Source organism: Rhizobium sp. SG2393 (assembly GCF_042610495.1).
In the GTDB taxonomy this organism is placed as follows: Bacteria; Pseudomonadota; Alphaproteobacteria; order Rhizobiales; family Rhizobiaceae; genus RU20A.
Genome location: NZ_JBHGAP010000001.1, coordinates 1,697,656 through 1,809,248, shown reverse-complemented (window position 1 = coordinate 1,809,248; position 111,593 = coordinate 1,697,656). Strand labels below are relative to the sequence as shown.

108 protein-coding genes, 1 tRNA gene, 1 other RNA gene, 2 pseudogenes and 1 riboswitch (2 of these 113 only partly in view) are annotated in these 111,593 nt (G+C 64.8%); of the genes and pseudogenes, 61 read left to right on the top strand and 51 right to left on the bottom strand.

Annotated elements, in window-relative coordinates; all coding sequences use genetic code 11:
* From ACED18_RS08585 to ACED18_RS08535, 11 genes are all read right to left on the bottom strand, one after another.
* Positions 1-1,224, bottom strand: the 5' portion of a protein-coding gene (locus ACED18_RS08585) for an outer membrane beta-barrel protein (protein WP_377290898.1). 297 nt of this gene lie to the left of the window's left edge; the window shows 1,224 of its 1,521 coding nt (coding positions 1-1,224); it begins with the start codon at positions 1,222-1,224; its stop codon lies off the left edge, out of view.
* Positions 1,225-1,337: 113 nt separating this feature from the next.
* Positions 1,338-1,796 carry an NfeD family protein gene (locus ACED18_RS08580; RefSeq protein ID WP_377290896.1) on the bottom strand — a complete coding sequence of 153 codons (459 nt, stop codon included), beginning with the start codon at positions 1,794-1,796 and terminating at the stop codon, positions 1,338-1,340.
* Positions 1,793-2,851 carry an SPFH domain-containing protein gene (locus ACED18_RS08575; protein ID WP_377290894.1) on the bottom strand — a complete coding sequence of 353 codons (1,059 nt, stop codon included), beginning with the start codon at positions 2,849-2,851 and terminating at the stop codon, positions 1,793-1,795. The genes ACED18_RS08580 and ACED18_RS08575 overlap by 4 nt, the downstream gene beginning before the upstream one ends.
* A 160-nt stretch (positions 2,852-3,011) precedes the next feature.
* Positions 3,012-4,028 (bottom strand): ferrochelatase, encoded by a 1,017-nt coding sequence (hemH, locus tag ACED18_RS08570; RefSeq protein WP_377291131.1) that lies wholly within the window; start codon positions 4,026-4,028, stop codon positions 3,012-3,014.
* Positions 4,029-4,246: 218 nt separating this feature from the next.
* Positions 4,247-6,280, bottom strand: a complete 2,034-nt coding sequence (locus tag ACED18_RS08565) for a 5'-nucleotidase C-terminal domain-containing protein (RefSeq protein WP_377290892.1) — start codon at positions 6,278-6,280, stop codon at positions 4,247-4,249.
* A 194-nt stretch (positions 6,281-6,474) separates the two neighbouring features.
* Positions 6,475-6,846, bottom strand: a complete 372-nt coding sequence (gene omp10 / locus ACED18_RS08560) for an outer membrane lipoprotein Omp10 (RefSeq protein ID WP_377290890.1) — start codon at positions 6,844-6,846, stop codon at positions 6,475-6,477.
* A gap of 187 nt (positions 6,847-7,033) precedes the next feature.
* Positions 7,034-8,485, bottom strand: coding sequence for a homospermidine synthase (locus tag ACED18_RS08555; protein ID WP_377290888.1), 1,452 nt, complete (start codon positions 8,483-8,485; stop codon positions 7,034-7,036).
* A gap of 153 nt (positions 8,486-8,638) precedes the next feature.
* A complete protein-coding gene (locus ACED18_RS08550) occupies positions 8,639-9,556 on the bottom strand; it encodes a DUF3445 domain-containing protein (RefSeq protein ID WP_377291129.1) in 918 nt (305 codons plus the stop codon).
* A gap of 12 nt (positions 9,557-9,568) precedes the next feature.
* The gene (locus tag ACED18_RS08545) at positions 9,569-10,189 is read right to left on the bottom strand and encodes an aminotransferase class IV family protein (RefSeq protein ID WP_377290886.1); all 621 of its coding nucleotides are present in this window, start codon (positions 10,187-10,189) and stop codon (positions 9,569-9,571) included.
* Positions 10,174-11,334, bottom strand: coding sequence for an aminodeoxychorismate synthase component I (locus ACED18_RS08540; RefSeq protein ID WP_377290884.1), 1,161 nt, complete (start codon positions 11,332-11,334; stop codon positions 10,174-10,176). The genes ACED18_RS08545 and ACED18_RS08540 overlap by 16 nt, the downstream gene beginning before the upstream one ends.
* Positions 11,335-11,350: 16 nt before the next feature.
* A complete protein-coding gene (locus ACED18_RS08535; RefSeq protein ID WP_377290882.1) occupies positions 11,351-13,219 on the bottom strand; it encodes a M3 family oligoendopeptidase in 1,869 nt (622 codons plus the stop codon).
* Positions 13,220-13,435: 216 nt separating this feature from the next.
* Here ACED18_RS08535 and ACED18_RS08530 point away from each other — a divergent pair, with 216 nt between their 5' ends.
* Positions 13,436-14,983: a sigma-54-dependent transcriptional regulator gene (locus tag ACED18_RS08530; protein ID WP_377290880.1), complete on the top strand. Its 1,548-nt coding sequence runs from the start codon at positions 13,436-13,438 to the stop codon at positions 14,981-14,983.
* 246 nt (positions 14,984-15,229) lie between these two features.
* Entirely contained in the window at positions 15,230-17,194 is a 1,965-nt protein-coding gene (locus ACED18_RS08525; RefSeq protein ID WP_377290878.1) for a DUF882 domain-containing protein, read from the top strand.
* Positions 17,195-17,377: 183 nt separating this feature from the next.
* Here the strand turns inward: ACED18_RS08525 and ACED18_RS08520 are convergent, their stop codons facing one another.
* The 3 genes from ACED18_RS08520 to ACED18_RS08510 all read right to left on the bottom strand — a co-directional run bounded on the left by ACED18_RS08520 (position 17,378) and on the right by ACED18_RS08510 (position 18,966).
* The gene (locus ACED18_RS08520; RefSeq protein WP_377290876.1) at positions 17,378-17,632 is read right to left on the bottom strand and encodes a DUF2312 domain-containing protein; all 255 of its coding nucleotides are present in this window, start codon (positions 17,630-17,632) and stop codon (positions 17,378-17,380) included.
* Between the two features lie 183 nt (positions 17,633-17,815).
* Positions 17,816-18,112, bottom strand: a complete 297-nt coding sequence (locus ACED18_RS08515; RefSeq protein ID WP_377291127.1) for a DUF1244 domain-containing protein — start codon at positions 18,110-18,112, stop codon at positions 17,816-17,818.
* 50 nt (positions 18,113-18,162) lie between these two features.
* A complete protein-coding gene (locus tag ACED18_RS08510; protein WP_377290874.1) occupies positions 18,163-18,966 on the bottom strand; it encodes an N-formylglutamate amidohydrolase in 804 nt (267 codons plus the stop codon).
* 257 nt (positions 18,967-19,223) lie between these two features.
* On the opposite strand from ACED18_RS08510, the gene ACED18_RS08505 reads away from it, so the two are divergent.
* Entirely contained in the window at positions 19,224-19,646 is a 423-nt protein-coding gene (locus tag ACED18_RS08505; RefSeq protein WP_377291125.1) for a DUF1036 domain-containing protein, read from the top strand.
* Positions 19,646-21,085 carry a pyruvate kinase gene (gene pyk / locus ACED18_RS08500; RefSeq protein WP_377290872.1) on the top strand — a complete coding sequence of 480 codons (1,440 nt, stop codon included), beginning with the start codon at positions 19,646-19,648 and terminating at the stop codon, positions 21,083-21,085. Before ACED18_RS08505 ends, pyk begins: the two co-directional genes overlap by 1 nt.
* Before the next feature lie 12 nt (positions 21,086-21,097).
* On the opposite strand, the gene ACED18_RS08495 is transcribed toward pyk, so the two are convergent.
* The 6 genes from ACED18_RS08495 to ACED18_RS08470 all read right to left on the bottom strand — a co-directional run bounded on the left by ACED18_RS08495 (position 21,098) and on the right by ACED18_RS08470 (position 25,160).
* Positions 21,098-22,129 carry an alpha/beta fold hydrolase gene (locus ACED18_RS08495; protein WP_377290870.1) on the bottom strand — a complete coding sequence of 344 codons (1,032 nt, stop codon included), beginning with the start codon at positions 22,127-22,129 and terminating at the stop codon, positions 21,098-21,100.
* Positions 22,130-22,371: 242 nt separating this feature from the next.
* Positions 22,372-22,962, bottom strand: a complete 591-nt coding sequence (locus ACED18_RS08490; protein ID WP_377290869.1) for a tetratricopeptide repeat protein — start codon at positions 22,960-22,962, stop codon at positions 22,372-22,374.
* A gap of 86 nt (positions 22,963-23,048) precedes the next feature.
* Entirely contained in the window at positions 23,049-23,174 is a 126-nt protein-coding gene (ykgO, locus tag ACED18_RS08485; protein ID WP_149738097.1) for a type B 50S ribosomal protein L36, read from the bottom strand.
* Positions 23,175-23,362: 188 nt separating this feature from the next.
* Positions 23,363-24,424, bottom strand: coding sequence for a 5-(carboxyamino)imidazole ribonucleotide synthase (locus tag ACED18_RS08480; RefSeq protein ID WP_377290868.1), 1,062 nt, complete (start codon positions 24,422-24,424; stop codon positions 23,363-23,365).
* Between the two features lie 18 nt (positions 24,425-24,442).
* Complete coding sequence (gene purE / locus ACED18_RS08475; RefSeq protein WP_377291123.1) at positions 24,443-24,904, bottom strand: 5-(carboxyamino)imidazole ribonucleotide mutase; 462 nt, start codon at positions 24,902-24,904, stop codon at positions 24,443-24,445.
* A 52-nt stretch (positions 24,905-24,956) separates the two neighbouring features.
* A complete protein-coding gene (locus ACED18_RS08470) occupies positions 24,957-25,160 on the bottom strand; it encodes a YdcH family protein (RefSeq protein WP_377290866.1) in 204 nt (67 codons plus the stop codon).
* Between the two features lie 215 nt (positions 25,161-25,375).
* Between ACED18_RS08470 and ACED18_RS08465 the strand changes: the two genes are divergently transcribed.
* Positions 25,376-25,549: a YdcH family protein gene (locus ACED18_RS08465; protein WP_377290864.1), complete on the top strand. Its 174-nt coding sequence runs from the start codon at positions 25,376-25,378 to the stop codon at positions 25,547-25,549.
* Positions 25,550-25,974: 425 nt separating this feature from the next.
* Here ACED18_RS08465 and ACED18_RS08460 read toward each other — a convergent pair whose 3' ends face one another.
* Positions 25,975-26,232, bottom strand: coding sequence for an ArsR/SmtB family transcription factor (locus ACED18_RS08460; protein ID WP_377290862.1), 258 nt, complete (start codon positions 26,230-26,232; stop codon positions 25,975-25,977).
* 103 nt (positions 26,233-26,335) lie between these two features.
* A complete protein-coding gene (locus tag ACED18_RS08455; RefSeq protein WP_377290860.1) occupies positions 26,336-27,121 on the bottom strand; it encodes a sulfite exporter TauE/SafE family protein in 786 nt (261 codons plus the stop codon).
* A 103-nt stretch (positions 27,122-27,224) separates the two neighbouring features.
* Between ACED18_RS08455 and ACED18_RS08450 the strand changes: the two genes are divergently transcribed.
* The 6 genes from ACED18_RS08450 (at position 27,225) to ACED18_RS08425 (ending at position 34,291) form a co-directional block, all read left to right on the top strand.
* Positions 27,225-27,875, top strand: coding sequence for a thiamine phosphate synthase (locus ACED18_RS08450; protein ID WP_377290858.1), 651 nt, complete (start codon positions 27,225-27,227; stop codon positions 27,873-27,875).
* A 7-nt stretch (positions 27,876-27,882) separates the two neighbouring features.
* Entirely contained in the window at positions 27,883-29,088 is a 1,206-nt protein-coding gene (locus ACED18_RS08445) for a tetratricopeptide repeat protein (RefSeq protein ID WP_377290855.1), read from the top strand.
* Between the two features lie 354 nt (positions 29,089-29,442).
* Positions 29,443-30,243 (top strand): inositol monophosphatase family protein, encoded by an 801-nt coding sequence (locus tag ACED18_RS08440; RefSeq protein ID WP_377290853.1) that lies wholly within the window; start codon positions 29,443-29,445, stop codon positions 30,241-30,243.
* A gap of 267 nt (positions 30,244-30,510) precedes the next feature.
* Positions 30,511-31,575: a flagellar motor protein MotA gene (locus ACED18_RS08435; RefSeq protein WP_377290851.1), complete on the top strand. Its 1,065-nt coding sequence runs from the start codon at positions 30,511-30,513 to the stop codon at positions 31,573-31,575.
* A 4-nt stretch (positions 31,576-31,579) separates the two neighbouring features.
* The gene (locus ACED18_RS08430) at positions 31,580-32,611 is read left to right on the top strand and encodes a peptidoglycan -binding protein (protein ID WP_377290849.1); all 1,032 of its coding nucleotides are present in this window, start codon (positions 31,580-31,582) and stop codon (positions 32,609-32,611) included.
* 42 nt (positions 32,612-32,653) lie between these two features.
* Complete coding sequence (locus ACED18_RS08425; RefSeq protein ID WP_377290847.1) at positions 32,654-34,291, top strand: FAD-binding dehydrogenase; 1,638 nt, start codon at positions 32,654-32,656, stop codon at positions 34,289-34,291.
* A gap of 6 nt (positions 34,292-34,297) precedes the next feature.
* Here ACED18_RS08425 and ACED18_RS08420 read toward each other — a convergent pair whose 3' ends face one another.
* Entirely contained in the window at positions 34,298-36,100 is a 1,803-nt protein-coding gene (locus tag ACED18_RS08420; protein WP_377290845.1) for an ABC transporter transmembrane domain-containing protein, read from the bottom strand.
* A gap of 200 nt (positions 36,101-36,300) precedes the next feature.
* Here ACED18_RS08420 and rpmE point away from each other — a divergent pair, with 200 nt between their 5' ends.
* The 3 genes from rpmE to ACED18_RS08405 all read left to right on the top strand — a co-directional run bounded on the left by rpmE (position 36,301) and on the right by ACED18_RS08405 (position 37,621).
* Positions 36,301-36,522 (top strand): 50S ribosomal protein L31, encoded by a 222-nt coding sequence (rpmE, locus tag ACED18_RS08415; protein ID WP_149738084.1) that lies wholly within the window; start codon positions 36,301-36,303, stop codon positions 36,520-36,522.
* A 137-nt stretch (positions 36,523-36,659) separates the two neighbouring features.
* The gene (locus tag ACED18_RS08410) at positions 36,660-37,238 is read left to right on the top strand and encodes a TetR/AcrR family transcriptional regulator (RefSeq protein ID WP_377290842.1); all 579 of its coding nucleotides are present in this window, start codon (positions 36,660-36,662) and stop codon (positions 37,236-37,238) included.
* Between the two features lie 95 nt (positions 37,239-37,333).
* On the top strand, positions 37,334-37,621 hold the full coding sequence (locus ACED18_RS08405) for a YciI family protein (protein WP_377290840.1): 288 nt from the start codon (positions 37,334-37,336) through the stop codon (positions 37,619-37,621).
* A gap of 71 nt (positions 37,622-37,692) precedes the next feature.
* Here the strand turns inward: ACED18_RS08405 and ACED18_RS08400 are convergent, their stop codons facing one another.
* The 3 genes and pseudogenes from ACED18_RS08400 to ACED18_RS08390 form a co-directional block, all read right to left on the bottom strand.
* Entirely contained in the window at positions 37,693-38,211 is a 519-nt protein-coding gene (locus ACED18_RS08400; RefSeq protein ID WP_377290838.1) for a DUF1465 family protein, read from the bottom strand.
* A 445-nt stretch (positions 38,212-38,656) separates the two neighbouring features.
* On the bottom strand, positions 38,657-38,848 hold the full coding sequence (locus ACED18_RS08395; RefSeq protein WP_377290836.1) for a DUF1192 domain-containing protein: 192 nt from the start codon (positions 38,846-38,848) through the stop codon (positions 38,657-38,659).
* 146 nt (positions 38,849-38,994) lie between these two features.
* A pseudogene (locus ACED18_RS08390) lies at positions 38,995-40,230 on the bottom strand (MFS transporter); the annotation flags it as partial.
* Positions 40,231-40,439: 209 nt separating this feature from the next.
* On the opposite strand from ACED18_RS08390, the gene ACED18_RS08385 reads away from it, so the two are divergent.
* Positions 40,440-40,595 (top strand): hypothetical protein, encoded by a 156-nt coding sequence (locus ACED18_RS08385; protein ID WP_377290834.1) that lies wholly within the window; start codon positions 40,440-40,442, stop codon positions 40,593-40,595.
* Between the two features lie 181 nt (positions 40,596-40,776).
* On the opposite strand, the gene ACED18_RS08380 is transcribed toward ACED18_RS08385, so the two are convergent.
* The 4 genes from ACED18_RS08380 to tkt all read right to left on the bottom strand — a co-directional run bounded on the left by ACED18_RS08380 (position 40,777) and on the right by tkt (position 46,464).
* On the bottom strand, positions 40,777-41,706 hold the full coding sequence (locus tag ACED18_RS08380; RefSeq protein WP_377290832.1) for a PhzF family phenazine biosynthesis protein: 930 nt from the start codon (positions 41,704-41,706) through the stop codon (positions 40,777-40,779).
* A 305-nt stretch (positions 41,707-42,011) separates the two neighbouring features.
* On the bottom strand, positions 42,012-43,202 hold the full coding sequence (locus ACED18_RS08375; RefSeq protein WP_377290830.1) for a phosphoglycerate kinase: 1,191 nt from the start codon (positions 43,200-43,202) through the stop codon (positions 42,012-42,014).
* A 182-nt stretch (positions 43,203-43,384) separates the two neighbouring features.
* Positions 43,385-44,395: a type I glyceraldehyde-3-phosphate dehydrogenase gene (gap, locus tag ACED18_RS08370; protein WP_377290828.1), complete on the bottom strand. Its 1,011-nt coding sequence runs from the start codon at positions 44,393-44,395 to the stop codon at positions 43,385-43,387.
* 86 nt (positions 44,396-44,481) lie between these two features.
* Complete coding sequence (tkt, locus tag ACED18_RS08365; RefSeq protein ID WP_377290826.1) at positions 44,482-46,464, bottom strand: transketolase; 1,983 nt, start codon at positions 46,462-46,464, stop codon at positions 44,482-44,484.
* A gap of 297 nt (positions 46,465-46,761) precedes the next feature.
* Here tkt and ACED18_RS08360 point away from each other — a divergent pair, with 297 nt between their 5' ends.
* The 5 genes from ACED18_RS08360 to ACED18_RS08340 all read left to right on the top strand — a co-directional run bounded on the left by ACED18_RS08360 (position 46,762) and on the right by ACED18_RS08340 (position 49,215).
* A complete protein-coding gene (locus tag ACED18_RS08360) occupies positions 46,762-47,031 on the top strand; it encodes a DUF4164 domain-containing protein (RefSeq protein ID WP_377290824.1) in 270 nt (89 codons plus the stop codon).
* A 23-nt stretch (positions 47,032-47,054) separates the two neighbouring features.
* Positions 47,055-47,432: a cell division protein ZapA gene (locus ACED18_RS08355; RefSeq protein ID WP_377290822.1), complete on the top strand. Its 378-nt coding sequence runs from the start codon at positions 47,055-47,057 to the stop codon at positions 47,430-47,432.
* Positions 47,433-47,503: 71 nt separating this feature from the next.
* Positions 47,504-47,662, top strand: a non-coding RNA gene (gene ssrS / locus ACED18_RS08350) — 6S RNA.
* A 133-nt stretch (positions 47,663-47,795) separates the two neighbouring features.
* Positions 47,796-48,377, top strand: a complete 582-nt coding sequence (locus tag ACED18_RS08345; protein WP_377291121.1) for a 5-formyltetrahydrofolate cyclo-ligase — start codon at positions 47,796-47,798, stop codon at positions 48,375-48,377.
* A gap of 13 nt (positions 48,378-48,390) precedes the next feature.
* On the top strand, positions 48,391-49,215 hold the full coding sequence (locus tag ACED18_RS08340; protein WP_377290820.1) for a YmdB family metallophosphoesterase: 825 nt from the start codon (positions 48,391-48,393) through the stop codon (positions 49,213-49,215).
* 67 nt (positions 49,216-49,282) lie between these two features.
* Here ACED18_RS08340 and ACED18_RS08335 read toward each other — a convergent pair whose 3' ends face one another.
* Positions 49,283-49,834, bottom strand: a complete 552-nt coding sequence (locus ACED18_RS08335) for a pyridoxamine 5'-phosphate oxidase family protein (RefSeq protein ID WP_377290818.1) — start codon at positions 49,832-49,834, stop codon at positions 49,283-49,285.
* Between the two features lie 240 nt (positions 49,835-50,074).
* Here ACED18_RS08335 and ACED18_RS08330 point away from each other — a divergent pair, with 240 nt between their 5' ends.
* The 3 genes from ACED18_RS08330 to ACED18_RS08320 all read left to right on the top strand — a co-directional run bounded on the left by ACED18_RS08330 (position 50,075) and on the right by ACED18_RS08320 (position 52,413).
* Entirely contained in the window at positions 50,075-50,941 is an 867-nt protein-coding gene (locus ACED18_RS08330; RefSeq protein WP_377290816.1) for an MBL fold metallo-hydrolase, read from the top strand.
* Positions 50,942-50,976: 35 nt separating this feature from the next.
* Positions 50,977-51,540: a hypothetical protein gene (locus ACED18_RS08325; protein WP_377290814.1), complete on the top strand. Its 564-nt coding sequence runs from the start codon at positions 50,977-50,979 to the stop codon at positions 51,538-51,540.
* Between the two features lie 126 nt (positions 51,541-51,666).
* Entirely contained in the window at positions 51,667-52,413 is a 747-nt protein-coding gene (locus tag ACED18_RS08320; RefSeq protein ID WP_377290812.1) for a YebC/PmpR family DNA-binding transcriptional regulator, read from the top strand.
* A gap of 74 nt (positions 52,414-52,487) precedes the next feature.
* Here the strand turns inward: ACED18_RS08320 and ACED18_RS08315 are convergent, their stop codons facing one another.
* The gene (locus ACED18_RS08315) at positions 52,488-53,495 is read right to left on the bottom strand and encodes an LLM class flavin-dependent oxidoreductase (RefSeq protein ID WP_377290810.1); all 1,008 of its coding nucleotides are present in this window, start codon (positions 53,493-53,495) and stop codon (positions 52,488-52,490) included.
* Between the two features lie 144 nt (positions 53,496-53,639).
* Here ACED18_RS08315 and ruvC point away from each other — a divergent pair, with 144 nt between their 5' ends.
* The 8 genes from ruvC (at position 53,640) to ybgC (ending at position 58,640) form a co-directional block, all read left to right on the top strand.
* Positions 53,640-54,152: a crossover junction endodeoxyribonuclease RuvC gene (ruvC, locus tag ACED18_RS08310; RefSeq protein ID WP_377290808.1), complete on the top strand. Its 513-nt coding sequence runs from the start codon at positions 53,640-53,642 to the stop codon at positions 54,150-54,152.
* 56 nt (positions 54,153-54,208) lie between these two features.
* Positions 54,209-54,505, top strand: a complete 297-nt coding sequence (locus ACED18_RS08305) for an AbrB/MazE/SpoVT family DNA-binding domain-containing protein (protein WP_377290806.1) — start codon at positions 54,209-54,211, stop codon at positions 54,503-54,505.
* On the top strand, positions 54,489-54,902 hold the full coding sequence (locus ACED18_RS08300) for a type II toxin-antitoxin system VapC family toxin (RefSeq protein WP_377290804.1): 414 nt from the start codon (positions 54,489-54,491) through the stop codon (positions 54,900-54,902). The genes ACED18_RS08305 and ACED18_RS08300 overlap by 17 nt, the downstream gene beginning before the upstream one ends.
* Positions 54,899-55,516 carry a Holliday junction branch migration protein RuvA gene (ruvA, locus tag ACED18_RS08295; RefSeq protein ID WP_377290802.1) on the top strand — a complete coding sequence of 206 codons (618 nt, stop codon included), beginning with the start codon at positions 54,899-54,901 and terminating at the stop codon, positions 55,514-55,516. The genes ACED18_RS08300 and ruvA overlap by 4 nt, the downstream gene beginning before the upstream one ends.
* 174 nt (positions 55,517-55,690) lie before the next feature.
* The gene (ruvB, locus tag ACED18_RS08290) at positions 55,691-56,731 is read left to right on the top strand and encodes a Holliday junction branch migration DNA helicase RuvB (RefSeq protein ID WP_377290800.1); all 1,041 of its coding nucleotides are present in this window, start codon (positions 55,691-55,693) and stop codon (positions 56,729-56,731) included.
* Positions 56,731-57,630: a metallophosphoesterase gene (locus ACED18_RS08285; protein WP_377290798.1), complete on the top strand. Its 900-nt coding sequence runs from the start codon at positions 56,731-56,733 to the stop codon at positions 57,628-57,630. The genes ruvB and ACED18_RS08285 overlap by 1 nt, the downstream gene beginning before the upstream one ends.
* Positions 57,631-57,651: 21 nt before the next feature.
* Entirely contained in the window at positions 57,652-58,188 is a 537-nt protein-coding gene (locus ACED18_RS08280) for an NUDIX hydrolase (protein WP_377290796.1), read from the top strand.
* 11 nt (positions 58,189-58,199) lie between these two features.
* Positions 58,200-58,640 (top strand): tol-pal system-associated acyl-CoA thioesterase, encoded by a 441-nt coding sequence (ybgC, locus tag ACED18_RS08275; protein WP_377290791.1) that lies wholly within the window; start codon positions 58,200-58,202, stop codon positions 58,638-58,640.
* Between the two features lie 75 nt (positions 58,641-58,715).
* On the opposite strand, the gene ftsH is transcribed toward ybgC, so the two are convergent.
* The 7 genes from ftsH to ACED18_RS08240 form a co-directional block, all read right to left on the bottom strand.
* Positions 58,716-60,647, bottom strand: coding sequence for an ATP-dependent zinc metalloprotease FtsH (ftsH, locus tag ACED18_RS08270; protein ID WP_377290789.1), 1,932 nt, complete (start codon positions 60,645-60,647; stop codon positions 58,716-58,718).
* A 117-nt stretch (positions 60,648-60,764) separates the two neighbouring features.
* On the bottom strand, positions 60,765-62,222 hold the full coding sequence (gene tilS, locus ACED18_RS08265) for a tRNA lysidine(34) synthetase TilS (RefSeq protein ID WP_377290786.1): 1,458 nt from the start codon (positions 62,220-62,222) through the stop codon (positions 60,765-60,767).
* A complete protein-coding gene (gene ybgF / locus ACED18_RS08260) occupies positions 62,212-63,207 on the bottom strand; it encodes a tol-pal system protein YbgF (RefSeq protein WP_377290784.1) in 996 nt (331 codons plus the stop codon). Before ybgF ends, tilS begins: the two co-directional genes overlap by 11 nt.
* A gap of 226 nt (positions 63,208-63,433) precedes the next feature.
* Positions 63,434-64,285 (bottom strand): outer membrane protein, encoded by an 852-nt coding sequence (locus tag ACED18_RS08255; protein ID WP_377290782.1) that lies wholly within the window; start codon positions 64,283-64,285, stop codon positions 63,434-63,436.
* Positions 64,286-64,532: 247 nt separating this feature from the next.
* The gene (locus ACED18_RS08250; RefSeq protein WP_377290780.1) at positions 64,533-64,916 is read right to left on the bottom strand and encodes a hypothetical protein; all 384 of its coding nucleotides are present in this window, start codon (positions 64,914-64,916) and stop codon (positions 64,533-64,535) included.
* A 228-nt stretch (positions 64,917-65,144) separates the two neighbouring features.
* Entirely contained in the window at positions 65,145-66,497 is a 1,353-nt protein-coding gene (glmM, locus tag ACED18_RS08245) for a phosphoglucosamine mutase (protein WP_377290778.1), read from the bottom strand.
* Positions 66,498-66,755: 258 nt separating this feature from the next.
* Positions 66,756-67,025, bottom strand: a complete 270-nt coding sequence (locus tag ACED18_RS08240) for a hypothetical protein (protein WP_377290777.1) — start codon at positions 67,023-67,025, stop codon at positions 66,756-66,758.
* A 372-nt stretch (positions 67,026-67,397) separates the two neighbouring features.
* On the opposite strand from ACED18_RS08240, the gene tolQ reads away from it, so the two are divergent.
* From tolQ to serA, 9 genes are all read left to right on the top strand, one after another.
* On the top strand, positions 67,398-68,114 hold the full coding sequence (gene tolQ, locus ACED18_RS08235) for a protein TolQ (protein WP_377290775.1): 717 nt from the start codon (positions 67,398-67,400) through the stop codon (positions 68,112-68,114).
* Positions 68,115-68,151: 37 nt separating this feature from the next.
* Positions 68,152-68,607, top strand: a complete 456-nt coding sequence (tolR, locus tag ACED18_RS08230; protein WP_377290773.1) for a protein TolR — start codon at positions 68,152-68,154, stop codon at positions 68,605-68,607.
* 10 nt (positions 68,608-68,617) lie between these two features.
* Positions 68,618-69,745, top strand: a complete 1,128-nt coding sequence (locus ACED18_RS08225) for a hypothetical protein (protein ID WP_377290771.1) — start codon at positions 68,618-68,620, stop codon at positions 69,743-69,745.
* Between the two features lie 142 nt (positions 69,746-69,887).
* The gene (gene tolB, locus ACED18_RS08220; protein ID WP_377290769.1) at positions 69,888-71,192 is read left to right on the top strand and encodes a Tol-Pal system beta propeller repeat protein TolB; all 1,305 of its coding nucleotides are present in this window, start codon (positions 69,888-69,890) and stop codon (positions 71,190-71,192) included.
* A 242-nt stretch (positions 71,193-71,434) separates the two neighbouring features.
* Positions 71,435-71,977, top strand: coding sequence for a peptidoglycan-associated lipoprotein Pal (gene pal / locus ACED18_RS08215; protein ID WP_377290767.1), 543 nt, complete (start codon positions 71,435-71,437; stop codon positions 71,975-71,977).
* Between the two features lie 199 nt (positions 71,978-72,176).
* Positions 72,177-73,061 (top strand): outer membrane protein, encoded by an 885-nt coding sequence (locus tag ACED18_RS08210; protein ID WP_377290765.1) that lies wholly within the window; start codon positions 72,177-72,179, stop codon positions 73,059-73,061.
* A gap of 52 nt (positions 73,062-73,113) precedes the next feature.
* Positions 73,114-73,428 (top strand): HigA family addiction module antitoxin, encoded by a 315-nt coding sequence (locus tag ACED18_RS08205; RefSeq protein ID WP_377290763.1) that lies wholly within the window; start codon positions 73,114-73,116, stop codon positions 73,426-73,428.
* Positions 73,429-73,616: 188 nt separating this feature from the next.
* On the top strand, positions 73,617-74,795 hold the full coding sequence (locus ACED18_RS08200; protein WP_377290761.1) for a phosphoserine transaminase: 1,179 nt from the start codon (positions 73,617-73,619) through the stop codon (positions 74,793-74,795).
* Positions 74,796-74,879: 84 nt separating this feature from the next.
* Positions 74,880-76,475, top strand: a complete 1,596-nt coding sequence (gene serA, locus ACED18_RS08195) for a phosphoglycerate dehydrogenase (protein WP_377290759.1) — start codon at positions 74,880-74,882, stop codon at positions 76,473-76,475.
* Positions 76,476-76,540: 65 nt separating this feature from the next.
* On the opposite strand, the gene ACED18_RS08190 is transcribed toward serA, so the two are convergent.
* Positions 76,541-77,431, bottom strand: coding sequence for a DMT family transporter (locus tag ACED18_RS08190; RefSeq protein WP_377290757.1), 891 nt, complete (start codon positions 77,429-77,431; stop codon positions 76,541-76,543).
* Between the two features lie 199 nt (positions 77,432-77,630).
* Between ACED18_RS08190 and ACED18_RS08185 the strand changes: the two genes are divergently transcribed.
* Together ACED18_RS08185 and ACED18_RS08180 are read left to right on the top strand one after the other, a co-directional pair.
* On the top strand, positions 77,631-78,926 hold the full coding sequence (locus ACED18_RS08185) for an adenylosuccinate synthase (RefSeq protein ID WP_377290755.1): 1,296 nt from the start codon (positions 77,631-77,633) through the stop codon (positions 78,924-78,926).
* Positions 78,927-79,107: 181 nt separating this feature from the next.
* On the top strand, positions 79,108-82,089 hold the full coding sequence (locus ACED18_RS08180) for a hypothetical protein (protein ID WP_377290753.1): 2,982 nt from the start codon (positions 79,108-79,110) through the stop codon (positions 82,087-82,089).
* A gap of 84 nt (positions 82,090-82,173) precedes the next feature.
* On the opposite strand, the gene rpoH is transcribed toward ACED18_RS08180, so the two are convergent.
* Positions 82,174-83,082 (bottom strand): RNA polymerase sigma factor RpoH, encoded by a 909-nt coding sequence (gene rpoH / locus ACED18_RS08175; RefSeq protein WP_377290751.1) that lies wholly within the window; start codon positions 83,080-83,082, stop codon positions 82,174-82,176.
* Positions 83,083-83,323: 241 nt separating this feature from the next.
* Positions 83,324-84,355 (bottom strand): RluA family pseudouridine synthase, encoded by a 1,032-nt coding sequence (locus ACED18_RS08170; protein WP_377290749.1) that lies wholly within the window; start codon positions 84,353-84,355, stop codon positions 83,324-83,326.
* A 34-nt stretch (positions 84,356-84,389) separates the two neighbouring features.
* Here ACED18_RS08170 and ACED18_RS08165 point away from each other — a divergent pair, with 34 nt between their 5' ends.
* Both ACED18_RS08165 and ACED18_RS08160 read left to right on the top strand, forming a co-directional pair.
* The gene (locus ACED18_RS08165) at positions 84,390-84,773 is read left to right on the top strand and encodes a hypothetical protein (protein ID WP_377290747.1); all 384 of its coding nucleotides are present in this window, start codon (positions 84,390-84,392) and stop codon (positions 84,771-84,773) included.
* A gap of 14 nt (positions 84,774-84,787) precedes the next feature.
* A complete protein-coding gene (locus ACED18_RS08160) occupies positions 84,788-85,615 on the top strand; it encodes a TrmH family RNA methyltransferase (protein WP_377290745.1) in 828 nt (275 codons plus the stop codon).
* Positions 85,616-85,618: 3 nt separating this feature from the next.
* Here the strand turns inward: ACED18_RS08160 and ACED18_RS08155 are convergent, their stop codons facing one another.
* On the bottom strand, positions 85,619-86,839 hold the full coding sequence (locus ACED18_RS08155; RefSeq protein ID WP_377290743.1) for a hypothetical protein: 1,221 nt from the start codon (positions 86,837-86,839) through the stop codon (positions 85,619-85,621).
* A 226-nt stretch (positions 86,840-87,065) separates the two neighbouring features.
* A complete protein-coding gene (locus ACED18_RS08150; protein ID WP_377290741.1) occupies positions 87,066-87,683 on the bottom strand; it encodes a DUF1134 domain-containing protein in 618 nt (205 codons plus the stop codon).
* 182 nt (positions 87,684-87,865) lie between these two features.
* Between ACED18_RS08150 and chpT the strand changes: the two genes are divergently transcribed.
* Together chpT and ACED18_RS08140 are read left to right on the top strand one after the other, a co-directional pair.
* Positions 87,866-88,510 carry a histidine phosphotransferase ChpT gene (chpT, locus tag ACED18_RS08145; RefSeq protein ID WP_377291119.1) on the top strand — a complete coding sequence of 215 codons (645 nt, stop codon included), beginning with the start codon at positions 87,866-87,868 and terminating at the stop codon, positions 88,508-88,510.
* Between the two features lie 96 nt (positions 88,511-88,606).
* Entirely contained in the window at positions 88,607-88,969 is a 363-nt protein-coding gene (locus ACED18_RS08140; protein ID WP_377290739.1) for a PleD family two-component system response regulator, read from the top strand.
* A gap of 192 nt (positions 88,970-89,161) precedes the next feature.
* Here ACED18_RS08140 and ctrA read toward each other — a convergent pair whose 3' ends face one another.
* On the bottom strand, positions 89,162-89,863 hold the full coding sequence (gene ctrA, locus ACED18_RS08135; protein WP_377290737.1) for a response regulator transcription factor CtrA: 702 nt from the start codon (positions 89,861-89,863) through the stop codon (positions 89,162-89,164).
* A gap of 445 nt (positions 89,864-90,308) precedes the next feature.
* Here ctrA and ACED18_RS08130 point away from each other — a divergent pair, with 445 nt between their 5' ends.
* Entirely contained in the window at positions 90,309-90,659 is a 351-nt protein-coding gene (locus ACED18_RS08130; RefSeq protein ID WP_377290735.1) for a flagellar export protein FliJ, read from the top strand.
* Positions 90,660-90,780: 121 nt separating this feature from the next.
* Here the strand turns inward: ACED18_RS08130 and ACED18_RS08125 are convergent, their stop codons facing one another.
* Positions 90,781-91,062 (bottom strand): GNAT family N-acetyltransferase, encoded by a 282-nt coding sequence (locus tag ACED18_RS08125; RefSeq protein WP_377290733.1) that lies wholly within the window; start codon positions 91,060-91,062, stop codon positions 90,781-90,783.
* Positions 91,063-91,342: 280 nt separating this feature from the next.
* On the bottom strand, positions 91,343-91,618 hold the full coding sequence (locus tag ACED18_RS08120; protein ID WP_018327815.1) for a DUF1153 domain-containing protein: 276 nt from the start codon (positions 91,616-91,618) through the stop codon (positions 91,343-91,345).
* A 403-nt stretch (positions 91,619-92,021) separates the two neighbouring features.
* Between ACED18_RS08120 and ACED18_RS08115 the strand changes: the two genes are divergently transcribed.
* The 3 genes from ACED18_RS08115 to ACED18_RS08105 all read left to right on the top strand — a co-directional run bounded on the left by ACED18_RS08115 (position 92,022) and on the right by ACED18_RS08105 (position 94,477).
* Positions 92,022-92,759, top strand: a complete 738-nt coding sequence (locus ACED18_RS08115) for a helix-turn-helix transcriptional regulator (RefSeq protein WP_377290730.1) — start codon at positions 92,022-92,024, stop codon at positions 92,757-92,759.
* Positions 92,760-92,994: 235 nt separating this feature from the next.
* Entirely contained in the window at positions 92,995-94,191 is a 1,197-nt protein-coding gene (gene mnmA / locus ACED18_RS08110) for a tRNA 2-thiouridine(34) synthase MnmA (RefSeq protein ID WP_377290728.1), read from the top strand.
* A gap of 209 nt (positions 94,192-94,400) precedes the next feature.
* Positions 94,401-94,477: transfer RNA gene (locus ACED18_RS08105), tRNA-Met, on the top strand.
* A gap of 148 nt (positions 94,478-94,625) precedes the next feature.
* Here the strand turns inward: ACED18_RS08105 and ACED18_RS08100 are convergent.
* The 4 genes and pseudogenes from ACED18_RS08100 to ACED18_RS08085 all read right to left on the bottom strand — a co-directional run bounded on the left by ACED18_RS08100 (position 94,626) and on the right by ACED18_RS08085 (position 98,328).
* On the bottom strand, positions 94,626-95,480 hold the full coding sequence (locus ACED18_RS08100; RefSeq protein WP_377290726.1) for a phosphatase PAP2 family protein: 855 nt from the start codon (positions 95,478-95,480) through the stop codon (positions 94,626-94,628).
* A 236-nt stretch (positions 95,481-95,716) separates the two neighbouring features.
* Positions 95,717-97,195 carry an ArnT family glycosyltransferase gene (locus tag ACED18_RS08095; protein WP_377291117.1) on the bottom strand — a complete coding sequence of 493 codons (1,479 nt, stop codon included), beginning with the start codon at positions 97,193-97,195 and terminating at the stop codon, positions 95,717-95,719.
* Positions 97,196-97,222: 27 nt separating this feature from the next.
* A pseudogene (locus ACED18_RS08090) lies at positions 97,223-97,513 on the bottom strand (lipid-A-disaccharide synthase N-terminal domain-containing protein); the annotation flags it as partial.
* Positions 97,513-98,328, bottom strand: a complete 816-nt coding sequence (locus ACED18_RS08085; RefSeq protein ID WP_377290724.1) for a glycosyltransferase family 2 protein — start codon at positions 98,326-98,328, stop codon at positions 97,513-97,515. The pseudogene ACED18_RS08090 and the gene ACED18_RS08085, both read right to left, overlap by 1 nt.
* Before the next feature lie 270 nt (positions 98,329-98,598).
* Here ACED18_RS08085 and ACED18_RS08080 point away from each other — a divergent pair, with 270 nt between their 5' ends.
* From ACED18_RS08080 to ACED18_RS08030, 11 genes are all read left to right on the top strand, one after another.
* Entirely contained in the window at positions 98,599-101,511 is a 2,913-nt protein-coding gene (locus ACED18_RS08080; RefSeq protein WP_377290722.1) for an aminotransferase, read from the top strand.
* Between the two features lie 46 nt (positions 101,512-101,557).
* Positions 101,558-103,231: an amidohydrolase gene (locus ACED18_RS08075; protein WP_377290720.1), complete on the top strand. Its 1,674-nt coding sequence runs from the start codon at positions 101,558-101,560 to the stop codon at positions 103,229-103,231.
* A 112-nt stretch (positions 103,232-103,343) separates the two neighbouring features.
* A complete protein-coding gene (locus ACED18_RS08070; protein ID WP_377290718.1) occupies positions 103,344-104,444 on the top strand; it encodes an ABC transporter ATP-binding protein in 1,101 nt (366 codons plus the stop codon).
* A 1-nt stretch (position 104,445) separates the two neighbouring features.
* Positions 104,446-105,372, top strand: coding sequence for an ABC transporter permease (locus ACED18_RS08065; protein WP_377290716.1), 927 nt, complete (start codon positions 104,446-104,448; stop codon positions 105,370-105,372).
* Positions 105,365-106,165, top strand: coding sequence for an ABC transporter permease (locus tag ACED18_RS08060; RefSeq protein WP_377290714.1), 801 nt, complete (start codon positions 105,365-105,367; stop codon positions 106,163-106,165). Before ACED18_RS08065 ends, ACED18_RS08060 begins: the two co-directional genes overlap by 8 nt.
* Positions 106,166-106,192: 27 nt before the next feature.
* The gene (locus ACED18_RS08055) at positions 106,193-107,242 is read left to right on the top strand and encodes an extracellular solute-binding protein (RefSeq protein ID WP_377290712.1); all 1,050 of its coding nucleotides are present in this window, start codon (positions 106,193-106,195) and stop codon (positions 107,240-107,242) included.
* A gap of 363 nt (positions 107,243-107,605) precedes the next feature.
* Entirely contained in the window at positions 107,606-108,637 is a 1,032-nt protein-coding gene (locus ACED18_RS08050; RefSeq protein WP_377290710.1) for a histone deacetylase family protein, read from the top strand.
* A gap of 276 nt (positions 108,638-108,913) precedes the next feature.
* A complete protein-coding gene (locus tag ACED18_RS08045; RefSeq protein ID WP_377290708.1) occupies positions 108,914-110,059 on the top strand; it encodes a serine hydrolase domain-containing protein in 1,146 nt (381 codons plus the stop codon).
* A 93-nt stretch (positions 110,060-110,152) separates the two neighbouring features.
* Positions 110,153-110,386, top strand: a riboswitch (cobalamin riboswitch).
* A 48-nt stretch (positions 110,387-110,434) separates the two neighbouring features.
* Positions 110,435-111,103 (top strand): energy-coupling factor ABC transporter permease, encoded by a 669-nt coding sequence (locus ACED18_RS08040; RefSeq protein ID WP_377290706.1) that lies wholly within the window; start codon positions 110,435-110,437, stop codon positions 111,101-111,103.
* A gap of 5 nt (positions 111,104-111,108) precedes the next feature.
* Positions 111,109-111,399, top strand: a complete 291-nt coding sequence (locus ACED18_RS08035) for an energy-coupling factor ABC transporter substrate-binding protein (RefSeq protein ID WP_377290704.1) — start codon at positions 111,109-111,111, stop codon at positions 111,397-111,399.
* A 9-nt stretch (positions 111,400-111,408) separates the two neighbouring features.
* Positions 111,409-111,593, top strand: the 5' portion of a protein-coding gene (locus tag ACED18_RS08030; RefSeq protein WP_377290702.1) for an energy-coupling factor transporter transmembrane component T family protein. It continues 556 nt past the right edge of the window; the window shows 185 of its 741 coding nt (coding positions 1-185); its start codon is at positions 111,409-111,411; its stop codon lies off the right edge, out of view.

Sequence of the window (111,593 nt, the reverse complement as noted above, 5' to 3'; positions counted from 1 at the left end):
CTCCACCGTGGTTGCCAGCCGGAGCGCAACATCCGTTCCGCGCTGCGGCGACCAGTTCATCAACCCGTCGAAGGTGATGGCGTCGATGGCGGCAAGGCGCGCATCGTCGAAGCGCACGGTCTCGTAGCCGGCCCCGATCTCGCCGCGCAGCTTTTCGCCCAGATCCACCTGCACGCCGGCCCGGCCGGCATAGCTTGTGGCGGAACGTTCGTAGCCGAGGCTGTCGGTTCTGAGATCATAGAGCGTGCGGCCGACCGAGGCTTCCAGGAAGGGGATCAAGGCGGGCGAGAGCTCGTAGCCGATCCGGCCGGTCACTGTTGCGGCGTTGCGGTCGCGGTCGGTCAACGACAGGGTCGTGCCGTTGTCAAGCGCGACGCTGCCATAGGTCTTGCGGTCGAAGCTGGCGTTCAGCGACCCGCGGATCAGGCCGAAATCGCGGGTGATACCGGCGCCGAGACGGTAGGTGTCGATACCAGCCTGTTCAAGCGCGTTGGCCACCGCATTCGGATCGGTGGCGCTTTCGCGCTCGAAGCCGTAGCCGGCCGAAAGCGTCGCCGTCGTATCATCGCTGAGGTCGAGGCGCAGGCGCGCGTCGATATTGCGGCGCGGCTTCTCGTCGCCTGTGCCACTGATGTTTTTCTGGAAGATGCCGTCGCCGGTGATCGACAGCTCATGGCGCGACCAGTCGGAGGTGAGCGTCCCCTTGAGGCCGGTCTCGATGTAGCCGCGCGTGCGCCGGGTGCCGCCGCTGCGGGTCGTTTCGCTGTTGTAGCTGGTGGATAGTGCCGGCTTCAGGATGAAGCTGCCGACGCGGATGCCGGGTGCGGAGCCGTCGTCGAGCCGTGTGCGCTTCGCCAGACCATCGACGGTCGATTCGCGCAGGTTGAGGCGGCCCGCATCGCCGGCGAAATCCGGGTCGGTGACAAGACGCGGTTCGCGGCCGAGCGACGCCGTCGCCTGCGGATCGATGGTCGCGGCGTTGCCGGCCGGCGCGGTGGCAGTTGTTGCGGCGTTCGTCGTCGTCGCCGTCGTGGCCGCGGTCGTGTCGACATCTGCGTTGGCGGCTAGTGCCAGGGCGCTGGTCGAGGGGGCCTGCTGGGCGAGCGCGCCGGTGGATGCGCCACAGGCTGACGCGCAAGCGAGCAGCGAGGCTGCAAGAAGCCTGCCTTTGCGATCCCTGTCCATCCTGAGAGAGGCCATGCCGTCGAACCCGGTTGCATCCATGAAAACGGTCCCGCGCGGTGCGCGCACCGGGAGGGACCAAATCTTGCACAAACGTAAATCGACGTGGTTAATGCGGCGTTAACCGGCTGGACGGCATGCGCATTTTGAAGTTGTCAGGCGGGCTCCACGCGCAGCGTGCCGTTGGTGCCGCCGGTGACGCGCACGCGGGTTCCGGCAGCCACGTCCGGACCTTCCACGGACCAGACGGTGTCATCGAGCCGGATGCGGCCGCGCCCCTCGGCAATGGGCTGTTCCAGCACCGCCGTGCGGCCGATGAGGCTGGCGGTGCGCTGGTTGAGGTGCGGCTCGTCCGAGCGGCCATCCGCGCCGCCGAGCAGTCGCCGGCCGGCAAGCGTGGCGGCAATCGACAAGAGGGCGAAGACGATGACCTGCACATGCCAGGTCCACCAGCTCGTTTCCCAAAGCGCCAGCGAAGCCAGCCCTGTCAGCAGGGCGGCAATGCCGATCCAGACGAGGAAGACGCCCGGCACCACGACTTCGGCCGCCAGCAACACGAAGCCGGCCACCCACCAGATCCAGGGGCCAAGTTCCAGGATGATGCGGGCGATCATGCCGGATCCTCATTGCGCGGCGGGGCGGGGAAGATCACGCTTGCCGGCTGCGGCGTCGTGCCGGCCTGCGGGGTGGACGTGCGCGTGCGCGGCGCGGGGCGGGCGGGTTGCGCGGCGGCGTCGCCAAAGACCTCGCGGGCGATGGCGCCGATGCCGCCCAGCGAGCCGATCAGGGCGGAGGCCTCGATCGGCATCAGCACGACCTTGGAGTTTGGCGCCGAGCCGATGTCGCCCAGCGCTTCGGTGTATTTCTGCGCCACGAAATAGTTGATGGCCTGCACGTCGCCCGAAGCGATGGCTTCGGAGACGACGCGGGTCGCCTTGGCTTCCGCCTCCGCCAGTCGTTCGCGGGCCTCGGCGTCGCGGAAGGCCGCCTCGCGCTGGCCTTCGGCCTGCAGGATGGCCGATTGCTTGGCGCCTTCCGCGCGCAGGATCTGCGCGTTTCGCGCACCCTCGGCTTCCAGCACCAGCGCGCGCTTCTCGCGCTCGGCCTTCATCTGCCTTGCCATGGCGTCCACCAGGTCCTTCGGCGGCTGGATGTCCTTGATCTCGACGCGGGTGATCTTGATGCCCCAGGGATTGGCGGCTTCGTCCACCACCTTCAGCAGCTTGTCGTTGATCGTGTCACGATTCGAGAGAAGCTCGTCCAGGTCCATCGAGCCCATGACGGAGCGGATATTGGTCATCGTCAGGTTCAGGATGGCGTTTTCGAGGTCGGCCACCTGATAGGCGGCCTGGGCCGCGTTCAGCACCTGATAGAAGGCGACGGCATCGGCCGAGACGCTGGCATTGTCGCGGGTGATGACTTCCTGGGTCGGAACATCCAGAACCTGCTCCATCACGTTCATGCGGGCGCCGATCTTGTCGATGAAGGGCACGATCAGGTTGAGGCCGGGCTCCAGCGTGCGGGTATAGCGGCCGAAGCGCTCGACCGTGTAGCGGAAGCCCTGCGGCACCGTCTTGATCCCCGCAAAGAGCACGAGGATGACGAGGACGACGAAGGCGATGACGACGATGTCGGAGCCGGAAAGGATGCCGAGATCCAGGATGTCCATGGGTTTCTCTCCTGCCTGAGGCGCGCGGACGGGTTCTGGCGCGCGAAATCATGCGGCGTCAGCAGCCGCAGGGCGGGCCGGCCGCGGATCGGCGCGGCCCTTTCTCAAGACGTGGCAGGTAGGGCGCTTATTTGCAAGGGACGCCAGAAAAGCGCGAGCCTCAGATCCAGCCCTGAAGTTCGCGGCGCACGATATGCTCCAGCACGCTCATGCCCTCGGGGCTGTCGTTGAGGCAGGGGATATGCGCGAATTTCTCGCCGCCATTGTGCAGGAAGCTCTCGCCGGCTTCGCCCGCTATTTCCTCCAGCGTTTCCAGGCAGTCGGAGACGAAGCCCGGATTGAGGATGGCGATGCGCTTGATGCCGCGCTGGGCGAGTTCTTCCACCGTCTTGTCGGTATAGGGCTGCAGCCACTCCTCCGGCCCGAAGCGGGACTGGAAGGTGACCATCAGCTTCTCCTTCGACCAGCCGAGGCGATCGCGGAGCAGACGCGTCGTCTTGTAGCACTGGCAGTGATAGGGATCGCCCTTCATGAAATAGGATTTGGGAATGCCGTGATAGGAGGTCAGCACCACCTCCGGCTCCCAGTCGAGCGTTGCCAGATGCTTCTCGATCGAGACGGCCAGTGCATCGATATAGACGGGGTCGTCATGGTAGCGCGGCACGGTGCGCAGGGCCGGCTGCCAGCGCATCTTGAGGAGCGCCTTGAAGGCCTCGTCGTTGACGGTCGCAGTCGTGGCGGCGGCATATTGCGGATAGAGCGGGAAGAGCAGGATCTTCTCGCAGCCGTCCTTCTGCAATTCGTCCATCTTGGAGCGGATCGAGGGCTGTCCGTAGCGCATCGCCCAGTCGACGCGCACCTTCGGGTGATCGGCGAAGGCGGCGGCGAGCTTGTCGGACTGGCTGCGCGTGTAGGTGCGCAGGTAGCTTTCGTCGAGATCGTGGTTCCAGATCTCCTCATAGGCCTTGCCGACCTTCTGCGGGCGCTTGTTCAGCACGATGCCGAAGAGGATCGGATACCAGTAGAGCGGCGACCATTCGATGACACGCCGATCCATCAGGAATTCCTTCAGGTAACGGCGCATGGACGTGTAGTCGGTGCCGTCAGGCGTCCCGAGATTGACGATGAGCACGCCGACCTTGCCGAATTTCACGGGCGGGTGGTTCACGGCGGTCATGGCGGCAATCTGCGCCGCGGTCTCGGCATCCGTCGGGTTCATGGTCATTCCTGTCTCGGCCACCTGCGGGCCTCGTCTTGTCATGGGGTTGTGCGGGCCTATACGGCACTCAGAAGGCACGGTTCACGGATCTTGCATAAAATAAACGGCGGCCCGGAGAAAGTCCGGACCGCCGAACCTATGCTGCGTCCAATTGGTCGCGCTGCGTTTGCCCCGGCTTATTTCGCGGGGATGACGATTTCCTTGCCGATATGCAGCGCGCGCGGGTGCGGATTGCCGTTCGCTTCGGAAATTCGCTTCCATCCGAGGCCGTTGCCGTAGGTCTTTACGGCAAGATCCCAGAGCGTGTCGCCGGCGACGATCCGGTGCGTCTCGTCCTTCGGGGCCGCCGCGGTTTCGGCCGGCGTCGTTGTGGTTGCCGGAGCCGCGGTGGTGGTGGTGGCCGGCGCCGTTTCTGCCGGCTTGGCGGTGCTGTCTGCCGTTGCCGGAGCCGTCGTCGTTGTGGCCGGTGCGGTTTCAGCAGGCTTTGCGGTTGCATCCGATGCAGCCGGTGCCGTTTCGACCGTCTTGGCGGCGCCCTCCGTCGTCGTGGCGGGAGCGGTCTCTGTCGTGGTTGCTGCCGGCGCCGTGCTTGCCGTGCCTGCGACTTCCGTTATCCGGCCGTCGGTGTAGGGCTTGTAGGGACGGTTCTTTTCGAGAAAGGCGGCGACCGTATCCTCGAGGCTCGGGCCGAAGTCATAGGCGTTCTGGCCATCGGTGGCGAAGACCTTGTAGCCGTCACCGCCCGAGCGCATGTAGTTGTTGGAGACGACACCGTAGGTCTTGGCCGGGTCGAGCGGCACGAAGGCATCGCCTTCCTTCACCTCGACCGAGACGATGCGGCTGCCGGCGGGCTTCGACTTGTCGAAGCTGTATTTGAGGCCCGCGACCTGCGGGAAGCGGCCGGCGCCTTCCTCGATCTTGCTCAGTCCGTTTTCGAGCGCGGCGACGACATCCGAGCCCTTCAGCTGGAACGTGGCGATCGAATTCTGGAAGGGCAGAACCGTCAGCACTTCGCCCATGGTGACCACGCCCTTGTCGATGGAGGCGCGCAGGCCGCCGCCGTTCTGAATGGCGATCACGATGCCCTGGTCCTTGACGCGGTCGAGCAACGCATCGGCCACCAGATTGCCCATGGAGCATTCCTTGACGCGGCAGGTCTCGCGGTTGCCGTCGATTTCCTCGACCGTCTCGGAGATTTCCTTCTGCTTCAGGGCCTCGATCGGCTTTCCGAGTTCGGCGATGCGGGCCTTGAAGCCTTCATCCTCGGGAACGGTGCTGTCCAGCAGCTTCGGCGCGCCCGTGGCCGAAATGACCTTGCCGGCGTCGTCGAAGGTAACCTTCAGTTCGCCGAGATACTTCGAATAGGCATAGGCCTGGACGATCGGGACATCCGTGCCTGCCGGGTTCTTGACGAGCGTCGGATAGGGACCGGCCGCCTTCTCGTCCGTGGAGGAGAGCAGCGTGTGGCTGTGGCCGCCGACGATCACGTCGATGCCGTCAACTGCGGCGGCAATTTCCTTGTCGCGCGGGTAGCCGACGTGGGAAAGCAGAACGATCTTGTTGACGCCCTCGGCCTCGATCTTCGGCACGGTCTCCTTGAGATACTTGATCTCGTCCTCGAAGGTCACGCCTTCTCCGGGCGAGGAGGTTTCGCCGGTGTCGGTGGCGAGAACCGAGACGACCGCGACCTTCTGGCCGCCGATCTCCTTGATGATGTAGCCGGGGATGCGGCCGGCGATCGGCGTGTTGGCGGCGGCGATCGTGTTGCCGGAGATCAGCGGCACCTTCAGCTTGTCGAGAAACTTCACCAGTTCCGGCTGACCGTCATCGAATTCGTGGTTGCCGACGGCCATGGCGTCGTAGCCGATGCCGTTGACGAACTCGGCGACCGCTTCGCTCTTGTAGGTGGTGTAGAAGAGCGATCCCTGAAATTCGTCGCCGGCATCCAGCACCAGCACGTTTCCGTTGGCATCGATGATCGCCTTGCGGGCCGCATCGATGGCGGCCTTCACGCGGGCCAGGCCGCCGAAGCATTCATTCTTGCTTGCTTCTGACGCCGAGCAGGTGGAATCGAACTTATTGATCGGTTCAACGCGTGAATGCACGTCATTGATGTGCAGGATGTTCAGCTCGTAATTGGCAAGCGCCGTCCCTGCGGACAGAACCAGCAGGGAAGCCGTTACCAGGCCTGCGCGAAAAATTCCGTTCATCCATGTTCTCCTGTGAAGGGGTCCCGACGTCCTGGGAGCAGACACCGTGAAAGCCGTCATACAGAGCGGATGTTTCCATTCCGCGACGGCAACTTCAAGGAAAAAGATGCTGAAACGATTCAGCTTTTACGGCAAAAAGCAGCGCGGCGGCGCATGCCGGCGACGGCTTGGATGTCAGACTTGCGGGGCCTGCTTCAGGCGCGCCGCTGCAGCGAGAACTGGGCGCCCTTGTCGGTCGTGCAGTTCAGCTGGTTCGGCGTCACCAGGGCACAATTCACCTTCTGCTGCGTGTTGCGCACGAGCGAGGTCATGCTGATCTCGACCAGCTTGTCATTGATGTTCACATAGGTGCCGGAGGCCAAGAGCTGGTTCGTATCGGTCGTGCGGGTGGAGAAGGTGCCGCCGGTGAAGGTCGAGACGATGCCGTTCGGGTCGCTCCAGGAGCCATCCACCGTGACACGCTGGGGGGCGACCGGCAGGCTGGTGCTCATCTCGCGCGGCTCGGACTGGCAGGCCGAAAGCGTCGCGGCGATCGCTGCAAGGATGAGGGGGGTCCGGATGTGCATGAGTGTCTCCCGCAGGCATGCGCTTCAACTTCTGTGCAAAGCATGCCCGGATTCACCAGCCAAGGCAAGCGCTTGGCCCCTGTTCGCTACCCAGATGGCGAGGCTTTCGGCCCGTCTGCGGCGTGAATGTCACGGCATGAAAAAGGCCCGGCTTGCGACCGGGCCTTTTCGACTGCGCCTTCGCTGATCAGCGAACGAGAATGTTGCGGAACTGCCAGGGATCGCTTTCGTCCAGGTCTTCCGGGAAGAGGCCCGGGCGACCGTCGAGCGGCGTCCAGTCGGTGTAGTGTCCCTCCACCGGGCCGAGATAGGGCAGCTGCACTTCGAGGCAGCGCTGGAAGTCCATCTCGTCGGCTTCCACGATGCCGGCCGTCGGGTTTTCGAAGGCCCAGACCATGCCGGCGAGAACGGCCGAGGTCACCTGCAGGCCGGTTGCGTTCTGGTAGGGCGCGATGCGGCGGGTTTCTTCCAGCGACAGGCGCGAACCGTACCAGTAAGCGTTCTTTTCGTGGCCGTAGAGCAGTACGCCGAGTTCATCGACGCCGTCGACCAGTTCGTTCTCGTCGAGAACGTGCAGGACCGGCTGCGGCGTGCCGCCATTGCCGAACATTTCGTGCAGCGAGAGCACGGCGTCGTTGGCGGGATGGTAGGCATAGTGGCAGGTCGGGCGGAAGGTCACGTCGCCGTCCTTGTCGCGGACCGTGAAGTAGTCGGCGATCGAGATCGACTCGTTGTGCGTGACGAGGAAGCCGTACTGCGGGCCGGGCGTCGGGCACCAGGTGCGAACGCGCGTGTTGGCGCCGGGCTGCTCGAGATAGATGGCGGCCTGGCAGCCCTTCTTGTGCTTCTTGCCGTTCTTCGGCATCCACTTTTCATGGGTGCCCCAGCCGAGTTCGGCCGGCTGCAGACCTTCGGAGATGAAGCCTTCGACGGACCAGGTGTTCCAGAAGACGTTGAAAGGCTTCGGGTTCTTGGTGCGCTGCGTGTCGCGCTCGGCAATGTGCACGCCCTTGACGCCGAGCTTCTTCATAAGCTTGGCCCAGCCCTCGCGATCGTTCTGGTCCGGCGTCTCGACGTCGAGGCCGGTGTCCTTGGCGAGGTTGACGAGCGCCTGCTTGACGAACCACGAGACCATGCCCGGGTTGGCGCCGCAGGTGGAAACGGCCGTGGCGCCGCCCGGGTTCTTTTCCTTCTCCTTGCGCAGGGTTTCGCGCAGCGCATAGTTGGTGCGCTCGGAGTTCTTCATGTTCTTGTCGAAATAGAAGCCGAGCCAGGGCTCGACGACGGTATCGATGTAGAGGGCGTCGTGCTTGCGGCACAGCTTCATCAGGTCGACGGAGCCGGTATCGACCGACAGGTTGACGCAGAAGGCCTGACCGCCGCCTTCCTTGAGGAGCGGCTTCAGCAGTTCCTTGTAGTTTTCCTTGGTGACGTGCGACTTGATGTGGCGCACGCCGTACTTTGCGAAGATCTCGGCATTTGCCGCGTCGTCGCGCGGTTCGATGACGATCAGCCGGTTCCGGTCATACGAGAAATGGCGGTCGATCAGCGGCAGGGTGCCGCGACCGATCGACCCGAAACCGATCATGACGATCGGCCCGGTAATTTGGCCGTAAACCGGATAATTGCTGTCTGACATTTTGCCTTATCTCCTGAAAATTTTCCGCCAGCCGGTGGCGCTGCTCCAGCATGCCGCCCGCGAAATTGCAGGCCCTAGAGCACAGTTTTATGTCACAAGAAAGAGGCCGGGGGTCAAGGCCCCGCCGAAACGCGGCCTCCGGAAGTGACGATTTTATTCGCCGGCTATCTGTTTCAGCGCCCTGACCAGCCCGGCGCGGCGGCTTGCGAGGCCCTTGTAGGCGGCTTCCGGCAGGCTCAGCCCCTCGAGTTCGCGGATGAAGCTTGCGGCCAATGCGGGTGCGTCGGGTGCGCGGGCGAGGATGTCGAAGGGGTCGGTGTGGATGCGGATGGTGAAGACCAGCGCGCCCGATTGCGGCAGGCGGCGCAGCGTCTGGCGCTCGATGCGGATGAAGGTGCGGTCGCGGTCAAACGGCTTCGGTTGAGCCTGCTCGCTTTCGGCCTTGGTTTTCGGCGTGTGCAGCGCGCCCGTCTCGTTGATGCTCCAGTTGAAGCGCTCGACGATCCGGTCGGCCGGCAGGCGGTCGAACATGCGGTTGACGAGTTCGGCATTGCGCGTGCCGGCGGAAAAGCCGGGCACGGGTTCATGGATCTCGTCCATGGTGCGGCCGAACTTCTCCGGGAGCGACCAAGAGGAGGGGAAGGCAACGAAGGCCGCCGTCAGCCGCCACCCCTTGGGCGACGGGCTCATCAGCACGAAATCCTCCTGCACCAGAAGGCCTGCGGCAAGGATGGGCGGCCCGGCCGCCAGATCCACGGCCTCACCGGCCACATGCATGCGGTTGCCGTCGCGGCGGTGGGTGGCGGCGTGCTCAGTTTCGAGGTGGCCGGTCAGCCAGTCCAGAAGCTCCTCTTGGGCCGGGGTGCTGTCCTCCTCGACCATGAGGACCGTGTCGCGGGTGGTCGCCAGCAGGCGCCGCTTTTCGGCGAGGTAGGCAGCCAATTCGTCGTCAGGTGTCAGCCAGGCCTCGGGTTCGATCTGCCGGAGCCCGATCGTAAAGGCCTGCGAGCGGCCGTCATAGGGCGTGTGGGCCGGTCGGTCGCGGGCCGTAACCGGCGTTCCTGTCGCCATGTCGGCCACGGCTTATTCCACCAGTTCGGCGCGGATCAGCCCGCGCAGCGAATTGCCGACGAAGACCGGCCGGCTTTTCAGCTTGGCAAGCGAAAGAACACCGCTGCGGGCCTTGCGCTCGCGGATGAGATCGGCACGCAGCACGCCGGCGAGAAGCCCGCTCGTCAGCGGCGGTGTCACCAGCATGCCGTCGGTATCCTCGATGAAGATGTTGGTGATCGTGCCTTCGCAGACCTCGTCGCGCTCGTTCAGCAGGATGACCTCGTCGGCCTCCTCCCTGGTGAACTCGGCGCGGGCGGCCTCGTAGAGATCGCGGCGCGAGGTCTTGTGGCGATAAAGCGCGTCTTCGGATGGCATGCGGGTCTTTGCGACCTTGATGCGCCAGACGGCATCCTCCGGCAGCGGCTCGAAGGGCGTGGCCGTGATCTCGATCTTGCCGCGGAAGCTGGAGACCAAGCGCACGCGTAATGGCGTCTCACCGGAGACGGCCTCGGCAAGCTGCTTCTTGGCATCCTTCGGCTGGCGAAAGCCCAGCGCATCCGCCGAGCGCGTCAGGCGGCGCAGATGCTGGTCGAGGCGCAGGAACCCGTCGCCCGGCTGCCACCGCATCGTCTCGATCAGCGAGAAATCCATTGGTCACCCACGGCAAACCGTGCCTTCAGCAGGCATTCCTCATACTCGGCCTCCGCCTTCGAATCGAAGACAATGCCGCCCCCGACATTGAAGACCGCCCGGCCGCCATTGAAAAGGGAGATGGTGCGGATCGCAACCGAAAAACGCATGGGGCCTGCCGGATCGCACCAGCCGATGGCGCCGCAATAGACATCGCGCGGTCCGGCCTCCAGTGCATGCAGGATGCGCATCGCCCACATTTTCGGTGCGCCGGTGACGGAGCCGCAGGGGAAGAGCGCGGCCAGGATCTCCGGCAGCCCGGTTTCGGGCCTGAGCTTCGCGCGCACATAGCTCACCATCTGGTGCACGGTCGGATAGGTCTCGATGGCGAAGAGCTTGGGCACGGACAGCGTGCCGACCTCGGAGATGACGGAGACGTCGTTGCGCAGGAGATCGACGATCATCCGGTTCTCGGCCTGGGTCTTTTCGTCCAGGAGCATGGCCGCGATGATCGCCTCGTCCTCCTCAGGCGAAGCGCCGCGCGGGGCCGTGCCCTTCATCGGCCGCGTCTCCAGCCAGCCCTCGGCGTCGACGGAGAAGAAGAGTTCCGGCGAGCGCGACAGGATGACGGGGCCGCCGAGATCGACAAGCGCGCCATAGTGCACCGGCTGGCGTCCGACCAGCGACCAGAAGGCGGCGCGCGGATCGCCGCTCCATGTGGCCTCGACCGGCATCGTCAGGTTGGCCTGATAGCAGTCGCCCTTGCGCAAATGGTGGTGCAGGCGCCCGAAGCGGTCGCTGTAGGCTTCGAGGTCCCAGGCGGCGCGAGGGTTCGTCAGGAATGGTGCGTTCGGGATGTTGGACGGTGCTGAGGCCAGCGGGTGGTCGTCGGCAGCAGGCGCGTCGAAAATGCCCATGGCGATCAGCGGCGTCTCGCGACCTTCCTCGATGAACGGCGAAAGCTTCTCCTCGAAGACGAAGCCGGCCTCGTAGGCGAGGTAACCCGCCAGCCACTTGCCGGACCTGCGGGCGGATTCGAGCCGCGCCAATGCCGGGCGCACGTCATTTCCCGTCCGGGCGATGATCAGATCGTCCGGCTCGGCAAAGACGAGGCTCTTTCCCGCGCGGTCGTCGCGGAAAAGCGCGTGAGGGGCATTGTCACCCATGGAAATGGCACTCTGTTCAGGCGGCCTTATCTAAAGCTTCCAGCTCGTCGATGAGCCCTTCGATCATCGACAGTCCCTTGGCCCAGAACGACGGATCGGTGGCATCGAGGCCGAAGGGGGCGAGAAGCTCCGAGTGATGCTTGGTGCCGCCGGCCTTCAGGAGGGCGAAATACTTCTCCTGGAAGCCGCTCTCGGCCTTCTGGTAGACGGCGTAGAGCGAGTTCACGAGGCAGTCGCCGAAGGCATAGGCATAGACGTAGAAGGGCGAGTGGATGAAGTGGGGGATATAGGCCCAGTAGGTTTCGTAGCCCTCGGAAATGCGGATTGCCGGGCCGAGGCTCTCTTCCTGCACCGACAGCCAGAGCTTGCCAATGTCGTCGGCCGTCAGTTCGCCCTCGCGGCGTGCGGTATGCACCTTGCGCTCGAATTCGTAGAAGGCGATCTGGCGCACGACCGTGTTGATCATGTCCTCCACCTTCTGGGCCAGCATCGCCTTGCGCTCGCGCTTGTCGGTGGTGCGCTCGAGCAGGGCACGGAAGGTCAGCATCTCGCCGAAGACGGAGGCGGTTTCGGCGAGCGTCAGCGGCGTGGAGGCCATCAGCGCCCCTTGCGCGCCGGCGAGAACCTGATGCACGCCATGGCCGAGTTCGTGGGCGAGCGTCATCACGTCGCGCGGCTTGCCCATGTAATTCAGCAGCACGTAGGGGTGCGCGGAGGGTACGGTCGGATGGGCGAAGGCGCCCGGCGCCTTGCCGGGGCGCACCGGCGCGTCGATCCAGCCTTCCTCGAAGAAGCGGCCGGCGATGGCGGCCATCTCGGGCGCGAAATCGCCGTAGGCGTCGAGCACGGTCTTCTTCGCTTCCGGCCAGCCGATCAGCGCGTTCGGGGTTTCCGGCAGCGGCGCGTTGCGGTCCCAGTAGTCCATTCTCTCCATGCCAAGCCAGCGGGCCTTCATGGCGTAGTAGCGGTGCGACAGGCGCGGATAGGCCTCGCGCACGGCGGCTGCCAGCGCATCGACCACGTCGCGCTCGACGCGGTTGGCCAGATGCCGGCTGTCGGCGATGTCCTCGAAGCCGCGCCAGCGGTCGGAAATTTCCTTGTCTTTCGCGAGCGTGTTGGTGATCAGCGTGAAGGTGCGGATATTGTCGCGGAAGGTCTTGGCCAGTGCTTCGGCGGCCTTGCGGCGGGCAGCGGGATCCGGGTCCTGCAACTGGTTCAGCGCGACCTCAAGGGGCAGATCCTCGCCGTCGATCGTGTAGCGCAGCGCCGCCATCGTCTCGTCGAAGAGGCGGTTGAAGGCGCCAGCCCCGGTCATCGATTTTTCGAGGAAGAGCTGTTCGATCCTGTCGTCCAGCTGGAAGGGCTTGTCCTTGCGCAGGTCCAGCACCCACGGCTTGTAGTGGGCAAGCAGAGGATCGGTGCCGAAAGCGGCGTCGATCACGGCGTCATCGATGCGGTTCAGCTCCAGCGCAAAGAAGACGAGGTGCGAGCCGAGTTCGGTCAGCGTTGCCTGCACGTCGCCATAGAGCTTGCCGTTCTTCGGGTCGCTGGTGTCTGAGAAATAGGTGAGGCCGGCATAGGAGGCGAGGCGGCCCATGCGCTCCTCGATCGCCTCGAAGGCGCGGATCGCGGCGCCGATGCCCTCGTCGCCGCTCTTGCCGGCTGCGGCTTCAAGCGTGCCCTTCCATCGGGATTCGAACGCCAGGGTTTCCTCGCGCACCTGTTTCATGTCGCCGGTGAATTCCGACGAGGTCGGAGAAGGATAGAGGTCGGAGAGCTTCCAGACCGGGAGATCGCCAAGCCCTGCGCCCGACGCCGCGGCGGTGGCGTCTGCCGGGGCTGCGGCACGGTCGAGGCTCGGGAGAAGGGCGGGCTGGAAGCGCATGGAAAATCTCGCGGTTATGGTCAGGGATCGAACAGGCCGTTCGCAGGCGGGACGGCTGCCATGTGGACAAGGATATGGGCCGGGTGTGCGACCTGCGCAACCGGTAAAATGCGAGTGTTTCTCCAAAGCCGATCTTCAGTCCTTTCTGGCACGACTGTCGTCATGGAACGGCACATGACGTCCCGTTTTGCACCACTTCGCCTGAGGAGAGCTTTGATGACCAAGATTCTCATTGTGGAAGACGATCCGATCCAGCGGCGTCTGCTGGTCAATATCGTCGAGAAACTCGGTTACGTGCCCTTGCAGGCGGAAAACGGCCTGACTGCGCTTGATATCATCGCGCGCAATACGACCTCGATACGCGCCGTGCTGCTCGATCTCATGATGCCGGAGATGGATGGCCAGACCTTCCTCGAGACGATCAGGCATTATGGCTACACGATGCCGATCATCGTCCAGACCGGCCAGGGCGGTATCGATACTGTGGTGAAGGCCATGCAGGCCGGTGCCTTCGATTTCGTCGTCAAGCCGCTCACCCCGGAGCGCGTCTCTGTGGCCATTACCAATGCGCTGAAGCTGGCCGCGGAAGGCCATGGCCGCCGCACTCCCGGCCGGCGTCCGCGCGGGCAGGCGGTGTCTTTCGATGACATCGTTTCGGCCAGCCCCGCCATGCTGCGCGTCATCGATCTCGGCCGCCGCGCGGCGCAGTCGAACATTCCCGTCGTGCTCGAAGGCGAGTCTGGCGTCGGCAAGGAAATGGTGGCCCGCGCCATCCAGGCGGCCAGCGAGCGGAGTGGCAAGCCCTTCATCACCGTCAATTGCGGCGCCATTCCGCAAAATCTGGTCGAGAGCATTCTCTTCGGCCACGAGAAGGGCGCGTTTACCGGCGCCAGCGAACGGCATGCCGGCAAGTTCGTGGAGGCCGATGGCGGCACGCTGTTCCTGGACGAGATCGGCGATTTGCCGCTCGACGTGCAGGTCAAGCTCCTGCGTGCCGTGCAGCAGGGCGAAATCGAGACGGTGGGCGCCAGCCAGCCGCGCAAGGTCAATGTCCGCCTCATCTCCGCGACCAACAAGGATCTGATCGAGGAAGTGCACGAGGGACGGTTCCGCGAGGATCTCTACTACCGCCTCAACGTGTTCCCGATTTCCATTCCGGCGCTGCGCAAGCGCAAGGAGGACATTCCCGTTCTCGTGCGCGCCTTTGTCGAGCGCTTCAGCATCGAGCAACGCCTGCCGGCAACGCTCGGCATTTCCCGCGGTGCCATGGCGCTGCTGACGGCCTATGACTGGCCGGGCAATATTCGCCAGCTCGAGAACGTCATCTTCCGGGCCGTGGTGCTGGCGGAGGGGCCGGATCTGACGGTTCGCGACTTCCCACAGATCGCGACTCAGATCCCGGGCTTCGTGGTTACCGAGGCGGGCAGCCTGAATGTCGGGGAGGCGGCATTGCCGGTGGTGGGGTCGGCCACACCCAATCCGCTGCCGCCCGTCTATCCGGATTTCGGCCAGCCAGACACGGCCGCCCTGCGCACGGCGGCCGCCGAAATGCGCTCGGCCAATTCCATCCTCACGCTTGATGACGGCGGCGACGTGCGCAAGCTTGCCGATGTGGAGGAGGAGCTGATCCGCTTTGCGCTGAAATTCTACCGCGGGCAGATGAGCCAGGTGGCGCGCAAGCTCGGCATTGGCCGCTCCACGCTCTACCGCAAGCTCAAGGATTACGGAATCGACCCGGACAATCCGTTGCAGAACGCCGCCTGAGACGCGGGCCGGGCCTTGCGCCCGGCTTTCCGCCTGCGCCAATCGCGCCACATTTGCCCCAACCCACGGACTTTGCAGGGGGTGGCGGCTGCTTTCCCCGATCTTCCAGTCGTTTAGACCTTGTTAGGGATCCATTCACTATATTATAGGATGGGTGACGACTGTTGCAAAAGTGCCATTGTGTCACCTTATTTCACGGTCAAAGGGGACAGAGCGGCGCATTTGTCCTGCGGACGGGGATTGAGTTTGCCAAATCTAGTCGGATTGATGACGCCTGCGGGCAAGGCGCTGAAGAGCTTGTGCGGTGCGTCGCTGAAGCGTGCGTCGCGTTTTGCCCTGGCGGTTGTCCTTGCGGCGTCGATGGTCTCCCCGGGCTTTGCCCCGCCGGTCGAGGCCGCGGGACAGACGCGCACCCTGAAGCTCTATTTCATCCATACGGGCGAAAAGGCGGCCATCACGTTCAAGCGCAATGGCCGCTACGACCAGAAGGGCCTGCAGCAGATCAACAGGTTCCTGCGCGACTGGCGCCGCAACGAGCCGACCAACATGGATCCGCGCCTCTTCGATCTCGTCTGGGAGGTCTATCAGGCGGCCGGCGCCAAGGATTACATCCACGTCGTCTCGGCCTATCGCTCTCCGGCGACGAACAACATGCTGCGCACCCGCACGCGCGGCGTGGCCAAGAAAAGCCAGCACATGCTCGGCAAGGCCATGGACTTCTACATTCCCGGCGTGAAGCTCGCGAAGCTCCGCGAGATCGGCATGCGCTTCCAGGTGGGCGGCGTCGGCTATTACCCGACCTCCGGTTCGCCCTTCGTGCACATGGATGTCGGCGGCGTGCGCGCCTGGCCGCGCATGACGCGCCAGGAACTCGTGCGCGTCTTCCCCGATGGCAAGACCATGCACATCCCCTCGGACGGAAAGCCTTTGCCGGGCTATGCCCAGGCCGTTGCCGACTACAAGAAGCGCGTTGGCGCCAATGCCATCCAGGTGGCGGGCGGTGGCGCGACGGGCGCGGGCGACGTGGAGAAGAAGCGTCCCGGCAATCTCTTCGCCATGCTCTTTGGCGGGGGCGACGAGGATGAAGAACCCGATGCCATCGCAGCCGGCGCCGGTGCCGGCGGTGATGACGAAGAGGCGCCCGCCGCGCGTGCCAAGCCGGCGCCTGTGACGGCCGTCGCCCAGAACGAAGCCCTGCCGGGCATCGAAGCCGCCCAGCCGGCCGTGCAGCCGCAGACGGAAACGGCCGAAGCGCTCAATGCGCCGGTGCCGCTCAACCGTCCGGCCTTCCGCCAGCAGGCCGAGGATCCGGGCATGGCCGTGGCGCTCGTGAACCAGCAGCAGACGGCCAGCCAGGCAGCCATCGCCGCCGTGACGGCCGAGGCCGTGCCGCCGGCAGCCGACGCTGCAACCGGCGAATTTGCCGATCTTGCCCAGTACAAGGTGCCTGTGCCGCAGGCTCGCGCCATGCTGGCGAGCCAGATGGCGGCCGCAGAGGACGCCGAGACCGAGGACGGCATCGAGCTGGCGTCCGTGCCGGTGCCGAGCCTGCGCCCGGCCGACGAGACGCTGCTGCAGAGCGTGGCCGAAGCCAACGTCGCCGTGCCGGCGACGGCCGACCGTTCGACCGTTGCGTCTGCCACCGTCGCTGCGCTCGCCCCGGTTCCGGCCGGCGAGGAGACCAGCCCGGCCCAGCAGGCCATTCTCGCCCAGCAGGCGTCCGCCGCTGCCGCGGGACCGCGTGAACTGCCGACCGAAGCCCAGACCAAGGTGGCGCTTGCCGACCCGACGCCCGAGCCGAAGTCTGTCATGGACCAGCAGCCGGCCGATCTTTCCGCCTTCACGCCGATCGGCGAGACGCCGGCCGGCCAGGGCGTCTTCCAGGCCCAGCCGAAGGATGAAATCCTGCAGCCGCAGAAGGGCGGTCGCCCGAAGAAGACCGATGCCGACGCCGCGACGCGCACGGCCAAGCGCACCGAGCCGAAGCTGACGGACAAGATCATCGCCGAATGGGCGCTGTCGACAGGCCGCATGGCGACGCTTTCCAAGCCGGTCAAGGCGCCGCGTTTCGTCAGCCGCTCGCTGCGCGCCGCGCCGACCACGGTCTATGCAGCCGGCTTTACGAGCGACCAGCCGGTGCGCATCGATACGGGCCGGTTCAGCGGGACGGCCGTGAACTTCATGGAAGTGAAGCGTTTCGGCACCAACTGAGACTTTGCGTGCGACAGTTGAACTTTACGGGCTGCCCCGCGGGCGGCCCGTTTTCGTCAGCGCTGAAATTCTTGTGATACGAGGCTCAATGCCGCCGCTTTGGCGGCTTTTTGATCTGACGGGTTTCTCACGTCAGCCGGTTGGCTTTTCCGCAACAAAAAGGGCGCCCGCAGCGCCCCTTTCTTATTCCATGCCGAGTGCGGCCATATAGGTCTGGAGGATCGTTTCCTCCTCGATGCGCTCGTTGGCGTCCTTCTTGCGCAGGCGGATGATGGTCTTCATGGCCTTGGTGTCGTAGCCACGGCCCTTGGCTTCGCCGAAGACGTCCTTGATGTCATCCGCGATCGAGGCCTTCTCTTCTTCCAGCCGTTCGATGCGCTCGATGAACTGGCGCAGTTCGGCGGCGGCCACATTCTCGACTGCTGCGGTTTCTTCCATTGATCGCTCCTGTCCGCGTCTTTTTGTTCGGGCCCGTCATCTGCCGCTTTGCCGCCCGCCGGTCAAGGGAGATTGGCCTGGTTTGGCACAACGGACGATGGGTGGCGCGGGAGGTGGCTTGAAAGAATGGCCGAATTTCGTTTGCGCCTGCCTGTGGGCGGGCTGTTGAAAACGAGGACTGCGCTATTCCTGCGGCCGATTGCGCTCGAAGGCCTGCTTCTGGGTGTCGCTCGCCTCGCGCTGGTGCTTCTCGCGCCATTCCTCGTAGGGCATGCCGTAGACGTGTTCGCGCGCGGCATCCTTGTCGATCGGATGCCCCGCCTCAGTCGCGGCGTCGCGATACCAGTTGGCCAGGCAGTTGCGGCAGAAGCCGGCCAGATTCATCAGGTCGATGTTCTGCACGTCCGACCGGTTGGACAAATGGGAGAGCAGGCGGCGGAAGGCGGCCGCCTCGGCATCGCGGATCTCCCCGGCGCTCATCTCGTTTGCAGGCCCGGTCGCAGGCGTCTGGTCGCTCATGTCGTTCTCCTTCAAGGATCCGTGTCGTAGGGGCCGGTGCGCGAGGCGTGGCGCTCGGCGCGGTGGCAGTCGGCACGCGCGTTAAGCGCCTCCAGCACCGGGGCGAGGCGGGCTTCCCAGCTTTCGACGCCGGCCGCGTCGGCGATCAGGTCCTGCCGTACCTCGATCAACGCGTGCGCCAGGCCCGCGACCATGCAGTGGCGGTAGAGCGTGTCGCCGCGCAGCGCGCCGTCATAGGGCTCGTTGTCGCCGACGACGATATCGCCGGGTGCTGCCAGCGCGTCGAGAAGCGGGGTCACGGCGCGGGGATCGCTGTCCCAGAGCACGCCGACATGCCAGGGGCGGGCGACACCTTTCCAGTGCGGCGTGAAGGAGTGCAGGGAGATGACGAGTGGCGCCTTGCCGGAGGCCTCCGCCACACGGGCGATCGTTTCGGCCACGGCCTTGTGGTAGGGGCGGTGAAAACGGTTGAGACGGCGCTCGCGCTCGCCATCCGGCAGCGGATGATTGCCAGGGATGATCGCACCGTCGGAGAGGCGCATGATGAGGGTCGGATCGTCCTCGCCGCGATTGGGATCGATGACGAGGCGCGAGAAGCGCGACAGCACGGCGGGAACGCCAAGTCGGGCGGCGAGGCGGCGCGTCAGCGGCTCGATGCCGATGTCGTAGGCGATGTGGCGGGCGAAGGCCTCGGGCGGCAGGCCGAGATTGTCATACTCGGCGGGTACAAGATTGGTGGCGTGGTCGGCCAGAATCACCAGGCCGCGCGTCGCATCTCCCTCGATCGTCTCGAATGCCGTGATGTCTTTAACCATTCCCTTCGATCCTGCTGCCATCTATGCCATGATGCTGACGCGGTCTGATCGCATGCGTCAGGTCAGACCGCAAGGCTGGGCGGGAAACGAGGGCGGCGCGACTGGTTTCCTGTCATATAAATCGATTAGAATTGTCGTTGACATTCGGGGCGGCGCGTCGCAAGAACGTCCTGGGCAAATCGGAGCGGAGCCCTTTGGAAGCCGTGACTATCAAGACGTCCTTCAAAACGCGCCTCGGCGGCCTGTCATTCGGCTGCATGAGTCTTGCTGCTGCCGCACTCGCCGTCCCGCTGTTTGCCGCCGATGCGGCGCGGGCCGATTTCCGGGTGTGTAACGGCACGCAGAATCTGGTCGGCGTTGCGATCGGCTATCGCGCGAAAGAGGGTTGGGTGACCGAAGGGTGGTGGCAGGTGCCCGCCACGACCTGCGCCACGCTGATCGAGGGCGAGCTGAAATCGCGCTACTATTATCTCTATGCCGAGGACGCCGCGCGTGGCGGGCGCTGGACGGGCGACGTGCAGATGTGCGTGGCGGAAAACCTGTTCAAGATCACCGGCGTGCAGGATTGCTTCGCGCGCGGCTTCCAGCGCATGGGCTTCAAGGAATATGACACGGGGCGGCAGGGCAGCTGGATGGTTCAGCTTTCCGATACCCCCGGCAGCACTCAGGAAAGCAACTGATGAGACGCAACAGGAAAGCGAAGATCCTCGCCACGCTCGGGCCGGCCTCCAGCGAGGAGGAGATGATCCAGAAGCTGCACGAGGCGGGCGCGGATCTCTTCCGCATCAATATGAGCCATGCCAGCCATGACCTCATGCGTACGCTGATCCAGCGCATTCGCAACGTCGAGGCGCGCTGTGGCCGTCCCATCGGCATCCTCGCCGACCTGCAGGGTCCCAAGCTGCGTGTCGGCAAGTTTGCCGAGGGCAAGGTGGAGCTGAAGCCCGGCCAGACCTTCACGCTCGACAGCAACGAGGCGCTGGGCGACAACACGCGCGTCTTCCTGCCGCACCCGGAAATCCTCGAAGCCGTGAAGGCCGGCCACCGCCTGCTGATCGATGACGGCAAGCTGCACCTGAAGGCCGAGAAGGCCGATGGCAAGAGCATCGTCTGCACGGTCGTCTCCGGCACCAAGATCTCCGACCGCAAGGGCGTGAGCCTGCCCGATACGCTGCTGCCCGTCGGCGCGCTGACGGAAAAGGACCGCGCCGACCTCGACGCCGTTCTCGAGACGGACGAAGTCGACTGGGTCGCGCTCTCCTTCATCCAGCGTCCGGAAGACCTGTCGGAAGTGCGCAAGGTGGCGCGCGGCCGCGTCGGCCTGATGTCGAAGATCGAAAAGCCGCAGGCCATCGAGCGGATCGACGAAATCATCGAGCTCTCGGACGCGCTGATGGTAGCGCGTGGCGATCTCGGCGTGGAAATGCCGCTTGAATCCGTGCCGGGCCTGCAGAAGCAGCTGATCCGCGCCTGCCGCCGCGCCGGCAAGCCGGTGGTCGTGGCCACCCAGATGCTCGAATCGATGATCTCCGCGCCGGTTCCGACCCGCGCCGAAGTCTCCGACGTGGCGACCGCCGTGTTCGAAGGTGCGGACGCCGTCATGCTTTCGGCCGAATCGGCTTCGGGCGAATATCCGGTCGAGGCCGTCTCCACCATGGCGTCGATCGCCGAGAAGGTGGAACGCGATCCCCACTATCCGGGCATCATCTATGCCCAGCGCACGCCGCCGGAAGCGACCGGTGCGGACGCCATCTCGCTAGCCGCCCACCAGATTGCCGAGACGCTCAAGCTGTCGGCCATCGTCTGCTACACGGCTTCGGGAAATACGGGCCTGCGCACCGCGCGCGAGCGTCCGCAGGTGCCGATCATCGCGCTCTCGCCGGTCATCCAGACCGCGCGTCGTCTGGCTGTGGTGTGGGGCATGCACTGCGTGGTGACGGAGGATGCCTCCGACCTCGACGACATGGTCAACCGCGCCTGCCGTATCGTGGCCACGGAAGGCTTCGGCCAGCCGGGCGACCGCATCATCATCTCCGCCGGTGTGCCGCTGCGCACGCCGGGCGCCACCAACATGCTGCGCATCGCCTATATCGGCTCGGACGGTATCAGCGGCGTCTGAGACGCCCCGGCATCATTTTACAATCGAGGCCGTTGCGGTCTCATCGGCAAGGCGGGCTCCGGCCCGCCTTGCGAGCATCTGGAGGTCGCGATCCCGCCCGGCGACCTTCTCGATGGCCGCGACCGCCACGTCGGTCGCCATGTAATCCGGCTTGTGGCCGAGATGAGCAATCCAGACCAGTTCCGATCCCTTGATGTCACGCGCAAGGCTACGCGAGTGGATGTCGGCGAGCACAACGTCGTCGCTGTCGCCGGTGATGATGACGGTCGGGGCCTTGATCTCCGGGTAGCGCGGGGAAACCCGCGTCACATAGTCGAGCAGGTTGGCAATGTCGGTCGCGTTGTTGCGGAACGTGTCCGGGCGCAACACCAGCTGCGGCGCGGTCTTCGCCACATAGTCGGCCGGCGGGTGGTTGGGCGCAAAGACGGCGGCGGAAATCTTGTCCAGCAGCATCAGGCCGACGGGCGTGGCGATCGCGTTGGCGAAGAGCCAGCCGGCGACCGGGGTGCTGGCGACCGTGTAATACCAGGTGATGCCGCCCGGCCAGGGGTGTGTGGCCGGCGACAGGAAGACCAGGCCTTGGACCATGTCGGGATGGCGGAGCGCGAAACTCGCGACCACGGCGCCCGCGAAGGAATGGCCGACGATGATCGCCTTGCGGATGCCGCGCTTTTCCATCAGCCGGGCGATGGCGTCGGCCTGTCCGTCCGGCCAGGCGTTTTCCGGCCCGCCGCGCTCCGAAAAGCCGTGTCCGGGGCGATCGACGAAGAGCATCTCGGCGCGGCCCTCCAGCAGTGGCCGGAAGGGCACCATCTGGTCCAGCATGTTGCCGCTGGCGCCGTGGATGAAGACGATGGGCGGCAGGTCGGCGGCGGGGCCGGCGGGCACGAGCACGCTGTTCATCCGGAAACCGCCCACATCGATCCGCTCGCCGGGATCGGGGGCCGACGCCGTCAGGCGGCGTGCTTCCCACTGGCTGAACAGGATGGCGGCCCCAAAGGCGGCGACGATGACGAGAAGGACAATGGCGAGGAGCTTGAGCATGCGGCCTATACGAATGTGGAGGATGTCTGGACGTCGGCCCGGCGAGGCGGTGTTGCGGGCGCGCGTGATCCGCCCCGCATGACAGCGAGAGCTGATATGGCGCTTTAGCGGAAACGGTCAAGCATCCTGAGCATCGCGCGGCGCATGTCACCGTCAAGCGATGACGGTTCGGCCTTTGCGGGGAGGGTGGCGAGAGACGTCGGCTTTTCCGGTCGCCATGCGGCTGCGAAGCGCCGTTTGTGTCAGGTCCGGCTTCCGGCCAGCTTCTCCTCAAGGTCGCCCACCTGTTTCTGGGCGTTGCGCTCGGACGGGTAGACGTCGAGGAACTGTTCCCACGCCTTCAGCGCCAGCTCGTCCTTGCCGGCGGATGACAGGATGGCGGCCATGCCTGCCAGTGCACCGAAGTGGCGCGGCTCCAGCGCCAGCACGCGGTTGATGTCGGACATGGACTTGCGATAGTTTCCCATCTGGTAGTGCAGCGTGGCGCGGCGGTTCCAGCCTTCCACATAGGTGGGGTCGAGGGCGACGACCTGGTCGAAGAGGTCGAGCGCTGCGCCGTTGCGCTTCTCGGAAACGGCCTTTTCGGCCCACTGCATGAGGAGATTGATCGAGGCGCTGCCCGAATCGGCCCATTCCATGCGGATGCGATTCGCGATGTCGGTCGCCTTGCTGTCGTCACGCGCGCGCTTCAGTTCGGTGAAGAGATCGTCCAGCTTCTTCTTGTGCGCGATGACGGAGGCCGTCGCCGGCGTCTCGCCTGCCGTCTGGGCGAGCAGAGGGGTTGCCGTGAGGGCGAAAAGAAAGCTGAGAATCGTCAAAAAGCTTCGGCGCATGAGCGGTAGGGTACCGCGCCATGCGCCGAAGGCAATTCACAAAATCTTATCGGAAAGCGATTTCGAGGAAATCGCCGGCCGCAGCCTCAGCCCTGACGGGCCTTGAAGCGCGGGTTTTCCTTGTTGATGATGTAGATGCGACCCTTGCGGCGGACCAGGCGGTTCGCGCGGTGGCGGGTCTTCAGCGACTTCAGCGAATTCTTGATCTTCATTGGTCTGGTCCGCGTATTCATGGGGCCTAACGTCGTCTGCGACGCGGGGCCTTCGTGTCTGACAATCAAAAGCGCGCCTCACGCGCGCTTCCAAGTTGGGCAGGCTGATAACCCGGCGGTCTTCTTGTGTCAACCATGTGAACCGGCTTTTCGGGGAAAACCCCCGGTGCAGCAACAGGTTCAGCCGATCAGCTCTTCGATCCCGTGAGCCAGGTGACATGGCCCATCTTGCGACCCGGGCGGGCTTCGGCCTTGCCATAGAGATGGACGAGCGCATCGGGACGGGCGAGCCAGGCCGGCACGTCGTCGATCTCGTCGCCGATGAGGTTCTGCATCACGCAATCGGAATGGCGCGCGCCATTGCCGAGCGGCAGGCCGGCGACGGCGCGGATATGCTGCTCGAACTGTGAGACCACGCAGGCCGCCTCCGTCCAGTGGCCGGAATTGTGGACGCGGGGCGCGATCTCGTTGACGATCGGCGTGCCGTCGGCGAGCACGAAGAATTCCACGCCGATGACGCCGACATAGTCGAGGGCCGAGAGGATGGCCGCCGCCGCCGCCTTTGCCTTCTCCACGGTGTCGGGCCCAAGCGTGGCGGGCAGGGTGGAGCGGTAAAGGATGCCGTTGCGGTGTTCGTTCTCGGCCGGATCATAGGCGACGATCGCGCCATCAATAGCACGGGCCGCGATGATGGAGATCTCGCGCTCGAAGGGCACGAAGCTTTCGAGGATGAGCGGCACAACGCCGAGGGCGGCGAAGGCGCCTTCGGGACTGTCGGCGGCCGAGCGGAAGACTTTCTGGCCCTTGCCGTCATAGCCGAGCCGGCGCGTCTTCAGCACGCCCTGTCCGCCGAAAGCGATAAGGGCGGCTTCGAGGCCGGCCTGGTCATCCACTTCGCGGAAGTCGGCGGTGGCGATGCCGCAGTCGTTGATGAAGCGCTTTTCGGTGACGCGGTCCTGCGCCACGGCGAGCGCCCTGGCCGGCGGATAGACCGGACGGGTCGCGGCCAGCCGTTCGGCGGCGCTGACCGGCACGTTCTCGAATTCGTAGGTGACGATGTCGCATTGCGCAGCCAGCCGGTCGAGGGCGGCCGGGTCGTCATAGGCGGCGGTGATCTGGGCGTTGGCGACCTGGGCGGCCGGGCAATCGGCCTGCGGCTCAAGAATGACCGTCCTGAAATTCAGCCGGGCGGCCGCAATCGCGAGCATGCGGCCCAGCTGGCCGCCGCCGATGATCCCGATGGTCTTCATGTCGTCAATCCTGATGTCTCAACCGTCGACCGGAAATTCGGCGACGCTTTCGGTCTGGGCGGCGCGCCAGTCGTCGAGGCGCTCGGCCAGATCCTCGTCGGTCAGCGCCAGCACGGCGGCGGCCAAAAGGGCGGCATTGACCGCGCCTGCCTTGCCGATGGCGAGCGTGCCGACGGGAATGCCGGCCGGCATCTGGACGATGGAGAGGAGGCTGTCCTGTCCCGACAAGGCCTTGGACTGGACGGGAACGCCGAAGACCGGCAGCGGTGTCATGGAGGCGCACATGCCGGGCAGGTGGGCGGCACCGCCGGCGCCGGCGATCACCACCTTGAAGCCTTCGGCCCTGGCGCCCTTGGCGAATGCCACAAGACGGTCGGGCGTGCGATGTGCCGAAACGATGCGGGCCTCGTATTCGATCTCGAGGGCTTCCAGCGTGTCGGCGGCGTTCTTCATGGTCTCCCAGTCGGACTGGCTTCCCATGATGATGGCAACCGGCGGCGTGATGGCGTCTGGCACGATCGATGGCTCCTCGTCAGGCGATGATGTCAGGGATGATCTGATCCTCGATCTTGATGATCTTGTCCTTCAGAATCAGCTTCTTCTTCTTCATGCGCTGGATGCGGAGCGCGTCGCAGCCGACGGTGATCATCGCGTTGATGGCTGCATCGTAGTCTTCATGCTCCTGGCGCAGACGTGCCGCTTGCAATCTGAGTTCGGCCTGATCCTGATCCGGCATGCGCATTCCCCGTCATACAACCCGTGGCGGTTGACCCGCCATCCGACGTCCATTCCTGTGCCGCTCTAACATGAAGGCGTGGTAACGGGAAGTTATCCGTCGCCACGAAATCGCCTTCGACAAATGAAAAATAGCGTGGCACTCTTTCAGTGCCATAAACCGGGACATCCGGCCTTTGCAAATTGCCGGATGCAGAACAAAGGAAGGGATTGCTCATGACCATTGAGGCTCATCTTGCAACGCTTGAACGGAAGCACGGCGCCCTGGAGCGGGAACTGAACGAAGCTCTGGCCCACCCGTCCTCCGACGACCGGGAAATCGCGACCCTCAAGCGGAGGAAGCTGCGCATCAAGGACGAGATCGAGAAGATCCGTAGCTCGGTCCACTGATCGAAGCATGACCTGAAAGGGATGAGGAGGCTTAAGGAACCCTGCGACAGTGCCGCGCGACGAGGAGGTCGAGGCGGAGCACGTATCACCGGAGGATTGACCACAGCCTAACCCGTAACCGGGATTGCGTAGAATTTCGGGCCTTGTCCCTCAACGCCGGTACCCCGAAGGTGCCGGCGTTTGCATGTGGATCATGCCGTTGCCCGGCGCGATTGATGGACATCGCGCATCCGAGGTTTCCGCCGATGCCGGGTAAAGCGCGCGCGGGAGGATGATACCGCATTCGGCGTTGCAGGTTCTGGGCCGGCGAGGCACGCCTGTCCCGGGCCGAAGTCCGTCGCATTCCCGCCGTGTCACACGGCACTGCCCGTCATCACCGCGCCGTCAGGTGAAGGTGGGTCTGGCGACGATCGGTCGAGCTGCTCTTACCAGAACTGGTCCAGCCAGAGCGTCAGCGGCTTGAACCCTTCCTTGTTGATTGCATAGATGCGTCGCGTGCCCTCGGCGGTCACGGAAACGAGGTTGCAATCCAGCAGGGTCTTCAGATGCTGGGACACGGCAGGCCTGCTGATCGGCAGGCCGTCGGCCAGTTCGTTGACCGTGCGCGGGGAGCGGCGGAGTTCTTCCAGGAGATATCGGCGGTTGGGATCCGCAATGGCGTCGAATTGGGTTGGGGCAGTCATGGGGGGACGCTAGGTCATCTCCTTGCGATTACGTTCTTCCGGGCAATGGCGTGCATTACCATAACTTTCGTTGATACTAAAAGAACGTGTTGCGGGCCTGTCGTCAAGGGCTCTGCAGGGGGATAAGTGTGCCTATTCCGTCACTCAGGAGCTTCAATCCGGCCAGAAATGCCATGCTGTACATGAAGGGATAGAAGATCGTCGGGCGCATGCGCTTGACAACCAGCGATCCAGCAAAGGTTGCAACCGCCGCCAGGGGGAAGAGCGTGGCCGATGTGGCGAGGTTTGCGCTGCCCAGTTGGCCGAGCGCAACGTAAGGGACGATCTTCACGACATTCAGGATGGCGAAGAAGCGCACGATGGCGCCGGTATAGGCCCGCGGCGGCAGGCGAAGCGGCAGGCCATAGATCTGGAAGAACGGTCCGCCTGAATGGGCCACGAAGCTGCCGTAGCCCGCGCCGAGGCCGAGCACGGCAGCCAGTGGCCAGCTATGGCCGCGTGGCTCGACGTGCTGGCCTCGCCGCGCCTGCCAGGCCGTATAGGCGTAGCGCAGAACGAAGCCGACGGTGATCGCGCCGATGATGAGGCGCAGCGCGTCGCGCGGCACCTGCGCGGCGGTGAACCAGCCTATCGCGATGCCGGCGAGCGCGCCGGGCAGCATCATCAGCAGCGTCTTGCGGTCATTGTCGTGGCGCCAGGCCCAGAGCGACACGCCATCCATGACGATCAGGATCGGCAGGAGCAGCGCCGCCGCCTGCACGGGCGAGGTTACCAGCGAGAGGATCGGCACCCCGAGCAGGGAAAGGGCCTCGCCCATGCCGCCCTTTGCGAGGCCGACGAAAAGAACGGCGATCGCCGCCACGAAATAGAAGGTGAAGTCGTTCGGCATCGCGCAGTTGATCCTTGGCTGCGCTCGGTCTATCGGTTTTCTCGCCCGATGGCGAGCGCCGAGACGGCAAGCCGCGCGGCATGGCAGAGCAGGATATAAAGACATGGCTTCAGACACACGGTGCCGGCTGGTGCTGGTCGCCCCTGGCGGGCAAACCGCGCAAGAGCGCGCACAGCTGGTGGCGGATGCGCTGCGCGGCGGTGACGTGGCATCGGTGATCATTCCCCGGCTCGGCCTCAACGATGCCGATTTCCAGGCCCATGCCGAGGCCATCGTGCCCGTGGTACAGGCGGCGGGTGCCGCAGCGCTGGTGGAAGGCGACAGCCGGATTGCCGGCCGCGCCCGGGCCGACGGCCTGCATCTGGCCGAGCGCGCCGACGTCCTCGCAGAGGCCGTCGAAAAGCATGCGCCGAAGCTGATCGTCGGCGGCGGCAACGCCCAGACCCGGCATGATGCGCTGGAGATCGGCGACGCGCAGCCTGACTACGTGTTCTTCGGCAAGCTCGACGGCGATATCAAGCCGGAAGCGCACTCGAAGAACCTGGCGCTGGCCGAGTGGTGGGCTGCGATGATCGAGATCCCCTGCATCGTCATGGGCGGTACCGCGATCGAAAGCGCGCTGGCCGTGGCCGAGACGGGTGCGGAATTCGTGGCCTTGCGCGACGCCGTCTTCGGCGAGCCCGGCCGTGCGGCGAGCGTGGTGGCAGAGGTCAACGCGCTGCTTGACGAAAAAGCGCCACGGTTTGAAGATTAATCGGGGCATGTCGAACCCTCGCCCGCGCCTGCATGGACTGCTGTTCTGCCTCCTTCTTGCCGCGGGCGCGGCCGGAAATGGCTGGCCGTATCCGGCCTTCGCCCAGGAATCGTCTCCGGACACTGCCCTGGATGCGCCTGCCGTCGAAAAGCGCGGCCGCATCACGCCTTATAATGGCGCGGCACCGCTGCAGTCCGGTACGGTATCCGGAACGCAGACCGGGCCGCTTCCGGCAGGTCAATTGCAGCCGCCGGGAACGGTCCAGGGGCAGAAGGAAGAAGGGCAGGGCGCTGATGGCGTCGCGCCCTCGGAGGGCGTTTCGGTGTTCGAGCGCATGGGTGCCGATCTACCACCCCTGCCTGCCGAAAAGCCGTTCACGGGCAAGGTGGACGAGGCCTACGGGGCCTTCCAGCGCGGTTACTATCTGACGGCCATGGGCCTTGCTCTGCCGCGTGCGCAGCTCGGAGACCGCGCCGCCCAGACACTCGTGGCGGAACTTCTCGATTCCGGGCTCGGCGTGAAGCGGGACCGCAAGGCGGCCGCCTTCTGGTACGAGCAGGCCGCCAATGCCGGCGACCCGGCCGCCATGTTCAAGTTTGCGGTGATGCTGATGGAGGGCGGCGTCGTGGCGCGTGATCCCAAGCGCGCCGACGAGCTGATGAAGAAGGCGGCCGATCTCGGCAATGCGTCGGCCCAGTTCAACCACGCCCAGACGCTGACGGCCGACATGCCGGGCGAGAAGGGGCTGAAGGCTGCGCTGCCCTATTATCGCAAGTCTGCCGAGCAGGGCATCGCGGATGCGCAATATGCGCTCTCGCAGATCCTCATCAATGTGGACGGCATTGCGGAAGACGAGCGCGCCACGGCGCGCGACTGGTTGGCGCGCGCCGCCATGGCCGGCTACGACACGGCCGAACTCGATCTGGCCCTGTGGATGATCGATGGCATTGCCGGCGAGCGCAATCTGGACGCCGGGTTCCGCTGGATGCGCCGGGCGGCCGAAGGCGGCAATGTGGTGGCGCAGAACAAGCTCGCCCATCTCTACATCAACGCCATCGGCACGCGGCAGGACCCCGTCGAGGCCGCGAAGTGGTACATTCTCTCCCGTCGCGCGGGGCTGAAGGATGCGCAGCTCGAAGACTTTTACCTCGGCATCAGCGACGAGGTGCAGAAGAAGGCGCTGAGTGCGGCCAACCGCTTTCGACGCAGCTGAGCTCGCAGGCGCGGCTCCCGGACATTCACGCTGTTTTGCGACATGCGTTTCGCGCGGGGCTGTCCGGCGTTTTGCCTTGTGGCTCCAGACTTGAATTTGACGGCGTTTTGTGGTCTTGAGACGCCACTTCCGAAAATCATGGTCGGTGGGCCTGCGCGCATGGATGCCGGCGCGGGCCGGTTTCCATGATGGTCGGCTCGGATGGACGGGCGCTTGCGTGCCGCCATCGCTTTTTGATGCTGCCGTCTGTGTTGTGCGCGGGTCCGATGCCGGACCCCCTGCATTCCTGTGTGCGGCGGTGATGACACCTTCAATCCCGGCGCAACGGCCGGATGCTCGTACAAGGATACGGAAATGGCACGCTCAGCCCTTCTCAATGTCATGGTCCAGGCCGCCTTCAAGGCCGGCAAGTCGCTGGCGCGCGATTTCGGCGAGGTGCAGGCGCTGCAGGTCTCGATGAAGGGACCCGGCGACTACGTCGCCACCGCCGAACGCAAGGCGGAAAAGATCATCCGCGAGGAGCTTTTGAAGGCCCGCCCGACCTATGGTCTGGAAGGCGGCAAGGGTGAGACGGTCGAGGGGACCGACGGCTCGCACCGCTGGCTCGTCAACCCGCTCGACGGCACCACCAATTTTCTGCACGGCATTCCCTACATTGCCACCTCGATCGCGCTCGAGCGCCAGGGCGAGATCGTTGGCGCGGTGATCTTCAATCCCGCCACCGACGATCTCTACACCGCCGAGCGTGGCGGCGGCGCCTTCCTCAACGATCGCCGCATCCGCGTTGCCGCCCGCAAGGCTCTCTCGGATTGCGTCATTGCCGCGCAGACCCCGCATCTCGGCCGCGGCCACCATGGCAATTTCCTGATCGAGCTTCGCCACGTCATGGGCGAAGTGGCAGGGGTGCGCTCGTTCGGTGCCGCGTCGCTCGACCTTGCCAGCGTCGCCGCCGGCCGTTTCGACGGCTTCTGGGAACGCCAGATCGCGGCCGGCGATATGGCCGCGGGGCTGCTTCTGGTGCGTGAAGCCGGTGGCTTCTCGATGGACGTGGACGGCGGCGCCCGTCCGATCGAAACCGGCTCCATCATCGCCGGCAACGAGCAGATCGTGAAGGCGCTGCGCGACGTGCTGCATCGGCCGCTGCCGACGCGTTAATCCTCGCATCCGGGATGGGCGCTTGTGGCGCTCGTCCCGTCGCCGGCACTGCCGTCAGCTTTCGGTGCAAGCCCGTTTGCGGCCACGCTTTTCCCTTCAATTCGGCTCAAACTTGATCTAGTGTCCCCCGCAGTTGCGTGGCCGGGGGCACGAGGCGCTTTGGCGGCTTTCCGGCGGATCGCGGAACGGATGAGGGGTTTGCCTCTCTCCTGCGTTCTCTCTCGGGATGCAGGCGGAATGCCGGTGCGCAGTGGAGACGATGGGCCTATGGCAAGAGTGCGGGGTGCGGCAACGGAAAGCGCGGAAGCGGTTCCGGCAGATATCCACAAGCTGTCCAGTCCGATGCCCTTTTTCTGGACGATGGTGATCTTCCTGATCATCGTCGGCTTCGTGGCGGCGATCCTGTTCCGGCAGGCGCAGACGGCCTTTCTCAGCAATCCCGGCCTGAACGGCCTCATTCTCGGTGTCCTGCTGATCGGTGTGCTGCTGGTGTTCAGCCACGTTCTGAACCTTCGCCCCGAAGTGCGCTGGTTCAACTCGTTCCGCGCGGCCGGCAGTGCCGACAAGGTGGGTCGCGACCCCGTGCTGCTGGCGCCGATGCGCGCGCTGATCGGAAGGCGCCATGCGATGGCGATCTCCACCACGGCGCTGCGCTCCATCCTTGATTCGATTGCCACGCGGCTCGACGAATCGCGCGACACCTCGCGCTATCTCATCGGCCTCCTCGTCTTTCTCGGCCTGCTCGGCACCTTCTGGGGCCTGCTCGGCACCATCGGCTCAATCAATACGGTGATCCAGTCGCTCGATATCGGGAGCGGGAGCACGGAAGATGTTCTCTCGGCCCTGAAGACGGGGCTCTCGGCTCCGCTGACCGGCATGGGGACGGCGTTTTCCACCTCGCTCTTCGGCCTTTCCAGCTCGCTGGTTCTGGGTTTTCTCGACCTGCAGGCCGGCCGCGCGCAAAGCCGTTTCTATACGGAACTGGAAAACTGGCTGTCTTCCGTCACGGATGTCGGCTCCGACAACCAGCCGGCTGTCGATACCAAGCGTCTGCCGCCGCAGGAATCCCTGGAGCGATTGACCGACCAGCTGGCGCGCATGAACCAGGACGGCGCGACCAACATGCGCACCACGGCCGCCATGGCAAGCCTTGCGGAAGGTATTCAGGGGCTGGTGAAGAACATGCGTGGCGAGCAGCAGATGCTGCGCGACTGGATCGAGGCGCAGCAGGAGGAATCCCGCGCCATGCGCAAGACGCTCGACAAGCTTGCCGCCCGCATCGGCGATCCGGATGCCGCCCGTCGCCGCGGCGACGACCCGAAGAAGGATTGAGCGGATGGCGCTCTCTCGCCGGGGCCGCCGCGAACGCGGGATCGATTACTGGCCGGGCTTCGTCGACGCGCTGTCGACGTTGCTGCTGTCGATCATGTTTCTTCTGTCGGTCTTTGTCATGGCGCAGTTCCTGCTGGGCCGCGAGATCAACACCAAGGACGAGGTCCTGACGCGCCTCAACAGCCAGATCAACGAGCTGACGCAGCTTCTGGCGCTTGAAAAGAGCGGTCGGCAGGATCTCGAGGATTCGCTTGCCAATCTGCAGGCCTCGCTTGCCACGTCCGAAGGCGAGCGCTCGCGTCTTCAGGCGCTGCTCGATCAGGGGGCAGGAAGCAACTCGGCGGCGGAAAAGCGCATCGGCGACCTGACCGGACAGCTTGACAATGAAAAGCAGGTCTCGGCCCGTGCCATGAGCCAGATCGAGCTTCTGAACCAGCAGATCGCCGCGTTGCGCAGCCAGATTGCTGCGGTCGAAAGCGCATTGCAGGTCTCCGAGGCGAAGGACGAGAGTTCGCAGGCAAAGATTGCCGATCTCGGCCGTCGACTGAACGTGGCGCTGGCGCAACGCGTGCAGGAACTGAACCGCTATCGCTCAGACTTCTTCGGGCGGCTGCGCGAGATCCTGTCCGACCGGGAGAATATCCGCATCGTCGGCGACCGGTTCGTCTTTCAGTCGGAGGTGCTTTTTCCCTCCGGCGGCAACGAGCTGAACCCTGCCGGCCAGGTGGAGATGGGCAAGCTCGCCACCGCGCTGCTCGATCTCGCCAAGGAGATTCCGCCTGAGATCAACTGGGTGCTGCGTGTCGATGGCCATACGGACAATGTTCCGCTGTCAGGCACTGGCAAGTATGCCGACAACTGGGAGCTTTCCTCCGCGCGCGCCACATCGGTCGTGAAGTTCCTGATTTCGAAAGGCGTTCCGGCCGATCGTCTCGTGGCGGCCGGTTTTGGCGAGTTCCAGCCGATCGCGCCCGGCGACACGCCGGAGGCGCGGGCGCAGAACCGGCGCATCGAGCTGAAGCTGACGGAAAAGTAACAGGCCCGTACTCACAGGCGGGCAAGCGGGAGGTCCGGCGCCATGATGTGTGACGTTCTGGTCATCGGGGCAGGGCTCGCCGGGCTCGTGACCGCCACGATTGCCGCCGAGCGCGGACGCAAGGTCATCGTCGTCGAGCAGGAGGGCGAGCAGTCGCTCGGCGGGCAGGCGCATTGGTCGCTCGGCGGCCTCTTTCTCGTCAATTCGCCCGAACAGCGCCGTCTCGGTATCCGCGACAGCCACGAGCTTGCCTATCAGGACTGGATGGGCACGGCGGCTTTCGACCGTGAAGAGGACTATTGGCCACGGCTTTGGGCCGAAGCCTATCTCGATTTCGCCGCCGGCGAGAAGCGCTCCTGGCTGCGCGGCATGGGGGTGGGGTTCTTTCCTCTGGTCGGCTGGGCCGAGCGGGGCGGGGGCATGGCGCATGGGCACGGCAATTCCGTGCCGCGCTTCCATCTCACCTGGGGCGCGGGGCCGGCAGTGGTTGAGCCGTTCATCCGCCGGGCGCGGGAGGCTGAAAGCCGCGGGCAGATCCGCTTCCGTTTCCGCCACCGCGTGGACGAACTCATCACCTTCGACCGCACCGTGCTGGGTGTGCGGGGCGCCGTACTGCGGCAGGATCCGGCACCGCGGGGCGTGCGCAGCAATCGTGACATCGAGGGAGATTTCGAGATCACGGCGGGCGCCATCGTTGTCGCCTCCGGCGGCATCGGCGGAAATCACGAGGCGGTGCGCCGCCACTGGCCGACGGCGCGGCTCGGGCCTGCGCCGCGCCACATGGTCAGCGGCGTGCCGCACCACGTGGATGGCCGCATGGTGGAGATCGCGACGCGGGCGCGCGGCTCGGTGATCAATGCCGACCGCATGTGGCACTACACCGAGGGCTTGCGGAACCACGAACCGATCTGGCCCAACCACGGTATCCGCATCCTGCCCGGCCCGTCATCCTTCTGGTGCGATGCGGATGGCAACCGATTTGCCGCGCCGGCCATGCCGGGCTTCGATACGCTCTCGACGCTGAAAGAAATCTGCCAGCGCGGGCATGATCACAGCTGGTTCATCCTGACGCGCGACATCATCAAGAAGGAATTCGCGCTGTCGGGTTCGGAGCAGAACCCGGACCTGACGGGCAAGGATATCGGCCTGATGCTGAAGCGGCTCGGCAAGGGGCTGCCGGAGCCGGTGCAGGCCTTTATGGATCGTGGCGAGGACTTCGTCGTGCGCGACCGGCTGGAAGACCTTGTCGCCGGGATGAATGCGCTCACCGGTGAGAGCCGGATCGACCTTCGCCGCCTGCGCGAGCAGATCGAGGCCCGCGACCGGGAGATTGCCAACAGATTTTCCAAGGATGCGCAGGTGACGGCCATCCGCGGCGCGCGCGCCTTTGTCGGTGACCGGCTGATGCGGACCGCACGTCCGCACCGCCTGCTCGACCCCAAGGCCGGGCCGCTGATCGCCGTGCGGCTGAACGTGCTGACCCGCAAGACGCTGGGCGGTCTGCAGACGGACCTGACCGGCCGGGTGCTGGAACTGTCCGGCGAGCCCGTGCCCGGCCTTTATGCGGTCGGGGAAGCCGCCGGCTTCGGCGGCGGCGGCATGCATGGCTACGGCGCGCTGGAGGGCACCTTCCTGGGCGGCTGCCTGTTTTCCGGCCGGGTGGTCGGCCGCTCGGTCTGAACGCCGTCAGAGGGCGGCGCGGGTCTCGGCCATCCGGTCATCATGGTCGAACTGGAGGCGTGCCAGCTTGGCGTAGAGCCCGCCCTGGCGCGATAGCGCCGCATGCGTGCCTTCCTCGACGATGCGGCCATTGTCCATGACGAGAATGCGGTCTGCCTTCAGCACGGTTGCAAGACGGTGGGCGATGACGAGCGTCGTGCGCTGCCGGATCAGGCCGTCGAGCGCGCGCTGCACCAGCACCTCGCTTTCGGCATCGAGCGCCGAGGTTGCCTCGTCGAGCAGCAGCACCGGCGCATCCTTGAGAATCGCGCGGGCAATGGCGATGCGCTGGCGCTGGCCGCCCGAAAGGGTCACGCCGCGTTCGCCGACGAAGGTGTCGTATCCCTCCGGCAGTCGGGTGATGAATTCTTCCGCCTGGGCGGCGCGGGCGGCGGCCTCTACCTCGGCATTGCTGGCGCCGGGCCGGCCGAAGGCGATGTTGTCGCGGATGCTGGCGACGAAGATCGTCACGTCCTGCGGCACGATGGCGATGCGGCGGCGCAGCGTTTCGGGGTCCGTCTCGCGGATGTCGATGCCGTCGAGGCTGATCGAACCGCTGGCAGGATCGTAAAAGCGCATCAGCAGTGCAAAGATCGTGCTCTTGCCGGCGCCGGAGGGGCCGACGATGGCCACCGTTTCGCCCGGTGTCACGGAAAGGCTCAGGCCTCTGAGGCTCGGGGCGTCCGGCCGGCTCGGATAGTGGAAGGTGACGGCATCGAAGGCGAGCGCGCCTGTCGCCGGCTCGGGCAGGGAACGGGGTGCGGCAGGTGCGGCGATCGCCGGTTCCTCGCGCAGCAGTTCGCCGAGGCGCTCGGAGGCGCCGGCGGCCTGGGCGAGTTCGCCCCAGACTTCCGACAGCGCGCCGAGGCCGCCCGCGGCAAAGACGGAATAGAGCAGGAACTGGCCGAGATTGCCGGCCGTCATGCTGCCGGCGAGAACATCGCGCGCGCCGAACCACAGCACAGCGACGACGCTGCCGAAGATCATGGTGATGGCAAAGGCCGTCAGGACGGAGCGGGCGCGAATCGCCTCGCGGGCCGCGCCGAAGGCATCTTCCACGGCCGCGCCATAGCGGGCGCGGGCTGCCGCCTCGGCGTTGAAGGCCTGCACGGTCCGGGCGGCGGCAATCGCCTCGCCGGCATAGGCGGCGGCGTTTGCCAGCGTATCCTGCGCCGCACGCGAGCGCCGGCGCACGGACCGGCCGAAGCCGACCAGCGGGAAGACGATCAGAGGGATGGCGACGAGCACGAGGCTTGAGAGTTTCGGGCTCGTATAGACCATCATGGCGATGGCCCCGAGACAGAGGATGAGGTTGCGCAGCGCCAGCGACGCGGTGGCGCCGACGGCCGATTTCAGCTGGGTTGTATCCGCCGTCAGCCGCGAGACGATCTCGCCGGACTGGTTCATGTCGAAGAAGGAGGGCGACAGCCGCGTGACATGGTCGAAGACATCCCGGCGCAGATCGGCCACGATCCGCTCGCCGAGCGTGATGACGAAGAAATAGCGGGCCGCACTGGCCAGCGCCAGCACGATGGCGAGCACCATCAGCATGGCGAAATAGGTGTTGATGAAGCCGGAATCGGCGCGCGAGAAACCGTGGTCGATCATCCGGCGCACGGCCATCGGCAGGGTGAGCGTGGTGACGGCGGCGACCACGAGCGAGACGAGCGCACCGATGGCGAGAAGGCGGTAGCGGCCGATATAGGGCAGCAGGTTGGCAAGCGGTCGGATGGAGCGCCGGCCGCTCGGTCTTGCGTCTGTTTCGGCCACGGCAATCCTCGGCGTCATCGCCGCGAAGAGCCCTGAAACTCTTGATACGCGGCACTTGTTATCCCATGGACCATCATGTATAGGCACGGCATCAAATTGGGAAGCCGTCGCCGATGGCGGTCTGCGGCTTCATTACGTGTTTGGCCCGTCCGTCGCAATGGCTTGCGACAATTGGCCCCCAAAGCTGCAGGAAGAGTGCGATGAAGGCGAATATCCACCCCGACTACCACATGATCAAGGTCGTCATGACCGACGGCACCGAATACCAGACCCGCTCGACCTGGGGTTCTGAAGGCGCCACCATGAACCTCGAAATCGACCCGACCTCGCACCCGGCCTGGACCGGCGGCAACCAGCAGATGCTGGACCGCGGCGGCCGCGTTTCGAAGTTCAACAAGCGCTTCGGCGGCCTCGGCCTCTGATCCGCCTGCGGACTGCAAGACTTTCCAGAAAGCCCGGCCATCGTGCCGGGCTTTTTTGTTGCGCGCGGCAGGCTTGACAGAATTAGGTCGATCGTCCTAATTGTCGGTCTAGGACAATCGACCTAGCGGAGGACGGCATGGCGAAGGCGGGGCAGGACACGCGTCAGCACATCGTGGCGGCAGCGGACCGGCTGTTCTACGAGCGGGGATATGAAGCCACGTCCTTTGCCGATATTGCCGGTGCCGTCGGGCTGTCGCGTGGCAATTTCTATTATCACTTCCGTGCCAAGGACGAGATCCTGGTTGCCGTGATCGCGGAGCGGCATCGGGCGCGGGAAACGATGCTCGCGGCCTGGGAGGCCGAGGAGCCGACGCCGGCCGCGCGCATCGCCCGCTTCTTTCGCATTCTCATCGACAATCAGGCGAAGATCATGGCGCATGGCTGTCACGTCGGCACGCTCTGCGTCGAGCTTGCCAAGCTCAAGCATCCCGCCCAGGGGGAGGCGGCAGCGGTGCTGGCCCTGTTCCGCGATTGGCTCGCGCGGCAGTTCGTGGCCCTCGGGCGAGAGGCCGAGGCCGATGCACTCGCCCTTCACGTGCTGATGCGCAGCCAGGGCGTGGCGACGCTCGCTGCCACGTTCCGCGACGAGGCCTTTGTTCGCCGCGAGGTGGCCGACTTCGATGGTTGGCTGTCCGCGCTCGGTCCGCCGGCCTGATCCGGGCTCACATCTGCATTCCCGTTCCCCAGGGAAACCGGCACCGCCTGCCGCCGGAATGATCGCGCGCGGGCATTCGGAAAGGAAGAAACCCAATGTTTATCGTCACCCTCCGCTTCGCAGCGAACCGCGACAAGGCCGGCGCGCTGATGGATGAGCATAATGCCTGGCTCCGTCGCGGCTTCGAGGAGGGCATTCTCCTTCTGGCCGGCAGCCTGCAACCCCGCGCCGGCGGCGTCATCCTCGCCAATGGCGTGAGCCGGGAGGCGCTCAACGCCTTCGTGCAGTCCGATCCCTTCGTGGCCGAAAATGTCGTCGCGGCGGAGGTTCTGGAGGTGGTGCCGGGACGCACCGATCCGAGACTCGCTTTCCTGGCCGCATGACATCAGGCACGAAAAAGCCGCCGAGCCCTTTCGGTCTCGACGGCTTTTCAAACGCAGTGCTGCGCGAGCGCTTAGCTGCGGCTGAAGGCGGTCTGCAGCAGGTTCAGCTGTGCCTGCACAGCGTTCTCGTTGTCGGCGACGATCTCGGCCTCTTCGTTGGGGCGGTAGATCTCGCGGTCGAGGATGGCGACGCGGTTCTGGAGGCGGAGCGAGCGTTCGATGAGGTCGCGGAAGGCTTCGGGCAGGTCGGTCCAGCCGGGCGCGTTGCGATCGACGTTGAAGCTGTCGAGGCGAACCTTGTTCTTTTCCGAGAGAACCTGGTCACGGCTCATCTCGCCATTGTTCACGGCGCGCTGCAGGAGCAGCCAGGAGGCCATCTGCATCAGACGGGTGGTGAGGCGCATGGATTCGGCTGCATAGAGGACAGAAGCCATGCGCGGCAGAACCTTGGAGGCGGCGCGGCCGGGCCCATCCAGGTAGCTTGCGGTTTCCTCGACGAGACCCATGCCCTCGGCATAGAGTGCACGGAACTGCGCAGACGATGCCACGTGCCCGGCAAAGCTCACGGTGTTCAATCCACGTTCCGACATGATCTCGTTTCCTCGGTTATCACGCATCACTCAACAAACCTAACGGGCGACACCCATAAAGGTTTCCGCCGCACTTGTGGTTGGAGAATGATCACTTAACGGATTTCACGCAAGGACATTCTTAATAGAAGGTTAATCTCCACACTTCTCTTACCTGTGGGCGAAATTACGGCACGCGCCACACGTTGTCGTGAACAAAAAAAGAGCCGCGAAAAGCGGCTCTCAAGGTAAAACAGGGAGAAAAATCAGACCACTCGCCAGAAGGTGAAATTGTCTGAACCCGGTAGAGACCGGATGTTCACAGTAATCACTCATGAAGCTTAATATTCGGTAAACAACAGTCGTCGCACGTGCCGTTTCGAGATGTTGGCTTAACTCTGATCGCAAGGTGATTCGCTTTGTGCGCCCATCGGTCTTGCGTTCGGCAAGAAAACTTGTGTCGCCCTTATCGAAACAGGCTTTCGGCTGCCGAGCGTGAGGCGCGCTTGCGATCGCGTTCGGCTTGGAGGCGGGCGATTTCTGCCGTCAGCAGGTTGATGCGGTTTTCCAGTTCGTCGGCCGAGAGCAGCGAAAGATCGCTGCCGATCTCGTGGCCGGCCGGCTTTGGCTTGCGGGCGTCATCCTCGAAGAGGCTCATGGCTTTTCTCCTGATGGGCCGGTGGCAGGGGCGTCCGGTGCATCGGTGCTGACATGGACGGGCAGTTCGTCTGGCATCGCCTCGCGCGGTGCGTCGGGCGCGGGTTGCGACGTTTCGCCCATGGCCGCCTGATCGTGCTTGGGCGTGAAAGGGGCTGCCTTGGGCGAGAGCTGCAGGCTCTCCGGCGTCGTCAACATGCCGGGATTGACGGCGGAGTAGGCGTCGCGCTCGGCGGCCGGCCTCGGTGCGCGGCGGCGGCTGCGGAAGATGGCGTAGGCGGCAACGACGAGATGGGCGGCTGCCGTGATCATGAAGAGGCCGTAGGGCCCGGCAGCGGTCATCACCGGGCCGCCGATGGTCGGGCCGATGATCGTGCCGATGCCGTAGAGCAGCAACAGGCCGCCGGAAACCTTCACGAAGTCCTCGGGCTGGGCGAAGTCGTTGGCGTGCGAGACGGCAATCGGGTAGAGCGCGTTCGCCATGGCGCCGTAGATGGCGATGAGGGTGAGCAGCAGCGTGACGTTCGACGGTTCCACCAGGAAGATCAGCAAGCCGGCGATGGCGCCGATGGCAGCGAGGGCTGCGAGCACGTAGCGGCGGTCCGTCATGTCGGAGAAGCGGCCGGCCGGAAATTGCATGGCCGCGCCGGCGAAGATCGTCACGCTCATCATGAGGGCGACGGTACTGTCCGAAAGGCCTGCCTGACGGCCGAAAACGGCGCCGAGCGTGCCGAAGGCGCCGTTGGCGATGCCGACCATGAGGATGCCGAGGAAGGAAACCGGCGAGTTGCGATAGAGCGCCCGGAGGTCGAGTTTCACCTGTTTCAGCGGCTGTGGCGACTGGGCGTTCGAGAGCAGCGTCGGCATCATGGCGAGGCAGTAGAGAATGCCGCAGATCATGAAGAAGGTGGAGGCGCTCGTATCGCCGAACGGGATCATCATCTGCCCACCGACGACGCCGAAGAGGGTGATGGCGATGTAGAGCGAGAAGATCGCGCCGCGGCTCTCGTTGGTGGCGCGCTCGTTCAGCCAGCTTTCGATGATCATGGAGGTGCCGGCGGTGGAAAAACCGGTGACGGCGCGCAGGACGACCCACCAGACGGGATCGACGAGCAGGCCGGTCAGCAGTGCGATGATTGCGATCAGCGAGGTAAAGCCGGAGAAGGCGCGGACATGGCCGATGCGTTTGACGAGCGCTGGCGCCAGCAGGCAGCCGGCCACGAAACCCGTGGCCCAGGACGTGCCGAGAAGACCGAGCAGGGTTGTCGAGTAGCCTTCCGTCGTGCCGCGGACGGGCAGCAGCAGGCCGTGCAGGCCATTGCCGAGAAAGAGGAACAGGGTGCCGAGCAGGAGCGCGGCCACGGGCAACAGGTTGTTTCTCATTTCGGGTCCGCTTCGTTTCCGGATCAGGCAGGATTTCCTACCGTATCTTCGCTCCGAGCGGAATCCACTTTGCGTGCTCCGGCACGAACTCACGCGACAGGTGGCACGCCTGACACGGCCTAGCGGGATGACACATGATCGCCCCTATCTTCCGTGCCCCCGGCGGGTCTATCAGAGCAGGGTCAACCTTTGCGGAACGCGATTCGACCATGGGCAAAGTTCTGCCGCTCCTGCTCCTTGTAATGATGGCGCTCCATCTCGTGCGGCCGATCGGCCTGCCCGGTCTGAGGCGTCGGGGCGATGTGTGGAAGATCGCCGTGGCGGCCATCGCCGCCATGATGGTGACGGTGCTGATCCGTCCGTAGAGTGGGTCAGCGGCCGTTGCCCGGACGGGTAAAGGTCAGCGCGGCAATGGTTTCGGCAATCAGGGCAAGGATCGTACGAAGCATGGCGGGTTCTCCGGGTTGCAGGGCGAGACCATCTCGTCCCTGAACCGGACTGTCGCCGATTGCGCCGCTCCGCGCTGTTTCGCGCGATACAGGTGGCTTACAGCGTGATGAAGCCGTCCATCACGGGCACGCTGCGGCCGGCGATGGTCACGGCGCCGACCTTGCCGTTTCGCTTTTCAGCGGTGACGTGGATGGTGCTCTCGCGGCCCATTTCCACGCCCTGGCGGATGGTGATCTGAAGCTTTGCATCCGCACGCGGATCGAGCGTGGCCAGCAAGGCGCTGAGCGCACCGGACGCACTGCCGGTTGCCGGATCTTCTGGGATATTGTCGAGCGGGGCGAACATGCGGGCGCGGATGGCCATGGGTGCGCCCGCCTCTGTTTGCTCCCGCACATAGAGGAAGACCGGGAAGTGATCGGTGTCCGCGGCGTAGGCCGCCTGCGCCTTGCGCGAAGCGGCTGTATCCGGCACGGCTGCGGCCAGCGCTTCGAGGCTTTCCAGTTCGGCGATCGCGAATTTCAGGCCGACGGAGGCGAAGACGGGCCGGTGGCTTGCGGTGCGGATGGTGGCCGGGTCGAGGCCGGCGGCCGCTGCCAGGGTTTCGACGGCGACCGGGCTTCCAAGCGAAAGCGGCTGCGGGGCGGTGATCCGCGTGCCGGAAAGCGTGCCGTCGGCCGCCTTCAGGATCTCGACAGTGACGAGGCCGGCCCGTTCCTCGAAGCGCAGCGTCTCCGGCAGAGTGCCGGTCTCGGCTGCGATCCGCTCGGCAACCACCTGCGCAGTGCCGACATTTGGGTGGCCGGCAAAGTCGATCTCCATGGTGGGCGTGAAGATGCGCACCTCGGCCGTATTGGCGGGGTCCTTCGGTGGCAGGATGAAGGTCGTTTCGGAATAGCCGAACTCCGCCGCGATCGCGTGCATGGCGGCCGTATCAAGACCCGTGGCATCGGTGATGACGGCCAGCGGGTTGCCGCCGAAGCGGGTGGTGGTGAAGACGTCGAGAGTGACGAAGGGCACCTTTGGCACGGGCGGGCTCCTCTTGTGGTCGAGGGCCCCTTCTAGCGCCGTGCGGCGGCGGGCTGGAACGGGAAACTTGTCAGCGGGACAAGAATGAGGAGCCGGGTTGCCCGCACGCCGCCCTCACGTCACGCCCGTGATGCTCGGGCTTGACCCGAGCATCCATGCGCCAGCCGTCGTGGGTGAGGTGTGGATCCTCGGGTCAAGCCCGAGGATGAGGGCGGCAGAGGGCCCGGTTTCCCCGAAGGCAATTCCCGAGGTTTGGGGCGTGCGAACACGGCGGGCGATCACGCTTGGCGAGCGCCCGTGCCCTGTCAGCCGAGAATGTCGACGCCCGGGAGCGGTTTGCCTTCCATCCATTCCAGGAAAGCGCCGCCGGCGGTGGAGACGTAGGTGAAGTCGTCGGCGACTTCGGCATGGTTGAGGGCTGCCACCGTATCGCCGCCGCCGGCGACGGAGACCAGCTTGCCGGCCTTGGTTTCAGCCGCCGCATGGCGGGCGACGGAGACGGTTGCCTTGTCGAAGGGGGCGATTTCGAAGGCGCCGAGCGGGCCGTTCCAGACGAGCGTCGAGGCCTTGGAGATCCATTCGTTGACGGCGGCAATCGACTTCGGCCCGACATCGAGCACCATGGCATCGGCGGGGATGGCGGTGATGTCGACGACTTCGTTGTCGGCGCCGGCCTTGAATTCGCGGGCGATGACGCCATCGACGGGCAGGACGATGGTGCAGCCGGACTTTGCCGCTTCGGCCGTGATGGCGCGGGCGGTTTCGGCCAGGTCATGCTCGCAGAGCGACTTGCCGACATCGGTGCCGTTCGCGGCAATGAAGGTGTTGGCCATGCCGCCACCGATGACGAGGGCGTCCACCTTCTTCACGAGGTTCTGCAGGAGGTCGATCTTGGTGGAAACCTTGGCGCCGCCGACGATGGCGACGACGGGGCGGTTCGGCTTGCCGAGGCCCTTTTCCAGAGCTTCCAGTTCGGCCTGCATGGTGCGGCCGGCATAGGCCGGCAGGTGACGGGCAAGACCTTCGGTCGAGGCATGGGCGCGGTGGGCGGCGGAGAAGGCGTCGTTGACGTAGATGTCGCCATTGGCGGCGAGCTTTGCGGTGAAGTCCGCGTCGTTCTTCTCTTCACCCTTGTGGAAGCGGGTGTTTTCGAGCAGCAGCACGTCGCCATCCTTCAGACCGGCAATGGCGCTGGCGGCCTTGTCGCCGATGCAGTCGGCGGCGAAATGGACGCGCTGGTCGAGGATTTCCTCGACGGCGGCCGCGATCGGCTCCAGCGACATGTCGGCGACCGGCTCACCCTTCGGACGGCCGAAATGGGCGAGCAGGATGACCTTTGCGCCCTTTTCGGAGAGTTCGCGGATGGTGGGAACGACGCGCTCGATGCGGGTCGCGTCCGTCACCTTGCCGTCCTTGACCGGCACGTTGAGATCGACGCGCACCAGGACGCGCTTGCCGGCGATATCGGTGAGGTCGTCGAGGGTCTTGAAGCTCATGAAACACTCCCTGTGAGGTGGCCGTCCGGCGGGCGGGCTGCGGCGTGGGAGACGCCTCTGGCAGCGCGGGCGGGAGGGCGCGCGGAACTATCGGAAGCGGCCGGGCGCAGGGTTCTTCGACCCGCGCATCTCGGCCCGCAGAAGAAGAGGCCCGGACATTGCTGTCCGGGCCGGTGCTGTCGTCAGATCAGCTTGGCGAAGGCGACAGAGGTGTCGGCCATGCGGTTCGAGAAGCCCCATTCGTTGTCGTACCAGGACAGGACGCGGACGAACTTGCCTTCCAGGACCTTGGTCTGGTCGTTGGCGAAGATCGAGGAGTGGCTGTCGTGGTTGAAGTCACGCGAAACGAGCGGTTCGTCGGTGTAGCCGAGGATGCCCTTCAGCGGGCCATCGGCGGCAGCCTTGATGGCGCCGTTGATCTCGGCGACCGTCGTGTCGCGCTTGGCAACGAACTTGAAGTCGACGACCGAGACGTTCGGGGTGGGAACGCGGATCGAGGTGCCGTCGAGCTTGCCCTTGAGGTGCGGCAGCACGAGGCCAACGGCCTTGGCAGCGCCCGTCGAGGTCGGGATCATCGAGAGAGCGGCGGCGCGGGCGCGATACAGGTCCTTGTGCATCGTGTCGAGCGTCGGCTGGTCACCCGTGTAGGAGTGGATCGTGGTCATGAAGCCATGATCGATGCCGACGACGTCGTCGAGCGCCTTGACGACGGGAACCAGGCAGTTCGTCGTGCAGGAGGCGTTGGAGATTACGAGGTGGTCCTTGGTCAGCGCCGTGTGGTTGACGCCGAAGACGACGGTGAGGTCTGCGCCATCGGCCGGGGCCGAGACGATGACGCGCTTGGCGCCAGCCGTCAGGTGGGCAGCAGCCTTGTCGCGCGAGGTGAAGATGCCGGTGCATTCAAGCGCGATATCAACGCCCATTTCGCCGTGCGGCAGGGTGGCCGGATCCTTGATCGCGGTGACCTTGATCGGCTTGCCGCCGGCCACGACGATCGTGTCGCCCTGGACTTCGACGCTTGCCGGGAACTTTCCATGGATGGAGTCGTAACGCAGCAGGTGGGCGTTGGTCTCGACCGGGCCGAGGTCGTTGATGGCGACCACTTCGATGTCGGTGCGGCCGGACTCCACGATGGCGCGCAGAACGTTGCGTCCGATGCGGCCGAAGCCGTTGATGGCGACTTTCACTGTCATGTCAGATTTCTCCCTGTGAAATGCGCTTGGGATTTAAGCGACTTAAGAAAAAGGCGGCCGGGGATGCCGGCCGCCCAGAAGCGGTATCAGGAAAGCTTGGCCTCGGCAGCGGAGACCACGGCTTCCGGCGTGATGCCGAAATGCTTGTAGAGCTCCTTGTAGGGGCCCGAAGCGCCGAAGCCATGCATGCCGATGAAGATGCCGTCGGAGCCGATGAAGGCGTCCCAGCCCTGGCGGATGGCGGCTTCCACCGCGATCTTGACTGGCGCATCGCCAATGACGGCGCGCTTGTAGTCTTCCGGCTGGTCTTCGAAGAGCTCGAAGCAGGGCACGGAGACGACGCGGGTGGAGACACCCTTTCCATTCAGCGTGCCGGCGGCCTTGACGGCGATCTCGACTTCGGAGCCCGAAGCGAAGATCGTCACCTTGGCATCGCTATTGGAGACGACCTCGTAGGCGCCCTTGGCGCAGAGATTGTCTTCCTCGAACTCGGTGCGGATCGGCATCAGGTTCTGGCGGGTCAGCGCCAGGCCGGACGGACGGTGCTTGTTCTCAAGCGCAAGCTGCCAGCACTCCACCGTTTCCGTGGCATCGGCCGGGCGGAACATCAGGAGGTTGGGGATGGCGCGCAGTGCTGCCATCTGCTCGACCGGCTGGTGCGTCGGGCCGTCTTCGCCAAGACCGATGGAATCATGCGTCAGCACGTGGATGACGCGGATGCCCATGAGAGCGGCGAGGCGGATCGACGGACGGCAATAGTCCGAGAAGATCAGGAAGCCGCCGGAATAGGGGATGAGACCCCCATGCAGCGCGATCCCGTTCATCGCAGCCGCCATGCCGTGCTCGCGGATGCCGTAATGCAGGTAGCGGCCGGTGAAGTCGGTCGGGGTGATCGACTTGGTCTGGCTGGTCTTGGTGTTGTTGGAGCCGGTGAGGTCGGCCGAGCCGCCGATCGTCTCGGTCAGCACGCCGTTGATGACCTCGAGCGCATCCTCGGACGCCTTGCGGGTCGCCGGGTTGGGCTTGGTTTCGGCCAGCTTCTTCTTGTAGGCAGAGATCGCGGGCGCCAGGCCGCTTTCCAGCTCGCCGGCAAAGCGGCGGGTGAACTGCGCCTTCTTCTCGGCCTCGGTCTTTTCGAGGCGGGCCTGCCATTCCTTGTGCACCTTGGTGGCACGCAGACCCGACAGACGCCATGCGTCAAGAACGTCGGCGGGAACCACGAAGGCTTCCGATTCCCAGTTCAGCGCCTTGCGGGTGGCGGCGATTTCTTCTGCGCCGAGCGGCGAGCCGTGCACCTTGTGGGTGCCGGCCTTGTTGGGCGCGCCAAAGCCGATCACGGTCTTGCAGGCGATCATGGTCGGCTTGTCGGACTTCTGGGCCGTTTCGATGGCGGCCGAGATGGCGTCCGGATCATGGCCGTCGACGGCGATCGTGTTCCAGCCCGATGCCTTGAAGCGGGCGTGCTGGTCGGTCGAGTCGGCGATCGAGATCGGGCCGTCGATGGAGATGTTGTTGTCGTCCCAGAAGACGATCAGCTTGTTGAGCTTCAGGTGGCCGGCCAGCGAGATCGCTTCCTGGCTGATGCCTTCCATGAGGCAGCCGTCACCGGCCAGCACATAGGTATAGTGGTCGATGAGATCGCCGCCGAACTCGTCGTTCAGCTTCTTTTCGGCAATCGCCATGCCGACGGCGGTGGCAATGCCCTGGCCGAGCGGACCGGTGGTCGTCTCGATGCCGGCGGCATGGCCGTATTCCGGGTGGCCGGCGGTCTTGGAGCCCAGCTGACGGAAGTTCTTGATCTCGTCGATGGTGATGTCCTCGTAGCCCGTCAAATAGAGCAGCGAGTAGATCAGCATCGAGCCGTGGCCGGCGGAGAGCACGAACCGGTCACGGTTCGGCCAGTGCGGGGCCTTGGGATCGAAGTTCAGGTATTTGGTGAAGAGGACGGTGGCAACATCGGCCGCTCCCATCGGCAGTCCAGGGTGGCCCGAGTTTGCTTTCTCGACGGCATCCATGGAAAGGAAACGGATCGCATTCGCCATCCGGTCGTGTTTTTCGCGAGAGTTCATGACTGTTCCGCTCAAAAATCGGTGGTCAGGGAACGGTCTCTATCCTCCAAAGACCGCGCTAGAAGCGCCCGACACATAGCAGGTGGTACGGGCAAGTCAACAAAGACAAAACCTTGGAAAACTTCAAAAGAAGCCCGCTTGCGCTGGGTTTAAATCGTTTTGATCCACAGCTTCGCGGCAAACTGTGTCTTTGAAACGGTTGTTGTCCCGATATGAATGGGTTTATGACGGTGCCATTGCTTTTCAAGCCATGTCCGCACGGATTCGGGCGGGTCTTCACGAGGGACGCGGGGCAGCATGCCATCGAAATCGGTCAAGGCAGCGATCGACGAGTTGAAGTCTGCATTGTCGACCCTTGAAAAGGTGATCGACAGTCGCGTTGAGCGCGAGCGCGACATGGGCGAGGCGGAAAACGAGGTCCGGCGCGTCAATGTCGATCGCGCCCGTCTGGCCCAGGAACTCGACCAGTCGCAATTTAGGGCCAATCGGCTGGAAGAGGTCAACCGCGAGGTCTCGCGCCGCCTGGTGACGGCGATGGAGACGATCCGCGCGGTGCTCGACCGCTAATCCGCGCAAGATAAGGGACTGACATGGCACAGGTCACGGTGAACATCGACGGCAAGGCCTATCGCATGGCCTGCGAAGAGGGGCAGGAAGACCACCTGACCGAGCTTGCCGCGCGTTTCGACCGCTATGTGGGCCATCTCAAGCAGCAATTCGGCGAGATCGGCGATCTGCGCATCACCGTCATGGCCGGCATCATGGTCATGGATGAACTCTCCGAAGTCAGCCGCCGTCTGAAGACGCTGGAGACCGAGGTGGAAAACATCCGTGGTGTCAGGGATGCGGCGCTGGCCGAACAGGCCAAGGGCGACGACCTCATCGCCAGCGCGCTGGCGGATGTCACCGCCCAGATTCTCGGCATCACCGCCAAGCTCAGCGGCCGGGCACCGACGGCGGCAGAGTAGGCAGCGCCGAATTGTTGGTTCCGGCATGGTTCGCCACTGGCAACCGGACGCGATCCGCTCTATATCTCTATAGCGGTCTGCGCTTCCCGACAGGATCCACAATCCCCGGGGCCATACTCGATCTCAAGGGAGCTGTCCCTGGCCGGACTCGTGGGTCCGGACATATGGCGCCCACCTACTTTGTAGGCACCCGGGATCGTAAAATATCCATCGGTCGTCGTGGATCGCACTTCCCACCTTATTCCCGTTTTGCACCGGCCGACACTTTCGGCGGCACGCCGCGTCGTATCCGGCGTGGCGCTGCCTGGCTGCGGCTGGCATTGTTTCCCTGACATGACGGAGGAACCGATGGACGAGACGGTCATCACGCCACGCGAGCGGAAAAAGGCAATCCGCGCCGAACGGCTGGCGCTGCGCGACGCCATGGGCGCCGAGGCGCGGGCGAATGCAAGCGCGGCGATGCTCGCGCAGGGCGGCGAGGCGATCGCGTTTCCACCGGGCCAGGTGGTTGCCGGTTTCTGGCCGATCCGTTCTGAGGCCGACATCCGGCCGCTGATGGCACGGCTCGGCGCGCGCGGTGCGCGGCTCTGCCTGCCGGTGGTGCTCGACCGCGAGACGATCGTCTTCCGGGAGTTCGCCGAGGGCGCGCCTGTCGTCTCCACGGGCTTCGGCACGACCGGGCCGGGGCCGGAGGCGGCCGTGCTCGATCCCGATCTGCTGCTGGTGCCGCTCTCGGCCTTCGATGCGGCCGGCAACCGGATCGGCTACGGCGCCGGCCATTATGACCGCGCGATCGACCGTTTGCGGGGCATGGGACGCCGCCCGCGGCTGATCGGGATTGCATTCGACTGCCAGGAAGTGGCATCAGTGCCCGCGGAACCGCATGATGTCGCGCTCGATGCAGTGCTGACCGAAAGCGGATTGCGCGTTTTCAAGAGAGCATAGGTGAGGCGAGGGCATGCGGCTTCTGTTTCTGGGTGACATGGTGGGCAAGACCGGGCGGGTGGCCGTCTGGAACCGCCTGCCGGGTCTGATCGCCGATCTGAAGCTCGACTTCGTCATCGTCAACGGCGAGAACGCCGCCGGCGGCTTCGGCATCACCGAGGACATCTTCCTGGAGACCATCAATGCGGGCGCCGATGTGGTGACGACCGGCAACCATGTCTGGGACCAGAAGGACACCGTCACCTTTGCCGGCCGGCACGACCAGTTTCTCCGTCCCGCCAACTATCCCGCCGGCACGCCGGGGCGCGGTTCCAATCTCTATATCGCCCGCAACGGCGCGCGCGTGCTCGTTGCCAACATCATGGGCCGGGTCTTCATGCATCCGGAACTCGACGATCCCTTCAAGGCGGGCGAGGCGATCCTTGCCGCATGCCCGCTCGGCGAACAGGCCGATGCGATCGTCTTCGACTTCCATGCCGAAGCGACGAGCGAAAAGCAGTGCTTCGGCCATTTCGTCGATGGTCGGGCGAGCTTCGTCGTCGGCACCCACACCCACGTGCCGACCGCCGATCACCAGATCCTTGCCGGCGGCACGGCCTATATGTCGGATGCCGGCATGTGCGGCGATTATGATTCCTCGCTCGGCATGGACAAGGAAGAGCCGCTGAACCGCTTCATTTCGAAGATGCCGAAGGGCCGCTTCGAGGCGGCAAGCGGTCCGGCGACGATCTGCGGCGTTGGCGTCGAGATCTCTGATCGCACGGGTCTGGCCGAGAAGATCGCGCCGTTGCGCATCGGGCCGCGTCTCGCCGAAACGCTGCCCGACTTTTGGTCCTGACAGAGAAAGGCGGCCAGCATGTAACGGCCGCCCCGCCTGTCTTGTCTTGCGCGCGTCGCGCCCGTCGTCAGATCATCTGCGGGCGAAGGGGATCGAGAGCCGCCGCGCCGCGCTGGGCCTCGTTGAAGACGACGTGCGTCTTCACACCCACGTCCGGCTCGCTGTCGGTCAGCTTGGCCTTGGCAATTTCCCAGCCGAACTTCAGCGTCGAGCCGGTCGAAGCCCAGATTTCCGCGTCCTCCATGCGCAGCGCCAACATGGTCAGTTCCGGATCGTTCTTGCCGCCTTCGAACCAGGCTTCGACAACCGAATTCCAGAACTGGTCGATGCGGGCGGCATCCTTCGTCACGGTGATGCGGCCGGCAACGCAGGCGTGGTAATCGTGATCATTGCCGATCACGCAGAAATGGGCGTGGCCGCCGGAGCCGATGGCGCTGACGATCTCTGCGCTGGTCTTGGTGTAAAACCAGATTGTGGCCGTCTGCTCGTCGAGGAAGGGCGCCATCGGCTGCATGTGCAGGCCCGAGCCCTCGACGCCGAGCATGCCGGCGTGGACGCTGTGGATCTGGTCGAAAAGCTGCTGGCGCGGGTTTTCGCGGGCCTTGCTCATGTTGCTCATGGATGATCTCCCTTGGGGTTGGCTGAGGGGTTGTCGATTGTGTGAGGAGCGAACGCGTGCGCGGCCTGCTTGTTCCCTTGGGCCCGCTTCCGCTTGCCAGGCCGGCGGCGTCTTCACGCATTTATGAGCGGTGGCCGTTGACCGGCGGCTTTACGCGGGCCGCGTTCTCGCTGATCCTCGCCCAAGGGGTGATCGACGACTGGGGTGCCGGTGCTTCTGCCCGGCCGAACAAGGGAGACGGTGATGTTTCGCTATTTCGGCTATGCCTTCGTCGCGATCGTGCTTCTGCATCTTATCGCCACCGACCGGGTCTTCGCGCAGGCGCTGTCGCCGCCAAGCCCTGCGGTCGACAGGCCCGTGAGCCAGTGCCAGGCTATTGCCGAAGCGGTACCGGGCGTGAGTTTCGCCAGCGCCGCGCCGGCCACTTTGCCGCTGGTCTTTGCCCAGGCGCGGCGAAACGAGGAGGTGTCGATCACCTACCTTGGACACTCGACCTTCCTTATCGAAACGCCGGGCGGCGTCTCCATCGCGACCGACTTCAACGGCTATAATCGTCCGGCGGCGGCGCCGACGGTGGCGACGATGAACAAGGCGCATTCCAGCCACTACACGCTGACGCCGGATCCGGCGATCCGGCATGTGCTGCACGGCTGGGGCGATGCCGGCAAGGCGGCAGACCATCATCTGATGGTGGGGGATGCCTATGTGCGCAATGTTCCGACCGACATCCGCTCCCGCGGCGGTGCGATGGAGGCGAACGGCAATTCGATCTTCATTTTCGAGGTCGCAGGCCTGTGCATTGGCCATCTCGGCCACCTGCACCATGAACTCACCGACAGTCATTATGCGGCGATCGGGCGGCTCGACGTTGTGATGGTGCCCGTCGATGGCGGCCTCACCATGGGCGCCGAGAGCATGAGCCGGGTGGTGACACGGCTGCGCTCGGCCCTCATCCTGCCCATGCATCGGCGCGGACCGCCGATCGACAGGTTTCTTTCGATGTTCGGCGCCGGGTTCGACCACCGTTTTGGCGACAGCGACCGGATCACCGTCTCCCTGCGCAACTTGCCAGAGAAGCCGCTGATTTATATCCTGAAGGGCGTCTGACGGGCATATCGCCCGGTAGCGCCGGGGGATTGCAGATGAAGATGACGGTGATGCGGCGTGTGGCGGCGGGCGTGATGGCGCTTGCCCTTGTGGCCGGGGCCGCGGAGGCCACCAGCACACCGGCGCCGCGACAGCCGACCGCCGATGGCATGGGCACGGCACCGGCCGGCGAGGTGCAGACACCGGTGCCGCAGACCGGAACCGGCGATGCCGGTACGGTGAACGGCGCGGGCACCGTGACCCGCAACACCGCGCCGCTGCCGGATCCCGAGGCCTTCGAAACGCCGACGGGCAATATTGGCTGCGTCTACACGCCGGCCGGCGGCAGCCGCGTCTATGTTCCCGCCGATGGCGGGCCGGAGCTTTCCTGCGACATCGTCGAGCCGCGCTATATCCGCGCGACGCTTTCCGCGCGCGGACCGGGGGTTCTGTCGCGCGACGTGGCCGATCAGGGGTGCTGTGGCGGCTTCGTGCTGAATTACGGGGAGGTGTGGACGGCCGGTCCCTTCCGCTGCACCTCCGAGCGCACCGGCCTTTCCTGCGAGCGGCGCGACGGCCACGGCATCTTTCTCTCGCGCAAGCGCACCGAGGCGCATTGATCCGGTCTGCGCATGGGTCTTGCAGCCGCAAAGCGCTGAAAAAGCGGGCATCGGCTGGACGAATGGCGGCAAGGGTCCTATAAGGCGCGCCACACTCCACACAGGGCAGGCATAGCAGAGGGCGTCATGGCCGGTCATTCACAGTTCAAGAACATCATGCACCGCAAGGGCCGTCAGGACGCGGTGCGATCGAAAATGTTTTCCAAGCTCGCGCGCGAAATCACCGTTGCGGCCAAGGCCGGCCTTCCCGACCCCGCCATGAATGCGCGCCTGCGCCTGGCGATCCAGAACGCCAAGGCCCAGTCCATGCCGAAGGACAATATCGACCGCGCCATCAAGAAGGCCTCGGGCGCCGACAGCGAGAGCTACGACGAAGTCCGCTACGAGGGCTACGGCCCGGGCGGCGTTGCCGTCATCGTGGAAGCGCTGACCGACAACCGCAACCGCACCGCATCCTCCGTCCGCTCCACCTTCTCCAAGGCTGGCGGCGCGCTCGGTGAAACCGGTTCGGTGTCCTTCTCCTTCGATCACGTCGGCGAAATCGTCTACAAGCTCTCGGTCGGCGATGCCGACACCGTGATGGAAGCCGCCATCGAGGCCGGCGCCGACGATGTCACCACCGACGAGGACGGCCACACGATCATCTGCGGTTTCGAAGCGCTGGGCGACGTCTCCAAGGCGCTCGAGGCCACGCTTGGCGAAGCCGAGACGGTGAAGATCATCTGGAAGGCGCAGAACACCGTTCCCGTGGACGAGGAGAAGGCGCAGTCGCTGATGAAGCTCATCGACACGCTGGAAGACGATGACGACGTGCAGAACGTCTATTCCAACTTCGAAGTCTCCGACGAAGTCATGGCCAAGCTTTCGGCCTGAGACCCATCGTCCTCACGTGAAGACGGAAGGGGGTCGGCTCGCGCCGGCCCCTTTGCCGTTTCAGGTCGGGCCGATCAGGCTGCCGCCCGGAGCGTGCCGCGCGCCTCGGCAAAAATCTCCAGCGAGCGCAGTTTCGCGTCCATGTCGTAGACCGGCATGGAGAGGATGATCTCGTCGGCGCCCGTGAGGGACTGGAACTCGGCCAGTCTGCGGCGCACCGTCCCAGGATCGCCGACGATGGCATATTGCAGCGTATGCTCGACCATAATGCGCTCCTGCGCGTTCCAGTGCCCGTCCATGCTCTCAACCGGCGGCGGAAAGGCGCCCGGCGTGCCGCGCCGCAGGCGCAGGAAGGATTGCTGCATGGAGGTGAAGTGGTGCGCGGCATCGTCCGCACTGTCGGCGGCGACCGCCATGGCCCCGACCATCACATGGGGCTTGTCCAGCACGGCGGAGGGTTCGAAGCGTTCGCGGTAGATCTCCAGCGCCGACAGCAGCATATCCGGCGCGAAATGCGAGGCGAAGGCGAAGGGAAGGCCGAGGATGCCGGCCAGATGCGCGGAGTAATGGCTGGAACCGAGCAGCCAGACGGGCACTTTGGCGCCAGCGCCGGGCACGGCTAGAACGCCCGCGCCACCGGCGGCGTCGGCCGGCCCCAGAAGGCGCATCAGTTCCACGACATCCTGCGGAAAGCTTTCGGCTGCGGCGTCCAGATTACGCCTGAGCGCGCGCGCCGTCTTCATGTCGGTGCCCGGCGCGCGGCCGAGGCCGAGATCGATGCGGCCGGGAAACAGGGCCTCCAGCGTGCCAAATTGCTCGGCGATGACCAGCGGCGAATGATTGGGCAACATGATCCCGCCGGACCCGACGCGGATCGATGTCGTCGCGGCGGCCACATGCTGGATGACGAGCGCGGTCGCAGCGCTTGCAATACCGGGCATGCCGTGATGTTCCGCCAGCCAGAAGCGCCGGTAGCCGAGGCTTTCTGCCTTGATCGCCAACCGGCGCGAGTTTTCCAGCGACTGCGCGACCGTCGATCCCTGATTGATCGGCGAAAGATCGAGAATGGAGAGATCGGTCATGTCGGTGCCTTTCCGTTCGGTGGTCCCGGGCATGTAGGAACGGTCGGGCTCCAATCCTACCCGACGGGCGAAATATGGCCATATGTTTTTGTTTTGTTCACATTTCGCTGGCAGCGTCGCGGCATCAGGCCTAGGATTTCGCGCATGAAAGACACGATTCGTATCATCGGCATCGACCCCGGCCTTCGCCGCACCGGCTGGGGCGTCATCGACACGCTCGGCAATTCGCTGCGCTTCGTGGCCTCGGGCACGGTGACCTCCGATGGCGACATGGATCTTGCCTCGCGTCTCTGCCAGCTTCATGACGGTCTCGCCGAGATCGTCCACAGCTATCAGCCTGACGAGGCGGCGGTGGAGCAGACCTTCGTCAACAAGGACGCCACCGCGACGCTGAAGCTCGGGCAGGCGCGCGGCATCGCCATGCTGGTGCCGGCCCGCGCGGGCCTCAAGGTCGCCGAATACGCGCCCAACGCGGTCAAGAAGGCGGTGATCGGCGTCGGCCACGGCGAGAAGCAGCAGATCCACATGATGCTGAAGGTGCTGATGCCCAAGGCGACGTTTACTGGCAACGACGCTGCGGATGCGCTCGCCATCGCGATCTGCCATGCGCACAATCGGCAGGGTATGGCGGGCCGGCTGGCGGCTCTGGCAGGATAGTTCGTTCTTGACTTGTTCTCTTTGTAAGAATAATTCTTACGGCAAAGGAGAGCGTCATGCGTGTTACATCCAAGGGGCAGGTCACCATTCCCCGTGATCTCAGGGATCTGGCCGGCATCCAGCCGAACAGCGAGGTGGTGTTTTCGCTTGAGAACGGCCGGGTCGTGATCGCGCCGAAGGTCGGCGGCGGCGGCGGCGGCGGCGACGCGGCGGAGCGGTTGCACATGGCGCGCGTCATGGCTGCTCTCGATGCGCTGGCGGGAACCGGTGATCCGAATGTGGATGCGGACGCGCTGGCGCGGATGACGCGGGACCGGCTTGGCGGAGATCACGGCGATGACGACGCTCATTGATACGAATGTGCTCGTCGACATCGCCGTGCGCGATCCTGCCTGGAGCGACTGGTCGCGCCGCTGGCTCGCGCGGGTGGCGGCGGCTGGTGGCATGGTTGTCAATCCGATCGTGTATTCCGAATTTTCCTTTCGCTACGAGACGATCGACGATGTCGACCGGCTGCTCCCCGAGGATACGTTCCGGCGCGAGGATATTCCCTGGCATGCCGCCTTTCTCGCTGCGCGGGCCTTTCGGATCTACCGCAGCGGCGGCGGGCAGCGGACACGCGTTCTGCCGGATTTCCTGATCGGCGCCCACGCGGCCATCATGGGCTACAGACTGCTCACGCGCGACCCGTCCGGCTATCGCCGCTACTTCCCGACGGTCGATCTCATCACACCGGAGACCCACCCATGATCGGCAAACTCAAAGGCACCATCGACGAGATCGGCGAGGATCATGTGGTGATCGACGTGCACGGCGTGGGCTACGTGGCCTATTGCTCGTCGCGCACGCTCGGCAAGCTCGGCTCGGCCGGCGAGGCGGCGGTGCTGTTCATCGAGACCTATGTGCGCGAGGACCAGTTGCGGCTCTTCGGTTTTCTGAGTGCGCTGGAGCGCGAATGGTTCCGTCTGTTGCAGAGCGTGCAGGGCGTGGGCTCGAAGGTGGCGCTGGCGGTTCTGTCCACGCTGACGCCGGGCGAGCTTGCCAATGCCATCGCGTTGCAGGACAAGACGGCGGTTTCGCGTGCGCCCGGTGTCGGGCCCAAGGTCGCGATCCGCCTCATCACGGAATTGAAGAACAAGGCGCCGGCCTTTGCGGGCGAGGCAGCGGCGTCCATCGGTCTCAAGCAGGAGATCGGGGAGGGCGTCGCGAGCGCGCCGGTTGCCGATGCCGTGTCAGCGCTGACCAATCTCGGCTATTCGCGCGACCAGGCTGCCAATGCGGTGGCGGCGGCGCTCAAGAATGGCGGCGAGGGCGCCGACAGCGCCAAGCTGATCCGCCTCGGCCTCAAGGAACTGGCACGATAAGTGCTTTGATGGAAATGCCGGCGGGTGGTTTCCAAATCGGCTACCATCGCGCATAAGCGGTCGATCGATCGTCCGCAGCGCCGGTGCCTTGTTTTCGGCGCCATCGGCGACCAGCGGTTGGAAACGCCGTGTCTGCCACGGCACCCTCGCTCGTAATGGACTGGACCTGTTTGCATGAGTGAAGCTTCCCGGCTGGTGGCGCCCGACAAACGCGGCGAGGATGTGGATACGGCGTTGCGGCCGCAGACGCTCGACGAGTTCACCGGGCAGGCCGAGGCGCGCGCCAACCTCAAGATCTTCATCGAGGCGGCGAAAAATCGCGGCGAGGCGCTGGACCACGTGCTCTTCGTCGGGCCGCCGGGCCTTGGGAAGACCACGCTGGCGCAGATCATGGCGAAGGAACTCGGCGTCAATTTCCGCTCCACCTCCGGTCCGGTTATCGCGAAAGCCGGCGACCTTGCGGCGCTTCTCACCAATCTCGAGGAGCGCGACGTGCTCTTCATCGACGAAATCCACCGGCTCAATCCGGCGGTGGAGGAAATCCTTTATCCGGCCATGGAGGATTTCCAGCTCGACCTCATCATCGGCGAGGGGCCGGCGGCGCGCTCGGTGAAGATCGACCTGTCGAAATTTACCCTCGTTGCCGCCACCACGCGCCTCGGGCTCCTGACCACGCCGCTGCGCGACCGCTTCGGCATTCCGGTGCGGCTGAATTTCTACACGGTCGAGGAACTGGAACTGATCGTCCGGCGCGGTGCGCGGCTGATGGGGCTTGGCATGACCGATGCCGGCGCGCGCGAGATCGCGCGGCGTGCGCGCGGCACACCACGCATCGCCGGCCGCCTGCTGCGGCGCGTGCGCGACTTTGCGGAAGTGGCGCGGGCCGAAGCCGTGACGAAGGAGATCGCCGACGAGGCGCTGACGCGGCTGCACGTGGACAGTCTCGGCCTCGACCAGCTCGACCGGCGCTATCTCAACATGATCGCGGTCAACTTCGGCGGCGGGCCCGTTGGCATCGAGACGATCGCGGCGGGTCTTTCCGAGCCGCGCGACGCAATCGAGGACATTATCGAGCCCTATCTCATCCAGCAGGGCTTCATCCAGCGCACGCCGCGCGGGCGCGTGCTGACGGCCAATGCCTGGAAGCATCTCGGCCTGCAGCCGCCAAAGGACATGGAAGCTGCGCAGTTCCGCCTGTTCACCGAGGACGAGTAATGCTCACGCGCCGCCATTTCCTCGGCCTGCTCTCGGGCGTCGGCGCCGTCGGCTTTGCAACGGCGAGCTATGCGGTCGGCATCGAGCCGATGCGACTTCTGACCACAAGCTACCGGATCACGCCGCCCAACTGGCCAGCGGACCTGAAGCTCAAGATCGTGGCGCTGGCCGATATCCATGCCTGCTGGCCCTGGATGGACGGAAAGAGGGTCAGCGCTTTGGTGGAGAAGGCCAACGGGCTCGGCGGTGACATCATCGTGCTCCTGGGGGACTATGTCAAAGGCATCAGCCTTGGCGGTCGGGCGATCCCGCATGATGAATGGCTGCTGCCGCTGTCGCGCCTTTCGGCCCCGCTCGGCGTCCATGCCGTGTTGGGGAACCATGACTGGTGGGAGGATGGCACGGCGCAGGCCGAGCAACTGCCGGAGACCTTCCTGCATCGAATGCTCAGACGACGCGGCCTTCTGGTCTATTCCAACGAGGCCAGGCGACTTGAGAAGGACGGACGCCCGTTCTGGATCGCCGGGCTTGAGGACCAGAGAGCTCTGCGCCGCCAGCAGGCCGACTTCTCGTACGAGACCCGCAGCCTCGCCGATCTTCCGAAGACGATGGCTGGCATTACCGATGACGCGCCGATCATCATGATGGCGCATGAGCCCGATATATTCGCCACCATGCCGGACCGTGTTTCGATCACGCTCAGCGGCCATACGCATGGCGGGCAGGTGCAGATGTTCGGCCGGGCACCGATGGTGCCTTCCGAGTTCGGCGGGCGCTACCGCTACGGTCACATCGTGGAGGAAGGGCGCAATCTCGTCGTTTCGGGCGGGCTCGGGTGCACGGGTTTGCCGATCCGCTTCGGCGTGCCGCCGGAAATCGTGATCGTTGAACTCGGCTGACATTCGAAGAGGAGCCCGCTGATGGCCAAGCGCCGCATGATCCGCATCGACGCCAAGCCGTCGCGTTTCAACTATCGTATTGCCGGACTCGGGTTTCGCGAGGGCCATGTGCTGGTGCATCGCGCCGTGCACGAGCCGTTCTGGACCTTTCCGGGCGGCCGCGCCGAAATCGGCGAGACTTCCGCAGACACGTTGCGGCGGGAAATGATCGAGGAGCTTGGCGTGGAGGTCGAGGTCGGCACGCTGCTGTTCGTGGTTGAGAACTTTTTCCACTACGAGAAGCGCCGCTGGCATGAGCTCGGTTTTTATTATCGCATGACCATTCCGCAGATGTTTCCCTTCGATCCGGCGGGCGGGATCGTCCATCGGCTGGAGGATGGCGGAAACGAGCTGGAGTTCAAATGGGTGCCGGCGACGCGCGCTGCCCTGACGGCGCTCGACATTCCGCCCTATTTCTTCAAGGACCGGATCGAAAGCCTGCCGGAGGCGACCGAACATCTCGTCTTTGACGATGGCGACCTCGACCGGGCCGAACTGGCCGCCGCGCGCCGGGCATAGGGGAGGCGGACATGCAGATTGCGCTTTCCGGCGAGCTGACGGGCGAGGGGCACCGGCTGGTGCAGCGGGTCTATTACGAGGACACGGATTTTTCCGGCGTCGTCTACCACGCCCGCTACCTGCATTTCATGGAGCGGGCGCGGACCGATTATCTGAGGCTTCTCGGCGTCGAGCAGGCGGCGATGGCGGTGGAGGGCGATACGGAAGGTCTCGTCTTCGTCGTGCACCGCATGGAGATCGACTTCAAGGCGCCTGCACGCATGGACGATATCCTGACAATCGAGACGCGGACGGAAAAGGCTGGCGGCGCAAAGATGATCCTCGTCCAGACCATTCGCCGGGACGAGACGCTGCTGATCGCCGCCCGTGTCATCATCGCCGTCATCAACGGCAAGGGCCGGCCGCGACGGCTGCCGGAGCCGCTGGCCGCGCGGTTTACCGGCGCTGCGTGAGGCGGGCACAACACACGGCACAAACGAAAAACGCGGCCCGGGAGCCGCGTTTTTCATGTCCAGTATGCTCACGCCTCAGCGCGGCTGGGGCTCCAGGCCGCCTTCGGGCTCCTCGCCCTTGCTGTCCTTCTTCTGGCCAGCAGAGGGCACGGCGGAACCGCGCGACGGGGGCGTGTCGTCGCCGAGGTCGCGGGCCGGCTTGTCGCCGCGGATCAGGGCCTTGATCTCCTCGCCGGTCAGCGTCTCGTATTCGAGCAGGCCTTCGGCGAGTGCCACGAATTCGTGGTTCTTCTCGGTGAGGATGCGGCGGGCCTCCGCATAGGCCTCATCGATCAGACGGCGCACCTCGTTGTCGATCTTCTGGGCCGTCGCTTCAGACACGTTCTTCTGCTGCGAGACGGAATGGCCGAGGAAGACTTCCTGCTGGTTCTCGCCATAGGCGACCTGTCCGAGCTGGTCGGAGAAGCCCCACTGCGTGACCATGGCGCGGGCAAGCTTGGTGGCCTGCTCGATGTCGGAGGAGGCGCCGGAGGTGATGTTCTCCTTGCCGAAGGTCAGTTCTTCGGCAACGCGGCCACCCATCATGATGACGAGGCGCGAGACCATCCACTTGTAGCTCATGGAATAGCGGTCGCCTTCCGGCAACTGCATGACCATGCCGAGTGCACGGCCGCGCGGAATGATCGTTGCCTTGTGCAGCGGGTCGGCAGCGGGCACGTAAAGCGCGGTGATGGCGTGGCCGGCCTCGTGGTAGGCGGTCAGCTTCTTCTCGGCCTCGGTCATGCCCGACGAGCGGCGTTCCGCGCCCATCATGATCTTGTCCTTGGCGTCCTCGAATTCCTGCATGGTCACGAGGCGCTTGTTGCGGCGCGCGGCCATCAGGGCGGATTCGTTGACGAGGTTCATCAGGTCGGCACCGGAGAAGCCGGGCGTACCACGGGCGAGCGTCTTCAGATCGACGTTCGGGGCGAGCGGCACGTTACGGACGTGAACCTTGAGGATGCGTTCGCGGCCGTTGATATCCGGGTTCGGCACGACGACCTGGCGGTCGAAGCGGCCGGGACGCAGCAGGGCAGGGTCGAGAACGTCGGGACGGTTGGTGGCGGCGATGAGGATGATGCCCTCGTTCGCCTCGAAGCCGTCCATCTCGACCAGCAACTGGTTGAGTGTCTGTTCGCGTTCGTCATTGCCGCCGCCGAGACCGGCGCCACGATGGCGGCCGACGGCGTCGATTTCGTCGATGAAGATGATGCAGGGCGCGTTCTTCTTGGCCTGCTCGAACATGTCGCGGACGCGGCTTGCGCCGACGCCGACGAACATTTCCACGAAGTCGGAACCGGAAATGGTGAAGAAGGGCACGTTGGCTTCACCGGCGACGGAGCGGGCGAGCAGCGTCTTACCCGTACCGGGCGGGCCGACGAGCAGCACGCCGCGCGGGATGCGGCCGCCGAGGCGCTGGAACTTCTGCGGGTCGCGCAGGAACTCGACGATTTCCTCAAGATCCTGCTTGGCTTCGTCCACGCCGGCGACATCGTCAAAGGTCACGCGGCCATGGGCTTCCGTGAGCAGCTTGGCCTTGGACTTGCCGAAGCCCATGGCGCCGCGCGAGCCGCCCTGCATCTGGCGCATGAAAAAGAGCCAGACGCCGAGGATGAGCAGCATGGGCAGCAGCGTGCCGATGTAGGAGAGGAAGCCCGACGAGCCATCGGTCTCCGGACGGACGGTGACCGTCACGTCCTTGCCCTCGAGCCGTTCGGTGAGCGCGGTATCGACGCTCGGCGCGTAGGTCTGGAAGGTCGTGCCGTTTTCCGCGTAGCTGCCCACGATCCGGTTGCCGGTGATGACCACATCCTTGATGCGGCTGGCATCGGCGTCCTTCAGGAACTGCGAGAAGGGGATCTCGCGCGAGGCGCTGCGCTCGGACGGCTGCTGGAACATGCTGAACAGCGCGATCAGCAGGAGCGCTATGATCGCCCAAAGGGCGAAATTACGGAAATTAGGGTTCATCGAACTCCCCGGAACCTCATGTCTGGACACGCGCAGAGGGCGCGTTCCGCTTGTCCCTAACATAGGGTCGTGTCGCCAGCTTGCCAAGGCAAACCGCCCGCCATGCCAGCAAATCCGTTAATTTGTCGCGGCGGGCAAGGGCGGGAAGGCGGGAAGCCCGGCGCGCCTGGCCAGCAGGTCTGCGAGTGTCAGGTCGAAACGCGGCAAAAAGGTGTCCCATGGAGCCAGCACCGGAACGTGCCCGACATTGGCGTCGGAGAGGTCAACGGGTTCTGCCGGCGCGGCGCGTCTGGCGATGGCGCGGGGGATGCCCGCGCCGATGAGGCCCGCCTCGGTGGCATAAAGATCCGTGGTGGCCGTGACGCGGACGGGCGTTTCGCGCCGGTTTTCGACGCGCAGGCGACCGTCCCAGACGGCGCAGTCGCGGGGTGCCAGCGCAAGGTCGGGCAGGCCGCGTGCCTCGCGGTAGAGCCAGAGGCCGTCGCGGCGGCGATCGAAGACCACGCGACCGGCGCTGCGGCGATCGAGGCTGCCGTTGGCGAGAAAGGCGAGAATGCGGTCTTCGGCGGCCCGGCCTGGACCATGGACGCGGCCACCGATGACGCGGGTAAGGGTGAAGAGCGCGCGGCGAGCGGCGGGCCGTTCCAGCGCGTCGAGGAAGGCGGGCGCCAGGCATGCGATTCGCGGTACGGGCAGATGCAGGTGATCGGCAAGCAGCGCTGCGGCCTCCCTGCTTTCCCGCTCGCGCGTGGCGGTCGTCGGGCTCTCTTCGGATACAGCGCCGGAGAGGCGCAGACGGGCGCGTTCGTAGCGCGGATCGGCGTTGGAGGGATCGTCGATCCATCCTTCGCCCTCGGTCCGCAGGAAGGCTTGCAGCGTTGCGCGGGCAAGGCCGAGGAAGGGCCGGATGATCCAGATGCCACTTTGCGTGTGCAGCACAGCGTCAGCCATGCCGTCATCGGCCATATCGCCGGAGCGGCTCTGCCGCATGGCGCGGGTTTCGGCCTGATCCGTCAAGGTGTGGGCCGTGAGGATCGCGATGGCGCCGTGGCGGCGGGCGGCACCGGCCAGAAGGCGATAGCGCGCCTCGCGAGCGGCGGCCATCAGGCCTGTCTGCGGTTTGGCGCCGGTCCAGCGAAGGGTTTCGTGGGGAATGGAGCGCGCGGCGCAGAGCTGCGCGACGGCCGCGGCCTCGATGGCTGCTTCGGCGCGCAGACCGTGATCGATGGTGACGGCAAGGAGAGGGTGGTTCGCCTCTGCCGGCGGCAGGGTGCGGCGGGCGGCATCAAGCGCGAGGAGAAGGGCGAGAGAATCGCTGCCGCCGGAAACGGCGACGAGAAGGGGACCGGGCCGGGTCAGGGTGGCAAGGAAGCGGTACGCCGTTTCGACGGGCGAGCACGTCTTTAGCGCGACGGTGGCTCCGGCAGCGGCCGGCTTGGCCCTGGCTGGCGTGTCCTTCCCCGCAATGTCATGGACCGGCTCGCCTGTTCGGTCGGCGACGGTCTGCGTGGCGGCCGGATCGGCGCCTTCGGCATGGTCGGTGGCGGACTGTGCCGGTGCCGCCTCAGCAGGCAAGACGGCCCTGCTCGCTCTTGACCTTGGCCTTCACGGCGGAGGAGGCATTCGGATAGCGCTTGCCGACTTCGCGCAGCGTTGCGCAGGCGGTTTCCTTGTTATCGAGCTGGGCGAGCGACATGCCGAGCTTGAGAAGCATTTCGGGTGCCTTCGGCGAGGCGGAGAACGCCTGGTGGGCGTTGAGGAAGGTCTTGGCGGATTCGGAGAACTTGCCCTGCGAATACTGCGCCTCGCCCATCCAGAAATTGGCGTCAGCTGCCTTCTCGCCCTTCGGGAAGATGTCGAGATAGTCTCTGAATTCCTGCTCGGCCTGGGCGTAATCGCCGGACAGGACATGGCCGTAGGCGACCTGGTAGAGGTCGGAGGGGTTGTCGAGGGAAGCGCTCTGCTGCGGCTTGCTCTGGGTGGCCGTGCCCTGTGTCGCCGGCGGCGTGGCGGTCGCGACGCCCGGGAGGCTCGAGGCCTGCTGGTCCTGATTGGCGGCGACCGGATTGCCGTTCTCGTCGAAGATGATCTGTCCGAGCGTTTCCGGCGGTGCGCCGGTCGTGGCCTGCTGGCCGGCGCCCGCCGTCGAGGGATCGACGGCGGAGGCGGCTCCATCCGTCACGCCGGGCGTGACGGTGGCCTGCTGCTCTGTGGAGGGCGGCGTTTCGATGGCACCCTGCTTCTTGTGGCCGGCGGCGCCCTTTTCCAGATCCTGGAAGCGGAACTCGTTGTCTTCCTGGAACTTGCGGATCTGTTCCTGCATCTGCAGGAGCTGGAAGCTCATTTCCTCGATGCGGCCGTTCAGCTGACGGATCTGTTCCTCAAGCTGGCTGACGCGGCCGGCTTCGGTCTGCACGCGGATGACGGGCAGCCCGTAGGCTTCGGTCTGGCCGGAAACGGCCGGAACCTGGAAGGCGCTGAGCGGACCGGCCATGGAGGATGCGGCCGAGGCGCAGCAGGCAGAAAGCGCGATCATCGTTGCCACGACGAATTGCTTCATCTCGTTTTCCTGTCTGAGTGGGTTCCCGCCCGGTCGGGCGGTCGTTGGAACGGTTGCCAAACCAAGCACGGATGCGATCGGATTGGCAGGAGGCTTAGGGAAAAATAGGGAATTCTTAAGGCATCGCACAGTCCTTTCGCCGATCCGTTGCACGACGGACATCCCGACGCAAAAGGCCGCCCCATGACGGGACGGCCTTTCGAGAGCATCATCGTCGCGTCCCGGCTTACTTGAAGACCGGGGGCGGTTCGTAGGAAACCGGCGGCGGCTCATAGGCGACCTGCTCGGCGCAGCCACCGAGGGAGTAGCGCAGGCCGGCGCGGACTTCATGCATGTTGAAGCCCTTGTCGTAGCCCGGGCCGCCATTCTGGGCGTAGCCGAACATGTTGCCGCCTAGAACGCGGCGGTAGCGATAGCCGACGTCGGCCTTGAGATCGCAGGTGATGTCGACGGAAGCACCGGCCATGAGGGCGTAGGTGAAGCGCCAGTTCTCGCCGCCGCCATGCTCCACGGTCGTGTCGCAATTGGCCGGATTGCTGCTGTCGCAGCTGGTGTTGCGCAGCTTGTCCCACTTCACGCGCGTGCCACCGATACCGCCACCGACATAGGGCGTGATCGAATAGTAGGTGCCGAGATCGACATAGGCGTTGGCCATCAGGCTCAGCGCCGAGAAGGAGGTGATGTCACGCGAGGTGCAGTTCAGCGAGACGCCGCAGCTGCCGATGGTCGAGCCGCGGAAGTCGGACTTGCCGAAGTAGTCGAGCGTCAGGTCGCCGCGCAGATAGCTGGTGGCCTGGTAGCCGACGCCGATGCCGCCGGTCCAGGTGTTGTCGACCTTGGCCGAGGCGAAGTTTGCAACGCTGCCGTTCGAGCCCTGGAAGAAGTGCGCGCCGCGCATCTTCGTGTAGGAATAGCCCACGTCACCACGCAGATACCAGCCGCCCGCGGATGCGACGGGCTGGGCAACGACCGGCTGATCGACGATCGGCTGCTCAACGGGGGGCTGATAAAGGTCGGCGCCAAAGGCCACGGTGCTGCTGGCGAGAAGGACAGCAACACCCATCAATCCGTACTTCATGGTCTCACTCCAATATCTCTCTCGACGCGGCCACGAGCGAAAGCCTTGTCGCTGGAATTGGAGAACATGATGAAGAAGAATGGTTAAGCGTCGCTTAACGTTAATACCGAGCCTTCAAATCGTTACGCCTTCTCCCCCAAGTGCCGGTAAAACTTCATAGTTTGTTTACCCCGACCGCGGTGGACGACTTAAACAGCAACGAAACGCACCTTCTGAATTTCAGTGTATTAAAATCCTCGTCTGCTGTTTAATTCCAGCTATTGACGCCCATCTTCTTTTTGCCCTGGTAGACTTCTACCTTGTTCGGAGCGACAAGCCTCCAGCGCTCACAAATCTCCTTTCCGCCGTCGAGCTTTTCCCATGTCCGGCAGAATTTATTGTCCTTGATACGCCATGTACCAACGATATCGATCTTCTGCCCACCATCGGGGAGCGCTGATCCGGAGGCTTTGCCGTCGGAGGTCAGCACCAAGCTTCCTGTGTAGCCCATGCCTTTGCCTCCGAGTTGAAGTGTCTTTCCGTCCTTCAAAAGGTTCTCAAAATCTACTTTAGTCATGTCTTTTTCGGCGGCTGTTGCTGTCGCTGCCGAAAAAATCAAGACGCCGAACGCTGCCCTGAGAAACGTGTTCATTGCTTCCTCCGCCATTATTGTTACTGAAATTAAATTTCTCCCGCAGGGAAGGTATTGCGATTTACTCTCTTTGGAAAGATGCGTTTTGTTTTTCATTTAGCGCCAATATAAGGGCTAATTCAATTACCTATTTCTTGCTTATGTTTTGCTTGCAAAGGAGCGCGCGCCATCGCGCTCCAGCGTTCCTTCGGAATGCTGGCCGATTGATTTCATCTGATGGAAACCGGCTTATGCCGCGCTGCGGGCGCTGCCGATGACGTTCACGAGTTCGTCGACGATCCGTTCGATCTGGCCGCGGTCGTCGCCTTCCGCCATGACGCGGATCAGCGGTTCGGTGCCCGAGGGACGGATCAGGAGGCGGCCGGATTTGGCGAGTGCCGCTTCCGCGTCGGCGATGGCCTGGCGAACCTGCGGGTCTTCCAGCGGCTTGCCGGTCATGACGCGCACGTTCTTCAGGATCTGCGGCACGGGCTCGAAACGGTGGCAGACCTCGCTGACCGTCTTGCCGGAGCGCTTGACGGCGGCCAGAACCTGGAGGGCGGCCACGAGGCCGTCGCCGGTCGTGCCGAAGTCGGAGAGCACGATATGGCCGGATTGCTCGCCGCCGACATTGAAGTCGTGTTCGCGCATGTGCTCGACGACGTAGCGGTCGCCGACCTTTGTACGCTGCAGGGAGAGCTTGCGGCCCTTCAGGTAGCGTTCGAGGCCGAGGTTCGACATGACGGTGGCGACGATGCCCTTGCCGCGCAGCAGGCCGTCGGCGGCCCAGGTATCGGCGATCACGGCCATCAGCTGGTCGCCGTCGATGATGGTGCCGCGCTCGTCGACGAGCTGCACGCGGTCGGCGTCGCCATCGAGCGCGATGCCGATGTCGGCGCGCACTTCATGCACCTTGCGCGACAGCGTCTCGGGATGGGTCGAACCGCAATCGAGGTTGATGTTCTTGCCGTTCGGCTCCGCGCCGATGGTGACGACATCCGCGCCGAGTTCCCACAGCGCCGCAGGGGCCACCTTGTAGGCGGCGCCGTTGGCGCAATCGATGGCGACGCGCAGGCCCTTCAGCGTCACGTCGCGCGGCAGGGTGCGCTTGGCATGTTCGATATAGCGGTCATGCACGCCGTCGATGCGCTTGGCGCGGCCGATGTCGCCGGCGCGCGCCAGCTGGTTCGACAGGTCCTGGTCGAGCAGTTCCTCGATCTGGCTCTCGATCTCGTCGGAGAGCTTGTAGCCGTCGGGGCCGAAGAGCTTGATGCCGTTGTCCTGGTAGGGATTGTGCGAGGCCGATATCATCACGCCGATATCGGCGCGCAGCGAACGCGTCAGCATGGCGACGGCAGGCGTGGGGATCGGGCCGAGAACGAAGGCGTCCACACCGGCGGCGGTGAAGCCGGCGACCATGGCGTTTTCCAGCATGTAGCCGGACAGGCGCGTGTCCTTGCCGATGACGACGCGGTGGCGGTGGGCGCCGCGGCGGAAGATGGTGCCGACGGCAATGCCGACCCGCATGGCGAGATCAGGCGTCATCGGGAACATGTTGGACTGGCCGCGAATGCCGTCGGTGCCGAAATACTTGCGCTTCATAGTGTCTCCATCATGCTGTCCGGCCGGGGCGGCAGCGTTCATGGAGCGGATGCTCGATGCCAGCCGGGCCGGCCTGCAGGGCGCGCATTGGCGCTGCAAGCGGTGATTCTGGACCCGTTCTGCCACAAAACGGGTCACGCCGGCATCCATGCTGCCATCAGAATTCATTACATCCCGTTACCAAGCCTGTCTGCAGACGGGAATGGCGGCCCGGCATCCGCGCCGGGTCGCCATCCTTACACTGGCTTCACGCGGACCTTACTCGCAGACGCGGACCTTCCGGACGATGACTTCGCCGTAGCTGTCCCAGTCCTTGACCACCTTCACATAGCAGGTCGGCTCGTCCTGGTAGTCATTCTGGTAGTCGTGGCGCGGTGCGCTCCACGCGTAATTCGCATGGTGGGTCGGACGATAGTGGCTGACGTAGTCGTCGTCACAGCCATCGTCCCAGCCGCCGGCCATGGAGGGCGCTGCAAAGGAGAGGGCAGCGAGGGTAGCGATCGTTGCGGAGAGAAGAAGCTTGCGCATGGTGTCTGTTCCTTTGGTGGATGCTGGATGAGACCGTCTCATCCGTTGCGACCGACAATCGCGCTTTCGCCCGGCACGCGCTGTCTCCGGGGGAACAGGCTTTGCGCAAGCTCTTCAAGGCGCGTGAAGTCTTTTCGGTAACCCTCTATTAACGATAATGATGTCTTACTGCGATCGTTAGGATTTTGTGCAGTGCACGTCATCCTTTGACCAAATTTGACGGCAAGAAGGCCCTTAACGACGCTTCACGATCGCCTGCCTCGACGATCAGCGGCACCGGCCGGGACCCTCTTGTACGAACCCAAGTTTTTGCCACCCGGCGGTGAGCGGCTGATGCTCTTGCCGGGCATTCCGATTTCGGGGACTGACAGGATGGAACAGGTAGGATTGGCCGCAACGGCAGACGTGACCCTCTGGTCGCTGTTCATGCAGGCGGGCTTCGTGGTCAAGCTGGTGATGATCGGCCTGCTGGCAGCCTCGGTCTGGACATGGGCGATCGTGGTCGACAAGACCATCGCCTACAACAAGGCCCGCCGGCAGTTCGACAATTTCGAACAGGTCTTCTGGTCGGGCCAGTCGCTGGAAGAGCTTTATCGCACGCTGTCGGACCGCCAGACCTCGGGTCTCGGCGCCATCTTCGTGTCCGCCATGCGCGAATGGAAGAAGAGCTTCGAACGCGGTGCCCGCTCGCCGATCGGCCTGCAGATGCGTATTGACCGCGCCATGGACGTGACGCTGGCGCGGGAATCCGAAAGCTTCGAGGCGCGGCTCGGCTCGCTCGCCACGATCGGGTCGGCCGGCCCCTTCGTCGGCCTCTTCGGCACGGTCGTCGGTATCATGACCTCGTTTCAGGCGATCGCCGGTTCGAAGTCCACCAATCTCGCGGTCGTGGCCCCCGGTATCGCCGAAGCGCTGCTCGCCACCGCCATCGGCCTTCTGGCCGCTATTCCGGCCGTTATCGCCTACAACAAGTTCTCCGCCGATGCGGCCAAGCTTTCGGCTCGCATGGAGGGCTTTGCCGACGAGTTTTCCGCCATCCTGTCCCGCCAGATCGACGAGAAGCTGCAGAGCCGCCAGGCCGCGCAGTGATCGCGCGGCTTGAAACGGGCGACGAAGGAGACGTGCGATGGGTATGGCAGTAGGCGGGTCCAAGGGTTCGGGTGGCCGGCGTCGGCGCGGCGGACGCGGCGGCAAGGCCGTGATGAGCGAAATCAACGTGACGCCCTTCGTGGACGTCATGCTGGTGCTGCTCATCATCTTCATGGTGGCCGCACCGATGATGACGGTCGGCGTGCCGATCGACCTGCCGGAGACCCAGGCAAAGGCGCTGAATTCCGACACGCAGCCGATCACCGTATCGGTCAATCCGAACGGCGAGATCTTCCTGCAGGAAACGCCGATCGGCATCGACGAGGTCGTCCCGAAGCTCGAGGCGATCGCCACCACCGGCTACAACGAGCGCATTTATGTGCGCGGCGACACCAATGCCGACTACGGCACCGTGATGAAGGTCATGGCGCGCATTTCGGCGGCCGGCTTCAAGAACCTCGGCCTGGTGACGCTGCAGGAAACGGACAAGTGATCGACCGGCGATGAAGGCGAGCCTCATCACATCCACCGCGCTTCACGCCCTGGTTCTCACCTGGGCGCTGGTGTCGCTCGGCAGTCCGAAGCCTTTCGAGGTGATGGATGTCGAGTCGCTGCCGGTGGACATCGTGCCGGTCGAATCGATCACCCAGATCCAGCAGGGCGACAAGAAGGCGCCGAAGGCGGAGAAGTCGTCTCCCGTTCCCACCAAGCGTCCCGATAAGGTCGACAATGCCGAAAACATCGGCGAGAACAGCGTCGATCTCAAGAACACGCCGACGCCGAATGTGAAGCCCAAGGAAACGGAAAGCGCGGCAGCACCGGAAAAGACCGAAAAGGCACCGCCGACGCCTGACCCGGTTCAGGAAGAGATCAAGGCCACCGAAGAGCAGGCGCCGGCCCCCGAGCCGAAGCCGCAGGAAGTGGCGGCACTGCCGGAAAGCAAGCCCGAGGTGAAGCCCGAGACCAAGCCGGAACCCGTGCCGGCTGAGGAAAAGCCTGCCGAGACGCCGGAGGCCGAGGCGCTGCCCGACAACGTGCCGACGCCGCAGGTGAAACCGAAGGTCGAGCCGAAGCCGGAAAAGACGGCTGAAAAGCCCGTCGAGAAGCCGGTGGAGAAGAAGCCGGAGACCGAGACCGCCAAGGCGGACACGAAGACGAGCGAGCAGAAAAAGAAAGAGCAGAAGAAGGCCGCCTCCGCCAAGGAAAGCGACTTCAATGCCGACGAGATCGCGGCGCTGCTCAATAAGCAGGACCCCTCCGGCGGGGGCGCCAAGCGCGCCACCGAACAGGCCTCGCTTGGCGGCAAGAAGACGACGAGCGGCAATACGCTGACGATGAGCGAGATGGACGCGCTGCGCGGCCAGATCCAGAACAACTGGTCGATCATTCCCGGCATGGCGGATGCCACCGACGTGCGCATCAAGGTGACGATGCGGCTCGACGAGACCGGCGCGATCATTGGCGAGCCCGAGGTCGAGGCAACGGGCGGTACCGATGCGGCGCGACGGGCGCTTTCCGGCGGCGCGCGCCGTGCGGTGCTCAAATCCTCGCCCTTCAAGGGGCTGCCCGCCGACAAATATGATTCCTGGAGTGAGGTTGTCGTGAATTTCGACCCGAGCTCCATGCTTTAAAGCATTTCCAGCAAATGGGCGCAGCGGTTCTGCGTGCGGAAATGCGTCCGAGACAGAGAGAGTTTTCGAGTGCCGATCCGGCTTTGGCGGATTGCCCAGCGCTCGAAGGACAATGCCGAAACCGGCTGAAAGGCTTGAAACCATGCTGAGACGCACGTTCACACGCATCCTGATCGCGCTCGCGGCGATCGTGCCGCTGGCCGCTTCGCCTGCGCACGCGGTCGTGGAGATCAACATCAACAAGGGCAATGTCGAGCCCCTGCCGATCGCCGTCACGGATTTCCTCCAGGGCGAACTGGGCCAGAAGATTTCCGAAGTGGTCGCCGCGGACCTGAAGCGGTCCGGCCTCTTCGCGCCGATCAACAAGGGCGCCTTCATCGAGAAGGTGTCGAACCCCGATGCCGCGCCGCGCTTCGAGGACTGGCGCGTGATCAACGCGCAGGCCCTGGTGACCGGCCGCGTGACGCAGGAAGGCGACGGCCGCCTGCGCGCCGAGTTCCGCCTGTGGGATACGTTTGCCGGCCAGCAGATGACCGGCCAGCAGTTCTTCACCCAGCCGGAAAACTGGCGCCGCGTGGCCCACATCATCGCCGACGCGATCTATGAGCGCATCACCGGCGAAAAGGGCTACTTCGACACCCGCGTCGTCTATGTCGCCGAAAGCGGCCCGAAGACGGCCCGCAAGCGCCAGCTCGCCATCATGGACCAGGACGGGTTCAATGCGCGAGCGCTTACCAATTCCAACGACATCGTTCTGACGCCGCGCTTCTCGCCGAACCGGCAGGAAATCACCTACATGTCGTTTGAGGGCAACCAGCCGCGCGTCTACCTGCTGCAGCTGGAAACCGGGCAGCGTGAAGTGGTCGGCAATTTCCCCGGCATGACGTTCTCGCCGCGCTTTTCGCCCGACGGCCAGAAGGTCATCATGAGCCTGCAGCAGGACGGCAACTCCAACATCTACACGATGGACCTGCGCTCGCGCACCACGACGCGCCTGACCAACACGGCGGCCATCGACACCTCGCCCTCCTATTCGCCGGACGGCAACCGCGTCGTCTTCGAAAGCGACCGCGGCGGGCGCCAGCAGCTCTATGTGATGGGGGCTGATGGCTCGGGCCAGACGCGCATCTCGTTCGGCGACGGCGCCTATTCGACGCCGGTCTGGTCGCCGCGCGGCGATCTCATCGCCTTCACCAAGCAGTCGGGCGGCAAGTTCTCGATCGGCGTGATGAAGCCGGACGGTTCGGGCGAGCGCATCCTGACGACGGGCTTCCACAATGAAGGTCCGACCTGGGCGCCGAATGGCCGCGTGCTGATGTTCTTCCGCCAGGCTGCCGGTGCCGGCGGTCCGCAGCTCTACTCGATCGACCTGACGGGCTATAACGAACAGATGATTCCCACGAAGAGCTTCGCCTCTGACCCGGCCTGGTCGCCGCTGCTTGAATAGGGCGGGCGCTTGCCCCATCTGTGGCCGAAAATCCACATGCAAACGGCGCCTTCCGGGCGCCGTTCGTGTTTGCGGCGTCTCCCTAATTGTGGCAGCACGCCGCTTTCTCGCCGCAAAGTGCTGATCTAGCGCGTTTTGATGTTCTTTTAACCAGACATTAACCATGACCGTTGAAACCGGATTAACCGGTCCCGGTTACAGTCTGGCAACCCTGAATGAAGACAGTCCATAGGAGTTCGGCCATGAGCCGTATCGCAGCCCCGGCCGCTGGCCGCATGCAGTCCCTCGCCCGCAACCCCGCCGTGATCGCACTCGTCCTGGGCATCGCCCTTGCCGGCTGCGCATCCAAGAAGAACAACCTGCCGAACAATGCTTCGGAACTCGGCCTGAACGGTGCCAACGGCGCCAATGCCACGCCGGGCTCGCAGCAGGACTTCACGGTCAATGTCGGCGACCGTATCTTCTTCGACACCGACAGCTCGTCGATCCGCGCTGACGCACAGGCGACGCTCGACCGTCAGGCCCAGTGGCTGCAGCGCTACGGCAACTATTCGATCACCATCGAAGGCCATGCCGACGAACGCGGCACGCGCGAATACAACCTCGCGCTCGGCGCCCGCCGTGCGGCTGCCACGAAGGACTACCTCGTTTCGCGCGGTATCCCCGGCAACCGCCTGCGCACCATCTCCTACGGCAAGGAAAAGCCGGTCGCCGTCTGCGACGACATTTCCTGCTGGTCGCAGAACCGCCGCGCCGTCACCGTTCTCGGTGGCGCCGGCATGTAATCGACGAGCCTTCCGGCCGGTTGACGAAAGGGCGGTCCTCGCGGGCCGCCCTTTTTCGTGTCTGCGCCTGCGAAATCTTTCGCCGATCTTAACGGACGTGGTTAACGCCCGCTTAACCGGCCGCTGGCATAGTCCGCCCATGGTCCCCGCGCCGCGACGCGCATGCTGCGGGGGCATTTTCAACATGGGAGAGCGGGCCATGCGCCTGATCGCGACGCTGGCGGCGACGACCGCGCTTGGCCTTGGCAGCCTTGTCCTTGGAGCAGCCCTTGGGGACGCTGCTGCGCTGGCGCAGGAGCAGGATCCGCCGGAAGTGCAGATCGATGCACCCGAGGTGACGATAGACGCGCCCGAGGTGACGATCACCGGCTCCACGCCCTCATCCGGTCTCTATCTGCGCGGTGATCTCGGTTACACCGGCTGGACGGGGGAGGGCGATCCGACGCTGCGCACCGCGTCCGGCGGCGCTCTTTCCACCACGCCTTTCGACAGCGAGCGATTCGGCCATGCCCGCTCCGGCGGCGTCGGCCTCGGCGCGCAGATCACCGACACGTTTCGCGTCGATCTGACCGCCGAGCGATTCGCGAGCGATTTTTCCGGCAGCGCCACGGTGGCGAGCTCCTGCGCGGGCCAGGCGGCCGGCACGGCCTGCGCCCAGAGCTTCAAGGGTGACGTGACAGGCACGAGCCTCATGGCGAATGCCTATGTCGATCTCGCAACGCTTGCCGGCTTCACGCCTTATCTGGGCGCAGGCCTCGGCGTGACGCGCCTCGACTTCGGCGGGTTCTCCGCATCCTCGACCTGCCTTGCCGGGACAGGCGCCTGCGCGGTGCCCCTGTCCTCCGGTGAGACCCTGTCGAGCATCGACAGCTGGCGCTTCAGCTATGCCCTCATGGCCGGCCTTTCCTACGATATCACGGATCGAATCAAGCTCGACCTCGGTTACCGCTTCCAGCAGATCACCTCCGGCGACACCTTCCGCTTCGGCGCCAGCGAACCGGCCGGCGGCAGCGGTGCAAAAGGCAGCGACAACGGTTTCGGCCGGCACGAGTTCCGGGCAGGGGTGCGGGTGAGCTTGTGGTAGAGCCGCTGCATAACGTGTAGTGTTATAGGGTATCGCGAGGGAGGGCCGACCCATGTTGGAATCGTCGACTACCACGGCTGAGCTTCTTCCCAACCCGCATCCCGGTGAGATTCTCCTCGAAGACTTCCTGAAGCCGATGGGCGTCAGCCAGAACGCGCTGGCGCGGGCGATCGACGTACCGCCCCGACGAATCAACGAAATCGTTCTTGGCAAGCGCGCCATCACCGCCGACATGGACTTGAGACTTGCACGCTATTTCGGCGTCTCCGAGGGCATGTTTCTGGGGTTGCAGGCGGATTTCGACCTGATGGAACGACGCCGGCAGATCGCGCCGGCGCTTTCGCGTATCCAGCCGCGCGCGGCGTGACGCTTTGATCAAAGGGAAGTGAAATACGACGCATGCGTCGCATTCCGCGTTCTCCATGTCGCGTATCGACACGCAAACTTCACAGAACTCTCTCGCTTTTCCTCTTGCGCTTTCATGCGCACTCCCTTACAAGCGGCGGCGGGACACCTCTCCCCAACGAGAGGCTTTCTATCTGGAAGGATAGCCATATGGCGGATCTCGCAAAGCCGGACGTACGTCCGAACAACACCCATTTTTCTTCTGGCCCTTGCTCGAAGCGTCCCGGTTGGTCGCTCGATGCGCTCGGTGATGCCCCGCTTGGTCGTTCGCACCGCGCCAAGGTCGGCAAGGCGAAGCTCAAGGAAGCCATCGATCTCACCCGCGATGTTCTGGAAGTGCCGGCGGATTACCGCATCGGCATCGTTCCGGCCTCCGACACCGGCGCCGTCGAAATGGCCCTCTGGTCGCTGCTTGGCGCCCGCGGCGTCGATATGGTCGCCTGGGAAAGCTTCGGTTCGGGCTGGGTTTCCGATGTCGTCAAGGAACTCAAGCTTCCTGACGTGCGCAAGCTGACGGCCGATTACGGCAAGCTGCCCGACCTTTCCGCGATCGATTTCAATCGCGACGTGGTCTTCACCTGGAACGGCACGACCTCAGGTGTTCGCGTTCCGAACGCCGATTTCATCCCCGCCGACCGCGAGGGGCTGACGATCTGCGACGCGACCTCTGCGGCCTTCGCGCAGAACCTCGACTTCGCCAAGCTCGATGTCGTTACCTTCTCTTGGCAGAAGGTGCTGGGCGGCGAGGGCGGTCATGGCGTCATCATCCTGTCGCCGCGCGCCGTTCAGCGTCTTGAAAGCTATACGCCTGCCTGGCCGCTGCCGAAGATCTTCCGCATGACCAAGGGCGGCAAGCTGATCGAGGGCATCTTCGTCGGCGAGACCATCAACACGCCCTCCATGCTCTGCGTGGAAGATTACATTGACGCGCTGAAGTGGGCGAAGTCGCTGGGTGGCCTGAAGGCGCTGATGGCGCGGGCCGATGCCAATGCGGCGGTGCTGAACGGCTTCACGGACAAGTCCACCTGGCTTGCCAATCTCGCCGTCGATCCGGCCACGCGCTCCAACACGTCTGTATGCCTGACGATCGTCGATCCCGCCGTCAAGGCGCTCGATGCCGACGCACAGGCCGCTTTTGCCAAGGGTATCGTCTCGGCGCTCGAAAAGGCCGGCGTCGCCCATGACATCGGCGCCTATCGCGATGCGCCGTCCGGTCTTCGCATCTGGACGGGTGCGACGATCGACACGGCCGACATCGAAGCCCTGCTCCCCTGGCTCGACTGGGCCTTCGCCACGCAGAAGGCGACGCTGTCCCAGGCGGCTGCCTGATCTTTCCGGCTGCGCCCTGAGCGGCGCAGCCCTTCCGCTCATTTTCCGTTTTACCGAAGAACGCTTCTAACCCAGGAGGCCTCCATGGCACCGCGCGTCCTCGTTTCCGACGAACTTTCCGAAACCGCCGTCCAGATCTTCCGCGACCGTGGCGTCGAGGTCGATTTCCAGCCGAAGCTCGGCAAGGACAAGGAAAAGCTGGCCGAGATCATCGGCAATTACGATGGTCTTGCCATCCGCTCCGCCACCAAGGCGACCGAAAAGCTGATCGCGGCTGCGACCAATCTCAAGGTCATCGGCCGCGCCGGCATCGGCGTCGATAATGTCGATATTCCGGCCGCCTCGCGCCGCGGCATCATCGTCATGAACACGCCCTTCGGCAACTCCATCACGACCGCCGAACACGCTATCGCGCTGATGTTTGCCGTTGCCCGCCAGCTGCCCGCTGCCGATGCCTCCACGCAGGCCGGCAAGTGGGAAAAGTCGAAGTTCATGGGTGTCGAAATCACCGGCAAGACGCTCGGCGTCATCGGTGCCGGCAATATCGGCGGCATCGTCTGCAAGAAGGCGATCGGCCTCGGCATGCATGTGATTGCCTATGATCCCTTCCTTTCGGCCGAGCGTGCCCAAGAAATGGGCGTCACCAAGGTCGAGTTGGACGAACTGCTGGCCCAGGCCGATTTCATCACGCTTCATGTTCCGATGACCGACAAGACGCGCGGCATCCTCAACCGCGAGGCGCTCGCCAAGACAAAGCCCGGCGTGCGCATCATCAACTGCGCCCGTGGCGGTCTGGTGGATGAGGCGGCACTTGCCGAGTTCATCAAGTCCGGCCATGTCGCCGGCGCCGGCTTCGACGTGTTCGAGGTCGAGCCCGCCACCGAAAGCCCGCTCTTCGGCCTGCCGAACGTCGTCTGCACGCCGCATCTCGGCGCCTCCACCACGGAAGCGCAGGAAAACGTCGCCCTTCAGGTGGCCGAGCAGATGTCGGACTATCTGGTCAAGGGTGCCGTTTCCAACGCCATCAACATGCCCTCGATCACGGCCGAGGAAGCCCCGATCCTGAAGCCCTTCATCCGGCTTGCCGATGTTCTCGGCGCCTTCGTCGGTCAGGTCACGGAAAACGCCATCAAGGAAATCGAGATTCTTTATGATGGCTCGACGGCCTCTATGAACACGAAGGCGCTGACGAGCGCCGTGCTCGCCGGCCTGATCCGCTCGCAGGTGGCCGATGTCAACATGGTTTCGGCACCCGTGATGATCAAGGAGAAGGGGATCATCCTCTCCGAGGTCAAGCGCGACAAGTCGGGCGTCTTCGATGGCTATATCCGCCTGACGGTGAAGACGGACACGCAGACCCGCGCCATCGCTGGCACGGTGTTCTCCGATGGCAAGCCGCGCTTCATCCAGATCAAGGGCATCAATCTCGATGCCGACGTGGGCAACCACATGGTCTACATCTCCAACACCGACGTTCCCGGCATGATCGGCTTTATCGGCACGACACTCGGCGCTGCCGGCGTCAACATCGCCAACTTCCAGCTCGGCCGAGACAAGCAGGGTGGCGATGCCATCGCGCTGCTTTATGTCGATGGTCCGCTGAATGCCGACGTGGTGAGCAAGCTCACCGCGAACCCGGCGATCCGCCAGGTCAAGCCGCTGGTCTTCAACGTCGACTGATCACAGCAAGAGAGAATGCATGAGGCCGCCCCGGCATGCCGCGGGCGGCCTTTTTCGTTTCCGCCTCAGGCGAGCTTCTTCGTTGCGCCGCGCTCGGCAATGGCGATGCCGGCCAGCACGAGCAGGAGGGCAACGATGTGGAAGGTCTGCAGGGCCTCGCCGAGGAAGAGCAGCGACAGAAGCGTGCCGAAAATCGGGATGGCGTTGATGAAGAGGCCGGCGCGGTTGGCGCCGATCAGTTCCACGCCGCGCACATAGAGCACCTGCGAGGCGAGCGAGGGGAAGATGGCGGTGTAGAGGATGACAGCCCAGCCCGTGGCATCGGGCGCAAGCGTCCGGCCGCTGGCGATTTCCCAGGCCAGCATGGGCAGCGCGCTGACCAGCGCACCGAAGGCGGAGGCGGCGATCAGCGTCTGCCAGTGCACCGGCGGCTTCCAGCGCAGCATGATCGTATAGACGGCGTAGGAGAGCACCGCTCCCAGCATCAGAAGGTCGCCGAAATTCAGGCTGAGGCTGCCGATGGCGGTGATGTTCCCGTGGGTGGCGGTGGTGATGATCCCGACCAGGGTCACGGTGAAGCCGAGGATCTGGGCCGGGCTCGCCTTGATGCGAAACAGCAAGAAATTGAAGAGGAAGATGACGACAGGAATGCCGGCCTGCTCGATCGAGACGTTGATGGCGGTCGTGAAATTCAGCGCGGTGTAGAGCAGCACGTTGAAGAGCGTGAAGCCGACGACGCCGAGGCCCATCAGCAGCTTCCAGTGAGCGCGCACCTGCGGCCAGTCGCGCCGGATCTGCGGCAGCATGACGGCGAGAATAATGGCCAGCGCGACCGCCCAGCGCAGGGAGGTGAGGAGCAACGGGCTCACGTGGCCGACGGCCATCTTGCCCGCCACGGCATTGCCGCCCCAGAACAGCGTTGCGATGGTGAGGAAGAGATAGGCCTTGATGTTCACGGCAATCGGCTTTCATGCAATGACAGGGTGCGAAGCAGGCTTCGCAGGCTCCCGTGATAGGCGCTCGGGGTGCGGAACGCCATGCAAAAAGCCTTTTCGCTGCTCAGATCGGGGTCGCATTCGCGCGGACAACACAGTATAGATGCGCGGGTTTGAGCCAGCCGAGGTGTGCTGGTGCATCGTTCAGGATCGGATTGTTATGGCGAATGTCGTGGTGGTCGGCTCCCAGTGGGGAGACGAGGGCAAGGGTAAGATTGTCGACTGGCTTTCGGAGCGGGCTGAGGTCATCGTCCGCTATCAGGGCGGTCACAATGCCGGCCATACGCTCGTCATCAACGGGGTCAGCTACAAGCTGGCGCTGCTGCCGTCCGGCCTGGTGCGCGGCAAGCTGAGCGTCATCGGCAATGGCGTCGTGGTCGATCCGCACCATTTCGTCGGCGAAGTCGAGAAGCTGCGCGCCCAGGGCGTGGATGTCACGCCCGAGGTGCTGCGCATCGCCGACAATGCACCGCTCATCCTGTCGCTGCACCGCGATCTCGATGCGCTGCGCGAGGATGCCGCTTCGGCGAACGGCACGAAGATCGGCACCACGCGCCGCGGCATCGGCCCGGCCTATGAGGACAAGGTCGGCCGTCGCGCCATCCGTGTTGTCGATCTTGCCGAGCCTGCAACGCTGCGGCCCAAGATCGAGCGCCTGCTGACGCACCACAATGCGCTGCGCCGCGGCATGGGTCTTGCGGAAATCACCGTGGAGTCGATTGAGGAAGAGCTGACCTCGGTTGCCGGGCACATCCTGCCCTATATCGACCGGGTCTGGGATCTCCTGGACAAGAAGCGTCGCGCCGGTGCGCGCATCCTTTTCGAAGGCGCGCAGGGCTCGCTGCTCGACAACGACCATGGCACCTATCCTTTCGTCACCTCGTCCAACACGGTGGCCGGCCAGGCCGCAGCCGGCTCCGGCCTCGGCCCGACGGCGATCGACTATGTGCTGGGGATCACCAAGGCCTACACGACCCGCGTGGGCGAAGGCCCGTTCCCCTGCGAGCTCGACGACGAGATCGGCAAGCATCTTTCCACCGTCGGCCGGGAAGTGGGCGTCAACACCGGCCGTCCGCGCCGCTGCGGCTGGTTCGATGCCGCGCTGGTGCGCCAGTCGGTTGCCACCAATGGCATTACCGGGATTGCGCTGACCAAGCTCGATGTTCTCGACGGTCTCGACGAGCTGAAGATCTGCGTCGGCTACAAGCTCGATGGTGTCGAGATCGACTATCTGCCGGCCAGCCAGTCGCAGCAGGCCCGTGTCGAGCCGATCTACATCACGCTCGAAGGCTGGAAGGAATCGACGGTCGGTGCGCGCAGCTGGGCGGATCTGCCGGCGCAGGCCATCAAATATGTGCGCCAGGTCGAGGAGCTGATCGGCGCGCCGGTGGCGTTGCTTTCCACCAGCCCGGAGCGCGACGACACGATACTTGTGACCGATCCGTTTGAGGACTAAGCTTGATCGTGCTGCAGGGCCTGCCTGCAGCATGGGGCACGACCTATTGGGGCCGGAATTTGCGAGAAACGCCCGTTCTCTCGTCAAATTTCTGGTCCAGATCTGAAGACATTGTTCAGCGCCGCACGTCATTGTCGATGTACGGCGCTGTCCGTGTAGATACGAGTTCGAGAAAGTTCTTATGGCTGATTTCGTCGCAGTGATCCGCAGGACCGTGGACGGCCTCTCTGAGAATGTCCCGGAAATGCGCGCGAAGGTCTACGACAAGGCGCGCGGCGCCGTGCGGCGTCAGCTGGAGAACATGAACCCGCGCCCGTCCGACGACATGATCGGACGCCAGATGGCCAAACTGGAGCAGGCCATCGTCCTCGTGGAGGCCGAACACGCCGAGGCCTTGCCGGCGCTCGACGACAGCGCGGTCGCCGCTACCAGCGCCCCTGAAGCCGATGCCCCGGTCGAAGCGCCTGTTGCTGCACCTGTCGAGAGGGCCGTGCCGGCTGCCGTCGTACCGCAGCCCGAGCCAGCTGCCATTGCGCCGACGCCTGTCGCTGACGTTGCCGAACCCGTTTCTGCCGATGCGCAGCCTGCTTCCGTCGCGGCCGAGCCGGCTCCTGTTGCCGTGCCGGCACCTGTCGCGGAGACGCCTGCCGAGCCCGAAGATGAGCCTGCTGCCTCTCCCGACGCCTGGGCGGCAGAGGCGGCCACGCCGTGGTCTTCCCAACCCGCCCAGCCTGTTCCGGCGGCGGTCCAGTCGGATGATGACGGTGCCGAAGACGCGGTCGCCGTCGCGCCCGAGCCTCAACCCGTCGATGTTCCGGATGTCCTGACGAGCGCGCCCGAGACGGTCCGCGGCGCGGCGTCCGGCTTTGCGCGGTCGGATCTCGTCGAAGACACCGAGCCGGCCGGTTATGCCGGCGCGGATGCTGATGTGCAGGCAACTGCCACCACGGCCGATGATGTCGATGCCGAGCACGAGACGACTGCCGAAGAGGCAGGCAGCGAGGCTGTTGCTCCTGTCGCCTCTGACGTGGCGTCCTGGGAGGAAGAGGGCAAGGCTGAGGCCAGCTTCCTGGAGCCGCAGCATGGTCACGCCGAGACGGCAGAGATCGAAGCTGCGCCTTCTGTGGCGGATGAACCTGTCGTGGCGGATGCGCCTGCCGTGCGTGACGATCTCGACGCCTTCTTCAGCGCTGCCACACAGCCGTTTGCCGCCGACGAGCCGATCGATGCCGCGTCCCGCGACGTCGAGCCTTTGCCGCACGATTCTGCGCTTTTTGAAGATGCCGCGCTGTCCCACGTCGCATCCGTGACGCCGGCGGTGCCGACTGCCCTTGAGACGCGATCGGCGGATGAAGAAGTCGAGGACTGGCCCCGCGAGGCCGAGCATGCGGGCGATGTCGCCGAAGCGGCGCCGCTGGGTTTCTGGCCGGATCCCGCCGAGATCGAGCCTGTGGCCGTTCCGGCCGTGGCGCCCGAGGCCGAGAGCGTGCCTGCCGAAGCGAGGGCCAACTGGGATGCCGTTCCCGCCTGGACCGTGACGCCGGTACAGGAGCCGGTCGAAACGCCCGCTTCGCCGCAAAATACCTACGAAGAAGTGCGGACAGCCAGCATCTATCGCCATGATCTTTCCGGCGACCCGGACGATCTGCTCGATCTGACGCCGCGTGCCTATGCCGCGCCCGCCGGACAGCCGGTATCGGTCGAACCCATTCCGGTCAGTTCCGTGCCGGCCGATCCGATGCCCGCCGATCCCGTCCTGACGGATCCCGGACTGACCGATCCGATGCCGGCTGATTCACTGGCCGACTGGAACTGGCCGAGCGAGAAGGTCGCGCCTGCCGCGCCCGAGCTTGTCGAACCGGCCTTCGACTGGGATACGCGCGGCGTGGATGGTCTCGTCGCCGGGGGCGTGGCTTCGGCCGCTGTTGCCGGTGCGGCGCAGGGGCAGGCGCGGGAACCGGAACCTGAGCCACTGCCGGATCGCGATCCCGTCATTCCCGCCGGCCGGCCGATTTCCTACCGGGTGAAGCCGAAGCGGCGTGTCGGCCCGTTCGTTGCCCTCCTGCTCGTCGGCGTCGCGGCTGTCGGGGGCGGGGGCTATGCCTATTACACCCACCAGCAGGCCGTGAATGCCTGGGCCTCGGGCCTTATCGCATCCATCACCGCGAATGGCGGTACGGCGCAGACGGCCCCACCATCCGACAGCACCGGAAACGGCACGACGACCGGTTCGCGTGAACTGTCGGCGACGGGCTCCGGTCAGCCGGGTGCTGGCCCTGTTCCGGAGACGGCGGCAGGCCAGACCGAGGTCGCGTCCGTCGATCCGGGTCCGCAAAAGTTCACCCAGCGGCTGCAGGCCGATGGCAGCGAGATCGATCCGGGTCCGGCGGCGCTGGCTGGCGCCGATCCCTCCGTGAGCGAAGGCAAGTCGGTCGCAGAGAAGACCGATGCCGCTCCGGCTGCCGGTGATGCCGCCACCCAGACGGCGCAGGCCCAGACGGGTCAAACTCCGGTTGACCCGGCTCAGCCAGCCCAGAATGGCACGACCCCGGCTCAGACCACGCCGGCCGCAGGCCAAGCCGTCGCCGCACTGCCCGGTGAAAAGATGTTCCTCTACGAAGAACGCCTCGGCCAGACCACGCCGACGGCCATTCCGGGGACAGCCGCCTGGTCCGTGAAGGAAGAGTCTCCGGGTGGCGATGCCAAGCCGGAGCCGGTCATTCAGGCGCAGATCACCGTGCCGGATCGCGGCCTGACGGCGTTGATGACCATCAAGCGCAATGCCGACAGCTCGCTGCCGGCAAGCCATGTCATCGAGTTCGTCTTCTCGGTGCCGGATAATTTCGAGGGTGGCTCGATCGATGCCGTGCAGCGTGTTGCCATGAAACGCACGGAACAGGATCGCGGCGATGCGCTGATCGCGGTTCCCGCCAAGATCACCGATGATTTCTACATGATCGCCCTCAACGACTTCCCGGAGGCGGTGACGACCAACCTGCAACTGCTCGAAAGCCGTTCTTGGATCGACATCCCGATCACCTACCGCAACGGCCGCCGGGCGCTCTTGACGCTGGAAAAGGGCCAAACCGGCACGCAGGCCTTCAACACGGCCCTGCAGGCCTGGGCAAAGCTGCCGACGGCTGCGCCGGCGAACGGCCAGTAAGCGCGCGATCGACCGCAACAAAAAGCCCTCCGGCAGCGGACCTGCCGGAGGGCCTTCTTTTATCTTTCGTGAGGGAGAGCGGCTTTACGCGTCCTCTGCCACGACGCGCAGGGCCTGCGCCTGGGCAAGTGCGGCCTTCTGCACGGCGTCCTGAACCTTTTCGAAGGCGCGGACCTCGATCTGGCGGACGCGCTCGCGGCTGATGTCGAATTCGGCCGAGAGGTCTTCCAGCGTCACCGGGTCCTCGCGAAGGCGGCGGGCCTCGAAGATGCGGCGTTCGCGATCGTTCAGCACCTTCAGCGCGTTGCCGAGCATGCCGCGGCGGTTTTCCAGCTCGTCCTGCTCGATGAGCATGTCTTCCTGGTTGTCGTGGTCGTCGACCAGCCAGTCCTGCCACTGCCCGCTGTCACCTTCGCTGGCCTTGATCGGCGCGTTGAGCGAGGCGTCGCCGGACAGGCGGCGGTTCATGGAAATCACTTCCTCCTCGGAGACCTTGAGGGTGGTGGCGATTTCCTTGACGTGCTCGGGCTTCAGGTCGCCTTCATCCAGCGCCTGGATCTTGCCCTTGAGGCGACGCAGGTTGAAGAACAGGCGTTTCTGGTTGGCGGTCGTGCCCATCTTCACCAGCGACCAGGAGCGCAGGATATATTCCTGGATGGCCGCCTTGATCCACCACATAGCGTAGGTGGCGAGGCGGAAGCCGCGATCGGGCTCGAACTTCTTGACCGCCTGCATCAGGCCGACATTGCCTTCGGAGACGACTTCGCCGATCGGCAGGCCGTAGCCGCGGTAGCCCATGGCGATCTTCGCCACGAGACGCAGGTGGCTCGTCACCAGCTTGTGGGCTGCCTTTCGGTCGTCATGCTCCTGGTACCGCTTGGCGAGCATGTACTCTTCCTGCGGTTCGAGCATGGGAAACTTGCGGATCTCGTCGAGATACCGGTTGAGACCGCCTTCACCGGCGGTAATGCTGGGCAATGTATTGCGGGCCATGAAGCACCCCTTTCTCCTGTCCCGGTCTCCATGCGGCAGACGCGGGTTCGGGCGGTTCACAGACTCCGCCCGACAGCAGAGATAAGAATGCGGCAAACATGATTCAAGATGGCCAGTTTGCCCGGCAGGGCGAAACGACCTTACAAATTGTTCATCTTCTGATGGATCTCAGATCGGGCGCGGTGACGGCCGTTTCAAGGGATAGCGGCGGTCGTCTCGCCAGGACTGACGAGACTGCCTCTCATTCCACCTCGCGGAAGGTATCCAGAAGCCTCTCGAAATCCTCCGGGATCGGGGCCTCGAAGTGCAGGGTCTCGCCGCTTGCCGGGTGCTCGAAGGCGAGCAGATAGGCGTGCAGCGCCTGGCGGCGGAAGCGCTCCACGGCGTGGCGCGCGGTATCGGGCAGGCGGTTCGCCTTGGTCTTGAAGGCGGCGCCGTAATCGGGATCGCCAATCAGGGGATGGCCGAGATGGGCCATGTGGACGCGGATCTGGTGGGTGCGGCCGGTTTCCAGCCGGCATTCGACGAGCGATGCCATCGCGGTGGCATCCGGCTGCTCGAGGAAGCGCTCGATCACCTCGTAGTGCGTGATCGCCTCGCGCGCGTCGTCATTGGTCTCGCGCACCACGGCACGCTTGGTGCGGTCGCTGGTTGCCCGGCCGAGCGGGGCGTCGATGGTGCCGCGCAGCGTGCGGGGACGGCCCCAGACCAGCGCCATGTAGGCGCGTTCCAGCGGGCCGGTGCGGCCGTGGTCGGCGAACTGGTCTGAGAGATGGCGGTGGGCGTGGTCGTTCTTGGCCACCACCATGACGCCGCTGGTATCCTTGTCGAGGCGGTGGACGATGCCGGGGCGCTTGACGCCGCCAATGCCCGACAGGCTGTCGCCGCAATGGTGGATGAGGGCGTTGACGAGGGTGCCGGTCCAGTTGCCGGCGGCCGGATGCACGACGAGGCCCGGCGGCTTGGCGATCACGATCAGGTCATCGTCCTCGTAGAGCACGTCGAGCGGAATGTCCTCGCCCTTCGGCTCGGGATCTTCGGCCGGCGGCACGATGATGGCGATCTCGTCGCCCGGTTTTACCTTGCGTTTCGGCTCCTTGGTGGGCTGGCCTGCCACGGTGACGGCGCCTTCCTCGATCAGCGCCTTGATGCGGCTGCGCGAATAGGCACCCTCCAGATGGGCGGCGAGCCAGGCATCGAGGCGACCTTCGGCGTCCTCTCCGGCGATAAGGACTTTCCTATCTGTCGGCTCTTGGTTAAACGGGTCGCTCATTTACCGCACTCATTCACGCTTGGAAGGTCTCTTGATGTCCGCCGTCGAACCCGAAGACCAGGAAGATAAGCCGCTTGATCCGGCCATGGAAAATGTGCGCCGCAAGATGGTGAAGCTTCAACTCGCCTCGGGCGGCGTCATGCTGCTGATGCTTATGGCCGTGCTGGCGACGATTGTCTACAAGGTCACGCAGGGCAAGCCCGCCGCCCCGGCCGTGGCCGGGCAGGGGCTGGTGCCGAGCGATGCGCCGGTTTCGGCCGTGGCGGCATTGCCGGTCGGCTTCACCATTGAAAACGTCAGCCTTGCCAACGGGCAGCTTCTGTTCTGGGGCCGCACCACGGATGGCGAGCGCAAGGCGATCGTCTACGACATCGCCGCCGGTCGCGTCGTGGCCGACGTGCGCGTCACCACCAACTGACGGGCGCGCCCGCCATGCCGGCCCCGGTGCTGCGCATCACCGATCCCGTCGATCCGCGCATCGCGGCCTTCGTGTCGGTGAAGGAACGGGATCTGGCAGGCCGCGAGGGCCGCTTCATTGCGGAGGGTACGGTGGTACTCTCGCTGCTGGCCGCCCAGCATGCGCGCGGCGATGGCATCGTGGCGGAGGCGGTGCTGCTGCTCGAAAACCGGTTGAGCGGCGTGATGCCGCTCCTCGACCGTTTCGGGCCGGAGGTGCCGGTCTACGTGGCCGACCGTGCCGTCTTCAACGCCATCGCCGGGTTCGACATGCATCGCGGCGTGATGGCGATCGGCCGGCGCGGCGGTCTGCCCTCGCTCGAAACGGTGCTCGCGCGCCTGCCGGAGCGCGCACTGGTGCTGGCAGCCGTCGGCATTTCCAATCACGACAATATGGGTTCGCTTTTTCGCAATGCCGCTGCCTTCGGCGCCGCGGCCGTTCTGCTCGACGAGACGTGCTGCGATCCCTTCTACCGTAAGGCGCTGCGTGTCTCGGTCGGCTCGGTGCTGACGGTGCCGCAGGTGCGTGGAGGCTCGGCAACCGGCATGCTGTCGGCCCTGACGGCGGCCGGCTTCAGCCTGTTCGGCCTGTCGCCGCGTGGGGAACTGGCGCTGCAGGATCTGAAGCCCTCGGCGCGGACGGCGCTCGTCATGGGCACGGAGGGGGAGGGGCTGCCGCCGGATCTGATGGCGGCTCTGCCTACGCTTCGCATCCGCCAGAAGCCCGGCCTCGACAGCCTGAATGTCGCGACGGCGGCGGGAATCGCACTGCATCACGCGGCGGCGCTGAACGGGCTCATCTGAGGCTCATTTTTCCGGCGGCAGGATATCGGCGACGCGGCGGGCCAGGCTGCGGCGGGCCGAGGGCTTTTCCTGGCGCCCGGCGGCGATGAGGCCATGGATCGGCGAGGTCGGACCTTCGCGCCGGGCCGTGATCGCCACCATGGCGGCGGCGACATCGGCCAGTTCCGACCGCAGCGCCTCGTCGTGGCCATTCGCCTTGCGGGTGTTGGCCAGGCGCTCGGACAGTGCGGTGGCGCGATTGCGGGTCTCTTCCGTCAGGCCGGCGATGTCGAAGTTCTGCTCTTCGGCCTGCTCCGCCTGCGGCGTCAAGGACGCGACGTCGGCTGCCCGCCTCGCGGCGAGGCGGGATGGCCGCTTTTCTCCGTTTCCTGTTTCGTCCTCGGTCGGCGGCGCGGGGCGATCCATCTTGATCCCGGCAAGGCGCAGCGCACGCATGGCCTCGCGGACTTCGCCATTGGCGTCCTTGAGCTTGGATTTCAGCCGGTCGATTTCCTTCGCGCGCCGTTCGAGCAAGACGTCCTTGTCGGTTTGCGAAGAGCTTTCATATTCCAGACGGCTTTCCAGCTGACGCAGCCGGGTCTCGTCGCGGGTGAGTTGCAGTTCGATGGCGCGGGCCTTGGCGGTCTCGGTCTTCAGCTCCTCGCGGGCCACCTCGCGCTCGTCGCGCAGGCCGGCATTGCGGCTTTTCAGGCTGTCGATCTCGCTGTCGCGCGCGCCGATTTCCTCGCGCAGCCTGTCGATGTCGGCTGAGATGAGGTCGATCTGGCGCAGCAGGGTGCGGACTTCCTCGGCCTTGGCCGCGCCATCCTCCTCCGCCTTGTCGAGGGCTTCCTTGAGGCGCTCGACGCGTTTTTCCTGATCCTTCAGCGCTACGCGCATGTCGGCCGCTTCGTCGCTCATGCGGGCGATCTGGGCCTGCAGGTCGCGATTTTCGTCCGTGGTACGCTTCAGTTCGCCGGCGAGCGTCTCGCTTTTCACCATCAATGCGACGCCACGGTCGCGTTCCTTGCGCAGGTCGATGAGGGTCTTGGCCTGCTCGGCGGCGGCGGCCGCGCGCACGGCGTCCTTCTGGGCGCGGACTTCGGCGGGTGAAATCGGCATGGTCGCCTTGAGGCGGTCTTCGGCAAAGCGCACGACGCGGCGCTGGATAACCGGCGCCACCAGCAGGGCCAGAAGGCCTGCCGACAGGAAACCCAGCGAATACAACAGAACAAATTCGATCACGGGGTCGGCCGATCCGTCTTTCTGGTCCCATCATGGGTCAAACGCACTATAGGGCCGAATTATTCGCCCGTCACGTATCCGCATTCCCGTTCCGGGACACCTTGCGATCCGCCACGGCCGGCATCACGCGCCCGGTGCGGTAACTGTTCATCCCCGTCGGGGTTCCAACCGGGATGACGAGACTTGGTTCCCCGATATCCGCTTTGCGGCGGGAGGCCTACGGGTGTCAGAAGGGGTTCCAGGTGGGCTGCTGGGTCAGCTTCAAATAGCCGACGCTGACACCGAGGCGGGCGCCGATGCCGGTCCGGATCGGTACGACCACAATATTGTCATCCGTCAGCACCGTCATGCCGACGCCGGCGACCACATAGGCCGAGCCGTTGACGCCGCCGAAGCGCTTGTAGAGGGCCGGCACGCTCGGAAGGTTGTAGACCAGCATCATCGCGCGGCTGCCCTGTCCGCCGACATCAAGGCCGAGGGAGGGGCCCTGCCAGTAGACGTCATGCTGGCCGGCATTCTTGGTGTAGAGCTGGCCTTCGCCATAGGTCAGGCCGGCGACGAAGGCGCCCGAGCCTTCCTGGCCGAGAATGTAGCCGTTCGGCAGGCCATATTGCTGGAAGGCGCGTTCCACGACCTTGGCAAGGCCGCCGGAGGTGGAGCCGAAGAAGCCGTGGCCGGCGTCGATGATCTCCTGCATGGAATATTGCGCGCCGCCAGTGCGGCTCTGGGCTGATGCCGGGGCGAGCGTCAGGCCCGGCGCGGCCAGCGTGGCGCCGAAGGCAAGAGCGGTGACAAGGGCGGCCGTCCTCAGGGCTTTCGAAAGGGCGCGCATCGTTTCCTCCATGGGTCGGTTCGCGTCATTTCCCGCACTTTGAACCCATCGTCTTAACAATCGGTTTACCAAATGTGGTGTCATTATGACGGGTGAAACGGTACGCTCCGCGCGCCGGGTCCGGGCTATCGCGCCCGTCGAAGCGGCGCTTTACGGGACGCGTTGATCGCGCTGACCCCATCGAGGACGACATGATGACCAAGAATCCGAACCTGACCCTTACCGGTCCCGATCTCGCCTCGCTGCTGTGCAGCCGCGTCTGCCACGACATCATCTCTCCGGTCGGCGCCATCAACAACGGCCTGGAACTGCTCGACGAGGGCGGTGCAGATGCCGAGGCGATGGATCTGATCCGCGCCAGCGCCATCAATGCCTCCGCCCGTCTGAAGTTTGCCCGTCTCGCCTTCGGTGCGTCCGGCTCGGTCGGCGCTTCCATCGATACGGGCGAGGCGGAGAAGGCTGCGAAGGATTTTGCCGCTGCCGAGAAGAAGACCGAGGTCACCTGGGTCGGTCCGCGTGCCATCATCGCCAAGAACCGGGTCAAGCTGCTGCTCAATCTCTTCCTCATCGCCTATGGTGCCATCCCGCGTGGCGGCTCCATCGAGGTGAAGCTGGAAGATCCGGAAAATGCGGCGCATTTCACGCTGACGGCAACGGGCCGGCTGATGCGCGTGCCGCCGAAGCTGGTCGAGCTTCTGAACGGCACCGTCGAAGAAGCGATCGATGCCCATTCGATCCAGCCCTACTACGCCGTCCTGCTCGCCGACGAGGCCGGTATGAGCGTTGACGTTGTATCAACGGGTGAGGCGATCGTCTTTACCGCGAAAATGAGCGACTGAATTTTTGCGCCGGTAACCCTTTGTTTGTCAAACCACCGCTAAACTAACCTCCTGTCGGGTTCCCTTCCCGGAGTGGCGAAGGGAGAAGGAGTGCGTATGCGGCGTTTGATGATTGCAGATGAATCGGATGTGGTTCGCAAGGTGGGCCGGCGTATTCTGACCGGCATCGGCTTTCTGGTCGCGGAATCGCAGAGCGGGCTCGAAGCACTTGCCCGCTGCGAAGCCGAAATGCCGGATATCCTGATCGTGGACGCGGCGCTCGATGGCGCTCTGGACCTGATTTCCAATGTTCGCCTCATGGAAGGCGGGAAGGCGGTGAAGATCTATTATTGCGTGATCGAGGCCGACCTGAAGAAGATGATGGCCGGCAAGCGCGCCGGGGCCGACGACTTCCTCCTGAAGCCCTTCGACCGCAAGATCCTGACCAGCGTCTTTGCCAGCCAGGCAATCGCCGCCTGACACGGTTTTCCTGATTTCAGATCGAAGGCGTTGCGCTCCCGCGCGGCGCCTTTTTCGTTTTCCGCACGCCGCTATGGTGAGGGGCGGGGAGGATGCGCCTGCGTAGCGGATCCAAACGCAAAACCCGCCGTCTCCGGCGGGTCGAGCAGTCTCATTCGGATCAATGGCCCGATGTCAGGCCGATGCGCAGCATCAGGCGGTTTCCTGATACTCGCTGCTGTCGGGCTCGCGCAGAACATAGCCGCGGCCCCAGACCGTTTCGATGTAGTTGGCGCCGCCGGCGGCGTTGGCGAGCTTCTTGCGCAGCTTGCAGATGAAGACGTCGATGATCTTCAGTTCCGGCTCATCCATGCCGCCATAGAGGTGGTTGAGGAACATTTCCTTGGTGAGCGTGGTGCCCTTGCGCAGCGAAAGCAGCTCGAGCATCTGGTATTCCTTGCCCGTCAGGTGCACGCGCTGGCCGCCGACTTCGACAGTCTTGGCATCCAGGTTGACCACCAGATCGCCGGTGGCGATGACGGACTGGGCATGGCCCTTGGAACGGCGGACGATCGCGTGGATGCGGGCCACCAGCTCGTCCTTGTGGAAGGGCTTCGTCATGTAGTCGTCGGCACCGAAGCCAAGACCGCGCACCTTGTCCTCGATGCCGGCCATGCCGGAGAGGATGAGGATCGGCGTCTTCACCTTGGAAAGACGCAGCGTGCGCAGCACCTCGTAGCCTGACATATCCGGAAGATTGAGATCGAGAAGGATGATGTCGTAATCATAGAGCTTCCCGAGATCGACGCCTTCCTCACCCAGATCGGTGGTGTAGACATTGAAGCTCTCCGACTTCAGCATCAGTTCGATGCTCTGTGCCGTCGCGCTATCATCTTCGATCAGTAGAACCCGCATAATTATCCCCTATTCCGCCGCCGCAAGGTCGAGCTCGCCCACAACGCGATACGGATCCAGTTATGTCCTGATTTGGAGGCTGCCACGAAATGGTTAACAAATTCTGATTCCCTCTGGCAAGGTGTATCGAGCTTGTTAATTTTTTTTCGCAGTCCTCTGAAAACAAACAGGAATCCGAATTGCCGACCTTCATGTTCGACGTGAGCAAATGCGATTAAGTGATTCAACCGACTCATCAAATCGATACCCCCGATAAATTTCGGTCGGTGATTTACTGAGCCTTAAATCATCACCCCTATGATTAACGATGCCCGTAAACGAAAGGTTACCGCCGGTAGGATTTGATTAAGGCCGGTGGAAAAAAATCGCATTCGGGTCCGCGGCGGGATGAAACCCGCGCTCGGGTTACAGAAACCGGGGTCTCGCTATCCACGGAGTATTGCGTATGAAGTCACGTGAGAGCCTAACCCGCCTGAAGGAATTTCAGGTGAAGGAAAAGCAGCGTCAGCTGAACCAGCTTCAGATGATGATGGCCGAATTCGAACGGATGGCGAAAGATCTGGAGAGCCAGATCGCTATCGAAGAGAAAAAGTCCGGCATTACCGACCCGTCCCATTTCGCCTATCCGACCTTTGCAAAGGCGGCGCGCCAGCGTGCCGACAATTTGCAGGTGTCGATCCGCGAATTGAAGGTCCAGCAGGACGCGGCCGAAATCGCACTGGAAGAGGTGAAGGCCGAATTCCAGAAGGCGGCGGCACTGGAAGAGCGCGACAGCTCGGTTCGGTTGCGCGCCTGAGGCGCGTGACGGGCAGAGCGCTCTGACCCTGCCTTTGACGAGGCACCCTCCGCACGGACCCGGCCGGGTCCGTGCGGAGGGTGCCTGCGTGCGCTTGCCCTGTCGGCGGGTTAGGGCAGGTTCAGCTGTTGGCGACGTCCTGCCATTCGGGATGACGCTGCATCTGCGCGCGCATGAAGGGGCAGAGCGGCATGATCTTCCAGCCGCCGGCGCGTGCGGCCTCGACCGCGTGCTGGGCAAGTGCCTGGCCGACGCCCTTGCCGCGCAAGGCATCGGGCACGCCCGTGTGGTCGATGATGATGAGATGCGGCGATGTGCGCGAATAGGTCATTTCGGCCTCATGGCCATCGACCGTCACGCTGTAGCGCCCATGGGCGCCGTCTTCGTTCGTGTGGATATCCATTGACGCTTCGCTCCTCGCTCCCGTGCCCTGAACGCCGTGCGGCGCCGATGCACAATGTAAGATGAGGGGAGGCGGTCTCAAGGGGCGAATGCCGAGCGGCGCATGGGCGGCCGGATGACCTGGCATCCGGTGCGGCACCTGTGGCGCACACGTGCTGGCAGGCGAGGGGCCGGCATCTGGCGGCGGGGCAGGCGAATGGTCGACGCCTGCGCCCCGCACGCGCACAAGACCGGGTCTGGCCGATGGCCGTCCCGGCACGGTGTCTTTCAGATCGGGGCGTCTAGTGACGATACTGCTGGATGCGGGTGGTGCGCAGGCCGGCGAGACCGTGATCGTTGATGGAGGACTGCCAGGAGAGGAATTCTTCTACGGTCAGCGTGTAGCGTTCGCAGGCTTCTTCCAGGCTCAGCAGGCCGCCGCGGACAGCAGCCACGACTTCAGCCTTGCGACGGATTACCCAGCGCCGCGTGTTGGCCGGCGGCAGATCGGCAATCGTCAGGGGGCTGCCATCCGGGCCGATGACATATTTCACGCGGGGTCGAATCATTTCGGTCATTGGACTCTCTACATACACACAAGACCATTGCCCCCACTCTAGAGCCCCACCTTTTAACATTTGCCTAAGCGAAGGCGGCACTTGCGTTGCTGCTTATCGAGGGAGGTGACCCGTTTTGTTGCTTTGCTGATCAATCCCATCGCGAATTCTGCGAATGGGGATCCTTCCGTGATGGTGCTAAGGTGAAAAGCTAAACAAAGGTCATTCGGGACTTGCATCCCGGTGTCGTCGGCAAACGTTGCTGTACCAAGGCAGATGAAACGGAAAGGGCTGCGGCCGTTCTTCCATTTTCAACTGGGGGTGTGCGTGCACAATATTTGCGCGATCAGGCATCCGTGCGGTGTTCCAGTGCAGATATAACGGGGCTAGGGGCGGTCTACGGACCGGCGATTGGAACTTCGCCATGATCAATGACATGCTGCCCCCCTTGCCGGGGGGCAATTCGAACGCAGCCGGGGACTCCAAGGGTGCGATACAGACCGACTATGAAATTCTCAGGCTTCTGCGTCAGGTGACGGGAGAGGCCGGTTTTTCGCATTTCATGGTTGCTCGGCCGCCCTCCACCGATGTTCAGAGATTTCAGGATCGCCTTGTGCTCTCGAACTGGCCAACGGAGCTCGTGCGCCAGTACGACCAGGCCAATGCCTTCGTTGCGAGCCAGGTTCTTGCGCGCGTGCGCCAGACCCGCCTGCCCGTTTATGGGGACGCTGCACTGCTGCTGCCGGCCGAGCGGAGCCAGGATTGCGGTCTCCATGGCGTTTTGAGGGGCCTGAAGATCGAGACGGTGTTTGCCGTGATGATGCCGTCTGCCGACGACCAGGGTTTCATCATCACCCTGGCCGGCAGCCGCGCCTATCCCGAGCCCGAGGAGGTGCCGGGGATCTATTTCTCGCTGTTGCAGATCATGGATCGCTACGAGCGGGCCATTGCGAGCCGGGCCGTTTCCAGCGAGAAGCTTTCCATGCGCGAAATCGAATGTCTGCGCTGGGCGGCGGCCGGCAAGAGCAGCGACGAGATCGCCATCATCCTCGGCATTTCCGCCTACACGGTTTCCAGCTACTTCAAGACGGCGATGCGCAAGCTTGGCGCCGTCAACCGCATGCAGGCCATTGCCCGGGCAATCCGGCTCAAGCTTCTCTGATCCGCGGCGCGGAGTGTCGCGCGGTCGCGGGCTTGTTCCTTGCCGCGCAACTTTCTATATGGGCGAGGGGCCGGCCGCAGGCGGACCCCGACGCTGGCGCGGTGCCTCAAGGCCTTCGGTGCCGACCGGCTGCCCAGCGACGGTGTGGAAAGAACGCCTCTCGCCCATGATGAAGGCCAAGGCTGTCGCCGCCGATCGCTTGGCCGGGGCACGGCACAGGAAGCGGAAGTTCGTCGTGAACAGTCTCGATTTCGACAGAAAGCCAGAGGACACGCGCGTCGTCGTCGCCATGTCCGGCGGCGTCGATTCCTCCGTGGTTGCGGGCCTGCTGAAGCGGGAAGGCTACGACGTGCTCGGCATTACGCTGCAGCTCTACGATCATGGCGCGGCGGTGCACCGGGCCGGTTCGTGCTGCGCGGGCCAGGACATCGACGATGCCCGCCGGGTCTGCGAAACGCTCGGCATTCCGCACTACGTCCTCGACTACGAACAGCGGTTCCGCGAGCAGGTGATCAATCCCTTCGCCGAGAGCTATGTGGCGGGTGAAACGCCTGTGCCCTGCATCGCGTGCAACCAGACGGTCAAGTTCGCCGATCTTCTGGCGACCGCGCGCGATCTCGGCGCGGATGCGCTGGCGACCGGCCACTATATCCGCTCGCGCCCGGTGCCGGGCAGCGGCATGCCCGGCCGGCGCGCGCTCTACCGGCCGGCCGATGCCGAGCGTGACCAGAGCTATTTCCTCTTTGCGACCACGCAGGACCAGGTCGATTACCTGCGCTTTCCCCTTGGACACCTGACGAAAGCCGAGACCCGGGCGCTTGCCGAAGAGATGGGCCTCGTGGTTGCGGCGAAGGCCGACAGCCAGGACATCTGCTTCGTGCCGCAGGGCAAGTACAGCGACATCGTCGCAAAGCTGAAGCCGGACGCCTCGCTCGCCGGCGAGATCGTGCATCTCGACGGCCGCGTGCTCGGTCGCCACGAGGGCATCCTGCACTATACGATCGGCCAGCGCCGCGGGATCGGTATCGCGACCGGCGAACCGCTCTACGTCGTCTATCTCGATGCGCGTTCGCGCCGGGTGATTGTCGGGCCGAAGGAGGCGCTGGAAACACGCCGCGTGTATCTGCGCGACCTCAACTGGCTGGGCGATGGCCCGATCGAGGCTGCGGCTGAGGGCGGCTTCGACTGTTTCGCAAAGGTGCGTTCCACCCGCCAGCCGGCGCCTGCCATTCTCGCCAGCGACGGTGAAGGCCTTTATGTGGAACTGGCCGAAGGCGAAGCCGGCATCGCGGCGGGCCAGGCCTGCGTGCTCTATTCCGGCACCGGCGAAGACGCCCGCGTCTATGGCGGCGGCTTCATCCGTCGCTCCGAGCGTGAGAAGGGCGCAGAGGACGCGCTGAAGGCGATCCTCGCCCAGCCGGCGGCCGCCTGAGCACTGTGCGTCCGAAGCGCTCCAGCGGCCTGCCAGGGCGGCCTGGAACCCATGGGCAGATGCCTGCGACGGACCAGGCGACGGCCATCTTTCCTTTCGCGCGGGAAGCTTGCGCCGATCCTCAAAAAAGTGGCGGCGCGATGTTGACACCACCCGAGCCGCCGACCTATAAGCCGCCCCGCTGGCACGGTTTTTTCCCGTGACCGCCCGGCGGAGTAGCTCAGTAGGTTAGAGCAGAGGAATCATAATCCTTGTGTCGGGGGTTCGAATCCCTCCTCCGCTACCATCCATTATCCCATACGCGTGCTGAGACCTTGTAGCAGACGGAAGCTCCGCGGCGTTTCGAGCTGGAACGCCGTTTACGGATTGTCGCTTGTGGCATGGGGCGGCCGAGAGGCTGTGTTCCAAGTCGCTCGCTGAGCGAGGGATGCGGCTCAGCGAAGCTCGCGTTTATTCGCTGCCATGCGCCAAATTGCCCATGTCAGCTGCCACGCCGCCTCACCCACCGCCTTTACGCTTGCCCGCATCCGATACCCGACCGTGCTCAGCGCCTGATCGACGTCCTCGTCGCTCGGGGCGTTGCGGCCGAACAGGGCCTGCCAGAGGATGGCGGTCAGGGTGGCCATGAGGGCGCTGGCGATCAGGACGTCGGAGAGGAAGTGGGCGCCGAAGGCGACGCGGTTGGCGCAGATGGCGACGGCGAAGGCGATGAGCAGTGTTGAAACGCTGCGGCGCCACGCCGGATGTACAAAGAAGGCGAGCGGAATGAGGCAGACGATGGCTGCGGCTTCGCCAGAGGCGAAGGAGCGGTTTGAGAAGAACGTCTCGCCCATGCTCCAAGCATCCACGAAATTGAACCGACCGCCGAAATTGATCGTGTCTACCGGACGGGGGCGGTCCCAGAAGGGTTTCAGGATACAGTTGATGATAAGGCCCGGGCCGATGAGGTAGAGGCTTGCGAAGAACACCGTAAAGCGCGGCGGAAAGAGGATTGGCCGTGAGGGGTAGGCGATCTTCAGGATGACGGCGAGTATCATGGCCATCGCAAAGGCCATGGGCACATATTGGCCGATGGCGCGCAACTGCTGGAGCGCGTGCACACCGCGGGCCGGGAAGCCGATGCCGGGCACGTAGAAGAGGCCGGTGACCGTTCGATCCAGCGCGGGAAGCGCGATGAAGAGCAGCGACAGGCAGATGGTCACGGCAACGCAGGTCTTGATCGACGTGGGGGTCGAAGATGTGTCGCGCGGTTCGTGCTGCGGGGCATAGGTCTGTGACTGGAATGTCATGGGCGCCGTGTCTCAGAAATCGATCATATGACGAATGATGTCAGTTCATGACATCTTGATGAAATACGAGTGACGCTTTGCATCATCCCGGCCTGCTTTTGGGATTGATCACGGCTTAGCCGCCGATCCGCCCTGTCGTGCCCCCGACGGTTCCGTCATGGCGGTTGCGGCTGACACGAAGCTGAACGGCTCTGCGGAGCACTCCGCGCATCGCCGTGCCCGGCCCGTCCACGCTCTCAGGGGCGTCCGGCGCAGGCTGCATCGGTGCGATAGGCGGCCATGTTGCGGCGCGCGTAGGCGCCGCCTGCCGTGTCGATGGCCAGGGGTCGTCCTGCGCAGGCCGGCGGGTTCTCGGTGACGAGAAGAACGGGGCCTGCGATGCCGGCGGGCAGGGGATAGCTGAGTTCGTAGTGATTTCGGACGCCCGCTTCGGACAGTCGGGCATAGAAGGCGATGTCTGTCGTCTGCCGGCCGGTGTAGAAGAGGTCTGCGAGGATATCCCGGTTGTCGGACACGATCGCGACGGCCCCCTCGCGGCGCGCGAGGTTGATCAGTGTCTCGCTCATGGCGGCGCGGCCGAGATAGCGCGCGGTAAACGCGTTGCCGGCAAGGCCAGCCCCCGGCATGACGGTCATGGCGAGCAGGACGAGACAGGCGCCGGCATTGATGCCGATCGCGATGGTGCGCAGGCGGGGAGCGGCGGCAAGCACGGAAAGGGCGATCAGCGTTCCCGCCAGATAGGCGCCGGCTGCCCAGTTGGCATAGGCCTTGTCCATCAGTGCCTGCAGGGAGACGATGAGGAGGATCGGCCAGACGAAATAGGCAAGCTGTGCCGGTGCCGGCGTTGCAGCGCCCGTCTTGCCGCTGCGGCGGAGGCCGTGGATGAGGGCGAGGATCAGCGCGATCATCAGGCCCGGACCGAAGACGCCGAACTGGCTGCCGAGGAATTCGAGCAGGCCATCAAGGCCGAAGCCCGCGAAGGGCGAGGATTGGCGGACCCAGCCGATATTGTCGGCGGTATGCGACAGCGTCTCGCCGTGGTTCAGGGCGTTCCAGACGAGGTTCGGCGACAGGACGGCCAGCAGGCAGACGAGGATCAGCGCGCCATTGACGGCGGTCGGGCGCAGGCGCCGGTCGAGAAGGGCTGAAAGACCGATGCCGACCAGCACGTAAAGGCCGGCATATTTGGCAAGACAGGCAAGCCCGATCATCAGTCCGGTCAAGATCGCATCGCGTGCCCGGCCCTCAGCCAGCAGACGATCGTGGAAAAGCAGGGCGGCGGCGAAGAAGGGCGCCATGATCGTGTCGGTAGAGATCACAAGGCTGCCGAGGCCGACCATCGGCAGGGTGATGTAGGCAAGCGCCGTCCACAGCGCGGCCCTGCGGCCGGCATGGCGGGCGGCCAGGGCTGCGAGGATGAGCGCCGTCGCGGCGTGGCAAAGCGGACCGGGCAGGCGGACCCAGAAGGGCGCATCGCTGCCGCCGAGGGTGGTGAAGGCGGCAATCGCCCAGGCAATCAGCGGTGGCTTCGAATAATAGCCGAGTTCCAGGTGCTGGCCCCAAAGCCAGTATTGCGCTTCGTCCACGAAGAGATCGCGGTTGTCGAAGCCAAGCACCAGGATGCGCAGCAGCGTGATCGCGCCGACAATGCCGAGTGCTGCGGGCAGCCAGCCGGCCTCGCTGTGCAGCTTTGCAAATGTCGCGGGCGCCGCCATGGCCGAGAGCGTGGCCGGCTTGCGGGGGCGCTCGCGGTGGATGAGCCAGAGATTGCGGGCATAGATGAAAACACCCAGCGCCTGACCGAAGATGAAGACGGGGTCGCCGCGCTTGATGGCGTAGGCCAGCAGCATGGAGCCGCCGGCAATCGAGAAATACCAGAAGGCGACGGGCATGACGGATTTGCGCGCCTTTTCCGATGCCAGCCATTGCACGAGGAAGCGGCCGGTGAACATGAGCTGTGCCACGAAGCCGAAGGCGACCCACAGGAGCTCGCTGCGGGATGTGACGTGCAGCCACGACATCAGCGTCTGCATCACAGCGCGGGCTCCGGGCTGTTGATCGCCCTGGGCTGCACCTGGGATGCGGTGCCGGTGCTGGCGATCACCGCGCCGCGCGCCTTCTTGCGGCGACGGATGAGCCAGGCGACGGCCGCGAGATCGACGATGCCGACAAGGCCGCGCTGGAGGTTCGAATAGTTGGAGCGGCCGGCGACGCGCGGCCGGTGGGTGACATCGACATGCACGACCCGCCAGCCATCCCGGGAAAAGAGCGCGGGGAGATAGCGGTGCATATGGTCGAAATAGGGAAGCGCGAGGAAGGCGTCGCGGCGAAAACCCTTGAGGCCGCAGCCGGTGTCGCGGGTGCCATCGGCAAGCACGCGGGCGCGGATGCCGTTGGCAAAGCGCGATGCGAGGCGTTTCGACAGCGTGTCCTTGCGGCCAACGCGCTGCCCGGCCACAAGGCCGATCGTGCCGTCGCGGTCGGCCAGCAGGGGGGCTGCGAGCTTCGGCAGTTCGCCCGGCGGGTTCTGGCCGTCGCCGTCGAGCGTGAGAACGATCGGGCCGCGCGCGGCCTGCACGCCGGTATGGACCGCCGCACTCTGGCCGCCGCGCATGTCGTGCGACAAGACAACGAGATGCGGCAGGCGCGCGGCAAGGGCGCTCAGTCGCGCAAGGCTGTCGTCGGTGGACGCGTCGTCCACGACGATGATCTCGAACGGGCTTTCCAGCACCAGGGCCGCATCGATCGCTTCAACGAGAGCGACGATGTTCTCCGCCTCGTTGCGAGCAGGGATGACGACCGAAAGGCGCGGCGCGGCGCGTTCGGGAAAGATCAGGTTCTGAAGCATGGGCCGGCCGGTTTGCTGGGTATCAGACCCTTATTGCGCCTGATCACAACGAATTGATGACACCGTGAAGCCTTTCTTCAGATTTCGATACCGGCGAGGCGATGGGCGCACCGATGTCACCCCCGGCACCGCTGCAGGCCGGCGGAACGCCCGAAAATGGCCTTGCCGGTCAAGCGCTTGTTTTGGCGAAAAACCCGCGTCGAGGCCGCTGCAAACTTTTGCACGACATGCTTTATACCAGTCAGGACGGCGATTCTCGGGGACACCATCATGACGGAGCAGGGCTTTCTCGATCAGGCGGAGCGCGCGCGCCCGGCAGTGACGATGGAAGACGCGGCTGTCATTCTCGACGGTGTGTTTGGTGTGCGGGGCCGGATTGTCGAGCTTGGCAGCCAGCAGGATCGCAATTTCCGTGTGGAAACCGAGGATGGGCGGCGTTTCGTCCTCAAGGTCTGCCATGCCGATTACGGCTTTCAGGCGCTCGACGCGCAGAATGCGGCCATGCGCCATATCGGCGCGCGCAGCGGCGCGCCTGCCGTGCCGACGCCGCTTCTTTCGGTCGATGGACGCGATATCGTCGAACTCGACATCCGTGGCGAACTCTGCCTGTTGCGGCTGCTGACCTATCTTGACGGCGAGCCGCTGACGCGGCGTATGCATCTGGGCGAGGAGACGATCGCCGCACTCGGCGCCCTGGCGGCGGAGCTGTCGCTGGCGCTTGCCGACTTCACGCATCCCGGCCTTGATCGCGCGCTCCAATGGGACCTGCGCCGGGCCGGGCCGGTGGCGCTGCATCTCCTGTCGTCGCTGCCGGACCCGCAGCGCAAGCGGCGGCTGGCCGATCCTCTGGTCGCGGCCATGCGGCGATTGCAGCCCCTCAGTGCTGCCTTGCGGGTGCAGGCGGTTCACCACGACGTGACGGATGACAATGTCGTGGCCCGGCGAGAAAAATCCGGCCGGCTCGTGCCGGAGGGCGTCATCGATTTTGGCGATATCCTGAACGGCTGGCTGGTCGCCGATCTCGCCGTCACCTGCGCGGCGCTGCTGCACCACGCCGATGGCGATCCTTTCGCCATCCTGCCGGCGATTGCGGCCTATCACGCCCGCCTGCCATTGACGGTGGAGGAACTGAAGGCGCTCTGGCCGCTCATCGTGGCACGCGCCACCGTGCTGGTCGCCTCCAGCGAGCGGCAACTCGCCGTTGATCCCGACAATGACTATGTCGCCGGCAATATCGACCATGAGCGGCTGATCTTCGATGTCGCCAATTCCGTCCCGATGGCGCTGATGGAAGCGGCGATCCTGCAGGTCGCGGGTGTCGCTGCCGCGCCGCTGCCGTCGGTCGCCTCGCTGATCCCGAGCCTTGATCCGGCCGCCGTGCAGACCATCGACCTTTCCACGACCTCCACCGCCTTCGAGGCTGCCGATTTTCTTGCCCCGCGCATCGAGGAGGAACTGCTGGATGCTGCCGCGCGCCGCACCGGCCATGCCGCGACGCGCTACGGCGAATATCGTCTGACGCGCACCGCGCCTATCCTGCCGCATGCGCCGGAGACCTTTGCGCTGCACATCATGCTCTCGCTGCCGGTCGATACGCTGTTTGTGGCGCCCTTCGACGGGACAATTGCGTTTCGCGACGATGGCATCGTTCTGACGGGGCCGGATCTCGCGCTCCACCTGTCGGGACGCATGCGCACGGCGGCTGAGGGCCCGGTGACGGCGGGCTCCGCCATCGCGGCGACGGAGGATGACGGCGGGGGGCAGGGCATGGTGCGCCTTGCGCTATCGCGCGAGGCCGATCTGGTGCCGCCGCTTCTGACGCGCCCGTCGCGGGCGGCGGCCTGGAAACGGATTGCGCCGTCGCCCGCGCTTGTGCTCGGTTTCGATTGCGATGCGCCGGCCCCCGGCAACGAAAACCTGCTGGAGCGGCGCCAGCGCCACTTCGCCCGGCCGCAGAAGAACTATTACCGCAAGCCGCCGCAGATCGAGCGCGGCCTGCGCGAGCACATGTTCGATGTCGAGGGCCGCAGCTTCCTCGACATGGTCAACAATGTCACGACGATCGGCCACGGCCATCCGCGTCTCGCGGCCGCCGTGGGCCGGCAGTGGTCGATGCTCAACACCAATTCCCGCTTCCACTATGCCGCGGTTGCGGAGTTTTCCGAGCGGCTCGCGGGTCTTGCGCCCGAGGGGCTCGATACTGTCTTCCTCGTCAACAGCGGGTCGGAGGCCGTCGATCTCGCGGTTCGTCTTGCGTGGGCGGCGTCAGGCCGGCGCAACATCGTCTCGCTGCTGGAGGCCTATCACGGCTGGACGGTGGCGAGCGATGCCGTCTCCACTTCCATTGCCGACAATCCGCAGGCGCTGACGACGCGGCCGGACTGGGTGCATCCCGTGACCTCGCCCAACCTTTATCGCGGCAAGTATCGCGGGGCCGATGCCGGCCGGCGCTACACGGAAGATGCGCTGGCGAAGATCGAAGAACTGGGCGACCGGCTGGCGGGCTTCATCTGCGAGCCCGTCTACGGCAATGCCGGCGGCATTTCGCTGCCGGAGGGTTACCTGCCGGCGATCTACGAGGCCGTGCGGAGCAAGGGCGGCGTCTGCATCGCCGACGAGGTACAGGTGGGCTACGGCCGTCTTGGCCATTCCTTCTGGGGCTTCGAGCAGCAGGGCGTGGTGCCCGATATCATCACGGTCGCCAAGGGCATGGGCAACGGCCATCCGCTTGGCGCCGTCATCACCAGCCGCAAGATTGCCGATGCGCTGGAGCGGGAAGGCTATTTCTTCTCCTCGTCCGGTGGCAGCCCGGTTTCGGCGGTGATCGGCATGACGGTGCTGGACGTGCTGCGCGACGAGCGGCTGGTCGAGAATGCGCGCGAGGTCGGCGATTATCTGAAGGCCCGGCTCGAAGCGCTCGGCCAGCGTTTCCCGCTGGTCGGCACGGTGCATGGCATGGGGCTTTATCTCGGCCTCGAATTCGTGCGCGACCGCGAGACGCTGGAGCCGGCAACGGAGGAGACGGCGGCGATTTGCGACCGCCTGCTCGACCTCGGCGTCATCATGCAGCCGACCGGCGATCATCTCAACGTGCTGAAGATCAAGCCGCCGCTCTGCCTTGCCAAGGAGAGCGCGGACTTCTTCGTCGATATGCTCGAGCGCGTGCTGGCCGAAGGCTGGTAGGCGCCCGCCCGCACTTTCTTTTTTCCCACAGACATCTGGAGCGATGATGAGCACCCAGGCCGATACGATCATCCTGAACGGCAAGCTTCTGACCATGGACCCTGACAAGCCGCGCGCCGACGCGATCGCGCTTGCCGGCGGGCGCATTCTCGCTGTCGGCACGACCGCCGAGATCGAGGCGCTGGCCGGGCCGGACACGCGCCGTATCGATGCGGCTGGCGGGTCCGTTCTGCCGGGCTTTTCCGAAAATCACATGCACCTGTTTTCCGGTGCCGCCGAGCTCGATCATCTGCAGCTCTCCGGCCTGCGCGGCTTCGATGCGCTGAAGGCGGCGGTGCTCGACTATGCCGCGGCGCGACCGGGCGACAGCATGATCTTCGGCCAGGGCACCGATTATCCGATCCTTGGCGAAAAGGAGCGGCTGACCCGCCATCACCTGGATGCCATCCTGGCCGACCGGCCGATCGCGCTGTTTGCCCCCGACCATCACACGGGCTGGGCCAATACCAAGGCGCTGGAACTTTCGGGCATCCTGCACGGCCGCGATGTCGGCCCCGGCAACGAGATCGTCATGGGCGAGGACGGGCTGGCGACCGGGGAGCTGCGGGAGATGCAGGCCTTCGATCCCGTGCAGATCGCCGGCGGCTTCAGCCGCTACCGGCTGGGTCTTGCCACCGGCGGCGAGCCGAACCCCTATCCGACCGAGGCGGAATTCGCCATCGACATGGATGTCATGCGCCGTGGGCTGAACTATTGCGCCCGGCACGGCATTACGACCATCCAGTGCATGGACGGCAATCTCTACCAGCTGGAACTTCTTTCGGCCGTGGAAAAGGCCGATGGCGGGCTGCCCTGCCGGGTGATGGTGCCCTTCCACTTCAAGAATTTCATGGACACCGCCATGCTCGACAAGGCGGTGACGATGCGCGAGCGCTACAACAGCGAATGGTTGAAGTCCGGTACCGTCAAGTTCTTCTACGATGGCGTTCTCGACAGCTGGACGGCGGTGATGGTCGAGCCCTATGCCGACAATCCCGACGCGACCGTCGAGCCGCTTTTCCAGCCTGAGCGCTTCAAGGAACTCGCCATCGAGGCGGACAGGCGCGGCCTGCAAATCGCCGTTCACGCCATTGGCGACGGGGCGGTGCGGGCGGTTCTCGACGGTTACGAGGCGGCGCGGCAGGCCAACGGCGCGCGCGACAGCCGCCATCGTGTCGAGCATATCGAGGTCGTCCACCCCGACGACATCAAGCGTTTCGCCGCGCTCGGCGTCATCGCATCCATGCAACCTCCGCATGTTCCGGGCTTCACGGGCGTGCCGTTGGCGCCGACGGTCGATATCATTGGCGAGGCCCGCTGGCCGGTGAGCTACGCCTGGCGAACGCTGAAGAATGCCGGCGCGCGCATCTGCTTTGCATCCGACTGGCCCGTCTCCCCCATAGACCCGCTGCTCGGCATCCAGACGGCGGTCACCCGCACGCCCTGGGCGGCCGGCAATCCCGATCAGAGTTTTACGCTTTCGGAGGCGATCGAGGCCTATACGGCCGAAGGCGCCTATGCCGGCTTTACCGAGGATCGCAACGGCCGGCTGAAGCCGGGCTTCTTCGCCGACATCGTCATTCTCGACCAGGACGTCGAGGCTGTCGATCCCTCCCGGCTCGGCACCGTCAAGCCCGCCATGACGATCTGCGGCGGCCGCGTGACATTTTCGCAGCAGTGAAGATTCTTGCTCGTTTTTCTCGCAGCCCCATTGTCAATGACAAGGGGCTGTGCTCCCCTAGCCCTCAAGATCCGGTCGTGAGCCGGGCGGGGAACAAGAGCAGACGGGCATCATGCCGGAACGCAACGCAGTCGAAATCAAAAGTGTTTCCAAGGTCTTCGGCTTTGGAGAATATGCCGTCGCCGCCGTCGATCATGTCAGTGTGGCGATCCGTGAAAACGAGTTCTTCACGCTGCTCGGGCCTTCGGGCTGCGGCAAGACCACCCTTCTCCGGCTGATCGCCGGTTTTGAATTTCCCTCCAGCGGAGAGATCGTTCTGGCTGGCGAAAACATCGCCGCCATGCCGCCTTACAAGCGGCCGATCAACACGGTTTTCCAGAACTACGCGCTTTTCCCGCATATGACGGTGGCCGAGAATATCGGCTTCGGCCTGCAGATGCTCGGCCGGCCCAAGGCCGAGATGACCGCGCGGGTGTCCGAGATGCTGAAGCTGGTGCGCATGGAGCATCTGGCCGGGCGGCGCACCAGCCAGATTTCCGGTGGCCAGCAGCAGCGCGTGGCGCTTGCCCGTGCGCTTGCCCCGCAGCCGAAGGTTCTGCTGCTCGACGAGCCGCTCTCGGCGCTGGACTACAAGCTGCGCAAGGAAATGCAGATCGAGCTGAAGCGCCTGCAGGCCGAGACCGGCATCACCTTCATCTTCGTGACGCACGACCAGGAAGAAGCGCTGACCATGTCGGACCGCATCGCGGTCATGTCGTCGGGCAAGATCCTGCAGGTCGGCTCGCCGCACGACATCTACGACCGGCCGGCCGACCGCTTCGTCGCCGACTTCATCGGCGAGACGAATTTCCTCGCCGCCAGGGTCATCCAGCCGGGCGAGGGCGGTGCCGAGGTGGAGCTTGCCGGCGGGCTGCGGCTCAAGGCATCCGCTGCGCCGGGCCTGTCGGCCGGCGAGGCCGCGACCGTCGTGGTTCGGCCGGAACATGCCAGCCTGTCGCGGCCGGACCGGGTGATCATCGCTCCCTCGCTTCAGGGCACGGTGTCAAACGTCGTCTATTTCGGCACGGACACGCATTACCATGTGCGTCTCGATGGCGGGGAGACCTTCATCGTGCGCAGCCAGAACAGGGTGCACCAGCATGGCCGGTTCGAGACGGGCGAGCCGGTCAACGTCGTCTTCGAGCCGGGTGCGGCCCGGGTCCTGAGGAACTGACATGGCCGAGCGCGACGCCCTTTCCCTGATCGAGGCCGAGCGCCGGCGGGACATCCGCTCACGCTGGCTGCTCTCGACACCTGCCCTCCTGATCATCCTCTTTGCGGCCATCGGCCCGCTCTTCATCGTGCTGGTCTATTCCTTCCTGACGCCCGGCGATTACGGCGACGTGAAATGGGGGTTTTCCACCGAGGGCTGGGTCGGCGTCGTCCTCCAGCGCGACATCTTCGACGACACGCTGACGATCGCGGATGCGCATCTGACGATCTTCTGGCGCTCGATCAAACTCTCGCTGATGACGACGGTGGTGACCCTGATCGTCGGCTTCCCCACCGCCTATTTCATCGCGACGCGCTCGGAGCGGACGCGCGAGCTCTGGCTGTTCCTCATCACCATCCCGTTCTGGACGAACCTGCTCATCCGCACGCTCGCCATGCTCGTCGTGATCCGCAACGAGGGACTGATCAACACGCTGCTTTTGAAGTTCGGCCTGATCGACCAGCCCTTGCAGATGCTCTTCACTGATGGCGCGATCCTTGCCGGCATGGTCTATGTCTATCTGCCGCTGATGGTGCTGCCGCTCTATGCCAGCATGGAAAAGCTCGATTTCCGACTGATCGAGGCGGGCTACGATCTCTATGCGACGCCGTTCCGGGTGCTCACCAAGATCATCATTCCGCTCGTGAAGCCCGGTATGATCGCCGGCTCCATCCTCGTCTTCATCCCTTCGCTCGGCGCCTATGTGACGCCCTCCATCCTCGGTGGCGGCAAGAACCTGATGATCGGCAACCTGATCGAGCTGCAGTTCGGCGCAGGCCGCAACTGGCCGCTCGGCTCGGCGCTGTCGATCGCGCTGATGCTGATCGTCATGGTGGCGCTGCTCGCCTATGTCCGCAATGCCGGCTCCTCGGGGGTCAAGCATGGCTAGGCGCTTCGACATCCGCCGGCAGACCGGCTTCACGACGATCGCGATGATCGTGTTCTTCGCGCTCTACCTGCCCATCGCCGTGCTCGTGGTCTTCGCCTTCAATGCCGGCGACAGCCTCAGCGTCTGGGAAGGCTTCTCGCTGCACTGGTTCGAAAAGGCGCTGGACAACAGCGCGGTGATCGACGCCTCGCTGCGGTCCCTGCAGATCGCGGGCGTTGCCGCCGTGGTGGCGACGATTGCGGCGACCATGGCGGCGCTGGCGACGACGCGCACCGAGCCCTATCCGGGCCTGACCTTCAAATATGCCTTCATCAATCAGCCGCTGATGATCCCCGAGATCGTCACCGCCGTGGCGCTCCTGATCTTCTTCTCCCGCGTCAAGATCTGGACCGGCTATGACGGGCTTGCCTATCTGATCGTCGCGCATACGGCGTTCTGCGTGCCCTTCGCCTACCTGCCGATCCGGGCGCGTCTCGAGAGCATGGATCTGACTCTCGAACGCGCGGCGGCCGATCTCTATGCGACGCCCTGGAACGCCTTCCGCTACGTGACGCTGCCGCTGCTCTGGCCCGGCATTCTCGCCGGCTTCATGCTGGCCTTCGTGATCTCGCTCGACGATGTCGTCATCACCAATTTCGTGAAGTCGGGCGGGCAGGACACGCTGCCCACCTACATGCTCGGCCAGATGCGCCGCGCCATTACCCCGGAGATGAACGCGATCTCGGCCGTCTTCCTGCTGATCTCGATCGCCATCGTCACCGTCTTCTTCTTCGTCAACCGCAAGCGCGCCTGAACGCGCATCGCAAGAAAGGGAACGACCATGACCGCGAAAACTGGAGGACTGAGGGCCGGCCTGCTGGCGCTGACCGTCGCCCTGATGGCAAGCACCGGCATCGCGCATGCCGAGGGCGAACTCAACATCTACAACTGGGGCAACTATACGAGCCCCGAGATGATCAAGAAGTTCGAGGACAAGTACAAGGTCAAGGTCACCATCACCGACTACGATTCCAACGACACGGCGCTCGCCAAGGTCCGCCAGGGCGGCTCCGGCTTCGACATGGTCGTGCCGTCGCAGAACTACCTGCCGATCTGGATTTCCGAGGGCCTGCTGCTCGAAACCGATCCGGGCAAGATGGAGAACGCCAAGAACATCGCGCCGGAATGGGCCAATCCCGATTTCGATCCCGGCCGCAAATATTCCGTGCCGTGGGCCATGGGCATTGTCGGCGTGGTCGTGAACACCTCTGCTTACCAGGGCGACATCAACACCTGGGGCATCATCTTCAACACGCCGCCGGAGCTGAAGGGCAAGGTCAACGTCGTGCCTGAGATGACCGACGTGATCGACGCGGCCGTGCTCTACAATGGCGGCAAGAAGTGCACCGGCGACCGCGAGATCCTGAAAAAGGTGCGCGACACGCTGCTGAAGGCCAAGCCCGACTGGGTGGCGATGGAGTACGGCACGATCGAGAAGATGGGCTCGGGCGACATCATGGCCTCCAGCGACTGGAACGGCTCGGCCTTCCGCCAGCGTCTGGCCAACCCCAAGGTCAAGTTCGGCTATCCCAAGGAAGGCTATGTCAACTGGTCCGACAATCTCGTCGTCCTCAAGGATGCCAAGAATGTCGAAAACGCCAAGCTCTTCCAGAACTTCATGATGGACCCGGAAAACGCCGGCATGAACTCCGCCTTCCACCGCTATGCCAACGGCATCGCCGGCTCGGAGGCCTTCATGCCCGCCGACATGAAGGATGCGCCGGAGATCAAGATCCCCGACGAGTTCAAGTCGGTCGGCGTGCCCTCGCAGACCTGCCCGCCGGACGTGCAGGCGCTCTACACGAAGATCTGGACCGAACTGCAGAAGTGACAACCGGATGAGAGAACGGCCCCGTGCGGCAAGCGCGGGGCCCGTGCTGTTGGCGAACCGCACCCTGCTCAGTCATCCCTAGGCCCGTCGTCAAGCCAGCTTGTGCTTCGACGGCATCTCCACCCGCAGACGTCATCCTCGGGCTTGACCCGAGGATCCATGCGGCCTTTGCGTCCCCGTCTGTGGATCCTCGGGTCAAGCCCGAGGATGACGGCGAAATAGCCGCGAGGGTGACGGGGTGAGGGGCGTGCGGAGGATGGAGGCACAGGCCCGAGGATGACGGAGCGAGGGGGCAGTCCCTGCCAATCGCACCGGCCCCCGCGCCAGGCACGCGCCGTTTTCCCGTCCCGGAGGAGACCTATCATGAAGACCGTCTTTTCGCCGCGCCATGCCGGCCATGCCAACAATCTGGAACTCGTCGCCGGCGCCATCGTGCCTGCCTTCGAGATGCCGTCGCGGGCTGAATACGTCCTGGAGCGCCTGACATCCGAAGGGCTGGGCCCGGTGTTGGAGCCGCAAGACTTCGACCTCTCGACCGCCGCGCGGGTGCACCGGCAGGATTATCTCGATTTCCTGCCGACCGTCTGGGATCTGTGGACGGCGGCGGGGCGGACCGGCACGGCGCTGCCCTTCACCTGGCCGACGCGCGGACTGCGCGGTGATGTCTGCCCTGACTTCATCGACGGCAAGCTCGGCTACTATTCCTTCGATGGCGGCTGCGGCATGGTAGCCGGCACCTGGGATGCGATCAAGGCGTCGCATGATGTGGCGCTGACGGGGGCGGGCCTCATCCAGGCGGGCGAAAGTGCCGCCTTCGCGCTCTGCCGCCCGCCGGGCCACCATGCCGGCGCCGGCTTCATGGGCGGCTACTGCTACATCAACAACGCCGCCGTCGCCGCCCAGTCCTTCATCGACAAGGGCGCGAAGCGCGTGTCGATCCTGGACGTCGACTATCACCACGGCAACGGCACGCAGGAAATCTTCTATGGCCGCGCCGACGTGCAGGTCATCAACCTGCATGCCGACCCGATGCAGGAATATCCCTACTTTCTCGGCCATGCCGACGAGCGCGGCACGGGGGAAGGTGAGGGCTTCAATCTCAACTATCCCATGCCCTTCGGCACGAGTTTCGACACCTGGTCGGCGGCGCTCGACGATGCCTGCGGCAAGCTGCTCGCCTACCGGCCGGAGGTGGTGCTGGTCTCGCTCGGCGTCGATACCTTCGAGAAGGATCCGATCTCCAAGTTCAAGCTGAAGACGGAGGACTTCCCGAAGATCGGCGCCCGCATCCGCAAGCTCGGCCTGCCGACGCTCTTCATCATGGAAGGCGGTTATGCGGTGGCGGAGATCGGGGTCAACGCGGTCGGCGTGCTCACGGGCTTCGAGGGGGCGTGAGGGCGGTTTGGCGGGTGGAATGCACGGCCACCGTGTCGCGTGATGCGCGGTTCCGGCGACGGCGCAGGCCCCACCCGGTTCCGTCATCCTCGGGCTTGACCCGAGGATCCACGCCTCGACCACGGCGCTCGCCGCCTGGATGCTCGGGTCAAGCCCGAGCATGACGGAGGAGAAGGCTGCCCTTGACGCGCTTTCAAGCCCAGGAAACCGCGCACCGTCGCGTATCTGCGCCTTCAGGCAGCGGCTATCACACACTGTCTTGAGGAGACCCACACCATGACCGACACCTTCGACCGGCGTACCGTTACGCTCGCCAACTGGCGCACCTTTCCCGCCACGCGCTGGACCTATCAGCATGTCAGCGAATTCGTGCCCGTGGCGCTGATCCGCGGCAACCGGCAGGCGGAACCGCCGGCCGTGCCGCTCGGACCTGTCGCCGATGTCGCGGTGACCGGCACCGATGGCCGGCCGGCGACGTTCGAGACCTTCCTGACGCAGAGCAACACGGATCTTTTCGTGCTGATGCGCGGCGGGCGGATCGTGTCGGAATGGACGGCGCCCCATGCCGATCCCGGCCTGCCACATCTGATGTTTTCCGTGACGAAATCGGTGACGGCGCTGATGGCCGGCGTGCTGGTGGGGCAGGGGCGGCTTGATCTTGGCCAACCGATCCTCTCGCTGATCCCGGAGGCGGCCGGCTCGGCCTATGCGGATGCAACGCTTCAGCAGCTCCTCGACATGGAGATCAGCCTCGATTTTACCGAGGACTATCTGGACACCAAGGGCGCCTTCATCCGCTATCGCCGCTCGATGGGCTGGGCGCCGCGGCTGGAGGGGGCGCCGGTTGAGGACATGCTATCCTTCCTCATCACCCTGCCGCGGTTAGCCGAACCGCACGGGCAACGCCATTCCTACCGCTCTCCCAACACCGATCTTGCCGGGATCGCCATTGAGCGGGCTGCAAGGCAGCGCTGGGCGACCTTCCTGTCCGAGGCGCTCTGGAAGCCGCTCGGGGCGCTGGGCGATGCGACGGTGACGGTGGACCCGCTGGGCGCGGCCCGGGCTGCGGGCGGCATGTCGGCAACGGCACGCGATCTCGCGCGCGTCGGCCAACTCGTGCTGGAAGGCGGTCGCGGGCTCGTCCCGTCCGTCTTCATCGATGATCTCCTGACGGGAGGCAGCCGGGCCGCCTGGGCGAATGGCGATCAGGCCCAGCTTTTCCCCGGCGGCAGCTATCGCAATTACTGGTACGAGACGGGCGAGGGCGAGCTTGCGGCGATCGGCATTCACGGCCAGTGGATCTGGGTGGACCGGCGTTCCGGTTCGGTGGCCGTGAAGCTTTCCAGCCAGGAGATGCCGAGCGATCTTGCCCTCGACCATGCCATCATCGCGGCGCTGCGCCGGGTGTGCCGCGACGGCTGAGCCACCCATCGTTTTGCGACGGGGCGAAGCGCAGATCGCGATTGCTTTCGGCCCCGCTTCGTCCTACGACTCCGGACGCGCCGGTGCTGACCGGCGCATCATGCCTTCGAAGGTTCCGCCTGACCCGAACGGGAGGGCGGATGAAAAGGGAATGCGGTGAGGACTACCCATCAGGGACCGAAACCGCAGCTGCCCCCGCAACTGTGAGCGGCGAGCCCCATCCGACATGCCATTGGCCCCGCGCGAGCACACGCATCCGGGCTGATAAGGCGGATGACCGGCAAAGACCCGCAAGCCAGGAGACCTGCCCTCGAGGATCGCCGCAAGCGCGGCTTCAACTTGTCCCGCGCGGTGGGCGCGGAGAGGGAGATCGACATGCATATCATGGAAGGCTTTCTGCCGGCCTCGCACGCGCTGTTCTGGGGCGCGGCATCGGCGCCCTTCGTCGTCTATGGCGCCCGGCGAATCACGCGGCTCATGCGGGAAAAGCCCGAGACGAAGATGCTGATGGCGGCGTCCGGCGCCTATGTCTTCGTGCTCTCGGCGCTGAAGATCCCGTCGGTGACCGGCAGTTGCTCGCATCCGACCGGCACCGGTCTTGCGGCCAGCCTCTTCGGCCCGACTGTGACCACGGTGCTCGGCACGATCGTGTTGCTGTTCCAGGCCCTGCTGCTCGCCCATGGCGGGCTGACGACGCTCGGCGCTAACGTGTTTTCCATGGCGATCGTCGGCCCCTTCGTCGCCTATGGCCTGTTCCACGGGCTGCAACGGGTGGGGGCTTCCGCCGCGCTCGCGATCTTCTTTGCCGCCGCGCTCGACGATCTCGCCACCTATTGCGTGACGGCGCTGCAGCTTGCCGCCGCCTTCCCCGATCCGGTTTCGGGTGTTGCGGGCGCTGCCGTGAAGTTCCTCGCGGTCTTTGCGCCGACGCAGGTGCCGCTCGCCATCAGCGAGGGACTCTTGACCGTCGTCGTCTTCAACCTGTTGCAGCGCTACAGCCGCGGCGAACTCTTTGCCCTCAACATCCTCTCCGGAAAGGCCTGACGCCCATGCTGAAGCGCAATCTTCTGATGCTGGCCGCCGTCGTCGGCCTCGCCATCCTGCCGCTCGTCATCCACCACGGCGGGGACGCAGCGTTTTCCGGCTCCGACGGTGAGGCCGAGGCGCTGATCGGCGAGATCCGGCCGGACTACAAGCCCTGGGCCAGCCCGCTCTGGGAGCCGCCAAGCGGGGAGATCGAAAGCCTGCTCTTTGCCTTGCAGGCGGCGATTGGCGCCGGCCTCGTCGGCTTCTATTTCGGGCGGCGCTCGGCGCCTGCCCGCACCGCCGACAAGCCCTGATCGCAAGCCATGCGTGACATTGATCGGATTGCCCAGACCGGCCGCTGGCGACAGAAGGCGGCCGGAGAGAAGCTCCTGTTCTCGCTCGGCTGCATGGGCCTGTCGCTCGCCTTCCACTCGCCTGCGTCGCAGGTGCTGCTCTTTGCAACGGTTCTGTCCGTGACGCTTCTCGGCGCGCGTGTCGGCGCTTGCGA

Bases quoted from the DNA above. Each gene is read 5' to 3' on its own strand.
- ACED18_RS08200 (WP_377290761.1), top strand. From the start codon at position 73,617: ATGGCGGATCTCGCAAAGCCGGACGTACGTCCGAACAACACCCATTTT.
- ACED18_RS08185 (WP_377290755.1), top strand. From the start codon at position 77,631: ATGGCGAATGTCGTGGTGGTCGGCTCCCAGTGGGGAGACGAGGGCAAG.
- ACED18_RS08470 (WP_377290866.1), bottom strand. From the start codon at position 25,160: ATGCCGGATCAGGATCAGGCCGAACTCAGATTGCAAGCGGCACGTCTG.
- ACED18_RS08360 (WP_377290824.1), top strand. From the start codon at position 46,762: ATGCCATCGAAATCGGTCAAGGCAGCGATCGACGAGTTGAAGTCTGCA.
- ACED18_RS08425 (WP_377290847.1), top strand. From the start codon at position 32,654: ATGATGTGTGACGTTCTGGTCATCGGGGCAGGGCTCGCCGGGCTCGTG.
- ACED18_RS08535 (WP_377290882.1), bottom strand. From the start codon at position 13,219: ATGCGCTTCCAGCCCGCCCTTCTCCCGAGCCTCGACCGTGCCGCAGCC.
- ACED18_RS08490 (WP_377290869.1), bottom strand. From the start codon at position 22,962: ATGCGCCGAAGCTTTTTGACGATTCTCAGCTTTCTTTTCGCCCTCACG.
- ykgO (WP_149738097.1), bottom strand. From the start codon at position 23,174: ATGAAGATCAAGAATTCGCTGAAGTCGCTGAAGACCCGCCACCGCGCG.
- ACED18_RS08540 (WP_377290884.1), bottom strand. From the start codon at position 11,334: ATGGGTGACAATGCCCCTCACGCGCTTTTCCGCGACGACCGCGCGGGA.
- ACED18_RS08480 (WP_377290868.1), bottom strand. From the start codon at position 24,424: ATGAAGACCATCGGGATCATCGGCGGCGGCCAGCTGGGCCGCATGCTC.
- ACED18_RS08255 (WP_377290782.1), bottom strand. From the start codon at position 64,285: ATGAAGTACGGATTGATGGGTGTTGCTGTCCTTCTCGCCAGCAGCACC.
- ACED18_RS08125 (WP_377290733.1), bottom strand. From the start codon at position 91,062: ATGGATATCCACACGAACGAAGACGGCGCCCATGGGCGCTACAGCGTG.
- gap (WP_377290828.1), bottom strand. From the start codon at position 44,395: ATGACAGTGAAAGTCGCCATCAACGGCTTCGGCCGCATCGGACGCAAC.
- ACED18_RS08055 (WP_377290712.1), top strand. From the start codon at position 106,193: ATGACCGCGAAAACTGGAGGACTGAGGGCCGGCCTGCTGGCGCTGACC.
- ACED18_RS08280 (WP_377290796.1), top strand. From the start codon at position 57,652: ATGGCCAAGCGCCGCATGATCCGCATCGACGCCAAGCCGTCGCGTTTC.
- ACED18_RS08400 (WP_377290838.1), bottom strand. From the start codon at position 38,211: ATGTCGGAACGTGGATTGAACACCGTGAGCTTTGCCGGGCACGTGGCA.
- ACED18_RS08320 (WP_377290812.1), top strand. From the start codon at position 51,667: ATGGCCGGTCATTCACAGTTCAAGAACATCATGCACCGCAAGGGCCGT.
- ACED18_RS08070 (WP_377290718.1), top strand. From the start codon at position 103,344: ATGCCGGAACGCAACGCAGTCGAAATCAAAAGTGTTTCCAAGGTCTTC.
- ACED18_RS08530 (WP_377290880.1), top strand. From the start codon at position 13,436: ATGACCAAGATTCTCATTGTGGAAGACGATCCGATCCAGCGGCGTCTG.
- ACED18_RS08120 (WP_018327815.1), bottom strand. From the start codon at position 91,618: ATGACCGAAATGATTCGACCCCGCGTGAAATATGTCATCGGCCCGGAT.
- ACED18_RS08545 (WP_377290886.1), bottom strand. From the start codon at position 10,189: ATGGATTTCTCGCTGATCGAGACGATGCGGTGGCAGCCGGGCGACGGG.
- ACED18_RS08435 (WP_377290851.1), top strand. From the start codon at position 30,511: ATGGCAAGAGTGCGGGGTGCGGCAACGGAAAGCGCGGAAGCGGTTCCG.
- ACED18_RS08505 (WP_377291125.1), top strand. From the start codon at position 19,224: ATGAGTCTTGCTGCTGCCGCACTCGCCGTCCCGCTGTTTGCCGCCGAT.
- rpmE (WP_149738084.1), top strand. From the start codon at position 36,301: ATGAAGGCGAATATCCACCCCGACTACCACATGATCAAGGTCGTCATG.
- tkt (WP_377290826.1), bottom strand. From the start codon at position 46,464: ATGAACTCTCGCGAAAAACACGACCGGATGGCGAATGCGATCCGTTTC.
- ACED18_RS08450 (WP_377290858.1), top strand. From the start codon at position 27,225: ATGGCTTCAGACACACGGTGCCGGCTGGTGCTGGTCGCCCCTGGCGGG.
- ACED18_RS08580 (WP_377290896.1), bottom strand. From the start codon at position 1,796: ATGATCGCCCGCATCATCCTGGAACTTGGCCCCTGGATCTGGTGGGTG.
- ruvA (WP_377290802.1), top strand. From the start codon at position 54,899: ATGATCGGCAAACTCAAAGGCACCATCGACGAGATCGGCGAGGATCAT.
- ACED18_RS08515 (WP_377291127.1), bottom strand. From the start codon at position 18,112: ATGAGCGCCGGGGAGATCCGCGATGCCGAGGCGGCCGCCTTCCGCCGC.
- ACED18_RS08460 (WP_377290862.1), bottom strand. From the start codon at position 26,232: ATGACTGCCCCAACCCAATTCGACGCCATTGCGGATCCCAACCGCCGA.
- ACED18_RS08040 (WP_377290706.1), top strand. From the start codon at position 110,435: ATGCATATCATGGAAGGCTTTCTGCCGGCCTCGCACGCGCTGTTCTGG.
- ftsH (WP_377290789.1), bottom strand. From the start codon at position 60,647: ATGAACCCTAATTTCCGTAATTTCGCCCTTTGGGCGATCATAGCGCTC.
- ACED18_RS08335 (WP_377290818.1), bottom strand. From the start codon at position 49,834: ATGAGCAACATGAGCAAGGCCCGCGAAAACCCGCGCCAGCAGCTTTTC.
- ACED18_RS08555 (WP_377290888.1), bottom strand. From the start codon at position 8,485: ATGTCAGACAGCAATTATCCGGTTTACGGCCAAATTACCGGGCCGATC.
- ACED18_RS08045 (WP_377290708.1), top strand. From the start codon at position 108,914: ATGACCGACACCTTCGACCGGCGTACCGTTACGCTCGCCAACTGGCGC.
- ACED18_RS08095 (WP_377291117.1), bottom strand. From the start codon at position 97,195: ATGGCGGCGCCCGCGACATTTGCAAAGCTGCACAGCGAGGCCGGCTGG.
- tolR (WP_377290773.1), top strand. From the start codon at position 68,152: ATGGGTATGGCAGTAGGCGGGTCCAAGGGTTCGGGTGGCCGGCGTCGG.
- ACED18_RS08165 (WP_377290747.1), top strand. From the start codon at position 84,390: ATGTCCGCCGTCGAACCCGAAGACCAGGAAGATAAGCCGCTTGATCCG.
- ruvB (WP_377290800.1), top strand. From the start codon at position 55,691: ATGAGTGAAGCTTCCCGGCTGGTGGCGCCCGACAAACGCGGCGAGGAT.
- ACED18_RS08080 (WP_377290722.1), top strand. From the start codon at position 98,599: ATGACGGAGCAGGGCTTTCTCGATCAGGCGGAGCGCGCGCGCCCGGCA.
- ACED18_RS08035 (WP_377290704.1), top strand. From the start codon at position 111,109: ATGCTGAAGCGCAATCTTCTGATGCTGGCCGCCGTCGTCGGCCTCGCC.
- ACED18_RS08240 (WP_377290777.1), bottom strand. From the start codon at position 67,025: ATGCGCAAGCTTCTTCTCTCCGCAACGATCGCTACCCTCGCTGCCCTC.
- ACED18_RS08115 (WP_377290730.1), top strand. From the start codon at position 92,022: ATGATCAATGACATGCTGCCCCCCTTGCCGGGGGGCAATTCGAACGCA.
- ACED18_RS08085 (WP_377290724.1), bottom strand. From the start codon at position 98,328: ATGCTTCAGAACCTGATCTTTCCCGAACGCGCCGCGCCGCGCCTTTCG.
- ybgC (WP_377290791.1), top strand. From the start codon at position 58,200: ATGCAGATTGCGCTTTCCGGCGAGCTGACGGGCGAGGGGCACCGGCTG.
- ACED18_RS08050 (WP_377290710.1), top strand. From the start codon at position 107,606: ATGAAGACCGTCTTTTCGCCGCGCCATGCCGGCCATGCCAACAATCTG.
- ACED18_RS08355 (WP_377290822.1), top strand. From the start codon at position 47,055: ATGGCACAGGTCACGGTGAACATCGACGGCAAGGCCTATCGCATGGCC.
- ACED18_RS08180 (WP_377290753.1), top strand. From the start codon at position 79,108: ATGGCTGATTTCGTCGCAGTGATCCGCAGGACCGTGGACGGCCTCTCT.
- ACED18_RS08315 (WP_377290810.1), bottom strand. From the start codon at position 53,495: ATGACCGATCTCTCCATTCTCGATCTTTCGCCGATCAATCAGGGATCG.
- ACED18_RS08075 (WP_377290720.1), top strand. From the start codon at position 101,558: ATGAGCACCCAGGCCGATACGATCATCCTGAACGGCAAGCTTCTGACC.
- ACED18_RS08170 (WP_377290749.1), bottom strand. From the start codon at position 84,355: ATGAGCGACCCGTTTAACCAAGAGCCGACAGATAGGAAAGTCCTTATC.
- ybgF (WP_377290784.1), bottom strand. From the start codon at position 63,207: ATGAAGCAATTCGTCGTGGCAACGATGATCGCGCTTTCTGCCTGCTGC.
- pyk (WP_377290872.1), top strand. From the start codon at position 19,646: ATGAGACGCAACAGGAAAGCGAAGATCCTCGCCACGCTCGGGCCGGCC.
- ACED18_RS08375 (WP_377290830.1), bottom strand. From the start codon at position 43,202: ATGAGCTTCAAGACCCTCGACGACCTCACCGATATCGCCGGCAAGCGC.
- ACED18_RS08430 (WP_377290849.1), top strand. From the start codon at position 31,580: ATGGCGCTCTCTCGCCGGGGCCGCCGCGAACGCGGGATCGATTACTGG.
- ACED18_RS08130 (WP_377290735.1), top strand. From the start codon at position 90,309: ATGAAGTCACGTGAGAGCCTAACCCGCCTGAAGGAATTTCAGGTGAAG.
- ctrA (WP_377290737.1), bottom strand. From the start codon at position 89,863: ATGCGGGTTCTACTGATCGAAGATGATAGCGCGACGGCACAGAGCATC.
- ruvC (WP_377290808.1), top strand. From the start codon at position 53,640: ATGAAAGACACGATTCGTATCATCGGCATCGACCCCGGCCTTCGCCGC.
- ACED18_RS08405 (WP_377290840.1), top strand. From the start codon at position 37,334: ATGTTTATCGTCACCCTCCGCTTCGCAGCGAACCGCGACAAGGCCGGC.
- ACED18_RS08325 (WP_377290814.1), top strand. From the start codon at position 50,977: ATGAAGATGACGGTGATGCGGCGTGTGGCGGCGGGCGTGATGGCGCTT.
- tolB (WP_377290769.1), top strand. From the start codon at position 69,888: ATGCTGAGACGCACGTTCACACGCATCCTGATCGCGCTCGCGGCGATC.
- ACED18_RS08575 (WP_377290894.1), bottom strand. From the start codon at position 2,851: ATGGACATCCTGGATCTCGGCATCCTTTCCGGCTCCGACATCGTCGTC.
- ACED18_RS08455 (WP_377290860.1), bottom strand. From the start codon at position 27,121: ATGCCGAACGACTTCACCTTCTATTTCGTGGCGGCGATCGCCGTTCTT.
- hemH (WP_377291131.1), bottom strand. From the start codon at position 4,028: ATGACCGCCGTGAACCACCCGCCCGTGAAATTCGGCAAGGTCGGCGTG.
- chpT (WP_377291119.1), top strand. From the start codon at position 87,866: ATGACCAAGAATCCGAACCTGACCCTTACCGGTCCCGATCTCGCCTCG.
- ACED18_RS08300 (WP_377290804.1), top strand. From the start codon at position 54,489: ATGACGACGCTCATTGATACGAATGTGCTCGTCGACATCGCCGTGCGC.
- ACED18_RS08285 (WP_377290798.1), top strand. From the start codon at position 56,731: ATGCTCACGCGCCGCCATTTCCTCGGCCTGCTCTCGGGCGTCGGCGCC.
- ACED18_RS08510 (WP_377290874.1), bottom strand. From the start codon at position 18,966: ATGGTTAAAGACATCACGGCATTCGAGACGATCGAGGGAGATGCGACG.
- rpoH (WP_377290751.1), bottom strand. From the start codon at position 83,082: ATGGCCCGCAATACATTGCCCAGCATTACCGCCGGTGAAGGCGGTCTC.
- purE (WP_377291123.1), bottom strand. From the start codon at position 24,904: ATGGGAAGCCAGTCCGACTGGGAGACCATGAAGAACGCCGCCGACACG.
- omp10 (WP_377290890.1), bottom strand. From the start codon at position 6,846: ATGCACATCCGGACCCCCCTCATCCTTGCAGCGATCGCCGCGACGCTT.
- ACED18_RS08385 (WP_377290834.1), top strand. From the start codon at position 40,440: ATGGGCAAAGTTCTGCCGCTCCTGCTCCTTGTAATGATGGCGCTCCAT.
- tolQ (WP_377290775.1), top strand. From the start codon at position 67,398: ATGGAACAGGTAGGATTGGCCGCAACGGCAGACGTGACCCTCTGGTCG.
- ACED18_RS08060 (WP_377290714.1), top strand. From the start codon at position 105,365: ATGGCTAGGCGCTTCGACATCCGCCGGCAGACCGGCTTCACGACGATC.
- ACED18_RS08250 (WP_377290780.1), bottom strand. From the start codon at position 64,916: ATGAACACGTTTCTCAGGGCAGCGTTCGGCGTCTTGATTTTTTCGGCA.
- ACED18_RS08225 (WP_377290771.1), top strand. From the start codon at position 68,618: ATGAAGGCGAGCCTCATCACATCCACCGCGCTTCACGCCCTGGTTCTC.
- pal (WP_377290767.1), top strand. From the start codon at position 71,435: ATGAGCCGTATCGCAGCCCCGGCCGCTGGCCGCATGCAGTCCCTCGCC.
- ACED18_RS08150 (WP_377290741.1), bottom strand. From the start codon at position 87,683: ATGGAGGAAACGATGCGCGCCCTTTCGAAAGCCCTGAGGACGGCCGCC.
- ACED18_RS08305 (WP_377290806.1), top strand. From the start codon at position 54,209: ATGCGTGTTACATCCAAGGGGCAGGTCACCATTCCCCGTGATCTCAGG.
- ACED18_RS08210 (WP_377290765.1), top strand. From the start codon at position 72,177: ATGCGCCTGATCGCGACGCTGGCGGCGACGACCGCGCTTGGCCTTGGC.
- ACED18_RS08410 (WP_377290842.1), top strand. From the start codon at position 36,660: ATGGCGAAGGCGGGGCAGGACACGCGTCAGCACATCGTGGCGGCAGCG.
- ACED18_RS08565 (WP_377290892.1), bottom strand. From the start codon at position 6,280: ATGAACGGAATTTTTCGCGCAGGCCTGGTAACGGCTTCCCTGCTGGTT.
- ACED18_RS08395 (WP_377290836.1), bottom strand. From the start codon at position 38,848: ATGAGCCTCTTCGAGGATGACGCCCGCAAGCCAAAGCCGGCCGGCCAC.
- ACED18_RS08550 (WP_377291129.1), bottom strand. From the start codon at position 9,556: ATGGCGACAGGAACGCCGGTTACGGCCCGCGACCGACCGGCCCACACG.
- ACED18_RS08440 (WP_377290853.1), top strand. From the start codon at position 29,443: ATGGCACGCTCAGCCCTTCTCAATGTCATGGTCCAGGCCGCCTTCAAG.
- ACED18_RS08100 (WP_377290726.1), bottom strand. From the start codon at position 95,480: ATGACATTCCAGTCACAGACCTATGCCCCGCAGCACGAACCGCGCGAC.
- ACED18_RS08495 (WP_377290870.1), bottom strand. From the start codon at position 22,129: ATGCTCAAGCTCCTCGCCATTGTCCTTCTCGTCATCGTCGCCGCCTTT.
- ACED18_RS08205 (WP_377290763.1), top strand. From the start codon at position 73,114: ATGTTGGAATCGTCGACTACCACGGCTGAGCTTCTTCCCAACCCGCAT.
- ACED18_RS08340 (WP_377290820.1), top strand. From the start codon at position 48,391: ATGCGGCTTCTGTTTCTGGGTGACATGGTGGGCAAGACCGGGCGGGTG.
- serA (WP_377290759.1), top strand. From the start codon at position 74,880: ATGGCACCGCGCGTCCTCGTTTCCGACGAACTTTCCGAAACCGCCGTC.
- glmM (WP_377290778.1), bottom strand. From the start codon at position 66,497: ATGAAGCGCAAGTATTTCGGCACCGACGGCATTCGCGGCCAGTCCAAC.
- ACED18_RS08065 (WP_377290716.1), top strand. From the start codon at position 104,446: ATGGCCGAGCGCGACGCCCTTTCCCTGATCGAGGCCGAGCGCCGGCGG.
- ACED18_RS08465 (WP_377290864.1), top strand. From the start codon at position 25,376: ATGACCATTGAGGCTCATCTTGCAACGCTTGAACGGAAGCACGGCGCC.
- ACED18_RS08520 (WP_377290876.1), bottom strand. From the start codon at position 17,632: ATGGAAGAAACCGCAGCAGTCGAGAATGTGGCCGCCGCCGAACTGCGC.
- ACED18_RS08445 (WP_377290855.1), top strand. From the start codon at position 27,883: ATGTCGAACCCTCGCCCGCGCCTGCATGGACTGCTGTTCTGCCTCCTT.
- ACED18_RS08160 (WP_377290745.1), top strand. From the start codon at position 84,788: ATGCCGGCCCCGGTGCTGCGCATCACCGATCCCGTCGATCCGCGCATC.
- ACED18_RS08140 (WP_377290739.1), top strand. From the start codon at position 88,607: ATGCGGCGTTTGATGATTGCAGATGAATCGGATGTGGTTCGCAAGGTG.